96 protein-coding genes, 1 other RNA gene and 2 pseudogenes (1 of these 99 running past the window's edge) are annotated in these 115343 nt (G+C 63.3%); 30 read left to right on the top strand and 69 right to left on the bottom strand.

Annotated features, from left to right (window positions below; translation table 11 throughout):
- The 16 genes from ftsZ to mraZ form a co-directional block, all read right to left on the bottom strand.
- Positions 1-849, bottom strand: partial view of a cell division protein FtsZ gene (gene ftsZ / locus NKH78_RS11515; protein ID WP_254818983.1) — the 5' portion only. The gene continues 822 nt to the left of window position 1, outside the view; 849 of the gene's 1671 nt are visible here — the first part of the coding sequence; its start codon is at positions 847-849; the stop codon falls past the left edge of the window.
- Positions 850-916: 67 nt separating this feature from the next.
- Entirely contained in the window at positions 917-2224 is a 1308-nt protein-coding gene (gene ftsA / locus NKH78_RS11510; protein WP_352740798.1) for a cell division protein FtsA, read from the bottom strand.
- Complete coding sequence (locus NKH78_RS11505; protein ID WP_352703483.1) at positions 2221-3162, bottom strand: cell division protein FtsQ/DivIB; 942 nt, start codon at positions 3160-3162, stop codon at positions 2221-2223. Before NKH78_RS11505 ends, ftsA begins: the two co-directional genes overlap by 4 nt.
- Positions 3150-4076, bottom strand: coding sequence for a D-alanine--D-alanine ligase (locus NKH78_RS11500; protein ID WP_254818986.1), 927 nt, complete (start codon positions 4074-4076; stop codon positions 3150-3152). Before NKH78_RS11500 ends, NKH78_RS11505 begins: the two co-directional genes overlap by 13 nt.
- A gap of 310 nt (positions 4077-4386) precedes the next feature.
- Complete coding sequence (gene murB, locus NKH78_RS11495; protein WP_352687580.1) at positions 4387-5352, bottom strand: UDP-N-acetylmuramate dehydrogenase; 966 nt, start codon at positions 5350-5352, stop codon at positions 4387-4389.
- Positions 5349-6755 carry a UDP-N-acetylmuramate--L-alanine ligase gene (gene murC, locus NKH78_RS11490; RefSeq protein ID WP_352740800.1) on the bottom strand — a complete coding sequence of 469 codons (1407 nt, stop codon included), beginning with the start codon at positions 6753-6755 and terminating at the stop codon, positions 5349-5351. The genes murB and murC overlap by 4 nt, the downstream gene beginning before the upstream one ends.
- Positions 6752-7879, bottom strand: a complete 1128-nt coding sequence (gene murG, locus NKH78_RS11485) for an undecaprenyldiphospho-muramoylpentapeptide beta-N-acetylglucosaminyltransferase (protein WP_352505599.1) — start codon at positions 7877-7879, stop codon at positions 6752-6754. The genes murC and murG overlap by 4 nt, the downstream gene beginning before the upstream one ends.
- A gap of 1 nt (position 7880) precedes the next feature.
- A complete protein-coding gene (gene ftsW, locus NKH78_RS11480; protein WP_023676765.1) occupies positions 7881-9032 on the bottom strand; it encodes a putative lipid II flippase FtsW in 1152 nt (383 codons plus the stop codon).
- Positions 9032-10432, bottom strand: a complete 1401-nt coding sequence (gene murD, locus NKH78_RS11475) for a UDP-N-acetylmuramoyl-L-alanine--D-glutamate ligase (RefSeq protein ID WP_352740802.1) — start codon at positions 10430-10432, stop codon at positions 9032-9034. The genes ftsW and murD overlap by 1 nt, the downstream gene beginning before the upstream one ends.
- 8 nt (positions 10433-10440) lie before the next feature.
- A complete protein-coding gene (mraY, locus tag NKH78_RS11470) occupies positions 10441-11523 on the bottom strand; it encodes a phospho-N-acetylmuramoyl-pentapeptide-transferase (protein WP_254818991.1) in 1083 nt (360 codons plus the stop codon).
- A gap of 23 nt (positions 11524-11546) precedes the next feature.
- On the bottom strand, positions 11547-12980 hold the full coding sequence (locus tag NKH78_RS11465) for a UDP-N-acetylmuramoylalanyl-D-glutamyl-2,6-diaminopimelate--D-alanyl-D-alanine ligase (protein WP_352740804.1): 1434 nt from the start codon (positions 12978-12980) through the stop codon (positions 11547-11549).
- Positions 12977-14431 (bottom strand): UDP-N-acetylmuramoyl-L-alanyl-D-glutamate--2,6-diaminopimelate ligase, encoded by a 1455-nt coding sequence (locus tag NKH78_RS11460; RefSeq protein WP_352687570.1) that lies wholly within the window; start codon positions 14429-14431, stop codon positions 12977-12979. The genes NKH78_RS11465 and NKH78_RS11460 overlap by 4 nt, the downstream gene beginning before the upstream one ends.
- A gap of 54 nt (positions 14432-14485) precedes the next feature.
- On the bottom strand, positions 14486-16231 hold the full coding sequence (locus tag NKH78_RS11455; RefSeq protein ID WP_352740806.1) for a peptidoglycan D,D-transpeptidase FtsI family protein: 1746 nt from the start codon (positions 16229-16231) through the stop codon (positions 14486-14488).
- Entirely contained in the window at positions 16228-16605 is a 378-nt protein-coding gene (gene ftsL / locus NKH78_RS11450) for a cell division protein FtsL (protein WP_254818995.1), read from the bottom strand. Before ftsL ends, NKH78_RS11455 begins: the two co-directional genes overlap by 4 nt.
- Before the next feature lie 4 nt (positions 16606-16609).
- Positions 16610-17641: a 16S rRNA (cytosine(1402)-N(4))-methyltransferase RsmH gene (rsmH, locus tag NKH78_RS11445; RefSeq protein WP_352687566.1), complete on the bottom strand. Its 1032-nt coding sequence runs from the start codon at positions 17639-17641 to the stop codon at positions 16610-16612.
- Positions 17638-18096: a division/cell wall cluster transcriptional repressor MraZ gene (gene mraZ, locus NKH78_RS11440; RefSeq protein WP_352740808.1), complete on the bottom strand. Its 459-nt coding sequence runs from the start codon at positions 18094-18096 to the stop codon at positions 17638-17640. The genes rsmH and mraZ overlap by 4 nt, the downstream gene beginning before the upstream one ends.
- Positions 18097-18501: 405 nt before the next feature.
- Between mraZ and NKH78_RS11435 the strand changes: the two genes are divergently transcribed.
- On the top strand, positions 18502-19617 hold the full coding sequence (locus tag NKH78_RS11435; protein WP_352687562.1) for a cystathionine gamma-lyase: 1116 nt from the start codon (positions 18502-18504) through the stop codon (positions 19615-19617).
- Here the strand turns inward: NKH78_RS11435 and NKH78_RS11430 are convergent.
- From NKH78_RS11430 to NKH78_RS11405, 6 genes and pseudogenes are all read right to left on the bottom strand, one after another.
- Positions 19597-19830: pseudogene (locus NKH78_RS11430) on the bottom strand (type II toxin-antitoxin system RelE/ParE family toxin); the annotation flags it as partial. The gene NKH78_RS11435 and the pseudogene NKH78_RS11430 sit on opposite strands and share 21 nt — an antisense overlap.
- A gap of 20 nt (positions 19831-19850) precedes the next feature.
- Positions 19851-20249, bottom strand: an RNA gene (rnpB, locus tag NKH78_RS11425) — RNase P RNA component class A.
- A 59-nt stretch (positions 20250-20308) separates the two neighbouring features.
- The gene (locus NKH78_RS11420) at positions 20309-21052 is read right to left on the bottom strand and encodes a lytic transglycosylase domain-containing protein (RefSeq protein WP_352687560.1); all 744 of its coding nucleotides are present in this window, start codon (positions 21050-21052) and stop codon (positions 20309-20311) included.
- Between the two features lie 185 nt (positions 21053-21237).
- Positions 21238-22005: an N-acetylmuramoyl-L-alanine amidase gene (locus NKH78_RS11415; RefSeq protein WP_352740809.1), complete on the bottom strand. Its 768-nt coding sequence runs from the start codon at positions 22003-22005 to the stop codon at positions 21238-21240.
- Positions 22002-22721: a TerB family tellurite resistance protein gene (locus NKH78_RS11410; protein WP_352740811.1), complete on the bottom strand. Its 720-nt coding sequence runs from the start codon at positions 22719-22721 to the stop codon at positions 22002-22004. Before NKH78_RS11410 ends, NKH78_RS11415 begins: the two co-directional genes overlap by 4 nt.
- Before the next feature lie 247 nt (positions 22722-22968).
- Entirely contained in the window at positions 22969-23169 is a 201-nt protein-coding gene (locus NKH78_RS11405; protein WP_352740812.1) for a hypothetical protein, read from the bottom strand.
- Between the two features lie 174 nt (positions 23170-23343).
- On the opposite strand from NKH78_RS11405, the gene NKH78_RS11400 reads away from it, so the two are divergent.
- From NKH78_RS11400 to NKH78_RS11390, 3 genes are all read left to right on the top strand, one after another.
- On the top strand, positions 23344-27282 hold the full coding sequence (locus tag NKH78_RS11400; RefSeq protein WP_352777689.1) for a hydantoinase B/oxoprolinase family protein: 3939 nt from the start codon (positions 23344-23346) through the stop codon (positions 27280-27282).
- A gap of 81 nt (positions 27283-27363) precedes the next feature.
- Positions 27364-28611, top strand: coding sequence for a BtaA family protein (locus NKH78_RS11395; RefSeq protein WP_352740476.1), 1248 nt, complete (start codon positions 27364-27366; stop codon positions 28609-28611).
- Positions 28608-29273, top strand: a complete 666-nt coding sequence (locus NKH78_RS11390; RefSeq protein WP_352740474.1) for a class I SAM-dependent methyltransferase — start codon at positions 28608-28610, stop codon at positions 29271-29273. The genes NKH78_RS11395 and NKH78_RS11390 overlap by 4 nt, the downstream gene beginning before the upstream one ends.
- Positions 29274-29481: 208 nt before the next feature.
- On the opposite strand, the gene NKH78_RS11385 is transcribed toward NKH78_RS11390, so the two are convergent.
- The gene (locus NKH78_RS11385; protein WP_352703455.1) at positions 29482-30861 is read right to left on the bottom strand and encodes a serine hydrolase domain-containing protein; all 1380 of its coding nucleotides are present in this window, start codon (positions 30859-30861) and stop codon (positions 29482-29484) included.
- 407 nt (positions 30862-31268) lie between these two features.
- On the opposite strand from NKH78_RS11385, the gene NKH78_RS11380 reads away from it, so the two are divergent.
- Together NKH78_RS11380 and NKH78_RS11375 are read left to right on the top strand one after the other, a co-directional pair.
- Positions 31269-32060 carry a glycoside hydrolase family 25 protein gene (locus NKH78_RS11380; protein WP_352740472.1) on the top strand — a complete coding sequence of 264 codons (792 nt, stop codon included), beginning with the start codon at positions 31269-31271 and terminating at the stop codon, positions 32058-32060.
- An 80-nt stretch (positions 32061-32140) separates the two neighbouring features.
- Entirely contained in the window at positions 32141-33313 is a 1173-nt protein-coding gene (locus tag NKH78_RS11375; protein ID WP_352740470.1) for a lytic murein transglycosylase, read from the top strand.
- 96 nt (positions 33314-33409) lie between these two features.
- Here the strand turns inward: NKH78_RS11375 and NKH78_RS11370 are convergent, their stop codons facing one another.
- Positions 33410-34303: a LysR family transcriptional regulator gene (locus tag NKH78_RS11370; RefSeq protein ID WP_352740468.1), complete on the bottom strand. Its 894-nt coding sequence runs from the start codon at positions 34301-34303 to the stop codon at positions 33410-33412.
- A gap of 123 nt (positions 34304-34426) precedes the next feature.
- On the opposite strand from NKH78_RS11370, the gene NKH78_RS11365 reads away from it, so the two are divergent.
- On the top strand, positions 34427-35158 hold the full coding sequence (locus tag NKH78_RS11365) for an SDR family oxidoreductase (protein WP_352740466.1): 732 nt from the start codon (positions 34427-34429) through the stop codon (positions 35156-35158).
- Positions 35159-35238: 80 nt separating this feature from the next.
- Here the strand turns inward: NKH78_RS11365 and NKH78_RS11360 are convergent, their stop codons facing one another.
- On the bottom strand, positions 35239-36459 hold the full coding sequence (locus tag NKH78_RS11360) for an alanine racemase (protein WP_352505580.1): 1221 nt from the start codon (positions 36457-36459) through the stop codon (positions 35239-35241).
- 225 nt (positions 36460-36684) lie between these two features.
- Between NKH78_RS11360 and NKH78_RS11355 the strand changes: the two genes are divergently transcribed.
- The gene (locus NKH78_RS11355) at positions 36685-37602 is read left to right on the top strand and encodes a DMT family transporter (RefSeq protein ID WP_352505579.1); all 918 of its coding nucleotides are present in this window, start codon (positions 36685-36687) and stop codon (positions 37600-37602) included.
- A 460-nt stretch (positions 37603-38062) separates the two neighbouring features.
- Here NKH78_RS11355 and metF read toward each other — a convergent pair whose 3' ends face one another.
- On the bottom strand, positions 38063-38980 hold the full coding sequence (metF, locus tag NKH78_RS11350; RefSeq protein WP_254819012.1) for a methylenetetrahydrofolate reductase [NAD(P)H]: 918 nt from the start codon (positions 38978-38980) through the stop codon (positions 38063-38065).
- Positions 38980-40002, bottom strand: a complete 1023-nt coding sequence (locus NKH78_RS11345; RefSeq protein WP_352882918.1) for an ArsR/SmtB family transcription factor — start codon at positions 40000-40002, stop codon at positions 38980-38982. Before NKH78_RS11345 ends, metF begins: the two co-directional genes overlap by 1 nt.
- Positions 40003-40141: 139 nt before the next feature.
- On the opposite strand from NKH78_RS11345, the gene tsaA reads away from it, so the two are divergent.
- Together tsaA and NKH78_RS11335 are read left to right on the top strand one after the other, a co-directional pair.
- The gene (gene tsaA / locus NKH78_RS11340; RefSeq protein ID WP_352882916.1) at positions 40142-40666 is read left to right on the top strand and encodes a tRNA (N6-threonylcarbamoyladenosine(37)-N6)-methyltransferase TrmO; all 525 of its coding nucleotides are present in this window, start codon (positions 40142-40144) and stop codon (positions 40664-40666) included.
- Positions 40663-40974 carry a DUF2293 domain-containing protein gene (locus NKH78_RS11335; RefSeq protein ID WP_254819015.1) on the top strand — a complete coding sequence of 104 codons (312 nt, stop codon included), beginning with the start codon at positions 40663-40665 and terminating at the stop codon, positions 40972-40974. Before tsaA ends, NKH78_RS11335 begins: the two co-directional genes overlap by 4 nt.
- A 233-nt stretch (positions 40975-41207) precedes the next feature.
- On the opposite strand, the gene NKH78_RS11330 is transcribed toward NKH78_RS11335, so the two are convergent.
- The 6 genes from NKH78_RS11330 to ettA all read right to left on the bottom strand — a co-directional run bounded on the left by NKH78_RS11330 (position 41208) and on the right by ettA (position 46216).
- Complete coding sequence (locus NKH78_RS11330; protein ID WP_352740462.1) at positions 41208-41825, bottom strand: MOSC domain-containing protein; 618 nt, start codon at positions 41823-41825, stop codon at positions 41208-41210.
- Between the two features lie 140 nt (positions 41826-41965).
- On the bottom strand, positions 41966-43087 hold the full coding sequence (locus NKH78_RS11325; RefSeq protein WP_352644751.1) for a beta-ketoacyl-ACP synthase III: 1122 nt from the start codon (positions 43085-43087) through the stop codon (positions 41966-41968).
- A 129-nt stretch (positions 43088-43216) separates the two neighbouring features.
- On the bottom strand, positions 43217-44008 hold the full coding sequence (gene tam, locus NKH78_RS11320; RefSeq protein WP_352740461.1) for a trans-aconitate 2-methyltransferase: 792 nt from the start codon (positions 44006-44008) through the stop codon (positions 43217-43219).
- Positions 44005-44268, bottom strand: coding sequence for a type II toxin-antitoxin system RelE family toxin (locus NKH78_RS11315; RefSeq protein ID WP_352740460.1), 264 nt, complete (start codon positions 44266-44268; stop codon positions 44005-44007). The genes tam and NKH78_RS11315 overlap by 4 nt, the downstream gene beginning before the upstream one ends.
- 2 nt (positions 44269-44270) lie before the next feature.
- Complete coding sequence (gene relB / locus NKH78_RS11310; RefSeq protein ID WP_352740459.1) at positions 44271-44507, bottom strand: type II toxin-antitoxin system RelB family antitoxin; 237 nt, start codon at positions 44505-44507, stop codon at positions 44271-44273.
- A gap of 59 nt (positions 44508-44566) precedes the next feature.
- Complete coding sequence (gene ettA / locus NKH78_RS11305; protein ID WP_352740457.1) at positions 44567-46216, bottom strand: energy-dependent translational throttle protein EttA; 1650 nt, start codon at positions 46214-46216, stop codon at positions 44567-44569.
- Between the two features lie 242 nt (positions 46217-46458).
- Here ettA and NKH78_RS11300 point away from each other — a divergent pair, with 242 nt between their 5' ends.
- Complete coding sequence (locus NKH78_RS11300; protein ID WP_352740455.1) at positions 46459-47754, top strand: GGDEF domain-containing protein; 1296 nt, start codon at positions 46459-46461, stop codon at positions 47752-47754.
- Between the two features lie 48 nt (positions 47755-47802).
- Here NKH78_RS11300 and NKH78_RS11295 read toward each other — a convergent pair whose 3' ends face one another.
- The 4 genes from NKH78_RS11295 to NKH78_RS11280 all read right to left on the bottom strand — a co-directional run bounded on the left by NKH78_RS11295 (position 47803) and on the right by NKH78_RS11280 (position 50841).
- Positions 47803-48396: a hypothetical protein gene (locus NKH78_RS11295; RefSeq protein ID WP_352740453.1), complete on the bottom strand. Its 594-nt coding sequence runs from the start codon at positions 48394-48396 to the stop codon at positions 47803-47805.
- 74 nt (positions 48397-48470) lie between these two features.
- Positions 48471-49484: a ribonuclease T2 gene (locus tag NKH78_RS11290; RefSeq protein ID WP_352740451.1), complete on the bottom strand. Its 1014-nt coding sequence runs from the start codon at positions 49482-49484 to the stop codon at positions 48471-48473.
- 119 nt (positions 49485-49603) lie between these two features.
- Positions 49604-50053, bottom strand: a complete 450-nt coding sequence (locus tag NKH78_RS11285; protein WP_352740449.1) for a MarR family winged helix-turn-helix transcriptional regulator — start codon at positions 50051-50053, stop codon at positions 49604-49606.
- Positions 50050-50841, bottom strand: a complete 792-nt coding sequence (locus NKH78_RS11280; RefSeq protein ID WP_352740448.1) for an alpha/beta fold hydrolase — start codon at positions 50839-50841, stop codon at positions 50050-50052. The genes NKH78_RS11285 and NKH78_RS11280 overlap by 4 nt, the downstream gene beginning before the upstream one ends.
- A 259-nt stretch (positions 50842-51100) precedes the next feature.
- Here NKH78_RS11280 and NKH78_RS11275 point away from each other — a divergent pair, with 259 nt between their 5' ends.
- The 3 genes from NKH78_RS11275 (at position 51101) to NKH78_RS11265 (ending at position 54936) form a co-directional block, all read left to right on the top strand.
- Positions 51101-52036 carry an alpha/beta fold hydrolase gene (locus tag NKH78_RS11275; protein WP_352740446.1) on the top strand — a complete coding sequence of 312 codons (936 nt, stop codon included), beginning with the start codon at positions 51101-51103 and terminating at the stop codon, positions 52034-52036.
- A gap of 78 nt (positions 52037-52114) precedes the next feature.
- Entirely contained in the window at positions 52115-53290 is a 1176-nt protein-coding gene (locus NKH78_RS11270) for a CaiB/BaiF CoA transferase family protein (protein WP_352740444.1), read from the top strand.
- Positions 53287-54936 carry a thiamine pyrophosphate-binding protein gene (locus NKH78_RS11265; protein WP_352740442.1) on the top strand — a complete coding sequence of 550 codons (1650 nt, stop codon included), beginning with the start codon at positions 53287-53289 and terminating at the stop codon, positions 54934-54936. Before NKH78_RS11270 ends, NKH78_RS11265 begins: the two co-directional genes overlap by 4 nt.
- A gap of 69 nt (positions 54937-55005) precedes the next feature.
- Here the strand turns inward: NKH78_RS11265 and NKH78_RS11260 are convergent, their stop codons facing one another.
- The 5 genes from NKH78_RS11260 to NKH78_RS11240 all read right to left on the bottom strand — a co-directional run bounded on the left by NKH78_RS11260 (position 55006) and on the right by NKH78_RS11240 (position 59885).
- Positions 55006-55458 carry a CHRD domain-containing protein gene (locus NKH78_RS11260; RefSeq protein ID WP_254819028.1) on the bottom strand — a complete coding sequence of 151 codons (453 nt, stop codon included), beginning with the start codon at positions 55456-55458 and terminating at the stop codon, positions 55006-55008.
- A 147-nt stretch (positions 55459-55605) separates the two neighbouring features.
- A complete protein-coding gene (locus NKH78_RS11255; RefSeq protein ID WP_254819029.1) occupies positions 55606-56577 on the bottom strand; it encodes an ABC transporter substrate-binding protein in 972 nt (323 codons plus the stop codon).
- A gap of 40 nt (positions 56578-56617) precedes the next feature.
- The gene (locus NKH78_RS11250; protein ID WP_352740440.1) at positions 56618-57754 is read right to left on the bottom strand and encodes an ABC transporter permease; all 1137 of its coding nucleotides are present in this window, start codon (positions 57752-57754) and stop codon (positions 56618-56620) included.
- The gene (locus NKH78_RS11245) at positions 57751-58629 is read right to left on the bottom strand and encodes an ABC transporter permease (RefSeq protein ID WP_254819031.1); all 879 of its coding nucleotides are present in this window, start codon (positions 58627-58629) and stop codon (positions 57751-57753) included. The genes NKH78_RS11250 and NKH78_RS11245 overlap by 4 nt, the downstream gene beginning before the upstream one ends.
- 464 nt (positions 58630-59093) lie before the next feature.
- Positions 59094-59885 (bottom strand): ABC transporter ATP-binding protein, encoded by a 792-nt coding sequence (locus NKH78_RS11240; RefSeq protein WP_352471507.1) that lies wholly within the window; start codon positions 59883-59885, stop codon positions 59094-59096.
- A gap of 161 nt (positions 59886-60046) precedes the next feature.
- Here NKH78_RS11240 and NKH78_RS11235 point away from each other — a divergent pair, with 161 nt between their 5' ends.
- On the top strand, positions 60047-60451 hold the full coding sequence (locus NKH78_RS11235) for a cupin domain-containing protein (protein WP_023675871.1): 405 nt from the start codon (positions 60047-60049) through the stop codon (positions 60449-60451).
- Between the two features lie 35 nt (positions 60452-60486).
- Here NKH78_RS11235 and NKH78_RS11230 read toward each other — a convergent pair whose 3' ends face one another.
- The 6 genes from NKH78_RS11230 to aptA form a co-directional block, all read right to left on the bottom strand.
- Complete coding sequence (locus NKH78_RS11230; RefSeq protein WP_352471506.1) at positions 60487-60828, bottom strand: hypothetical protein; 342 nt, start codon at positions 60826-60828, stop codon at positions 60487-60489.
- 29 nt (positions 60829-60857) lie between these two features.
- Positions 60858-62309, bottom strand: coding sequence for a dihydropyrimidinase (hydA, locus tag NKH78_RS11225; RefSeq protein ID WP_352851542.1), 1452 nt, complete (start codon positions 62307-62309; stop codon positions 60858-60860).
- 77 nt (positions 62310-62386) lie between these two features.
- On the bottom strand, positions 62387-62767 hold the full coding sequence (locus NKH78_RS11220; RefSeq protein ID WP_352740428.1) for an endonuclease domain-containing protein: 381 nt from the start codon (positions 62765-62767) through the stop codon (positions 62387-62389).
- 244 nt (positions 62768-63011) lie between these two features.
- On the bottom strand, positions 63012-64262 hold the full coding sequence (locus NKH78_RS11215) for a Zn-dependent hydrolase (protein WP_352882907.1): 1251 nt from the start codon (positions 64260-64262) through the stop codon (positions 63012-63014).
- Positions 64263-64265: 3 nt separating this feature from the next.
- The gene (locus tag NKH78_RS11210) at positions 64266-64685 is read right to left on the bottom strand and encodes an endonuclease domain-containing protein (protein ID WP_352740424.1); all 420 of its coding nucleotides are present in this window, start codon (positions 64683-64685) and stop codon (positions 64266-64268) included.
- 139 nt (positions 64686-64824) lie between these two features.
- The gene (gene aptA / locus NKH78_RS11205; protein WP_352471500.1) at positions 64825-66153 is read right to left on the bottom strand and encodes an omega-aminotransferase AptA; all 1329 of its coding nucleotides are present in this window, start codon (positions 66151-66153) and stop codon (positions 64825-64827) included.
- A gap of 243 nt (positions 66154-66396) precedes the next feature.
- On the opposite strand from aptA, the gene NKH78_RS11200 reads away from it, so the two are divergent.
- Positions 66397-67038 carry a TetR family transcriptional regulator C-terminal domain-containing protein gene (locus NKH78_RS11200; protein ID WP_352491100.1) on the top strand — a complete coding sequence of 214 codons (642 nt, stop codon included), beginning with the start codon at positions 66397-66399 and terminating at the stop codon, positions 67036-67038.
- 101 nt (positions 67039-67139) lie between these two features.
- Here NKH78_RS11200 and NKH78_RS11195 read toward each other — a convergent pair whose 3' ends face one another.
- Complete coding sequence (locus NKH78_RS11195; protein WP_352882905.1) at positions 67140-68012, bottom strand: helix-turn-helix transcriptional regulator; 873 nt, start codon at positions 68010-68012, stop codon at positions 67140-67142.
- A gap of 105 nt (positions 68013-68117) precedes the next feature.
- Between NKH78_RS11195 and NKH78_RS11190 the strand changes: the two genes are divergently transcribed.
- Together NKH78_RS11190 and NKH78_RS11185 are read left to right on the top strand one after the other, a co-directional pair.
- Positions 68118-68969, top strand: a complete 852-nt coding sequence (locus tag NKH78_RS11190; protein ID WP_352882903.1) for an SDR family NAD(P)-dependent oxidoreductase — start codon at positions 68118-68120, stop codon at positions 68967-68969.
- Complete coding sequence (locus NKH78_RS11185) at positions 68966-69688, top strand: SDR family oxidoreductase (RefSeq protein ID WP_352831254.1); 723 nt, start codon at positions 68966-68968, stop codon at positions 69686-69688. The genes NKH78_RS11190 and NKH78_RS11185 overlap by 4 nt, the downstream gene beginning before the upstream one ends.
- Positions 69689-69711: 23 nt before the next feature.
- Here NKH78_RS11185 and NKH78_RS11180 read toward each other — a convergent pair whose 3' ends face one another.
- From NKH78_RS11180 to NKH78_RS11155, 6 genes and pseudogenes are all read right to left on the bottom strand, one after another.
- Positions 69712-70089: a DoxX family protein gene (locus tag NKH78_RS11180; protein ID WP_352882901.1), complete on the bottom strand. Its 378-nt coding sequence runs from the start codon at positions 70087-70089 to the stop codon at positions 69712-69714.
- A gap of 61 nt (positions 70090-70150) precedes the next feature.
- Positions 70151-70609: a carboxymuconolactone decarboxylase family protein gene (locus NKH78_RS11175; RefSeq protein ID WP_352505556.1), complete on the bottom strand. Its 459-nt coding sequence runs from the start codon at positions 70607-70609 to the stop codon at positions 70151-70153.
- Between the two features lie 13 nt (positions 70610-70622).
- Positions 70623-71141 (bottom strand): RrF2 family transcriptional regulator, encoded by a 519-nt coding sequence (locus NKH78_RS11170; protein ID WP_352819135.1) that lies wholly within the window; start codon positions 71139-71141, stop codon positions 70623-70625.
- A 100-nt stretch (positions 71142-71241) separates the two neighbouring features.
- On the bottom strand, positions 71242-72555 hold the full coding sequence (gene preA, locus NKH78_RS11165; RefSeq protein WP_352882899.1) for an NAD-dependent dihydropyrimidine dehydrogenase subunit PreA: 1314 nt from the start codon (positions 72553-72555) through the stop codon (positions 71242-71244).
- Positions 72556-72557: 2 nt separating this feature from the next.
- On the bottom strand, positions 72558-73922 hold the full coding sequence (locus tag NKH78_RS11160) for an NAD(P)-dependent oxidoreductase (RefSeq protein ID WP_352882897.1): 1365 nt from the start codon (positions 73920-73922) through the stop codon (positions 72558-72560).
- 215 nt (positions 73923-74137) lie between these two features.
- Positions 74138-74260 (bottom strand): annotated as a pseudogene (locus tag NKH78_RS11155) (gamma-glutamylcyclotransferase); the annotation flags it as partial.
- Between the two features lie 173 nt (positions 74261-74433).
- Between NKH78_RS11155 and NKH78_RS11150 the strand changes: the two are divergent.
- Both NKH78_RS11150 and NKH78_RS11145 read left to right on the top strand, forming a co-directional pair.
- Entirely contained in the window at positions 74434-75210 is a 777-nt protein-coding gene (locus NKH78_RS11150; RefSeq protein ID WP_352503183.1) for a VOC family protein, read from the top strand.
- Positions 75211-75366: 156 nt separating this feature from the next.
- Positions 75367-75759, top strand: coding sequence for a DoxX family protein (locus tag NKH78_RS11145; RefSeq protein ID WP_352882895.1), 393 nt, complete (start codon positions 75367-75369; stop codon positions 75757-75759).
- A gap of 105 nt (positions 75760-75864) precedes the next feature.
- Here the strand turns inward: NKH78_RS11145 and NKH78_RS11140 are convergent, their stop codons facing one another.
- Positions 75865-78300 carry a GcvT family protein gene (locus NKH78_RS11140; protein WP_352703413.1) on the bottom strand — a complete coding sequence of 812 codons (2436 nt, stop codon included), beginning with the start codon at positions 78298-78300 and terminating at the stop codon, positions 75865-75867.
- Positions 78301-78379: 79 nt separating this feature from the next.
- Positions 78380-79918 (bottom strand): trimethylamine methyltransferase family protein, encoded by a 1539-nt coding sequence (locus tag NKH78_RS11135; RefSeq protein ID WP_352703411.1) that lies wholly within the window; start codon positions 79916-79918, stop codon positions 78380-78382.
- A gap of 215 nt (positions 79919-80133) precedes the next feature.
- Here NKH78_RS11135 and NKH78_RS11130 point away from each other — a divergent pair, with 215 nt between their 5' ends.
- On the top strand, positions 80134-80724 hold the full coding sequence (locus NKH78_RS11130) for a transglycosylase SLT domain-containing protein (RefSeq protein ID WP_352740674.1): 591 nt from the start codon (positions 80134-80136) through the stop codon (positions 80722-80724).
- Between the two features lie 14 nt (positions 80725-80738).
- On the opposite strand, the gene NKH78_RS11125 is transcribed toward NKH78_RS11130, so the two are convergent.
- The 6 genes from NKH78_RS11125 to NKH78_RS11100 all read right to left on the bottom strand — a co-directional run bounded on the left by NKH78_RS11125 (position 80739) and on the right by NKH78_RS11100 (position 95570).
- A complete protein-coding gene (locus NKH78_RS11125) occupies positions 80739-83159 on the bottom strand; it encodes a dipeptide ABC transporter ATP-binding protein (RefSeq protein ID WP_352740672.1) in 2421 nt (806 codons plus the stop codon).
- Between the two features lie 95 nt (positions 83160-83254).
- Positions 83255-84412 carry an ABC transporter permease gene (locus NKH78_RS11120; RefSeq protein ID WP_352475425.1) on the bottom strand — a complete coding sequence of 386 codons (1158 nt, stop codon included), beginning with the start codon at positions 84410-84412 and terminating at the stop codon, positions 83255-83257.
- Between the two features lie 12 nt (positions 84413-84424).
- Positions 84425-85459 (bottom strand): ABC transporter permease, encoded by a 1035-nt coding sequence (locus NKH78_RS11115; RefSeq protein ID WP_352475426.1) that lies wholly within the window; start codon positions 85457-85459, stop codon positions 84425-84427.
- Between the two features lie 218 nt (positions 85460-85677).
- Positions 85678-87330, bottom strand: coding sequence for an ABC transporter substrate-binding protein (locus tag NKH78_RS11110; protein ID WP_352740670.1), 1653 nt, complete (start codon positions 87328-87330; stop codon positions 85678-85680).
- A 261-nt stretch (positions 87331-87591) separates the two neighbouring features.
- A complete protein-coding gene (locus tag NKH78_RS11105; protein WP_352740668.1) occupies positions 87592-93642 on the bottom strand; it encodes a translocation/assembly module TamB domain-containing protein in 6051 nt (2016 codons plus the stop codon).
- Positions 93642-95570 (bottom strand): autotransporter assembly complex protein TamA, encoded by a 1929-nt coding sequence (locus tag NKH78_RS11100; RefSeq protein WP_352740666.1) that lies wholly within the window; start codon positions 95568-95570, stop codon positions 93642-93644. The genes NKH78_RS11105 and NKH78_RS11100 overlap by 1 nt, the downstream gene beginning before the upstream one ends.
- A gap of 273 nt (positions 95571-95843) precedes the next feature.
- Between NKH78_RS11100 and NKH78_RS11095 the strand changes: the two genes are divergently transcribed.
- The 7 genes from NKH78_RS11095 (at position 95844) to NKH78_RS11065 (ending at position 108498) form a co-directional block, all read left to right on the top strand.
- Positions 95844-101324 carry an alpha-2-macroglobulin family protein gene (locus NKH78_RS11095; protein WP_352882891.1) on the top strand — a complete coding sequence of 1827 codons (5481 nt, stop codon included), beginning with the start codon at positions 95844-95846 and terminating at the stop codon, positions 101322-101324.
- Between the two features lie 213 nt (positions 101325-101537).
- Positions 101538-103628 (top strand): penicillin-binding protein 1C, encoded by a 2091-nt coding sequence (gene pbpC / locus NKH78_RS11090; RefSeq protein ID WP_352687530.1) that lies wholly within the window; start codon positions 101538-101540, stop codon positions 103626-103628.
- Between the two features lie 27 nt (positions 103629-103655).
- A complete protein-coding gene (locus NKH78_RS11085; protein ID WP_352687529.1) occupies positions 103656-104387 on the top strand; it encodes a M15 family metallopeptidase in 732 nt (243 codons plus the stop codon).
- 221 nt (positions 104388-104608) lie between these two features.
- Positions 104609-105637 carry a sulfate ABC transporter substrate-binding protein gene (locus NKH78_RS11080; protein ID WP_254819065.1) on the top strand — a complete coding sequence of 343 codons (1029 nt, stop codon included), beginning with the start codon at positions 104609-104611 and terminating at the stop codon, positions 105635-105637.
- Between the two features lie 18 nt (positions 105638-105655).
- Positions 105656-106507, top strand: a complete 852-nt coding sequence (gene cysT, locus NKH78_RS11075) for a sulfate ABC transporter permease subunit CysT (protein ID WP_023720880.1) — start codon at positions 105656-105658, stop codon at positions 106505-106507.
- On the top strand, positions 106500-107384 hold the full coding sequence (gene cysW / locus NKH78_RS11070; protein ID WP_352687527.1) for a sulfate ABC transporter permease subunit CysW: 885 nt from the start codon (positions 106500-106502) through the stop codon (positions 107382-107384). Before cysT ends, cysW begins: the two co-directional genes overlap by 8 nt.
- A gap of 73 nt (positions 107385-107457) precedes the next feature.
- The gene (locus NKH78_RS11065) at positions 107458-108498 is read left to right on the top strand and encodes a sulfate/molybdate ABC transporter ATP-binding protein (protein WP_254819067.1); all 1041 of its coding nucleotides are present in this window, start codon (positions 107458-107460) and stop codon (positions 108496-108498) included.
- A gap of 14 nt (positions 108499-108512) precedes the next feature.
- Here the strand turns inward: NKH78_RS11065 and NKH78_RS11060 are convergent, their stop codons facing one another.
- Complete coding sequence (locus tag NKH78_RS11060) at positions 108513-108911, bottom strand: type II toxin-antitoxin system VapC family toxin (protein WP_352882889.1); 399 nt, start codon at positions 108909-108911, stop codon at positions 108513-108515.
- Positions 108911-109183: an antitoxin gene (locus tag NKH78_RS11055; protein WP_352882887.1), complete on the bottom strand. Its 273-nt coding sequence runs from the start codon at positions 109181-109183 to the stop codon at positions 108911-108913. Before NKH78_RS11055 ends, NKH78_RS11060 begins: the two co-directional genes overlap by 1 nt.
- 284 nt (positions 109184-109467) lie before the next feature.
- Between NKH78_RS11055 and NKH78_RS11050 the strand changes: the two genes are divergently transcribed.
- On the top strand, positions 109468-110454 hold the full coding sequence (locus NKH78_RS11050; protein ID WP_352882885.1) for a sulfate ABC transporter substrate-binding protein: 987 nt from the start codon (positions 109468-109470) through the stop codon (positions 110452-110454).
- Between the two features lie 242 nt (positions 110455-110696).
- Positions 110697-111146 carry an RrF2 family transcriptional regulator gene (locus NKH78_RS11045; RefSeq protein ID WP_006202816.1) on the top strand — a complete coding sequence of 150 codons (450 nt, stop codon included), beginning with the start codon at positions 110697-110699 and terminating at the stop codon, positions 111144-111146.
- Here NKH78_RS11045 and NKH78_RS11040 read toward each other — a convergent pair.
- The 4 genes from NKH78_RS11040 to NKH78_RS11025 are packed head-to-tail and all read right to left on the bottom strand — an operon-like array spanning position 111143 to position 115195.
- Entirely contained in the window at positions 111143-111688 is a 546-nt protein-coding gene (locus NKH78_RS11040; protein ID WP_352882883.1) for a gluconokinase, read from the bottom strand. The genes NKH78_RS11045 and NKH78_RS11040 overlap by 4 nt on opposite strands.
- Positions 111689-111693: 5 nt before the next feature.
- Positions 111694-112680 carry an ABC transporter permease gene (locus NKH78_RS11035; RefSeq protein WP_292658927.1) on the bottom strand — a complete coding sequence of 329 codons (987 nt, stop codon included), beginning with the start codon at positions 112678-112680 and terminating at the stop codon, positions 111694-111696.
- Positions 112677-113657 (bottom strand): ABC transporter permease, encoded by a 981-nt coding sequence (locus tag NKH78_RS11030; protein WP_352882881.1) that lies wholly within the window; start codon positions 113655-113657, stop codon positions 112677-112679. The genes NKH78_RS11035 and NKH78_RS11030 overlap by 4 nt, the downstream gene beginning before the upstream one ends.
- Positions 113654-115195, bottom strand: coding sequence for a sugar ABC transporter ATP-binding protein (locus NKH78_RS11025; RefSeq protein ID WP_352882879.1), 1542 nt, complete (start codon positions 115193-115195; stop codon positions 113654-113656). Before NKH78_RS11025 ends, NKH78_RS11030 begins: the two co-directional genes overlap by 4 nt.
- Between the last annotated feature and the right edge of the window lie 148 nt (positions 115196-115343).

The following is a 115343-nucleotide window of genomic DNA, read 5'->3' as shown; positions in this document are numbered from 1 at the left end:
TGCGGCCTCATCGACTTCGAACAGGGTCAGGTCGCGGCCGCCGGTGATCGAGATCAGCAGGCCCTTGGCGCCCTTCATCGAGGTCTCGTCGAGCAGCGGGTTGGCGATGGCGGCTTCAGCCGCGGCCATTGCGCGGCCCTCGCCCGAAGCCTCGCCGGTTCCCATCATCGCCTTGCCCATTTCGCGCATGACCGAGCGGACGTCGGCGAAGTCGAGATTGATCAGGCCTTCCTTGACCATCAGGTCGGTAATGCAGGCAACGCCCGAATAGAGCACCTGGTCGGCCATGGCGAAGGCATCGGCGAAGGTGGTCTTGTCATTGGCCAGCCGGAACAGGTTCTGGTTGGGAATGACGATCAGGGTGTCGACGCATTTCTGTAGTTCCTCGATACCCATGTCGGCCGTCTTCATGCGGCGCTGGCCTTCGAAGTGGAACGGCTTGGTGACGACGCCGACGGTAAGGATACCCTTTTCGCGGGCAGCGCGGGCAACGACGGGAGCCGCCCCGGTGCCGGTGCCGCCGCCCATGCCGGCAGTGACGAAGCACATATGCGTGTTGGAGAGATGATCGATGATCTCGTCGATGCACTCTTCCGCCGCCGCGCGCCCGACTTCAGGCTGCGATCCGGCGCCGAGACCCTCGGTGACATGCGCGCCGAGCTGGATCAGCCGCTCGGCCTTCGACATCGTCAGTGCCTGTGCGTCGGTGTTGGCCACCACGAATTCGACGCCGCGCAAGCCGGCGGTGATCATGTTGTTGACGGCATTGCCGCCGCCGCCGCCGACACCGAACACGGTGATGCGCGGCTTGAGCTCGGTGATGTCCGGCTTCTGCAGATTGATGGTCATTGTCTTCGTCCTTTGCCTTTCCCGCCGCTTCGCCGCCGCGGCCGCCTATGGGGCTGTCCCCGTCAAATTAAAAACTGTCTCTCAACCACTGACTCATTCGATGCAGTTTTCCGCCTGTTCCGGTCATCCGAAGACCGGAAATTCCCTTCGCCGGGCGGCTCTCGAAGCTCGCCATCTGCGGGTAGATCAGAAGCCCGACGGGCGTCGAAAAAGCCGGCCCCTTGGCCGCCTCGGGCAGGCCTGCCACGCCAAGCGGGCGGCCAATGCGCACATTGCGGCCGAGAATGCGGCGTGCTGCTTCGGGCAGGCCGGCAAGCTGGCTGGCGCCGCCGGTCAGCACCACACGCTTGCCGACGGCATTGCCGTAGCCGGACTTGTTCAGGCGGTCGCGCAGCAATTCCAGCGTCTCGTCGATGCGGGCGCGGACGATGCGCGTCATCACCGAGCGCGGGATCTGCAACGGCACCTCGCCGTCCTCGCCGATCGGATGGATGGAAACCAGGTCGCGGTCGTCGGCACTGCCAGGCAGCGCCGAGCCATGCATCACTTTCAGCCTTTCGGCGGCATCGAGCGAGGTCGACAGGCCCTTGGCCATATCCAGCGTGACGTGGTTGCCGCCGATCGCGATGGCGTCGCCGTGGACGAACTTGCCTTCCGAAAATACCGAGATCGTCGTCGTGCCGCCGCCCATGTCGATGCAGGCCGCGCCCATTTCGAGCTCGTCGTCGACCAGCGCGGCAAGCCCGCTGGCATAAGGCGTCGCCACCATGCGCTCGACCGACAGATGCGAGCGGTTGATGCAGAGCTCAAGATTGCGCAAAGGCGCCGCGTCGCCCGTCAGCACGTGCATGTCGACGCCAAGCTGGTCGCCAACCATGCCGCGCGGATCGCGCACACCGCGCTCGGCATCCAGAGAAAAGGCTACGGGAAGCGAATGGATCACCTCGCGCTCGGCCCGCAGCGCCTGCTTGGCGCCGGCGGCAAGCACGCGCTTGATGTCGGCCTCGTCGGCCTCATGGCCGCCGAGATTGATAGTCGCCGAAAAAGCCTCGCTCTTCAGCCGGCCGGCAGTCATGTTGACGATCAGCGAATCGACCGTCAGTCCCGCCATGCGTTCGGCGGCGTCGACGGCAAGACGGATGGCGTGCTCGGCGCGGTCGAGATCGATGACGACGCCCGATTTCACGCCTTGCGATTTCTGGTGGCCGATGCCGATGACCTGGACGCGATGCGAGCGTCCGCGCAGCAGCTTGCCATCGTCGCGCGGCTTGAGCTTGGCCACCACGCAGCAGACCTTGCTGGAGCCGACATCCAGCACCGTCAAGATGCCGGACCGGCGCGCCGAAGCATCGCTATTGCCGCCAAGCCAGCTCATATCTTCGTCTCCGGCTTGCGCTTCAGCATCTTGGGCTTTTCGTTGAGCGCGGCCTGGCGCTGTATCGCCGCCTCCGGCGTCAGCTGGACGACCAGACGATCGGAAAGGCGCATGTCGACGGCGGCGATGTCGCGCGTCAAAAGCCCGTTCTCGTGGTCCATCCTGACCAGGTCGGCAATCGCCTGGTCCTCGCCGTCTTCGGGAAGTTTGATCGTGATGCCGTTTTCAAGCTTGAGATCCCAGCGCCGTTCGCCGATGCGGATATAGCCCTTGATCCGCGCGGCGAGCTCCGGATAGTTCTTGATCTTCGCCAGGAAATCCGGCGCTTTGGCCGGTGCGCCGGTGCCGATGATCAGCGGCAGCAATATCTGCTTGCCGCCGGAGAACGGCGCAATGACGGCGCCGGATTTCTCGATGACCGAAAGCGCGCTGCCTTGCTGCCACAGCGCGAACGGCTCGCGCTCCTCGACGCGCACTTCCAGCGTATGCGGGTAGACCTTGCGCACTGCCGCGGCTTCGACCCAGGGTAGCGTGGTGATGCGTTCGCGCGCGGCTTCGGCATCGAAGCCGATCAGCGAGGTCCAGCCGTCGAGTTCCAGCCTGTCGAGAATATCGATCTCGGAAGTTTCGCGGTTGCCGACGACCTTGACCTGGTCGACGGCAAAGCCGGTGCGGGCGGTGACACTCTGGACGATGGCGTCGGCATGTCCGCCGAGATAGGCGCCATAGGCACTACTCGAAACAAGCAGTGCCGCCGACAGCATGGCAGCGCAATAGGGCGGCGCCTCGAAGTCGCCTTCGCCGAGGCGCGCCAGCACGCGCACCGGCCGGCGGAGCAGGCGCGGCAGCACGAAATGGTCGAACGACAACGGCATGCCGAACAGCGCCGGCCCGGCCGCGCCCTTCCCCCTGCCCTGTCCCCACTTCAACGCAGACACGAAGCGTCCTCCACCATCCAACTCAACAAATCGCCGAACGAGTGTCCCGCTTGCGCGGCGATTTCCGGCACCAAAGACGTCGGCGTCATGCCCGGCTGGGTGTTGACCTCGAGCCAGACAATTTCGCCGTTTTCGGAGTGACGATCGTCATAACGGAAGTCCGATCGGGAAACGCCCCGACAGCCGATAGCTTGATGAGCCTTGAGTGCCAGTGTCTGTATTTTTTGGTAAATATTCGGTGAAAGTTTTGCCGGGCATTCGTGTTTTGATCCTCCCGCGACGTATTTTGAATCATAGTCGTAGAAGGAATGGCCGGTCGGGATGATCTCGCAGACACCGAGCGCCACATCGCCCATCACCGCGCAGGTCAATTCCCGCCCGTGCACATAACGCTCGACCATGACCGTATCGCCGTATCTCCACTCGGACGAGCCGATGATCTGCGGCGGATGCGACTGACCTTCATGCACGATGACGACACCGAAGCTCGACCCTTCGTTGACCGGCTTGACCACATAGGGCGGCTTCATCGGGTGCTTGTTCTGGATGGCGAAGCGATTGGCCACCTTCGATTCCGCCACCGGAATGCCGGCCGCCTTGGCGACCTTCTTGGCCTGTTCCTTGTTCATCGCGAGCGCCGAGGCAAGCACGCCCGAATGGGTGTACGGAATGGCGAGGTACTCGAGGATGCCCTGGATGGTGCCGTCCTCGCCGAAAGGGCCGTGCAGTGCGTTGAAGACGACGTCAGGCTTGAGCGCGCTGAGCACCGAGCCGATGTCGCGCGAGACGTCGACGCGGGTGACCTGGTAGCCCTCTCCCTCGAGCGCATCGGCACAGGCTTTGCCCGACGACAGGGACACGGGCCGCTCGGACGAGAATCCTCCCAGAAGGACGGCCACGTGCTTGCTTGTCATTCCCCGTTATTTCCTCTCACAGCAGGCCCGCACTATCGTGCATGACCCGAAAAACATCGCGCACACTCACACTCCGAGCAACTTCGCTCCGTGTTTCCGCAACATTGAGTCCGAGTCTCCCGGCAGGTTGCCCCCCAGACGGAAACGCGAGCAACGCGTCGAAACGACTCAAATCAGGAAACGCTTCAGGGCAGAGAATCAGAGAGTTGATTCGCTGGCAAGTGCTTACGATTCCGATGGATTCACTTTCCGCAAAAACGGCAGCAAAATGTGAATTCATGAGTCCGAAAAGCAACGGCGGTCGACTTGCCTAAAGCAACTGCCCAAGAAATTCCTGGACCGCATGGCCCGGCCGAAAATTACCGATGCGCTTGATCTCCCACTGCAGCCGGATGCCCGATTTTTCGAGCACGCGCGCACGCACCGTCTCACCGAGATATTCAAGCTCGTACCCGGTGGCGGTTCCGGTGTTGATCATGAAGTTGCAATGCATCGGCGACATCTGCGCCCCGCCGACCATCAGGCCGCGGCAGCCGGCCTTGTCGATTTCCTTCCAGGCCGAGGTGCCCTCGGGATTCTTGAAGGTCGAGCCTCCGGTTTTTTCGCGGATCGGCTGCACGGTCTCGCGATGGTTCTGGACAGCATCCATCGCGGCCTTGATCGCCGCCTTATCCTCTGGAACGCCTTCGAGCAGCGCCGATGTGAAGATCAGCCCCGACGGCGCCGCTGAATGGCGATAGGCATAGCCCATGTCGGCATTGCTCAGCGTATGAACATTGCCCTTGCGGTCGAGTGCCCGCACCTCGACCACACGCTCGCGTGTCTCGACGCCATTGGCGCCGGCGTTCATCCTCAGCGCTCCGCCAATGGCGCCGGGAATGCCGTGGTAAAAGTGAAAGCCACCAATGCCGGCCTCGTAGGCAACGGCCGCAAGACGCTTGTCGGGCGTTGCGGCGCCCGCCTTGATCATGGTCGGCGCAATCACTTCGGTCTCGCCAAAGCCTTTGGCCGAAAGCCGGATGACGAAGCCCGCAACGCCGCCGTCACGGACAAGCAGGTTCGAGCCGACGCCGACGATGGTCAGTGGTATTTCCTCGGGCACCGCCTTCAGGAACGCGGCAAGATCGTCCTCGTCGGCCGGCTGGAACAATGCGTCGGCGAGCCCGCCGGCTCGGAACCAGGTGATCTTGTCCATCTCGGCATTGGGCGTGATGCGGCCGCGCAGTCCGGCAAGCCGGTCGCCAAGCTTCTCGATCAACGCCTGGCCGCGCATCATGAGATGGTCCCGCCGAGTTCCCTGGGCAGCGCATAGGCCCATTGGGTGATGTTGCCGGCGCCGAGGAAAACGACGAAATCGCCCGGCTTCGCCACCTCGCGAACGATCGGCCCGATCGCCGCCGGACCTTCGATGTAGCGTGCGTCGCGATGGCCGCCGGAGCGGATGCGCGACACCAGTGCGTCGGACGTAACGCCGTCGATCGGTTCCTCGCCGGCCGCATAGACGGGCGCCACCATTACCGTATCGGCGTCGTTGAAGCAGACGGAAAACTCGTCGAACAGATCGCGCAGCCGGGTGAAGCGATGCGGTTGGGTAACGGCGATGATGCGGCCCTTGGTGGCGCTGCGCGCGGCCTTCAGTACCGCCGTGATCTCGACTGGATGATGACCGTAATCGTCGAACACATCGACACCGTTCCACGAACCGGTATGGGTGAAACGCCGCTTGACGCCGGCGAAGGACGACAGGCCCTTCTTGATTGCCTCAGCCGAAAGGCCGAGCTCATGCGCGACGGCAATCGCCGCCGTCGCATTGGAGACATTGTGACGTCCGGGCATGGGTAGCCGCAGACCTGATATCGTTATCTGGCCGTGCGTCTTGCGATCGCGGATCACCACGTCGAATTCCGAGGTCGGGCCGTCCATGCGGTGATTGGTGAAGCGCACGTCGGCCTGCGCATTTTCGCCATAGGTGATGACGCGCCGGTCCTCGATGCGGGCGACCAGCGCCTGCACCTCGGGATGGTCGGTGCACATCACGCCGAAGCCGTAGAACGGCACATTCTCGACGAACTGACGAAACGCCTCGCGCACTTTGTCGAAGGAGCCGTAATGATCGAGATGCTCGGGGTCGATATTGGTGACGACGGCAATCTCGGCCGGCAGCCTGAGGAAGGTGCCGTCGCTCTCGTCGGCCTCGACCACCATCCATTCGCCGTCGCCCATGCGGGCATTGGTGCCATAGGCATTGATGATGCCGCCATTGATCACCGTCGGGTCGAGCCCGCCGGCTTCGAGTAGCGTCGCCACCATCGAAGTCGTCGTCGTCTTGCCATGCGTGCCGCCGATCGCGACCGCTTGGCGGAACCGCATCAACTCGGCTAGCATTTCGGCGCGCCGCACGATCGGCAGCAACTTCTCTCTCGCCGCCTTCAGTTCCGGATTGGATTTCTTGATTGCGGTGGAGACGACGGCCACCTCGGCCTCGCCGAGGTTTTCGGCCTGGTGGCCGACGAAGCATTCGATGCCCTTGTCGCGCAGCCGCTGCACATTGGCGCTGTCGGCCTGGTCGGACCCTTGCACCTTGTAGCCGAGATTGTGCAGCACCTCGGCGATGCCGCTCATGCCGATGCCGCCAATGCCGATGAAATGCACGAGGCCGATCGTCTGTGGCATCTTCATTCGTGCGTCTCCTTCCTGAATTCCGAAACGGATTTCCTGGACGCAATAGCCTCTGTCAGATCGGCGAGCAACCGCGCGGCATCCGGTTTTCCGGATGATTTCGCCGCCGCGGCCATTGTCGCCGCCCTGCCCGGATCATCCATCAAGGCCCCGATCAACGCAGCAATGTGCTCGGGCGAAAGCGTGGATTGCGGATGCACCTCGGCGCCGCCCGCTGCCGCAAGGGCCGCCGCATTCGCCGCCTGGTCGTGGTCGAGCGCGTGCGGATAGGGCACCAGCAGCGCCGGCCGGCCGATCACCGCGATTTCCGATACGGTCGATGCGCCGGAGCGCGACATCACCAGATGCGCCGCCGCCAGCCGCTTTGCCATGTCGGTGAAGAACGGCGACACCTCGGCCCCAATGCCAAGTGCGGCATAGGCGGCTTTCACCCGCGTCACATCGTCGGCGCGCGCCTGCTGTGTGATCGCCAGCCGCCTGCGCTGTGCGTCGGAAAGCCGGGCGATTGCCGCCGGCACCGCGTCGGAAAAGAACTGCGCGCCTTGGCTGCCGCCAAACACCAGCAATCGGAACGGCTCTTCGCCGGCCGATGCGGCATAAGGTGTCTTCGCCGCCTCCAGCACTTGCGGTCTGACCGGATTGCCGGTGGTCACCGTCTTGGCGCCTGCGGCACTGCTGTCTTCAGGCAGGAACCCACCGGCAATGGCGTCGACGCGGCCGGCAAGCGCGCGGTTGGCGCGGCCCATCACCGCATTCTGCTCGTGGATCAGCGTCGGCACCTTGCGCCGGGTCGCCGCGTAAAGCGGCGGCAGTGTCGGATAACCGCCGAAGCCGACCACGATGGCGGGCTTGATGCTGGCGATGACGGCCGATGCCTGCCGCACGCCGCGCCAGATTTTCCAAAACGCGGCGAGCACGGCAAAAGGATTTTTCGACCCCATCGTCGCCGACTGGATCGGATGGATGGCGGCTGCCGGGAACTGTCCGGTAAAGCGCTCGGCGCGCTCGTCCGTCGCCAGATGCACCGTCCAGCCGCGCCTGGTCAGTTCGTGCGCCAACGCCTCGGCCGGGAACAGGTGTCCGCCCGTGCCGCCTGCCGCCAGCAGGATGACCCCCTTCGCCATCTCACTCCGCCGGCATCGCACGCGGCGACGGCATGAAGCCCAGCTGCTTGCGCTTTTCCGGGCGCTTGCGCGTCAGCGCCAGCACCATGCCCATCGAGATGGCGATCGCGATCTGCGAAGAGCCGCCGTAGGAGATGAACGGCAGTGTCATGCCCTTGGCCGGCATCAGCTGCAGATTGACGGCCATGTTGATGACCGACTGCAGGCCGAAGACCGTGACCAGGCCGCCAACCGCATAGCGGGTGAAATCGTCCTGCTCCTTGAGCGCCGTGTTGAGACCGCGCAGCACGATGAAGCCGAAGATGGACATGATGAAGAAGCACATGATCAGCCCGAATTCCTCGCCGGCGACCGAGAAGACGAAGTCGGCATGGCTGTCGGGGATGACCCGTTTGACGGTGCCCTCGCCCGGCCCGACGCCGAACCAGCCGCCATTGATCAGCGCCTCGCGGCCCATGTCGACCTGGAACGTGTCGCCCTCGCCGGTCATGAAGCGGTCGATACGGCCGGCAACGTGCGGGAACACTGCATAGGCGGCGAACACGCCGCCGACGCCTGCAGCACCCAGCGCGACGATCCACAGCCACGGCAATCCGGCCATGAAGAACATCACCCCCCAGGTGCCGAGCACCAGCATGGTCTGCCCAAGGTCAGGCTGCGCCACCAGCAGCGAGATGACCAGTGCAAGCAGCAACATGGCGAACAAATTGCCCGGAATGTCGGGCTGGCGCTTGTGCTCGGCGAACAGCCAGGCGCAGATGATGACGAAGGCCGGTTTCAGGAACTCGGACGGCTGGATCGACAGGCCGGCTAGCGACACCCAGCGCCGCGCGCCCTTCACCTCGACGCCGATATAGAGCACCGCCACCATCAGAAACAGCATGATGCACAGCATGACCAGCGCCATGCGCCGGATCTGCCTGGATTCAAGGAATGAGACGGCCAGCATTACCCCAAGCGCCGGAATGGTGAAGATAATCTGGCGTGTCGCGAAGTGGAAACTGTCGAGCCCGATGCGCTCGGCCACCGCCGGGCTTGCGGCGAAGGACAAAACGATGCCGAGCCCCATCAGCGACAGGAACGCCGCCAGGAACCAGCGATCGATCGTCCACCACCAGGTCGCAACCGGGCTTTTGTCGAGACGGCTTTGCATTATCGTGTCCCTCCGATGGGCTTCACGCCATCAATGGCGGTTGCGGCTTGCCTGAACGCCTCGCCGCGCACTTCGAAATTCTTGAACTGGTCGAAACTGGCGCAGGCCGGCGACAGCAGCACCACCGCTTCGCCGCTACTATCCCTGGCCGCATCGCGGGCGGCGTGTTCGACTGCCGCGGCCAACGTGCCTGAGATCTCGTAAGGCACCGCTTCGCCCAGCGTCGCCGAAAAGGCCGGTGCAGCTTCGCCGATCAGATAGGCCTTGGCGATGCGCGGGAAGAAGCCGCGCAAGGGCTCGATGCCACCCTCCTTTGGCAGGCCGCCGGCAATCCAATGGATACGCGCAAAGCTCGACAGCGCCGGTGCAGCGGCATCGGCATTGGTCGCCTTAGAATCGTTGACGAACAGCACATGCCCTTTGCGGCCGACCTGCTCCATGCGGTGCGCCAGCCCCGGGAAACTCTCCAGTCCGGATTGGATTTCGCCGAGCTCGAGCCCGACCTTGAGGCAGGCGGCGGCGGCGGCAAGCGCATTCTGCGCATTGTGCTGGCCGCGCAAGGAGCCGATGCCTTCGAGGAAGGCGACCCGGCTGTAGCGGCCGTGCACGGCTTCCATTAAATTCGTACCGTCGGCAAAATAACCGTCGGTCAGTGGCAGGCGCTTGGAAATCCGAATGACCTGCCGGCCGGCCCGCTCCAGCCGGTCGGCGATCTGGGCGCACCAGGAATCGTCGACGCCGATGATTGCCGTCTCGCTGCCGGCCACCAGCCGCTCCTTGATCGAGGCGTAGTGTTGCATCGTGCCATGGCGGTCGAGATGGTCCGGCGTCAGATTGAGCAGGACGCCGGCCGTCGGATTGATCGAGGGGGCAAGGTCGATCTGGTAGGAAGAGCACTCAACCACATAGTGCCGCTCGGGCTGCGGCGGATCGAGCGTCATCACCGCACGGCCGATATTGCCGCCCATCTGCGTGTCGCGCCCGGCCGACTTGAGTATGTGCGCCGTCAATGCCGTGGTCGTCGACTTGCCGTTGGTGCCGGTGATCGCAATGAAAGGTGCTTCCGGCGCCCGCGCCGTCCGCTCGCGGCAGAAAAGCTCGATATCGCCTATGATCTCGACGCCGGAGCCCCGCGCGAGCTCGACAGTCCAGTGCGGCTTCGGGTGCGTCAGCGGCACGCCGGGCGACAGCACGAAGGCGGAAAACCTCGCCCAGTCCGCGCCGCGCAGGTCCGCGGTTGCAATACCGACCGCGCCAGCCTTGGCGACGCTGTCGGGATTGTCGTCCCAGGCCAGCACATCTGCGCCGCCTTCGATCAGCGCGCGCGCCGTGGCGATCCCCGAGCCGCCGAGCCCGAAGAGCGAAACGCGCTTGCCTGAAAAGGATGCGGCGGGGATCAAGCGGCCTCCTATCTGAGCTTCAGGGTCGACAGGCCGACCAGCGCCAGGATGACGGCGATGATCCAGAAGCGGATCACCACCTGGCTTTCGGTCCAGCCGAGCTTTTCGAAATGATGGTGGATCGGCGCCATCAGGAAGACGCGCTTGCCGGTCATCTTGAAATAGCCGACCTGGATGATGACCGAGAATATCTCGACAACGAACAGGCCTCCGACGATGACCAGCACGATCTCGTGCTTGGTCGCCACCGCGACCGTGCCGATCAGCCCGCCCAGCGCCAGCGAGCCGGTATCGCCCATGAAGATGGCCGCCGGCGGCGCATTGAACCACAGGAAGCCGAGTCCGGCGCCGATCACCGCTCCAAGGACCACCGCCAGTTCGCCGGTACCGGGCACGAAATGGATCTGAAGATATTCGGCGAATACCGCGTTGCCGGAGAGATAGGCGATGACGCCGAAGGACGCGGCCGCGATCATGATCGGCACAATCGCCAGTCCGTCGAGGCCGTCGGTCAGGTTCACCGCATTGCCGGCGCCGACGATGACGAAGCACGAGAACGGGATGAAGAACCAGCCGAGATTGACGAGAAACTCCTTGGCGAAAGGGAATGTCAACGATGACGAGAACGGCGCCTGGCCGTTATGCATAATCACCCAGGCGGCGATGCCTGCGATGGCAAATTCGAGCCCCAGCCGCGCTTTGCCGGAAAAGCCGAGATGCGATTGCTTCGTCACCTTGAGGTAGTCGTCGTAAAAGCCGATCGAGCCGAACCCCAGCGTCACCAGCATCACCACCCAGACGTAGATGCTCGACAGGTTCGCCCACAGCAGTGACGAACCGATGATGCCGGACAGGATCATCAGCCCGCCCATGGTCGGCGTTCCCGCCTTTTTGAAATGCGTCTGTGGCCCATCGGCGCGGATCGGCTGTCCCTTGCCTTGCCGCAGCCTCAGCGAATTGATGATTGTCGGTCCGAAGATGAACACGATCAGCGCCGCCGTGATCAGTGCCCCGCCGGTGCGGAAAGTTATGTAGCGGAAGACGTTGAAGACCGAGATCTTGTCCGCAAATTCGACGAGCAGTGTTAACATGCGCTTGCGTCCCCGGACCGATCCTAGGTCTGTCTGCTGTTTGTGGCTTCCGCCGGAAACTTGCCGAGCAATGCCTCGACCAGTTTTGAAAAACCGATGCCTTTCGACGATTTGATCATAACCACGTCGCCCGGCCTCAACTCCGACAGAAGCACCGGTTTCAGATCTTCCGCGCCGGCGCGGTACTCCGTCCTGATCTCGCCGGGCAAAACGTCGGCCAGCGCCCGCATTTCCGGGCCGCCGAGAAAAACTGTGCGCGTGTCGGTGCCGACGATCAGGTTCGCAAGGGCGGCATGCAATTTCGCCGAATGGCCGCCGAGCTCGAGCATATCGCCGAGCACGGCAATGCGCCTGCCCTCGCCCGACACCGGCGTCGTGTTGAGCAGCGCCATTGCAGCGCTCATCGACGCCGGATTGGCGTTGTAGCTCTCGTCGATCAGCGTGATCGGCCCCTTGGGGTGGCGCAACATATAGCGTTTGCCGCGTCCGCGTTCGGGCGAAAGATCGGCCAGCGCCTGCGCAACCCTGGTGACGTCGGCTCCGACCAGATGCGCTGCACCCAGCACCGCCAGCACATTCTGCACCATATGGCGGCCCGGCGCGCCGATCCTGGCGACGATCTCATGCCCGCCAATCTTGGCGGTTACCACGGAATGATCGGCATCGAGTTCGCATTTGATCAGTTTGAAGGTCGCCCGGGCATTCTCGCCGAATCCGTAAACATGCTCGACGCCGGCCTCTTTCGCCATCTTCTCCAGCAGCTTCCAGCGCGCATCGTCGCGGTTGAGAAGGGCGGCACCGCCGGGTTCCAGTCCCTCGAAAACCTCTGCCTTGGCCTTGGCGATCTCATCCAGGTTGCGGAAGAAGCCGAGGTGAGCGGCCGCGATCAGCGTAATGATGGCGACATGCGGCCGGACCATCTTGACCAGAGGCCGGATCTCGTCCGGATGGTTCATGCCGATCTCGAAGACGGCAAAATCGCAAACCTGCGGCATGCGCGCCAGCGTCAGCGGCACACCCCAGTGATTGTTAAACGACTGGGCCGATGCATGCACGGTACCGACCGCGGAGAGAGCGTGGCGCAGGGCTTCCTTGGTGGTGGTCTTGCCCGCCGATCCGGTCACGGCAATCACCCTCGCCTTTGAGCGTGCGCGCGCCGCAACGCCGAGCTTTTCCAGCGCGACGAGCACATCCTCCACGACGATCATCGGTGCCGTCAGCCGCCCCAGCGACGGCAGCTTGCCCTCGGCGACGACCAGCACGCCGGCGCCCGCCTTGATGGCGGCGGTGACGAAATCATGGCCGTCCATGGCCTCGCCCTTGACGGCGAAGAAGGCGTCTCCCGGCTGCAGGCTGCGGCTGTCGATGGAAATGCCGGCGATGCCTTCAGGCATCGGACCGAGCGGCCGGCCATCCATGGCGGCAACCAGCGCCTCGGAGGTCCACAGATAGCTCACGCCGCTTGCTCCCTGAGCGCCGAGCGAACTTCCTCGTGATCGGAAAAATGCAGCGTCTCGGCACCGATGGTCTGGCCTTCCTCATGGCCCTTGCCGGCCACGATCAGCGTATCGCCGGCGTGAAGCATCCCGACTGCCTGGTGGATGGCCTTGCGCCGGTCGCCGATCTCGATCGCCCCCGGTGCAGCCGCCAGGATCGCGGCGCGGATCGTCTCGGGGACTTCCGAGCGGGGATTGTCGTCGGTGACGATGACGACATCGGCCAGCCTCGTGGCGATCTCGCCCATGATCGGCCGCTTGCCCCGGTCGCGGTCGCCGCCGCAACCGAATACGACGATGACGCGGCCGGTGGTAAAGGGGCGCACCGAAGCCAGCACGTTTTCCAGTGCATCCGGCTTATGAGCATAGTCGACATAGACGGGCGCCCCGTTGGCGGCCGTCCCGACAAGGTCGAGCCGTCCCGGCGCGCCCTTCAATTTCTCCAGCGCCATCAAGGCTTTGGCAACAGATGTTCCAGTCGAAATGGCGAGGCCGGCCGACACCAGCGCATTTGCAATCTGGAAGTCGCCAGCCAGCGGCAAGTCGACTTCATGGAGAACGCCGTCCGCTTCAACCTCGGCGCGCTGGCGGTGGCGCTCGTGCTCGACCCGCTTCAGCCGCAGGAAATCGCCGTGGCGTCCGACCGTCAGCACGTTCAGTCCCGCTGCATGCGCCGCTTTGATCGTCGGCTCCGACCACGGGTCGTCGGCAAAGATGACGGCCGGCGCGCCCTTCGGCAGCAGCGCGTCGAACAGACGCAATTTGGCGCGATGATAGTCCTCGACCGTCGGATGATAGTCCATATGGTCGCGGCCGAGATTGGTGAAGCCGCCGGCCGTAAGCTTGACGCCGTCGAGCCGGCGCTGGTCGAGGCCATGGCTGGACGCTTCCATCGCGGCGTGGGTGACGCCGGCCTCCGCCAGCTCCTTGAGCAGCCTGTGCAATGCCACCGGATCCGGCGTGGTCAGCGAGCCATATTCGTTGCGGCCCGGCGCCACCACGCCGGTCGTGCCGATCGAGGCGGCGGCGAAACCCGCCTGCTCCCATATCTGCCGGGTGAATGCGGCGACCGAGGTCTTGCCGCTGGTTCCGGTCACCGCGACCATGGTTTGCGGTTGCTTGCCGAAATAACGGGCCGCACTCTGCGCCAGCGCAAGGCGCGGATCGTCTACGACAAGAACCGGAACTGGCAGCCCGGCGACCGCACTCCCCTTGCCGACCACGATCGCTGCAGCGCCGCGGCTTGCGGCGTCGGCTGCATAGGCTGCGCCATCCGCCTTGGAGCCGGTGAGCGCGAAAAAGACGATGCCCTCTGTTACCTGGCGGGAATCCGACGAAATCCCTGTAACCTCCATGTCGAAGGGAGCTGTCCCATCGACAGGCAGGATACCGGCTAGATTTTTCAGCTTCATCGAACCCCGTTCATCGCAACAAAATAGCGCGCAGTTGCCGGCGCGCCCGAAGAATCACTGATAGGAAACCAGCGTTGCACCATTTTCATGGCTGAAATCTGGCTTCACGCCAAGCATGGAAGCCGCACGTCGGATGATGTTTGCAGCCATGATGCCCGCGTTCGAGGCGGCCGTAGCACCCATGCCGGGCTTTTCCGGCTTCGGTTCGTCGGCGATCGTAAGCACTATGTATTGCGGATCGTCCATCGGGAAAGCTGCAACGAAGGCGTTGAAATTCTTTTCCTTCGAGTAGCGGCCGTTGACGACCTTCTCCGCCGTTCCCGTCTTGCCGCCCACCCGGTATCCTGGCACCCGTGCATTGCGACCGGATCCCTTTTCGGCATTGAGTGCATAGAGATAGCGCATGCCCTCGACCGTCTTGTCGCTGACCACTTTCTTGGCCACCGCCATCGCCTGCTCCTGCGTGCGAGGCAGGAAGGTTGGGTCCATCAGATAGCCGCCATTCATCAGCGCGGCGCAGCCGACCGCTGTCTGTAGCGGAGTCGTCGACACGCCGTGGCCGAAGGCGATGGTGATCGAATTGACCTGCTTCCAGACCTTGGGCTCGGTCGGCCGAGCGACTTCCGGCAGTTCGGTCTGCATCTTCTCGAGGATTCCCAGGCGATGCAGGAATTCGCGGTGTCCGTCGATGCCAACCGCTTCGGCTTCCTTGGCAGAACCGATATTGGACGAGTAGATGAACACTTCCGGAACTGACAGTATCCGGCCCTTGGCATGGAAATCATGGATGGTTTGATGGCCGATCCTGATCGGGCGCGACGCGTCGAAGCGGCTTTGCAGCGTTATCTTGCCGGAATCGAGCGCCATGGCGGTGGTGAAGCTCTTGAAGGTCGACCCCATTTCGTAGAGGCCTGCGGACATTCGGTTGAGCCGGTCCTTGTCCTGCGCATTATAGGGGTTGTTCGGATCGAAATCCGGAACGGAGGCCATCGCCAGCACCTCGCCGGTCTTGACGTTGAGCACGACGGCGCCCGCCGCGATCGCGTCGTACTTTTCCATGCCGGTGGCGACCTCGTCGCGCACGACATGCTGGACGCGCAGGTCGATCGAGAGCTGCACCGGTTTCAAATCCTTGGCCACCGCCAGGCCCGACGCCTGAAGGTCGCTCAAGCCTTGTTCGTCTATGTATTTCTCCATGCCGGAGATGCCCTGATTGTCGATGTTGGTGAGGCCGACAATGTAGGACGAGGTTTCGCCGGCCGGATAGAACCGGCGCTTTTCGGTGCGGAAGCCGAAGCCGGGGATGCCGAGCTGCATGATGTCGGCCTGCTGCTTCGGCGTCAGTTGCCGCTGCAGCCAGACGAAGCCGGCGCCGCTCTTCAGCTTGTTGTATGTCTGCTCGTAGTCGATCTCGGGAAGCACCGTCGACAGTTTTTCGATCGCCTCGTCGGCATCGACGATGCGGCGCGGCTCAGCAAACAGCGACGCCGTCTTGATGTCGGTCGCCAGCACTTCGCCGTTACGGTCGACGATGTCGGGTCGCGATGCCGTCACCCGGCTCTGCGGGCCGCCCGACAGGTCGGGATTCTGGAAACCCAGATAGACCAACCGCCCGGCAATGGTAGAATAGATGCCGAAGAACACCGCCATCGTCATGACGATGCGGGTCCTTCCCTTGCCACCGGTCGCCTTGCGGGCGCCTTCGACCACGATCGATCCGCCCGCACCGGGCTTCGAACCGCGCTTCAGCAGCCTCCCAACCTTTGGAAATCTGGCGGCGATTGGAAATCCACTGATCATTGGATGATGCCTCCGGTCACCACGGGATCCTTGCCGCCGACATCGGCCATGCCGCCCAGCCGCTGCGATGAAAGGTCCTCGATGTTGACGGGCTTCGCCGGCAGATCGTCCAGCCCGACGATCTGCCGCGCATTGACCGGCTCGAGTCCGAGTTGCGATTTGTAGATTTCGGTGAGCTTTTGCAGGCGCGACGGCTGGGTAAGCAGGCTCCAGTCCGCCTTGAGCAGGTCGATCGTGTCCTCTTCATAACGGATCTGCGCCTGGATCTTGTGCACTGCCGCCAGTTGCTCCTCGGCCTCGCGCTTGGTCTTGTAGGTCAGGGCAGCCGCCGAAACCATGACGGCGATCAGGACTATGTCGCTGGTACGAAACACGTGCTCACCTCTCTCCCGGTCGATCGGCGCCGGGAAGCTTTGGGCCAGGCAGTTTTGGCAGGCCGAAAATCGAAAAATCGCCGGCACGCGCCGGCGCCTCTGTACGGATCGCAGCGCGCAGCCTTGCCGAGCGCGCCCGCGGATTTGCTGATATCTCGGCATCGCCAGGCGTCACGCCGCCGCCCTTCTTGGTGAAGGTGGCGGTGCGCGCCTGGGCCTCGGGCAGATGCCGCGATCCGGTCGCTGAATCGGCTCTGTCGGCGATGAAGCGCTTGACAATGCGGTCCTCCAGGGAATGGAAGGTCACCACGGCAAGCCGCCCGCCCGGTTTCAGCACGCGCTCGGCGGCAAACAGCGCCTTGGCCAGTTCGCCGAGTTCGTCATTGACGAAGATGCGCAGCGCCTGGAAAACGCGGGTGGCCGGATGGATCTTGTCTTTCGGCGCGCGACCGATATGCGTCTCGATGGCATCGGCAAGGTCGAGCGTGCGCTCGAAGGGGCGTTTTTCGCGACGGCTTTCGATCATGCGGGCGATGCGCCCGGCATGGCGTTCCTCGCCAAGAAAACCGAAGATGCGGGCGAGATCGCCCACCTTGAAGGTGTTGACGACGTCGGCGGCGCTCAGGCCCGCCTGCGCCATGCGCATGTCGAGCGGTCCATCGGCCCGGAACGAAAAGCCGCGCTCCGGCTGGTCGATCTGCATGGAGGAGATGCCGATGTCGAGCACGACGCCATCGGCACTTTCAACCTGCTCGTCGAGCGTCGAGAACGGTGCCTGGACAAGCCTGAGCTTGCCGCCGGACTGCTGTTCAAGGGCCCGCCCCGCCGCGATCGCATCCGGATCGCGGTCGATGGCGACGACCGAGGCTCCGCTTGCCAGAATGGCCTTGGTGTAGCCGCCGGCACCGAACGTGCCGTCGACGATCACCTCGCCTTTTGTCGGGGCCAGCACCTCCAGAACTTCGGCAAGGAGGACCGGAATGTGGCGGGCTGGTCCGCCAGCGGCATGAACTTCATCGCCGTCGCCCGCCATCATTCCGGCCGCTCCCCGGGCTTCGTCCCCTGCCGAAGCCGCAAAAGCCGGGCGCGTGTTTCCGTCCCATAGGCGCTGAGCCGTCCGGGCTCCCAGATCTGAAAGAAATTGCCGCGGCCAACGAAGGCCACTTCCGCTGAAATGCCGGTATGCTCGCGAATGAAATCGGTCATCGTGATACGGCCGTCCTGGTCGAGCTTCAGAAACGTTCCATCGCCATGGCAGAAGAACGACATGTCGTCCGCCGTCTGCAGGAACGGGTCTTCCTGGGCGATGCGCTGCTCGTAGCGATCGAGCAGGTCGAGCCCACCGACATCCATCGCCGGGCGATCCAGGCAGCGTAGCGCATAAAGTTCCGAATAGCCGCGTTTCTGCACAACGGCACGGAAATGCGCCGGCACGGACACCCGTCCCTTCGCATCGATCCTGTTCACCGCGTTCGACAGAAACCGGTCCATTACGCGTTACGGCCGCTTGCGCCGCCGCACCCCTCTGCATCTTCCTGTCCGCGCCGCCCCAGCCCGGTCGGCGTCCAAAACCCACTTCGTTATGACGGGCGAACGCAGGCAAACGCGCAGCCGCCGCGGCTGCCCGATTGGCGTACGCTTCACCCTGACACGGAACGAAGGCTTGAGTATCGGAATGGGATATCATGGGGTGTTATGGGCGTCAACGGGAACAGTCTTCAAAACGCGCCTGCCACAACTGGGGAGAGCAGCTTTGACGGCACTCCCGTCTTTATCGTCTATTAAGCCTAACGAAGCGTTTAGAGCCGTGTGGCCCACCGGAGCCGACTTGCTGCGGATCGCTGCCGCGCATAGCCTCGGCATCTCCTTTTCCGGTCAGTTACGAGGTTTGAAATCATGTCCGATACAGCCAAGTCACGCGCCGCAGCACTTCCCCATCTGCGCCGCGGCGGGCTGGCCAAGGGCGACCCGATCCCCTTGCCCCTGACCATGGCCGCCATCTTTCATGCGCCCGGCGACGCCACCGGCTTCGATCAATATGGCCGCTTCAGCAATCCGACCTGGGATGCGGTCGAGCAGATGCTGGCGCATTTGGAAGACGCCCCATGCGTCGCCTTTCCCTCGGGAATGGCTGCCATCTCGGCGGTATTTTTCGGCCTGCTCAAAGCCGGCGACCGTATCCTGCTGCCGTCCGACGGTTATCATACGACGCGAGCGCTGGCAGACCGTTTTCTGAAATCCTTCGGCGTTGCCTACGATGTCCGGCCGACGTCGAGCTTCCTCGAAGGCGGCTTCGACGGCTATCGGCTTGCCTTCGTCGAAACACCCGCCAACCCAGGCCTGGACATATGCGACATCGCAGCCGTCGCCGAAGCCGTGCATAGAGCGGGTGCGGTGCTTGTGGTCGACAACACGACGATGACACCTTTCGGCCAGCGCCCGCTCGATCTCGGCGCCGATATCGTCATTGCTGCCGACACCAAGGCACCAAACGGCCATTCCGATGTGCTGTTCGGCCATGTCGCCAGCCGCGACGCGGACATTATCTCGAGGGTGACAGACTGGCGCGAGACGTCGGGCGCCATCCCCGGGCCGTTCGAGGCATGGCTGGTGCATCGCGGTCTCGAAACGCTGGACGTGCGCTTCGACCGCATGTGCACTTCCGCCGAAATGATAGCGCGACAGCTGAAAAACCATCGCGCGATCAGCGGCTTGCGCTTTCCGGGACTGGAGAGCGACCCATCGCACAATCTTGCCCGCGCCCAGATGGAGCGCTTCGGCTTTCTCATCTCGTTCGTGCTCGCCTCGGAGGACAAGGCCGAGGATTTCATCAACAATTGCGCCTTGATGCAGGCCGCGACATCGTTCGGCGGCGTGCACACCTCGGCCGAACGGCGATCAAAAAGGGGAGATGCCGTTCCGCCCGGCTTCGTTCGCCTGTCGGTCGGCTGCGAGCCGGTGGAAGAGCTTTGGCAAGCGATCGAGGCGTCGCTAGATGCAATCGGTGGCTGAGCCGGCGTCGATCTTGCGCCGGCCGTGGAGGATGCGAACGATTTCGGTCGCCTCTTCGACGACACGATACAGGGTGAGGTATTCGCCGACGATCAGGTGACGGATGCCGGGCGCGATGTCTTCGCGCGGCGCAGCTGAGAAGGGATAAGTGGCCACTTGCTGCCAGCGGGCTTCGATTTGATCGAGCAACCGATCGGCCGCAGCCTCGCTGTCTTGCGCGACATGGGTAGAAAACTGCCAGCTGGCCTGTAAGCCGGGTTCTGTATGGCCCTCGCCCCTTGCGGGGCGAGAACGCGGCGGCCATTCATCTTGGGCGCATGTTGCCATGCGCCTCACGCAACCTACCCGGACGGTGAGCCGGAAACAGCCCTCGAGGGTTTCCCCTCGCACCGTCCCTATTCGGTCTTGCTCCCGGTGGGGTTTACCGTGCCGCTCCTGTTGCCAGTCGCGCGGTGGGCTCTTACCCCACCCTTTCACCCTTGCCACGATTGGATCGTGGCGGTTTGCTTTCTGTGGCACTTTCCCTGGGGTCGCCCCCGCCGGCCATTAACCGGCACCGTGTCTCCATGGAGCCCGGACTTTCCTCACCCGCAGCCTTTCGGCTTCGCGGGTGCGGCCGCCCGGCCAGCTGGCAAGGCGTATAAAGGGGTTCGGGCCCAAAAACGCAAACGAAAAAGCAAGTTATCCCTTGTCAGGCGGGCGCTCCAAGCGCTGCCAGTTGCACCTTGACCTTGCCGCAATAGGCTGCGGACACCGGGTTCATCCGTGTGGCGGCGTGGCCGGCATTGTATTTCAGGATCGTGCCGCAGGTCGTGCCGCCGCCGAGATCCCGCGCCATGGCAAGGTACTTCATGCCGTATTTGATGTTGGTATCGGGATCGTAGAGACCCTGAACCGAACCGCTATAGCCCATCATTCTTGCCGTCGCCGGCTTGATCTGCATCAGGCCGATCTCGCCAGCGCTGCCGACCTGGTTCGGCTGGTAGTTGCTTTCGATCTTGATGACGGCATTGGCGAGCGACACCGGCACGCCATAGCTCGCGGCATAACGCGCAATGATCGCCGAATACTGTCCGCTGTCGCCGACAACCGCCGCCTGGGGCGCTGGCCTGCTCTTCGGAGCGACTGACGCCGTTGCCATGCGGTCGATGCGTTTGCGGTTACGCTTCACATGCTGTTTGGCGATTGTCTTTCTCGCAGCGGTTGGCCTTTTCGCGGAGACTGGCTTTTTCGTCCTTACCGCGGCCGCTTTTTCCACTTTCGCGATGGCGGTCTTCTCTACTTTTGCACCACCCTTCGGCATGGCGGTTTTGCCGGCTGCGGCACTGAAGCCCTGATCGGCCCGCTGGCTCAGCGGTGCGCTGTTTGCCGCACTGAAGGCAAAAGTCATTACGCCGGCAGCAATGGCTGCCGTTAAAACGGTCAATTTCTGCATGTGATCCTGTTCTGTTTGATCCGCACAAAGAACTTCGCGCAGATACCCTCAATCAACATCGGAACATCTGGGGGGATAGACGTCCGACAATCTGTACGGATCGCCTTTGACGACGGAATTGGCGCCAAAGAAGGCGACGCAAGTCACTTTGAGTAACAGATTGTAACTTTTAATCTGGCAAAAGGTTATTTGAGAGAGGCTATCCTTACGGAAGCGAGCAGCCTTTCCAGCGTGCGGATCGTCGATCCGTCAGCCACGCCGTCGACCAAGCGCTGCCGGAAATGCCGTTGAAATGCCTCGACCACGATTTCGGTCTGCCGGTCGAAAGCGCCGGTGATCTCGACGCCATAACCATAAAGCGCCAGCATCGACTGCAGTGCCTCAACATCGGCGCCGGTATCGCCTGGCCTCAGCACGGCGCCGCGCCGGATCGGTGCTGCCGGCACAACATGGCCGATGCCGGCGGCAAACAAGGCCTTCCATGGAAACTTCTCGCCCGGATCGACCTTGCGCCCCGGTGCCACGTCGGAGTGGGCGAGCACCCGCTGCGCCGGAACGGAATGGCGCTTGACGATGCCGGCACACAGGCCGATCACCGCGTCGATCTGCGGTTTTGGAAAGTTGCGATAGCCGAGCGTATGTCCCGGATTGACGATCTCGATGCCGATCGAGCAGGAGTTGATGTCGCTCTGTCCGAACCACGAGCTCTTGCCGGCATGCCAGGCGCGGTCGCTTTCCCTTACCATCTGAACAATGCGGCCGTCCTCATGGACCAGATAGTGCGACGACACCTCGCTTGCCGGATCGCACAACCATGCCTCGGCAGCGGCCCCGGTTGCCATGCCGGTGTAGTGCAGCACGATCATATCGGGTCCGGGCGTCCCGCGCCGCGGCCCGAAATTCGGCGATACCCTGACCTCGGCGCTCGGCTCGTCGGGCGGAAAGCCGCTCATGCGTGCCGCAGGCCTCGCTCGATCATTTCATAGGCCGCGTTGATCGCCGCCAGCCTGGTCGTCGCGATCTTGATGAATTCCTGCGGCAGGCCGCGTGCGATCAGCCGGTCCGGATGATTGTCGGAAACCAGCTTGCGGTAGCGCCTGCGGACCTCCTCGAACGGCTTCCCACGCTCGATGCCGAGCACGACATAGGGGTCGGCGGCACCCAGATCGACATGCCGCGCCAGGATGCTCTGGTAATGCGCCTCATCGATGCGGAAGATCTCGGCGATCCGGTGCAGGAATTGGCCCTCGCGCTCATGCACCAGCCCGTCCGCCTTGGCAATGTGGAACAGCCCGTCGAGTATATCCTCGAGCATCAGGCAGTTGGTATGGCCCGAACCGCAAAGCTGCGCCATCCGCTCGGCATAGGTCTCGAAACCGGCAATGTCGCGTTTGGCCAAATCGTAGAGCCGCGCCACATTGCGCCTCTGTTCCTTCGGCACCTCGAATATTTCCTGGAAGGCGCGCACCTCGTCTTGCGTGACGATGCCGTCTGCCTTGGCCATCTTGGCCGAAAGCGCGATCATCGCCACCGAGAAGGCGACACGCCGGCGCAAATCGGCATCGCCGGAGAAAACCGTACGCACGGCTTCGACCACTTCGGCGACGCCTGACGACGCTGAAGATGAAACGCGTGTGACGAAGTCGCCGAGGCGGTCCCAAATCGACATGGGGGCTTCATAGGACCAACCACCCATCGCTATCAAGCCAAGACAGTGCCGCAGGGGCTGGCCCAATCGATTTGGTGGAATGCCTAAGGCGGCTGGCGCTAGTGCTTGCCCATGGAAATCGGCAGACGGAAACCGCTGCACGCAAACCCGCGTCGTCGCACTCGGCCACAATGCGCGGGTATCGTAGGCAGCAGAAAGGCCGGCGTGTGAGGCCGGCCTTTCTTGGTTGTCACGTTGACTACTGCGACTACTGCGCCGGGGCAGCCGGCGCAGGCGCCGGAGCCGGCTCGGCAGGCTTGTTGGCGTCAGGAGTAGCCGGCTTCATCGTCTGGTCGGATGCCGGCGGGTTGGTGCTCTGCGTCGTGGTGTTGTCGGTGCCGCTATCGCTGCAGGCCGCAACGCCAAGCAAGGCAAGCGCCGAGACCGACGCAAGAATGAGTTTCTTCATGATATATCTCTCCTCTAATCACGCCACCGTTACCGGCGACGATCGAGGGCACAATGCATCAGCGCATGATGAGTTTCGTAACGTTGCGTTTCCGCGTGTAACATCAAGCGCTTGGCCGTACAAAGCGTTGAGCACTAACAGGATGCCTAAATGAAAATGCCCGGAGGCGCTGCCATGACCGCAAAATGGGATTTCTGGATCGACCGCGGCGGTACCTTCACCGATGTCATCGGCCGTGACCCGCAAGGCGGGCTGCATCCAAGGAAACTCCTTTCGGAAAATCCCGAAGCCTATGCCGATGCAGCCATCCAGGGCATTCGCGAACTGCTCGGCGTCCAGCCCGGCGCCCCGATCCCCTCCGCGCTGATCGGCGATGTCAAGATGGGCACCACGGTCGCCACCAATGCGCTTCTCGAGCGCAAGGGCGACCGCGTGCTGCTGCTCATCACCAAAGGCTTCCGCGATGCGCTGAGGATCGCCTATCAGGCCAGGCCCGATATCTTTGCCAAGCAGATCATCCTTCCCGAACAGCTCTATGAGCGTGTCGTCGAAATCGACGAACGGGTTCGCGCCGACGGCAGTATCGAGCGCCTGCTCGACATTGCTTCCGTACGCCCGGCTATTGAGCAAGCCAAGGCGGACGGCATCGATGCGGTCGCGATCGTCTTCATGCATGCCTGGAAACACCCCGAGCACGAAAAGGCCGTCGCCAAAGTCTGTCGAAAGCTCGGATTCTCCCAGGTCTCGGTCAGCCACGAGGTCTCGCCGCTGATCAAGCTGGTCGGCCGCGGCGACACCACGGTGGTCGACGCCTACCTGTCGCCCATTCTGTCAAGATATGTGCAGAAGGTGGCGAAGGAGCTCGGCGTCCTCTCCCCCCTCGAGGGGGAGATGGCCGCGCAGCGGCCAGAGGGGGTCATCTCAGAAGGCACCGCCAGAACGTTGAGCACTGCCGCAACGACCCCACCCGGCGGCTTCGCCGCCACCCTCCCCTCGGGGGGGAGGGAAAGCCCTCGCCTCATGTTCATGATGTCGTCGGGCGGCCTCACCGCCGCCGACATGTTCCAAGGCAAGGACGCGCTGTTATCCGGCCCGGCCGGCGGCGTCGTCGGCATGGTCGAGACGGCAAAACTCGCCGGTTTCGGCAAGGTCATCGGCTTCGACATGGGCGGCACCTCCACCGATGTCGCCCACTATGATGGCGACTACGAGCGCGCCTTCGACACCGAGGTCGCCGGCGTGCGCATCCGTGCGCCGATGATGCGCATCCACACCGTCGCCGCCGGCGGCGGCTCGATCCTGCATTACGAGGCCGGCCGCTTTCGCGCCGGGCCGGATTCGGCCGGCGCCAACCCCGGCCCGGCCGCCTATAGGCGCGGGGGCCCGTTGGCCGTCACTGACGCCAATGTCATGCTGGGCAAGCTGCAGCCCGAGTTCTTCCCGGCTATTTTTGGACCAGGGCAGGACGAACCGCTCGACGTGCAGACGGTTCGCGAAAAATTCACCGCGCTTGCCGCCGAGATCGGCGACGGCCGCTCGCCGGAAGCCGTCGCGGAGGGGTTCGTCACCGTCGCCGTCGAAAACATGGCCAACGCCATCAAGAAGATTTCCGTGCAGCGCGGCTACGACGTCACCGAATACCTCCTGAACTGTTTCGGCGGCGCCGGCGGCCAGCACGCTTGCCTGGTTGCCGATGCGCTGGGCATGGAGGCGGTGCTGATCCATCCGTTCTCCGGCCTGCTATCGGCATACGGCATCGGCCTGTCCTCTGTATTTGCGTCACGCCAGCAGGCGCTGCTGAAGCCGCTGGTGGAGGACTCCGGGGCGGCGATCGATGAACTCATCGCAACGCTGCGCAAAGCCGTCATCGACGAACTCGCCGCACAAGGCATCGCCGAAGACGCGGTCGCCTCGAAGCCGGTGCTGCAGGTCCGCTATGACGGCACCGATACCGCGCTGCCTGTGAACTTTGGTCACGGCTCGATCGCGCAAGCCAAGACGGACTTCGAATCGGCGCACAAGGCGCAGTTCGGCTTTGTCTACGACGACAAGCCGATGATCGTCGAATCGATCGGCGTCGAAGGTACCGATACCGGCGGCACCGGCCGCGATGAAAGCGATTCAGTTGTTGCAGATATGGCCGCAAGTCCTTCCGGGAACCGGAAAATCTTTGTCGACGGCGTCTGGCGCGACGCTGGCATCTTCCCTCGCGAAACGCTGAAGCCTGGTAACAAGATCGCCGGCCCTGCTTTGATCATCGAGCCGAACCAGACCATTGTCGTCGAGCCGGGCTGGCAGGCCGAGATCACCGCCAAGGACCACGTATTGATGCGGCGCGTCGAGAAGAAGCGCCGGCACGCCGCACTCGGCACCGAAGCCGATCCAGTGATGCTGGAGGTCTTCAACAACCTGTTCATGTCGATCGCCGAACAGATGGGCGTAACGCTGCAAAACACTGCCTATTCCGTCAACATCAAGGAGCGGCTTGATTTCTCCTGCGCCGTCTTCGACCGGAACGGCGCGCTGGTCGCCAATGCACCGCACATGCCGGTGCATCTCGGCTCCATGGATCGCTCGGTGGAGACCATCATCCGGCTCAATTCCGGCGACATTCACCCCGGCGATGTCTTTGCGCTGAACGCGCCTTACAATGGCGGCACGCATCTGCCTGATATCACCGTGGTGACGCCTGTTTTTTCCCTCCCCCTTGAGGGGAGGGTGGCCGCGGAGCGGCCCAGTGGGGTCGCTGGAGCAGCGCTCGACCTGATCTCCCCCCTTGAGGGGGAGATGGCCGCGAAGCGGCCAGAGGGGTCAGAAGGCACCCCAAGAGTGTCGAGCACTGCCGCGGCGACCCCCTCCGCCGCCTTCGGCGGCACCTCCCCCTCAAGGGGGGAGGAACCCCTCATCCTCTTCTACGTCGCCTCGCGTGGCCACCACGCCGACATCGGGGGCACCGCGCCCGGGTCGATGACGCCGCTTGCCACCACCGTCGACGAGGAAGGCGTGCTGTTTGACAATTTCCGCATCGTCGATCGCGGCCGGTTCCGCGAGAAGGACCTGGAGACGCTGCTCACCGACCACCCCTACCCGGCGCGCAATCCGCACCAGAACATCGCCGACCTCAAGGCGCAGATCGCCGCGAACGAAAAGGGCGTCGCCGAGCTGCGCAAGATGGTCGCGCATTTCGGCCTCGATGCGGTCGAAGCCTACATGGGCCATGTTCAGGACAATGCCGCCGAAAGCGTGCGCCGCGTGCTGGAGCGGCTGCCCGACAGTTCCGAATACGAATATCCGACCGACACCGGGCAAAAGATCACAGTGAAGATCACTATCGACCGGCGGAAGCGCGAAGCCACCGTCGACTTCACCGGCACGTCGCCGGTCATGAAGAACAATTTCAATGCGCCAGAGCCGGTCGCCCGAGCCGCGGTGCTTTATGCCTTCCGCGTCATGGTCGAAGACAACATCCCGATGAATGCCGGATGTCTGCGGCCGATCAACATCATCATTCCCGACGGCTCGATGCTTAGGCCCACCTATCCCGCGGCAGTCGTGGCCGGTAATGTCGAGACCTCGCAACATGTCACCAACGCGCTGTTCGGCGCCATGAAGGCGATGGCCAATGCGCAAGGCACGATGAACAATCTCACCTTCGGCAACAAGCAGTACCAGTATTACGAGACGATCTGCTCGGGCTCGCCGGCCGGCCGGATGAACGACGGCCGCGGCTTTGCCGGCACCTCCGGCGTCCACACCCATATGACCAATTCGCGCCTGACCGATCCGGAAGTGCTGGAACTGCGTTTCCCGGTACTGCTCGAGGATTTCCACATCCGCGAGGGCTCCGGCGGCAAGGGCAAATGGAGTGCCGGCGACGGCACCAAGCGCACCATCCGCTTCCTCGAAAAGATGGAGTGCGCGATCCTGTCCTCGCACCGCAACCGCCCGCCGCGGGGGCTGGACGGCGGCGGTGATGGCGAGGCCGGTTCGACCAAGGTCCGCCGCAAGACCGGCGCGATCGAGACGCTGAAAGCCTGCGATCAAACGGTGCTCGACGCCGGCGAGGCAGTCATTGTGACGACACCCACCGCAGGCGGACTTGGCGAGGCCTGAACTCGCTTCAACAGGTTGTCACCGGCCTGTCATCCACCTGCGTTACCCGCTTGCGGCAAGCAAACGGGGAATCGCCTTGCCATGACAGACATTTCTGGGGAACTGGTTTTTCGCCGCGGCAAGGAAGTCGGCAAGGCCGTCTACCAGAACCGCCCGCTGTCGAAAGCCGGCATCTCCGAGCGCTTGTTCGCCTTCCTGTTCTCCGGCCTTGTCTACCCGCAGATCTGGGAAGACCCCGAAATCGACATGGACGCGATGCAACTCGGCAAGGGCCACCGCATCGTCACCATTGCCTCCGGCGGCTGTAACATTCTCGCCTATCTCACCCGGTCGCCAGAAAGGATCGATGCCGTCGATCTCAACGCCGCGCATATTGCGCTGAACCGCATGAAGCTCGCAGCGGTGCGTCACCTGCCGTCGCAGGGCGACCTGTTCCGTTTCTTCGGCGCGGCTGGGACGGGGCACAATTCGCAGGCCTACGATCGCTTCATCGCACCGCATCTCGACCCCGTCAGCCGCCATTATTGGGAGCGCCGCAACTGGCGTGGTCGTCGCCGCATCGCCGTCTTCGACCGCAATTTCTACCAGACCGGCCTGCTTGGCCTGTTCATCGCCATGGGCCACCGCACCGCAAAATTTTTCGGCGTCGACCCGGCCGGCATCATGGACGCCGAGAGCATCGCCGATCAGCGCCGCTTCTTCGACGAAGAGCTGGCGCCGGTCTTCGAAAAACCGCTGCTGAAATGGGCGACGTCGCGAAAAGCCTCGCTGTTCGGCCTCGGCATTCCGCCGGCCCAGTACGATTCGCTGATCACCTCGGGTGACGGCACCATGGCCAGCGTGCTGAAGGCACGACTGGAAAAGCTCGCCTGCGATTTTCCGCTGAAGACCAATTATTTCGCCTGGCAGGCTTTCGCCCGCCGCTACCCTAATCCGGGCGAAGCCGCCCTGCCCGCCTACCTCGAAGAACGCAACTACAAGACGATCCGCAACAATGTCGATCGCGTTGCCGTCCACCACGCCAATCTGATCGAGTTCCTTGCCGGCAAGGATGCCGGCTCGGTCGACCGCTTCGTGCTGCTCGATGCACAGGACTGGATGACCGACGGCCAGCTCAACGGGTTGTGGGCCGAGATCACCCGAACCGCCTCCACAGGCGCCCGCGTCATCTTCCGCACCGCAGCGGAACCCAGCCTGCTGCCCGGCCGCGTCTCGAATTCGCTGCTCGACCAGTGGCGCTACGAGAACGACGCCTCGCGCGAGTTTTCGGCCTGCGATCGCTCGGCCATCTATGGCGGCTTCCATCTCTATGTGAAGCGGTCCGCATGAGCACGACCGAATTGCCGGCCAGCCATGCCGAACTGATGGACGGTGTCTACCGCTGGCAGCGTCATATCTACGACCTGACCCGCAAATATTATCTGCTCGGCCGTGACCGGCTTATCGCCGGACTGGATGTGCCGGCCGGCGGCACGGTGCTCGAGCTTGGCTGCGGCACCGGCCGCAACATTGTCCTGGCTGCCCGCCGCTATCCCGGCGCGCGCTTTTTCGGCCTCGATATTTCGGCCGAGATGCTGGAGACGGCCGCTGCCGCCCTCGCTCGCGAAGGCCTCTCCGGCCGCGTCACCCTGGCGCGCGGCGACGCCACTGATTTCGACGCAAAGGCGCTGTTCGGCGTCAAAAGTTTCGACCGCGTCTTTGTCTCGTATTCGCTGTCGATGATCCCCGGCTGGGAGAAGACGGTGTCTGCGGCACTTGCTGCCCTGTCACCGGGCGGCTCGCTGCACGTCGTCGATTTTGGCCAGCAGGAAGCCTTGCCCAGCTGGTTCCGCACGCTGTTGCGCGGCTGGCTGAAAAAATTCCACGTCGAGCCGCGTGAATCGTTGCACGCGGTTCTGGATTCGGAATCTGCAAGAACCGGCGCAAGCTTCCGTTTCCAAACGCTTTGTCGCGGCTATGCGTGGCTCGCCGTGATCGGCCCAGTTCGATAGCCAGGACGTGTTGAGATTCAGGTCAGGCCGAGTCGAAAACGGGGGGTTCCGAGAACCGAGCGGAGCGTCCTTTAGGGTACGTGAGCACCGGCCTACGCCGGCCGTAGCCTTAACTGCCACGACCGCTCATGAGTGCTTTGGCCCGGCGAAGGCCGGAGCGCAGGAAACCGCCGTTTGCAGGCCGGCATCACCTTAGTATCGATACAGCCTAATGCAGCGCCTTGATCAGCGCCGCCACCATCGCCTGGGGCCGGTAGCCGAGCCTGGCCGGCGTCAGGCCGAGCCGCACCACAACCAGCTGCTCCGAGGGGACGATGGCGACCGTTTGCCCGTCATGCCCCTCCATCCAATAGGTGTCCTTGGGCAGGCCGGCGGCAAGGCCGGCACCCGGGTTTTCTTCGTCGCCCGGTCCTTCGATCCATAATTGCCCCTTGCCGTAGACCTTCGAGGCAGTTGCCGGTTCCCGCATCCAGTCGACGAAGCCAGCGGGCAGTATCTCTTTGCCGTTCCAGACGCCGCCCTGCAGCAGGAACTGGCCGAAGCGCGCCCAATCGCGTGCCGTGGCATAGAGATAGGACGAGCCGACGAAGGTGCCGTGCTCGTCGGCTTCAAGCACCGCGCTGTGCATGCCGAGCGGATCGAACAGCGCGGTCCTCGGCCAGGCCAGCGCCTTGTCCTTGTCGCCGATCGCGTCCTGCCATAATCGGGACAGCATCACCGCCGTGCCGCTCGAATAGGAAAACACCTTGCCGACCTCGCCGGTCAGCGCCTTGGATCCGGCAAAGCCCGCCATGTCCGGTTCGAGATAGAGCATGCGCGTCACATCGGCGACGTCGCCATAATCCTCGTTGAATTCCAGCCCGCTCGACATCGCCATCATGTCGGCGAGGCTGATCACGGCGCGGCCATCTCCCTTCCAGGGACCGAACAGGCCCTGGTTGGTCATCGCCAGCTTGCCGTCCTTCACCAGCGTGCCGACGATCGCCGCATTCACCGTCTTGGTCATCGACCAGCCCAATAGTGGCGTCTTTTCGGAAAAGCCGTCGCCATAGCGCTCAGCGACGATGCGGCCGCTCTTGACCACCACCACCGCCCGCATGCCGGCGCCGGTCATTGCTGGATCGTCGAGGACCTTCACGACCTCGGAATCCTGCGAGGCACCGACATCGTCGCCTTCCGGCCACATCGCATCGGGCAGCGGCGCCGGCGTCGGTGGAGCGCCGGCGATAGCCTTGGCGGCGGCAATATCCCCATCGGGAACCGAGGCGCAGCCGAGCCCCTCGCGAGCGACCGCGACACTTTTGCCGAGCGCGCCGAACAGGCCCGCCGAAACCGTTCCCTTCTCCTTGTCCACCGACACTCTCATCAGCTTCAGCAGCGGATGACCCGGCGCCTGCACATCGACGGCGAGCACGTCGTTGGCGTCGCGCCCGGCGATGAAGACGTTCGAGCAGACGATCTTGGCCGCATAGCCGGAACCGACGCGGATCAGTTCCGGCGGCGCGAAATACAGCCAGCCGGCGAGTATCGCGGCGGCCAGCACAGCCAGGCCGAGCAGCCATTTGACGAACTTCAAAAGGATCTGCATTTTGAGTTCCCCCGGCGCGCTCGATCTATGTCATCGATTTGCCGCCATTGTTTCGGCAAAATCGCGGCTCTTGTCGAGCGCCGTCAACCGAATATCAACCATGATCGGCGATCACAGGTGCATGTCGCCCGAAAGCGCGCAGCGGTTTTGGGACCACGACATGCACAGACAAAAGAGCCAAGCGCGTCGAAGCGACGCGCTTGGGACAGACCGGGCGATCCTGTGGGGTGACCGTCCGGCGGGGCTTGAATGCATGCGTCCCAAAACTGCGCAACGGTTTGGGAAATGCATGAAACGAAGATCCAGGCGCGTCGCGTAAGTCGGTTTCCGACACGCTGCGCCCGGTCGAGGGGCCACCCGCGGAAAGACCCATCAGCGGCCGGCTGAAACCGGCTCGGGAAGTAGCGATGCGCCGTTTCGCGGTCCTCATCACGCTGATGCTGCTTGGTGCCTGCTCGACGGTCGAGGATCTGACGCCATCGTCGTCCAGTGCCGCGACGGTTGCGGTACGCGCGCCCCGTTTTGCCGATTCCGACCCGCATGAATGGGATAGCGGCGCACCGTGGAGCTATGCCGTCCACGGCACCGACGTTTCCAAATACCAGACATCGATCGACTGGCCGGCGGCCAGGGCCAGCGGCATCTCTTTCGCTTTCATCAAGGCAACCGAAGGCGGAGACCGGTTCGATGAAGCTTTCAACGAGCATTGGAGCCGCACCAAGGCCTCGGGCATCCCCCGCGCCGCCTATCACTTCTTCTACTTTTGCACGCCGGCCGCGACCCAGGCGCGCTGGTTCATCCAGAACGTGCCCAAAGACAGCTCGGCGATGCCGCCAGTTCTCGACATGGAATGGAACCCGAAATCGCCGACGTGCAAGCTGCGGCCCGATCCCGCCACGGTACGCAGCGAGATGAGCACGTTCCTCGAAATCGTCGAAAAACACTACGGCAAGAAGCCGATCATCTACACGTCGGTCGACTTCTTCGAAGATAATGGTTTGTCGGGTTTCCGCAGCTACCCCTATTGGCTGCGCTCCGTCGCCGGGCATCCGCGCCAGAAATACGGCAGCCATCCCTTCACCTTCTGGCAGTATACCGGAACGGGCGTCGTGCCGGGCATGGCCGGAAACGCCGACATCAACGTCTTCAACGGCTCCGAAGCCGCGTGGAAGAAGTGGTTGCGGCAGAACACCCGTTGACACCGGGCCTGCCGCCTGCTTTTCGACACAGCCAATAACGAATGCCTGCAACCGCTGGTAATCTTTTCGGAAGGATGGCGATGCGATTGCGCTTTGGACTTCTCGCGGCGCTGCTCCTGAGCGCCGTGCCGGCCGCGGCACAGCAATGCGGCGGCGATTTCAAGGCATGGAAGCAGGGCGTGGCGGTGGAGGCCAGGGCGGCCGGCGTCGGCGCTGCCGGCCTTGACGCGCTGGAAAACGCCACCCTCGATGAGAAGGCGTTGGCACGCGACCGCGCCCAGGGCGTCTTCACCCAGACCTTCATCGAATTCTCGAACCGCATGATCTCGTCCCATCGGCTGAAGCAAGGTGCGGCCAATCTGCAAAAATATGCCGAGGTCTTTGCCCGCGCGGATCGCGAATACGGCGTCCAGGCGCCGGTCATTGCCGCTTTCTGGGCCCTTGAAACCGATTTTGGCGCCGTGCAAGGCGATTTTCACACACTGAATGCGCTGGTGAGCCTCTCGTATGACTGCCGCCGCCCGCAGTTGTTCCGGCCGCAGATCGTTCCGCTGCTGATCTTGATCAATCGCGGCGTGGTGCCGGCCGACGTGACCGGTGCCTGGGCCGGCGAGATCGGCCAGACGCAGATGTTGCCTTCCGACTATCTCGGCCACGGCGTCGACGGCGACGGCGATGGCCGGGTCGACCTGCGCGGCAGCGCGCCGGACGTGATCATGAGCACGGCCAGCAAGATCCAATCGCGCGGCTGGAAGCGTGACCAGCCCTGGATCGAGGAAGTCCGTGTGCCCGACAACTTGCCGTGGGAGCAGACGGGACGCACCAACAAGCTGCCGTTGACGCAATGGAGCCAGTGGGGCGTTACCAGGCCCGACGGCACGCCGCTTCTCGACAACGGCCTGAAGGCCGGCCTGGCGCTACCCATGGGTCGCAAGGGGCCAGCCTTCCTGACCTACGACAATTTCGACGTCTATCTCGAGTGGAACCAGTCCTTTACCTATGCCCTGACCGCGGCAAATCTTGCCGCCCGGCTGGGGGGCGCTCCGCGATTCGATCCGCGCAACCCCGACCCCGGCCTCGACGGCGAGCAGATGAAGGCGCTACAGACCAAGCTCGAGGCGAGAGGCTATGACGTCGGCACCGTCGACGGCATCCTCGGCACCAACACTCGCGAAGCAATCCGCAAGGAGCAGATGCGGCTGGGCTTTCCGGTCGACGGCTGGCCGACGCCGGAGCTGCTGGCCAGGCTGTGAGGGTGGTGAATGGTAAAAAGAATGGCACCGGAGCCGCATTGAGCACCAGAGCTACCACTATTCACTATTCACTATTCACTATTCACTATTCACTATTCACCGCCTCGCCAGCAGGAAATCGATAAACGCTCGCAGCGGCGCGGGAACCTGCCGGGAACTCGCGTGATATAGATAAAAGCCCGGAAATCTCGGCGACCAGGCTTCGAGAAAGCGGATGAGCTTTCCCGCTTCGATCCACGGCCGGACCTGATATTCCAGCATGTACGCCACCCCGACCCCATCCAGAACCGCCCCCATCATCAGGTCCGTATCGTTTACCGTCAGGCCGCCGCTGACGGCCACTTCCAAGGCACGCTGGCCTCGGGCGAACTCCCAGCGGTAGAGATTGCCGCCGCTCGGCCACTGGAAATTGATGCACTGGTGCTGATGCAGGTCCGCGGGATGGCGGGGTATCGGGCGATGCTCCAGATAGCTCGGCGCCGCCACTGCGGCCATCTCGAGTTCCTCGCTGAGCTTCACCGCCACCATGTCCTTGTGCAGCCGCTCACCCAGTCTGATTCCGGCATCGAAGCGACTTTCGACGATGTCGGTGAGCATGTCGTCAACGACGATGGTGAGGGCGATATCGGGATAGGCGCGGCGGAAGTCGCCGAGGATCGGCGCGATGAAACGCGTGGCGGCGATGCGCGGAACATTGATGCGCAGCGAGCCTGCCGGCCGGCCGCGTGATGCATGCGCGTCGGCGACGGCCCCTTCCAGTTCGCTGAACGCCGGCGCGATGCGGGCAAACAGCTTCTCACCCTCAGCGGTCGGCGACATGCTGCGCGTGGTACGGTTGAGCAGGCGGACACCGAGACGCTCTTCCAGCCCGCGTATCGTCTGGCTGAGTGCTGGAGGCGAAATTCTGAGCTTGGCCGCGGCGCGGACAAAGCTGCCCTCTTCGATGATTGTTGCAAATGCCGTGAGTTCGGAAAACTCGGTTCCGCGCATTATGTACCCCAGGCTTAATAAGTCAGTTAGATAATAGGCTATTCTCTGAGCAATAGCATGCCCCTAGCTATCGCTGGAACGCCGCTCGATCGGGGCGGCCGTATCCAGACGGAAGGAACAGCCATGCATCGTCCACTCGAAGGCAAAACCGCACTTGTGACCGGCAGTTCGCGCGGCATCGGACGCGCCATCGCGGAGGGGCTCGCAACCAAGGGTGCTGCCGTGGTCGTCAACTATGTCGGCAACGAGAAAGCCGCTAGGGAAGTCGTTGCCGCCATTGAAGGGAATGGCGGAAAAGCCGTCGCTATCCAGGCGGACGTCTCCAGCATTCCCGACATTCGCAGGCTGTTCGACGAAACCGAAAGGCAGATGGGGCCGATTGACATCGTCGTCGCCAATGTCGGCGTCGCCGTCATAAAGCCGCTCGTCGAGGCTACCGAAGCAGACTTCGACCATGTGTTCGGCACCAATGCCAAGGGTACCTTCTTCACGCTTCAGGAGGCCGCGCGCCGCGTTCGCGACGGTGGCCGCATCATTGCCGTCTCCACTGGTGGAACCAAGATGTTTTTCACGCAGACGGCGCTCTATCTCGGCAGCAAGGGAGCCGTCGAGCAGTTCGTCCGCGTCCTCTCGCGCGAACTCGGCCCGCGCGCCGTTACCGTGAATGCGCTGTCGCCAGGCTTCACCGACACCGACCTGCTTCCGGAGCGGGACCGGGCCGTGGCCGCAGGCATGTCGCCCTTCGGCCGGATCGGAGCACCGCGCGACGTCGCCGATGTCGCGGTTTTCCTGGCTTCGGACGAAGCTCGCTGGCTGACCGGCGAGAACATCCAGGCCGGCGGCGGAGTAGCCTGACTACGGGGAGGTGAATATGAATGGTGGTGACGATTCACCGAAGCGGACGGAACGCAAGAACTGCTTCCATTCACCATCAACTAATCGGCCATCGTCTCCAGGCTGGCAAACCCCTGCGGTGCATCGCCTTCGTCGAATGGCGTCGCCACCTCGACGAAAGTATCGGGATAGAAGCCGTTGAACCGTGTCCGGAGTGACAGCGAATAGGCGCCGATATGGCCGATCTCGATCCAGTCACCGGTATCGACGGTTTCGGGCAGCCAGAACGGCCGCGACAGTATATCCACGGAATCGCAGGTCGCGCCACAGACCTTGAACGGCACGATGGTCCTGTCCTCGCCATTGCGCGAGCGGATCGCCGGATCGGGGATGAAGCGTGCCGGCAGCGTGATCTTGCCGGTCCATGAATCCGACAGCGACGCCCAGATGCCGTCATTGATGTAGAGCCTTTTGCCCTTGCGCAGCAGCACGCGCACGATCAGCGACAGGCAGCGCGCCACGATCACGCGGCCGGGCTCGGCCACCAGCTGCATCTGGTCGAATTGGTACTCCTGGAGGTCGCCCGACAGCCGCGACATGATCTGGCCGAGCGACGGCATTTCCGGCTTGCGGCTGTTCGGATCATGACCGTATTCGGCGGGAAAGCCGCCGCCGACATCGAGCCCGGCAATGTCGAAGCCGACGCGGTTGCGCACCCAGTCGGCGGAGGCCAGCGCCCGCTCGTAGGTGTCGGGATCCTCGATCTGGCTGCCGACGTGAAAGCACAGCCCGACCTTGTAGCCGGTTCGGTTCAGCCGTTCGGCCAGTTCGACCGCATTGGCCGGTCCGGCGCCGAACTTCTTCGACAGTTCGTAGGCCGCCGAGCCTTTCGTCTGGATGCGCACGAACACGGTGATGGCGCCCGGATCGATGTCGAGAGCCCGCACCACCCTGGTCAGCTTGGTGATCTCGTCCTCATGGTCGAGCGAAATGACGCGAATGGCGTATTTTTCCAGCGCCAGCCTGATGTCCGACTGCGCCTTCACCGGGTGCATGTAGAGCATCTCGGCGTCCGGCGAGACGGCGCGCACGGCGGCGAATTCGCCGGGCGAGGCCACATCAAAGGCGCTGACGCCGGCCTCGACCAGCGCGTTGAGCACGATCTGCTCGCCATTGGTCTTGACCGCATAGGCGGTCTTGCCGGGAAACATGCCCATGAACTGTTTGGCGTCCGCCTTCAGCACCTGCGGGCGGAAGCAATAGATCGGATCGTCCGGGCGAAGCGCCAGCGCTGCCTCGCGGGCATTTTCGAATCGCTGCATGGACGAATCCCTTGACTGAGGCTGCGCACAATTAATCCAAGCTAGCGGCTAATGAAAACAATTCTATGTCTCGCCGCCCTGGCTTCGCGGCGCTACGCCGTTCTGTGCGCCGGTTATGAGCGAGCTAGGCCATCACTCAGGTTTCGGGTGGCCCTTGCCGCCGGACCGGTAGAGCGTGAACAGATGCCTGAAGAGAGCAAGGCATCTCGTCTGGGAGGACGACCAATGGCGATAGCTGCCACCACCACGATGCGCGGGCCGATGGTGCTCAAGGACTGGGCCCAGCTTCTGCTGCTCGGCGCCATCTGGGGCGGTTCGTTCTTCTTTGCCCGCATTGCGGTGTCGGAACTCCCTCCGCTGGTGCTGGTGCTGTTTCGCGTCGCCATCGCGGCGACCGCGTTGCAGCTCTACCTTGCGGTTCGCGGTCCGTCGTTTCGCCTCGCCTTGCCGCATGCCGGACTGTTTTTCCTGCTGGCGCTCGCCAACAATGTCATCCCTTTCTCGCTGATCTTTGCCGGCCAGACCGAGCTCGGCGCCGGTGTCGCCTCGGTGCTTAATTCGACCACGCCGTTCTGGACGCTGATCCTCGCCAACGCCCTGACCAGCGACGAAAAACTGTCGTGGAACAAGCTTGCCGGCATCGCCCTCGGTATCGCGGGGACGGCGGTGATGATCGGTCCTGGCCTTGTCGCCGGGCTCGGCGGGCCGGTCTGGGCGAAATTCGCGCTCATCGGTGCCTCGGTCTCCTATGCGGTTGCGCTGATGATCGCCCGCCGCTTCAAGGGTGTGCCGTCACCGGTCATTGCCGCCGGACAATTGACCTGCTCGACCATCATCATGATCCCGGTCGTTCTGTTCACCTATGACGCTGCCACTCTGTTTTCGGCCTCGCCGCCGGTATGGGCGGCGGTGCTGGCGCTGGCGCTGCTGTCGACCGCCTTCGCCTACATCCTCTATTTCAACCTCGTCGCCTCGGCCGGCGCCACCAACGCCTCGCTGGTCACGCTCATCGTGCCGGCCAGTGCCATCCTGCTCGGCTTGCTGTTCCTGGGCGAGCGGCTCGAACTGTTCGAATTGGCGGGCATGGCGCTGATTGCGCTCGGCCTCGTCACCATCGACGGTCGCTTGTTCGGGCGGCGTTAGAGCATGTTCCCCGACTCTCAGCTCGAAATCGATTCCGATTTCCGCCGCGGTAGCGCTGCCATGCTCGTTGCTGCCCCGGCTTCGCCACAAATTATTCACAGGTCCAACGCCGGCTTTTGACCAAGAGTTTCAATACCTAACGGCAAACGGCAGGTCGCAAATTCCACAATCTCGTCGCATTGCAGCAAAGTTTCTGCTTGCCTGTGGCACAAATGACCCTAGACTCTCGCCATAGCTCTTAAGAGGAGGCTATGACATGGGACTGACGAGGCCGATCAACGCATTGATGATTTGTGCTGCGTTTGCATTCATCGGCGCCCTCATTATGGGCGTCCTTCCATAAGGCCGCTGAGCGGGGGAAGACCAGCACCGAATATTACAAACCATTGAAAAGGCCGGGCATTTTGCCCGGCCTTTGCATTCCCCCGATCTTTGACATTTCAAAAAGGAGCTTGCCGCCTTACGCCGCGGCGGATCCCGCAGCCTCGACTTCGTGCGACCTGATGCCGATCATGTGGCAGATGGCGAAGACCAGATCGGCCCGGTTCATCGTGTAGAAGTGGAAATCGCCGACGCCGCGCTCGACAAGGTCCAGCACCTGCTCGGCGGCCACGGCAGATGCCACCAGCGCATGCGTTTGCGGATCGTTCTGCAGCCCATCGAAACGCTCGGCCAGCCATGCCGGCACCAAGGCGCCGCACCGCGCCGAGAAGTTGGCGACCTGGGTGAAATTGTGCACCGGCAATATGCCCGGCACGATCGGTATGTAGATGCCGGCCCGCCGTGCCCGCTCGACATAGCGCTCATAGAGATCGTTGTCGAAGAAGAACTGGGTGATCGCCCGCGTCGCCCCATTGTCGGCCTTGCGCTTCAGCATGTCGAAATCGGTGGCGAAATCCGGACTCTCCGGATGTTTTTCCGGATAGGCCGAGACCGATATGTCGAAATCGCCGGCGCCCTTCAGCGCATCGACCAGTTCGGCGCCATTGGCATAGCCTTCCGGATGCGGCCGGTAAGCCGCGCCGACGCCCTCGGCCGGATCGCCGCGCAGGGCGACGAAACGCTTGACGCCCATATCGGCGAACTCCCGGATCACCGCATCGACCTCGTGGCGCGCCGCGTCGACGCAGGTCATGTGCGCCGCCGGCGTCAGCGACGTTTCGTTGAGGATGCGCTTGACGGTGCGGGCCGTGCGCTCGCGGGTCGAACCACCGGCGCCATAGGTGACCGAGACGAATTTCGGCTTGAGCGGCTCCAGCCGGGTGACCGTGTCCCACAGCCTTGCTTCCATCTCGTCGTTTTTCGGCGGAAAGAACTCGAACGACACCCTGACCTTGTCGCCGATGTCGGGACGGCGGGAGAAGCGGAACTGGTTCATCAGGCGGTTTCCCCTATCGGATACGCATTGGCCGGTTGTCTGTCGTTGGAAGGCTCGGCAATCAGCATGCGCCGATCGCGGCCGAGCCAGAGTTTGACGGTGAGCTTGGCCTCGTTGCTACCGCGCGGTTCGAATTCCTGGCTGTCCTCGAGCTCGAGGCCGGCCTCGGAAAACCAGTCGGCGATTTGCCGGTCGGAAAAGCCGAGGCGCATATGCGCGTGCTCCTCGCGCAAGAACTCCAGCGTGTGCGGCGCGAAATCGACGATCACCAGCCTGCCAGCCGGGCGCAACAGACGCGCCGCCTCTCGGATGGCGCGGGCAGGATCGTCGAGATAGTGCAGCACCTGATGGATGGTAACGAGATCGAAGGCGTCGCGTTCGACCGGCGGCGCGAAAATGTCGCCCTGCCGCACCTGCGCATTCGAAATGCCGGCCTTGTCGAGATTGGCGCGCGCCACCGTCAGCATTTCGCGCGACATGTCGATGCCGATACCGCGCCGATAGAGCGGCGAAAAGATCTCGAGCAGCCGTCCGGTGCCGGTGCCGAGATCGAGCATCGACTGGAACGGCCGCTTGCCGACGAGCTTGATGAGGGCTGCTTCGACGGCGCGGTCCGGCACATGCAGCGAGCGGATATGGTCCCAGCTTGCGGCGTTGACCGAGAAATATTCGGCAGCCCGGTCCTGCCGCTTGCGCTTGACCGCGGCCAGCCGTTCGAGATCACGCTCGACCTGCGGATCGGCGCCGCGGATGCCGGAGACCAGCCTGAGCACAAAATCGCGCGACGTGTCGGAATCCGAAAGCCGGAAGAAAGCCCACGAGCCCTCCTGGTAGCGGCCGATCAGCCCTGCCTCCAGCAGCAATTTCAAATGCCGCGAGACGCGCGGCTGCGACTGGCCGAGGATTTCGGTGAGATCTGAAACGGTCAGATCGCCGCGCGACAGCAGCGCCAATATACGCAGCCGGCTGGATTCGGCAGCCGCCTTCAATGTATCTACCATCGTGTCGAGAGCGACATGCATGCGAGCATTCTCTTTGAAAAGATATAAACATATGTTTATGTCGGTTTTGATAGGCTTGCAAGCGCTATGTCGCTTCCGGACAAGAAAATGACGCATGCGCAGCGGATCGCGCAAAGCCGGATGCATCGAGGCGAGGCCCATGGTCGAAACGCGCAGCGGCGAAAAGCTCCTGGAAACCGACCCGGCAACGATGCCGCCGGATGGCCATGTCGACTTCATCGGCCGCATCGCTTCGCCTTGGATCACGCGGGAGACTTGCCCCAAAAACATGAAGGCCGCGCGGGAGACGGGACAGCCGGCGCACTTGGCCATCGACCCGCTTTATCGTGAGAGCCTGCTTGGGCTGGAACGCGCCAGCCACGTGATCGTCCTGTCCTGGCTGCACCATGCGCCGCGGCAACTGATTATCCAGAAACCCCGCCATGCCATGGAGCCGAAAGGCGTCTTTTCGCTGCGCTCCCCTGCCCGGCCGAACCCAATTGGGCTGCATGTCGCCAGGCTGGTTGCCGTCGATATCGATACCGGCCGCATCGATCTCGATGCCATCGACGTGCTCGACGGCACGCCGGTCATCGACATCAAGCCCTACTTCGCCTCGACCGATGCCTTCGCCGCGGCGACCATGGCCGGGCGGGACGAGTTGTCCAGATCGGACGGGCAGTGAGCGCCCCGACCGGCCGCCGCCGCGCCATCGCCAAGGCACTGACAGCGCTCCTGCCGCTGGCGCCCTATGCCGACATGGAAAAGATCCGTGCCGATGCCGGCGCCGTGCACATGAAGACCTTGCCACCGAGCATTGCCGTGTGGCTGGCGACGATAGCGCATATTCGCCATGCCCATACCGACTACGAAAAGCTGCTGGCCGAAGGATATGACCGCGATTCCGCGCGCTTCTTCGTCATCGAGCAAACCAACATCGTGCTAACCCGCTGGCGTGCCACCCGTCTGCTCGATGATGAGGACGAGGAATAGAGCGATGGCAGACACACGCGTCGAGTTCTACGGCGCCCCCCTCTGTCCTGCCGACGTCAGGCCGGCAAGATCGGAACTTTCAAAGCCAGAAACAAAAAAACCGCCTCGGAGGGCGGATCGTTGGAGCCAATTAGCACCATACCGAAATTAGTAGCATAGCTGCCGGCACAAAGCAAGAACAAAATACGCCGCGCGCGGCTTTGACTGGCTTTGCCGGCTTGCCTAGCAAACAATCAGGCCCGGTAAATCCACTGCTCCGGCACACGCACCGAAATCTCCTCGCCGGCAGTGATCGTGCCGGGTTTCTCGACCCAGGCGACGAGCCCGCGCAACCGCTTCGCCGCTTTCGGGAACAGCAGCGCGCCGGCCTCGACGTCGGCCATCCCGGCATACTCGGCGACCGACCTGCCCGCGATCCGGCAAGGCCCGTTCTGCGCGTCGACCTTGACGGTTGCGCCGCCTTTGAAGAACAGCAGCGTGCCGGATGGCAGCATCGAGAGGTGCGGCAGGCCTTCGATCACGAGATTGGCGCCGATCCATTCCGGCTTGATCTCGGCGATGCCCATCCGTTCGGCGACGATTGCCAGTTCGTCCGCCGCCACGATCGACAATTGCCGCTCGTTGCGCATCTCGGTGCCGCGCGGATACCAGGGCTCGCGCCCGCCGGAGCGCCGCGTCGTGCCGGCGTGGAAATCGCCATCGATGCCGTCGAAGCCGAGCTGCAACGTATCCACTGCCCGTGTCTCGAAATGATCGAACGGTGCGAGGTAAAGCGCTGCCACCCTGGCGGCGAGTTTTCGCGCGGCCACGATCTCGACCGGAGTTTCGGCTTCGGGAAAAAGATCCAGCATGGGTTCGTGCCTCGCGTGATACGCGCAATTAGCCGCGGTCAGCTCATCAGGTCCAGTCGAAAGCGCTGATGCTCCGATCAAGCGGACTGATGCGATTTGCCAGGCGCGCTCCGATGCCGGTGCCGTCCGTGCCGAAATAGTCAGAGCATGCGCAACAGCGCGCCGCCGATCGAGTAGCCGGCGCCGAACGCGCAGAGCAGGCCGTAGTCGCCGGCCTTCATGTCGGCATGGTTCTCCGACAGGGCGATGATGGCGCCGGCGGCGGCGGTGTTGCCGAGGCGCTCCAGCACCATCGGCGCGCGGTCATGGTCGACCTCATGACCGAAAGATAGTTTCAGGATCATGGCGTTCATCCGCGCATTGGCCTGATGCAGCCAGAAACGCCGGATCGCTTGCGGCGTCAGCCCGTGCTCGGCCAGAAACTCGACGATGAATTTGTGGCCGGCAACGGTGACTTCCTTGAACACCTTGTTGCCGATCTGCTTGATCAGATTGCCTTCCAGATCGATCATGTACGGATCGTCCTGGGTGGCGCGGGTATAATAACCGAGATTGGTGCGGATGCTGTTCGACATCTGCGTCCAGGTACGCGTATCCAGCACCTCGAATCGGCCCGGCCGCTTCTCGCCCTGGGCGAGCCCTTCGACGACCATCGACACGGAAGCGTCGCCAAAGATGAAATGCGTCTGCCGGTCGCGAAAATTGAGATGGCCGGTGATGATCTCCGGCGTCGACACCAGCACGCGTTTGTGCGCCCCTGCCCGCACCAGGTTGACGGCGATGTGCAACGCGGCCGCCGCCGACGAGCAGCCAAGCCCCATATCGAAACCGGCGCCTTTCGTACCCAGTGCCTGCTGCATCTCGATGGCGATCGCCGGATAGGGCCGCTGATGGTGCGAGGCCGAGCAGATCACCAGGTCGATATCCCCTGGCTTCAGCCCGGCATGATCGAGCGCCTTGCTGGCCGAGGCGATGCCGAATTCGGCCTCCAGCGACAGCGCATCGTCGGGCCGCGCCGGGAAGCGCGGCGCCATGCGGGTCGGGTCGAGGATGCCCTCCCGTTCGATGACATGGCGGGTCTGGACGCCCGAGGCATGGACGATGAAGGCACTGTCCGATTTCTGCAGCAGCGGCTCGCCGGACACCTCGCGGCGGACGTTCTCCATGTCCACCCAGCTGTTGAAGCTGGCGACGAGTTCCTCATTGGTGATCGAAGCCTCGGGGATTTCAACGCCGATGCCGCTGATGATGACGCGATGCATTTTCAGTTCGTCCCGTGCGCAGGCGTTGCGGCTTCATGTCGGCGCCGCAAAAAGCTCGGCGCAACCTCTTTTGCACCTAGCCAGTTTATGCCGGCTTAAATCAAGTCCCTGGAAAGGGTCTAAAAGTTCCTAAGCAGCGCGCCGCGCCACGATGAAGAGACGGGGAAAGCGCAGCAACACCTTGCCGCTTGCCGTTTTCGGATAGGCTTCGCTGATCCTGGCCGCGTAGCGCTTCAGGAAAAGCTGCCGCTCGTCTTCGTCGAGCGGATCGAGGAACGGCTTCAGCCCCGTCGACTTCACCCATTCGACGATCGCCTCGGCATCGGCCAGCGGATGGTTGTAAATCGTGTGCCAGATATCGAGCCGATCCGAGAACGGCGACAGAAGGTCGTAATAGAACGAGACCGGCAGCAGCGGCGCGCGAGCCGCGCGCTCGAGCTTTTCGGTGAACGGCATCTCGGCCGCGGTCTCGCGCATCAGCCGGTGCGAGGGCTCAGCCATGTTGTCCGGCATCTGCACGGCAAGCGCGCCGCCGGGCGCCAAAAATCCCATCAGCCGCTGGAAGACTGCCGGATGCTCCGGCAGCCATTGAAACACCGCATTGGCAAAGATCACGTCGACGGGTTCGGTCGGCTGCCACGCCGCCGCATCCGCCAGCGCAAAGCTGACGCCGGGCAGACGCACTTTGGCCTTCTCGATCATGTCGGGCGAGGTATCGAAGCCGCTGATTTGCGCCTGCGGCCAGCGCCCGACCAGCAATTCGGTCGAATTGCCCGGTCCGCAGCCAATATCGACCACCCGGCGCGGTTCTGGCACCGGCACCTGCGCAACGAGATCGCGCGCCGGCCGCGTGCGCTCATCCTCGAATTTCAGGTAGAGGGCGGCGGACCAGTCGGGTCTCACCTTCGCGACTGGAGTCATCGATAGACCTCGCGACGGTCGCCGATTTGAACCACCCAAATTGCGACGGCGCTATCGTCGATCCTTGTCAGAATTCGGAATGAGCCCACACGATATTTCCAGAGACCTGCCAGCGGTCCTGTTAGCGCTTCGCCAAGTTCGCGTGGATTATCGCGCGGGGCGAGCCTGTTTTCCAGGAAGTCCACAATCCGACGCTGATCGGACCTTTGCAATCTGGAGATCTCCTTCAGTGCACGCTTCTCGACACGAATTGTCCACACGATCAGCCGTCACTGCGGTCGCTTGCATCGTCCAATCCCAGTCGTTCCTTAACTTCGGCCAGAGAAAGCCATTCACCTTTACCATCGTTAAGGCGCTCAAGGGCGATTAGTCCGTCCTCCAAATCCTGAATTTGCTCGGCAATGGCCTCAACGACTACGTCGTGTTTTGTCCGGCCAGTTTTCCTTGCGACGATCTCGAGGCGTTTTTCCAGCGCGGTAGGAAGCTCCACACTAAGCATGTCTGTCTCCTTCCTGTAATTCTACGAGCAGCCTGGGACGCTTGCAACCAATCCGTTCCCTACCGCGTCAGCCGCTTATACGTCATGCGGTGCGGGTTGACGGCGTCCGGGCCGAGGCGGCGGATCTTGTCCTGCTCGTAATCCTCGAAATTGCCTTCGAACCATTCGACATGGCTGTCGCCCTCGAAGGCGAGGATGTGCGTCGCCAGACGATCGAGGAACATGCGATCGTGCGAGATGATGACGGCGCAGCCGGCGAAGTTTTCTAGCGCGTCTTCGAGTGCGGCAAGCGTTTCGGTATCGAGATCGTTGGTCGGTTCGTCGAGCAGCAGCACATTGCCGCCGGTCTTCAGCATCTTGGCCAGATGCACACGGTTGCGCTGGCCGCCGGACAGGTTGCCGACCTTCTGCTGCTGATCGCCGCCGCGAAAGTTGAACGACGCGCAATAGGCGCGCGTGTTGGCCTCGAACTTGCCGAGCTTGACCACTTCGGCGCCGCCCGAGATTTCTTCCCAGACGGTCTTGGTCGGGTCGAGCGCGTCGCGGCTCTGGTCGACATAACCGAGCTTGACCGTCTCGCCGACGCGAACGGTGCCGGCGTCCGGCTTTTCCTGGCCGGTGATCATGCGGAACAGCGTCGTCTTGCCGGCGCCGTTCGGGCCGATCACGCCGACGATGCCGCCCGGCGGCAGCTTGAATTCGAGGTCGTCGATCAAAAGCGTGTCGCCAAAGCCCTTCGACAGGCCCTCGACCTCGATCACCACATTGCCGAGCCGCTCGCCATGCGGAATGACGATCTGCGTGTCGCTCGGACGCCGCTTGTCGGCTGCATCCAGCAGATCCTGGAAGGCCTGGATACGGGCCTTCGACTTGGTCTGCCGGGCTTTCGGGCTGGACTGGATCCACTCGCGCTCGCGGCCGATCGCCCGCTGGCGCGCATCGTCCTCGCGGCCTTCCTGCTTGAGCCGCTTGGCCTTGGCTTCGAGGTATTTGGTGTAGTTGCCTTCGTACGGGATACCGCGGCCGCGATCGAGCTCGAGGATCCAGCCGGTGACATTGTCGAGGAAGTAGCGGTCGTGGGTGATGATCATCACCGCGCCCGGATAGGCACGCAGATGCTTTTCCAGCCACGCCGTCGTCTCGGCGTCGAGATGGTTGGTCGGCTCGTCGAGCAGCAGCAAATCGGGCTGGCGCAGCAAGAGCTGGCAGAGCGCGACACGGCGGCGCTCGCCGCCCGACAGCTTGGTGACATCGGCCTCCTTGGGCGGACAGCCGAGCGCTTCCATCGCCATCTCGACCTGCTGTTCGAGATCCCAGAGGTTGAGCCGGTCCATCTCGTCCTGCAGCTTGGCCGACTCGTCCGCCGTCTCGTCGGAATAGTTCATCATCAATTCGTTGTAGCGCTCGATGATGGCGGTCTTGGCCGCGACGCCTTCCATGACGTTTTCGAACACGTTCTTGTTCGGATCGAGTGCCGGCTCCTGCGCCAGGTAACCGACGGTAGCACCCTCGGCCAGCCAGGCCTCGCCGCTCCACTCCTTGTCGATGCCGGCCATGATCTTGAGGATCGTCGACTTGCCGGCGCCGTTGGGGCCGAGGATGCCGATCTTGGCGTCCGGGTAGAAGGACAGATGGATGTTCTCGAGCACCTTCTTGGTGCCGTAGGCCTTGTTGAGGCCGGCCATGTGATAGATGAACTGGCGTGCCACGCGCGCTTTCCCTGAAAAGTCGACTGATGTCGGATTGAATGGAAGTTGGGGGCTATGTAAGCGATGCGGCCCCGAACGGCAAACAGTTTTGGCCCCAAGCGGATTTGGTCGCACCCACAAACGCTTAGCCGCTTCATTTCGTGACGGCACCCGGGCGAAAGCTCCGGTTAACCATTCGGCGTCAAAACAGTGTTGGATGGGAAATCGCTGGCAGCCGCGATTTCGTGGAGAGAGATCGGGCCGTGCTGAACAGTTTCCTGCTTTTTGCCGAAGCGGTTCTCTATTTCGGCATCATGGTCACGCTTTTCCGGTTCAGAGGCCGCATCGGCCTCGGCGTCTTTGTCTGCGCCCTTGGCGTCATGCATTTCCTGGAAACCTACCTCGCCAGCGTCTTCTACGTCGCGCTGCCGTTCGGCATGGTATCGCCGGGCTCGGCTGTGCTGTTTTCCGGCAAGCTGGTCATGCTTCTGTTGCTCTACATCAAGGAGGACGCGGCAACCGTCCGCCAGCCGATCTACGGCCTGCTGCTCGGCAATGCCCTGATGATCGGGCTCGTGCTGATCCTGCGCCTGCACGACATCGCACCGCTGCCCGGCGGCGGGCTTCCCGACATCGGCTTCATCGACGAGATGGGCTGGCTGATGGTGTGGGGCACGACGCTGCTGTTCGTCGACGCCATCCTGATCATCCTGCTCTATGAAAAGCTCGGCAAATATCTGCGCAAGGCGCTTTTCACCCGCATCCTGGTCTCCGTCGCCTGCGTGCTCACCTTCGACCAGGCAGGCTTTTTCACGGCGCTGCATTTCGTCACCGGTGCGCCGGTCGCGGTGTTTTTCGGCGGCTGGTTCGCCAAGATGGCAGCGGCCTTGGTCTACAGCACCATGCTGGTCGCCTATATCAGGTGGTTCGAGGCGCGGCAGGTGCCGGCGCCGCGCGGGCTTTCCGACATTTTCGACACGCTGACCTATCGCGAGCGCTATGAGGCGCTGGTCGAGCATGTCGGTCGCGACGGCCTCACCGGCCTGCTGCACAGGGGGCGCTTCGACAGCGACGGCGAGGCCGCCGTGGCAACCAGCCTGCGGACCGCCAGGCCGCTCAGCCTGCTGATCATCGATGTCGACCACTTCAAATCGATCAACGACCGCTTCGGCCACGCCGAGGGCGACAGGGTGCTGAAAGCCCTGGCAATTTTGCTTGGCGAACTTGTCGGGACCGACGATCAATTGTTCAGGATCGGCGGCGAGGAATTCGCCATCCTCGGCTGGCGTCCGCAGCCGCTCGCCAGGCTGCTGGGCGAAACCGTTAGGCAAGCGGTCAAGACTTCCGCGAGCACCAGCCGGTTCGACATTACCGTCAGCGCCGGCATCTCGACGGTCAGCGAGACGACCCGTTGCCTTGCCGATCTCTTCGCGCTGGCCGACCAGCGTCTCTACAAGGCCAAATCCACGGGACGCGATCGCGTTGTCGGCGAACCGGGCGGCAACGAAGCAGACGCCCGCAGCACATGGACCGGGCCGGAGCGCAGCGCCGGCGCGTAACACTACCCAGGCCTGCGATTGGCTCAATCAGGATTGTTTGCGCCGCCGCTATGCGCCGATCGCAACCGAAACCGCCATCAGCGCGATCGCCAGCCATTTCAACGCGGCAATAATCGGGCCGGCTTCGATGTCGTAGGCAATGAACAGAAGAATGCCCGGTACCAGCAGGCCGCAGAGCACGAGCGTGATCCGGTTGATCTGCCATGACACTTTTGCCGCAAGCGCCTGATCGCCGGGCACGGCGACAAGCGCGGCATGTAGCGACGTCGGCGCCACCAGCGCGGTCGAAAGACGCAGCGAAATCGGCAGGCCGATGCCGATGATCAGGAACGCGCATGCCGCCAGGAGCAGCGAAAACTTGAGCGCACTGGTTTCGGCCGGTAGCGGGAACAGCAGTGCCGCCAGCGGCAGGAAGATACAGAAGATCCCGAGCGCGGCGATGGCGATGAAGATCGCCGCGTTGACCAGCGTGAACAATTGGTACGTGCCGCCGTCGACGGGTTTGGCGAGCGTGGCCATGCGCGCCCACTCCACTTCGGTGTAGGAAAAGCCCGGCCACTCCATATGGCCGTCGCGGATCGCCGTCATGCCCTTGGCCCAGAACGCCAACCGCGCCAGCGCGCCGCTCGTCACGCCACTCATCGCCACCCCCTGCGAATGATACCCCCCGGGATCATACCATCCCCGGTGCAAAGCGTCAGTTGCGTACGGCCTGTTTACTGGAACCCGACGGCATCGACCGCGCCCTTCGGGCAGCCGGCCTTGGCTGTCGGCGCCGAGGCAAGCAGCAGGGCACCGAGCGAGGCGTTCGACGCAATCGGGCCGGTCAGGCCGAGCGTCAGCTCGCCGATCAGCCGCCTGCCGTTCGAGGGATCGACCACGCAGGAAACGCGGACCCGGTCGCCCGCGCCTTTGCCGAAGGTAACGTCGAAGGTGCTGCGGATCTGATCGGATGTCAGTTGCTTGCCGATGTTCTTGATGAAGAGATCGCGCACCGGCGAAGCATTCATCGCGCGCATCAGGTTCAAGGCGTCGGAGAAATACTCCTGCTGGCTCTTGCCGTAGCAGGTGCCGTGCTTGATCCATTCATGCCTTTCGAGGGCGGACGCGGTGCCGGGCATCACCTGGTCGAGTTCCGATCGCGTTTTCGGGTCGAGGGTGACCGGCGGCAAATCCCGCCAGTGTGCCGGATCGTCGTTCGCCTTGTCGCTTGCCGCGACCTGGCAATAGAAATTTCCGTTCGGCTGCGGCCACAATCCATGCAAGGTGAAGTGGGTCGCATCGAAACCGACGGCGGTCTGCGCCCGGCATTCGGTCTTGCTGGATTTGGTCTCACAGAAAGCAGGCTGCCAGCTCAGCGCGAAGACATATTCCGGCTTTCCGGACGCCGATGGCTTGTTCGGCTCGGCAGGCGCCGGTGCAGCAGGCATCGTCGACGCGCTGTCGCCCGAAACGTGACCGCAGCTGATCTTGACCCAGCGGCGCTCCGGATCGGCGCCCGGCACGCGAATGAGATAGTGAGTAGGCGCGTCCTTGTTGCCGGCCAGCAGATCATAACTCTGACCAGCCGCGGTCGAGACATTGCCGGGATTCTTGCCGCTCTTGATCGCCTGCGTTGCCGGACAGGCGGCGTCGGCGACGAAAGAGCCGGTCATCTTCACATCGGCCCGCGCCGCGCTTGCGCCGCCAAACGCAAGAAACACCGCCCCCCATATCGCCCAAATCCGCATTCCGGCACTCCTCGTGATTCACGCCGCAAGCTAGAAACTTGCGACATGTCAGAATTACGATTTCTTTCGCCGGCCGTAAAAACAATCGCCAGCGCATTGAGAGGCTCCCGCGTGGTCGATCAGGATCCGCCCGCCTCCACCCGTTCCGTCAGGGTGCGCAGCACATCAAGCGAGGCTTTCAGCGCGTCGGCGTCCATACCCTCCGAAATGCGGTTCGCCCAAACATGCTGGCGTGTGCCGATATTCTTGACCGCTGCCCGGCCGGCATCGGTTATCGCCAACAGCTTGGCGCGGCGATGCGCCGGGTTGTCGGCGTAGACGGCAAGCCCCTCCGCAGCCAGTATGTCGGCCAGCCGCTGTACACTCTGACGGGCGAGACCCATGTCGCGGGCGATGTCGGCCACAGATTTCGGCTCCTTCAAAACTGCACCCAAAACCTGCCAGCGCGCTGCCGTCAGCCCGGTTGGAGCGGCCAGCCGGTCGGCCGCATCCAGAAAACTGCCGTTCATCCTGAACACGGCAAGCACCAGTTCGGTGAGCACATTTGCCGCTTCGGTCCTGGTCGTCATTTCTGGCCGGCCTCGATGGTCGCGACGAAATTATTAACGGCTTCGGCTACGACCTCGGGCTTGTCAAGCATCACCCAATGGCCGCTGCCCGCCACGATCTGGCGCGGAATGTCCGTGCGCAGCCGGTGGAGCGCGGCTGGAGTGTCACTGGCCTCGGTAGCCAATACGAACATAGGCCCGCGATACGCATCGAGTGCCGGCTCCGGGTTCCATTCGGCCAGCGCCTTGCCGACACCTGCCCTCGCCGCCGGATCGACCATTGCCGCATCGGCCAGAACACGCTGGCGAACAGCCTGGTTAGGGCCGGCAATCGACGTGTAATAGGCGTTCAGGACATCACCGCCTTGCGGACCGGCCAGATCGCGGACAAAGCCGTCACGAATCGCCTGCGGCAGCGCACGAGGATCGGTCGCCGGGTCGACGAGCAAGACACCGGCGACCCGGTCGGCATGCCTGGCGGCATAAGCGAGCGCCACGCCACCGCCGCCGCTGTGCGCGACAATGAGAAACCGCTTCAGGCCAAACGCGTCGGCCACGGCACCGACATCCATTACACGACCGTCATAACCGTAGTCACCGTCCTGCGCCGGCGCGGAGGCGCCATGACCGCGAAAATCGAAGGCTACCGCCTCGCGGCCTTCGACGGAGAGCTGCATCACGCGGTCCCAGTGGGAAGCGCGGCTGCAATCTCCATGCAGGAACATGATCGGCAGGCCATTGCCGGCGTTGATCCTATAAGTGGCAAGCTGGCCTTGCGGGCCTGGAATAGTGGACGTCATCATGGTCATCTCCCTGGTTTCCTGACTGAACGCAGCAATCCCTGACAACAGGGTGGCCGTCGTGAAGGCGAAGCCCGCCAGCAAGATTGCACACCGCGAAATGGCCCCGGTGGTTTTCACAGTCATACCCCCAATCTGCCGCTGACCATTTGACAGTATGCTGTCATGCAATCACATTGACAGCATGCTGTCAATTACGTCGAATGGGCACCTACGTCCCTTGACGTCGATCGCTGCGTCGCCCAACAGTCGCCGACGGGAGCGAGACATGCCATTTGACAAGCAGAGGATGCTGGCATCGCCGACCGGCGCCGAGCTCAACCTTTATGTGAAACACGCCACTGGCCTACCGCACGCCATTGTCCAGATCAATCACGGGCTGGCCGAGCACGCGGCGCGCTATGCCCGCTTCGCCGCTTTCCTCGGCGAGCGCGGCTACCAGGTCTACGCGCACGACCACCGTGGCCACGGCGCCACCAAGGCGCCCGATGCGCCACCGGGCAGGTTCGCCGATGCGGATGGCGGTGCCAAGGTCATCGCCGATGTCGCCGCCGTCCATGATCTCATCGCCAGGGAACAACCTGGCCTGCCGGTCATCGTCTTCGGCCACTCCTTGGGCGCGTCGGTCGCGCTGAACTATGTCCTCCGCCACTCGCCACGCATCCATGCCGCCGCGATCTGGAACGGCAATTTCTCGGCCGGACTGCTCGGCCAAATCGCGCTGGGCATGCTTGCCTGGGAAAGGTTCCGGCTTGGCTCAGACGTGCCGTCGCGCATGCTGCCCCGGCTGACGTTCCGGGCCTGGGGCAAGGCAGTGCCCGATCGCCGGACGCCATTCGACTGGCTGTCGCGCGATGCCGCCGAAGTCGAGAAATACATCGCCGACCCGCTCTGCGGCTGGGACGCATCGGTGTCGATGTGGCAGGACATCGTCAAGATGACGCTGCATTGCGGCAGCGACCGCAATTTTTCCGGCGTGCGGCGCGACCTGTTCGTCAATCTGGTCGGAGGCGAGGAGGATCCGGCCTCGGACGGCGGCAAGGCGGTCAGCCATCTGGCCGGCCGGATGCACATGATGGGTTTTTCGAATCTCGTTTCAAAGGTTTACGCCAAAACCCGCCATGAAAGCCTGAACGAGATCAACCGAGACATCATCATGGAGGATTTTGCCGCCTGGGCCGACCGCGTGCTGAGGCCACAGTGATACTGGCCCATTGCAAGGGCCGTGACAGCGGCGCGCGGGATTGATAGAGGCTGCGCTTTCGACCAACCATGGTGATCCATGACTGAGCCGCCGCTCAAAGGCATCCGCGTCATCGAACTCGCACGCATCCTCGCCGGGCCATGGGCCGGACAGCTGCTTGCCGACCTCGGCGCCGACGTGATCAAGGTCGAGAGCCCGGACGGCGGCGACGACACCCGCAAATGGGGACCGCCCTTCGTCATCGGCCATGACGGCGAGAACCTTTCAGCCGCTTATTACCATTCCTGCAACCGCGGCAAGCGCTCCATCGCTATTGACTTCTCGACGCCCGAGGGTGCCGAGACGGTGCGCCGGCTGGTCGCGACATCGGATGTGCTGATCGAAAACTTCAAGGTCGGCGGACTGAAGAAATACGGCCTCGATTATGACAGCCTGAGGAAAATCAACCCACGGCTGATCTATTGCTCGATCACCGGTTTTGGCCAGTCGGGGCCGTACGCGCCGCGCGCCGGCTATGATTTCATCATCCAGGGCATGGCCGGCATGATGTCGATCACCGGCGAAGCCGGGCGCGAACCGCAAAAGGCGGGCGTCGCTATATCGGATGTTTTCACCGGGCTTTATTCGGTCATCGCCATCCAGGCGGCGCTTCGCCATGCCGAGAAGACCGGCGAAGGCCAGCATATCGACATGGCGCTCTACGACACCCAGATCTCGACGCTCGGCAACCAGAACCTCAACTATCTCGTCTCCGGACAATCGCCGGTGCAGATGGGCAATGCGCATATGAACATCGCGCCCTACGAAGTGGTGCCGGTGAAAAATGGCCACATCATCCTGGCGGTCGGCAATGACGGCCAGTTCGCAAAGTTCTGCGCTGCCGTCGGCCTCGACGAGCTGGCGTCGAACCCTGACTTCGCCACCAATCCCGCCCGCGTCGCCAACCGGGCAAAGCTGCGCGAGCACATGATAGAGGCGCTGAAGGCCTTCGATCGCGATCCGCTGCTGGCCAGGCTCGAAGCCGCCGGGGTGCCGGCCAGCCCGATCAACAACATAGGCCAGATGTTTGCCGACCCGCAGACTATCGCGCGCGGCATGCGGCTCGACCTCGATGACGGCCATGGCAATGTCTTGCCCTCGGTGCGGGCGCCGATGGTCATGTCCGGCACGCCGCTGGTCTATGAACGTCCGTCACCGCGTCTCGGCGAACACACCGAAGAAATCCTTGCCGAACTGGAGAGGTCAGGAAAATGAAGACCGGCGGACAACTCATCGTCGATGCGCTCGAAGCCAACGGAACGGACCGTATCTATTGCGTGCCCGGCGAATCCTATCTGGCGGTGCTCGACGCGCTGCACGACTCGCCGATCCGCACCATCGTCTGCCGCCAGGAGGGCGGTGCCGCGATGATGGCCGACTGCCACGGCCGCCTGACCGGCAAGCCCGGCATCTGCTTCGTCACCCGCGGCCCAGGCGCCACCAATGCTTCGGCCGGCATCCACATCGCAATGCAGGATTCAGTCCCCCTCATCCTGTTCATCGGCCAGGTCGCCAGCCACGCCAAGGGGCGCGAGGCCTTCCAGGAAGTCGACTACGTCAGGTTCTTCGGCGATATCGCCAAATGGGTGGTCGAGATCGACGACGCCGCACGCATCCCTGAATTCGTCACGCGGGCCTTTTCGGTGGCGACCTCCGGCCGGCCCGGCCCGGTCGTCATCTCGCTGCCCGAGGACATGCTGACCAGCCTCGCCGAGGCACCGCAAGCCCGGCATTACACCCCTGTCGAGACGCGGCCCGGCGAAGTCGAGCTCGACGCGCTGGAAGTGTTGCTCAACAAGGCAAAGCGGCCCTTCGTCATCCTTGGCGGCACGCGCTGGGATGCGCAGGCTGTTGCCCAGATGCGGACGATAGCCGAAGCCTGGTCGCTGCCGGTCGGCTGCTCCTTCCGCCGCCAGATGCTGTTCGACCATCTCCACCCGAACTATGCCGGCGATGTCGGCATCGGCATCAACCCCAAGGTAGCAACCGCCATCAAGCAGGCCGACCTTGTGCTGCTCATCGGCGGCCGTATGGGCGAGATGCCGTCATCCGACTACACGCTGCTGAAGAGCCCCTACCCCGACCAGACGCTGGTCCATGTCCATGCCGACGCCGGCGAGCTCGGTCGCGTCTACCGGCCGGCGCTGGCGATCAATGCCTCGCCTGCCGCTTTCGTCGAAGCCTTTGCCCGGAGCAAGCCGGCTGCAACGCCGGTGTGGGCGGCTGAGGCAGCGAAGCTGCATTCCGCCTATCTCGACTGGTCAACGCCTCCGGAGAGCGGCCCCGGCGCCGTCCAGATGGGGCCGATCATGAATTATCTCGAAACGATACTGCCGGACGACGCCATCCTCACCAACGGTGCCGGCAACTACGCCACCTGGGTGCATCGTTACCATCGCTTCCGGCGTTTCGGCACGCAGGCAGCACCCACATCCGGCTCGATGGGCTACGGCACGCCGGCGGCGGTCGCCGCCAAGCAGCTCTATCCGGATCGCGACGTGATCGCCTTTGCCGGTGACGGTTGTTTCCTGATGAACGGCCAGGAATTCGCCACCGCCGTGCAATACGCACTGCCGATCATCGTCATCGTCGTCAACAACGGCATCTACGGCACGATCCGGATGCACCAGGAGCGCGAATATCCCGGCCGTGTCGTCGCCACGGATCTGAAGAATCCCGACTTCGCGGCGCTCGCGCGTGCCTATGGCGGTCATGGCGAAACAGTCGAGAAGACCGCCGACTTCGCGCCGGCCTTCGAACGCGCCCGCGCGAGCGGCAAACCGTCGATCGTCGAGATCAGGCTCGATCCCGAGGCAATCACGCCGACGCGGACCATGACCCAGATACGGGACAGGGCCTAAGCGCCAAAGGGATAGGTCGAATTCCCTTCCCAAACTTCAACAGGTTGATACAGCGCTATGATCGCTGCGCTACATCGTCGATGGCGCCTTTTCGATCTGCCCGCGGATCTCGCCATCCGCGTGGGCCGCGGTGTGGATGTTGACGTAGTACTTGCCCGCCTCCAAATCGGTCGCCTGGGCATCGGTCAACGTCGCCGAGCCCTTGATCGGGCTCCTCAGCTTGCCTTCGAACGGTATCACCGGGTCGGCGTTTTCGCCCTTTGCCGCCGGGCCGTGAATGTGTGCGGCCTTCGCCGGCCCGCTGAGGCCGGAATATCTCACTGTCCAGCTGAGTTTCTTGGTTGTGGTGTTGAACCTGAGCGTGGCGGTGCCCTTGCCCTTCGTTGTGACGGGCGGGCTCTGCTGAGCACCATCGAGCGTCGCAGTCATCTTTATGGTTTCGGCCAGGGCCGGTGAAGCAGAGAAGATGGCTGCAGAAATGGCCAGCGCCGAAAGCATCGGCGTGAAGGACTGGATGCGCATGGAAACCTCCGTTGTGACACCCTTGAGGCGGATGCACCGGCACAACGATTTTGCGAGCGGATGTTTCCGCCGGTAACGTTCATTTTACATCCCACTAAAAAGGGGCGGTCGCCCGCCCCTTTTCCGCTACAAGCCAGTTTGACAGCCCTATTTGATCGCCTTGTCGGTGATCGCCGTCGTGTAGGCGCCGGTAGGCTCCTTGCTGATGATCTTCTGGTCGAGCAGCGCCTTGGCGGTGCGCTCGTAGGTCGCCGGATCGAGCTTGCCATCGGCATTGTCGATCAGCTTGGCGACTTCGCCCATCATGCGTTTCTGGTGATTCTCGTCCTGGCCGCCATTGTCCATGACGATGCCGGCCGCTTCGTCGGAATTGTCGACGGCGTATTTCCAACCCTTCATCGAAGCGCGCACGAAACGCACCATCTTGTCCTCGAAGGCCGGATCCTTGAGCTTGTCCTCCAGGGCATAGAGCCCGTCTTCGAGCAGATCGTTGCCCATGGCGGAATAGTTGAAGACGGTCAGCTCTTCCGGCTTGTAGCCGGCGTCGATGAGCTGCCAGTACTCGTTATAGGTCATCACCGAAATGCAATCCGCCTGCTTCTGGATCAGCGGCTGCACGTCAAAGCTCTGCTTGAGCACGGTGACGCCGTCCGGCCCGCCATCGGTCTTGAGGCCAAGCTTGTTCATCCAGGCATAGAACGGATACTCGTTGCCGAAGAACCAGACGCCGAGCGTGTGGCCCTTGAAGTCGGCTTCTGTCTTGACCGGCCCGTCCTTCGGGCAGACCAGCTCCATACCGGCTTTCTTGAACGGCTGGGCGATGTTGACCAGCGGCACGCCCTTTTCGCGGGCAGCCAGCGCGCCGCCCATCCAGTCGACGATAACGTCGGCACCGCCGCCGGCGATGACCTGCTCCGGCGCAATATCAGGACCGCCGGGCTTGATCTCGACGTCGAGGCCTTCGGCCTCATAGAAGCCCTTGTCCTTGGCGACATAATAGCCGGCAAACTGGGCCTGCGTGACCCATTTCAGCTGCAGCGTCACCTTGTCCGCGGCCATCGCCTGGAACGCGGCAAGCGACATCGCGCCGGCCAGCATCGAAACAACTAGTCTTTTCATGTTTTTACCCTCTGAAGTTAGCGCCCTAAACCCACCGCCCCTATCCACCACGGACAGAGGGATGCCAAAACGTGATTGCTCTCTCGAAAAAAGCGACCACGCCATAAAAGACCGAACCCGCAAGTGCTGCAACTGCGATTTCGGCCCACACCATGTCGATGTTCATCCGGCCGACTTCCGTCGAAATGCGGAACCCCATGCCGACCACCGGGGTGCCGAAGAACTCGGCGACGATGGCGCCGATCAGCGCCAGCGTCGAATTGATCTTCAACGCATTGAAGATGAAGGGCGCGGCCGCCGGCAGCCGCAGCTTGAACAGCGTCTGCCAATAGCTCGAGGCATAGGTGCGCATCAGGTCGCGCTCCATATGGCCGGAGGCGGCAAGCCCGGCGACGGTGTTCACCAGCATCGGGAAGAAGGTCATGATGATGACCACCGCTGCCTTCGACTGCCAGTCGAAGCCGAACCACATGACCATGATCGGCGCGACGCCGATGATCGGCAGCGCCGATACCATATTGCCGATCGGCAAAAGCCCGCGCCGCAGGAACGGCACGCGGTCGGCGGCGATGGCAACGAGGAAGCCGGCGCTGCTCCCCACCACATAGCCGAAGATGACCGCCTTGAAGATGGTCTGCCTGACATCGGCCCCCAGCACCGGCAGCGAGCCGACGATGCGGGCACCGATGGCGCTTGGCGGCGGCAGCAGGATGAAGGGAATGCCGGCACCACGCGTCACCGCTTCCCAGATGATCAGGATCCAGGCGCCGAAGATGGCCGGAATGATCAGGCGCAGGGCGGTTGACGCCCAGCGCGATATCGGGCGAAACGACGACAAGACCGTGACGCAGCGCCAGGCCAAAAACCACGCGGCGGCGAGCAGCAGATAGAAGGATGCGCGAGCGCTGCCCTCATTGCCGGTTATGCCGGCGAGCAGCATCCACGCCGCGCCATGCGCGCCAAGGAACAGCAACATCACCCCGATCATCGGTGGAAAGTTGTCGGCCTCGATTGCCACGAGCAGCAGAATGAAAATCGAAAGCGTAGTCGCCATGCCGTAACCGGGCGTAGCACTGACGAGCGGCAAAACAAGCAGCGCGCCGACAAACAGGACAAGCGCGGCATACCCCTGCCAGGATCGAGGCGTGATTGAGGAAAGGCTCAGGAGCGAGCTCATGCCGGCCTCCCGCCCATGGCGCGGTCGACAAGGCGCCCGGCAATGCCGACCAGCATAACCAGCAGCGCCGCGACCACCGACCCGGCAACCAGCGCCGACCAGATGTCGATGGTCTGGCTGTAATAGGCACCGGCGAGCAGTTTGGCGCCGATGCCGGCGACGGCGCCGGTCGGCAGCTCGCCGACGATGGCGCCGACCAGGCTGGCGGCCACCGCCACCTTCATCGAGGTGAACAGGAACGGCACCGAGGCCGGCACCCGCAATTTCCAGAAGGTCTGCGAAGGACTGGCATTATAGGTGTGCATCAGGTCGAGATGGGTAAGCTCGGGCGAGCGAAGCCCCTTCACCATGCCGACCGCCACCGGGAAGAAGGACAGATAGGTCGAGATCAGTGCCTTCGGGATCAGCCCGGTGATGCCGACAGCCGCCAGCACAACGATGATCATCGGTGCCACCGCCAGGATCGGAATGGTCTGCGACGCGATGATCCACGGCATCAGGCTGCGGTCGAGCGTCGCCACATGCACGATGCCGACGGCGATGACGATGCCGAGCGCCGTGCCGAAGGCAAAGCCGAGCAGCGTCGACGACAGCGTCACCCAGGCATTGTAGACAAGGCTGCGGTTCGAGGTGATGCTGCGCAGAAAGGTGTTTTCGAAAAAATTCACTGCCACCTGATGCGGCGCCGGCAGCGTCGGCTTCGGCTGCGCCAGCGTCTTGCCGATGAATTCCACAATACCCGGTGTCTGATTGGCGCGGCGGTCGAGATCGCGCTGGAACGGCGTGTTGAGGATGACAGCCATAACGTACCAGACGACGACGACGCCCAGGAGGATCGAGGTCACCGGAACGATCTTGTCGCGAAACGAGTCCATTCTAGCAGGCCTCGCCGGGTAAGCGCCCTCCTCTCCCCAACGGGGAGAGGGTGGCTGGAGCGAAGCGGAGGCCGGGCACTTTCGCCCCGGCATTCGTTTCTTTCGAAGGGCGGAGCAGCCGCGAAGCGGCGTGCGTAAAGGGCGCCCCCAACCACCCCTTCGTCATCCTAGGGCGCAGCGAGGAGCGAAGCGACGCGGCGCAGACCCAAGGATCCATTCCGTTACCTTCCCGTTCCGAAGCGGTGCTGAAAATAGCTCCCTCTCTGGAAGGAACGGCGCTTGCGCTGGCTTGCCCGGCGCTTATTCTCGACCGCTTGCGCGTTTCGGCCGACGTCACGGCATGGATCCTAGGCTCTGCGCACGCCGCTTCGCGGCGGCTCCGCCCTAGGATGACGAATGCACGGTTAGCGCCTCCCTCGCGAGGGCGATGCACCTCCGAACGCGCAAGCCCGTTCCGCGCCGCCTCAATCATCATAGCTGTGCCCTGCCCTCAGCCCGTCGCGCACGCGTGCCGCGATGGCCAGGAACTCCGGCGTCTCGCGGATATCGAGCGGTCGCTTTTTCGGCAGCGTCGATTCTATGACGTCGCTGACACGCCCCGGGCGCGGCGACATGACGATGATGCGCGTCGACAGATAGACCGCCTCGGGGATCGAATGGGTGACGAAGCAGATAGTCTTGTTGGTGCGCTCCCAAAGCTCCAGCAGCTGTTCGTTGAGGTGATCGCGCACGATCTCGTCCAGCGCGCCGAACGGCTCGTCCATCAACAAAAGGTCGGCGTCGAAGGCGAGCGCCCGCGCGATCGAGGCGCGCTGCTGCATGCCGCCCGAAAGCTGCCAGGGGTATTTCTTCTCGAAGCCGCTGAGATTGACAAGGTCGAGGGTTCGCTTGATGCGCGCCGCCTGCTCCGCTCTGGACAGGCCCATGATCTCCAGCGGCAGTGCCACATTGCGCTGGATGGTGCGCCACGGATAAAGTGCGGCCGCCTGGAAGACATAGCCATAGGCGCGGCTCTGGCGCGCCTGCTCGGGCGTCATGCCGTTGACGGAGATGGCTCCCGATGTCGGCTTCTCCAGATCGGCGATGACGCGCAGCAAGGTCGTCTTGCCGCAGCCGGAGGGCCCGATGAAGGACACGAATTCCCCCTTGCCGATCGTCAGGTCGACATTCGACAGCGCCTGTACCGGACCATCATTGGTCTGGAAGGTCAGGCCAAGCTTGCTTGCCGAAACAACGGCTGGGGATACTCCCGTCATCGGCCGTAGCCTGTCGCTTCCGGCCACTGCGGCGCCGGCCGGAATCCCATTGATTTTACCCAGATGTTGCTTTCCACTCGCCCAGTCCTACTCGCCCCAGTTCTATGCGCCCCAGTTCCACGCGCCCTTGTCCCATCAGATAGACGCCCGGAGTTGCCCCGATGTCGCCCAAACCGACTTGCCATCTTATCCGCCCTGAAAGCTCTTATGAAGGCAAGCAGGGCCTGAGTTATTTCGCCGGTATCGCCGCCGAAACAGTCGGCTCGTCCGGCATCTGCATGCATCTGCTGACCATGCCGCCGGGTGCCCGCGCCAAGGCGCATATGCACGAAAACCATGAAACCGCGATCTATGTGCTCTCCGGCGAAGTCCATACCTGGTATGGCGACCGGCTCGAACAGCATATCGTGGTCAAGGCCGGCGATCTTTTCTATATTCCCCCCGGCGTGCCGCATCTGCCGGCCAATCTGAGCGACGGCCCCGCCTCGGCGGTCATTGCCCGAACCGATCCCAACGAACAGGAAAGCGTCGTCCTGCTGCCGGAACTGGATGGGTTGGTCGCCTGACGCCGGCATCGAGGCGGCGGTCGTCATCGGCACCGTCACGAACATGATTTCAGCGGCCCGATCTCCTCAAGGCCGGGAATGGTCACGAAGAAACCGTCCCCTCCTCTGTTGATGACCTTGACGACATCCGTGGTCGTGCCCTTCTCGCCCTCGGCGAAACAGGTGGAGCTCAACAACAGGGTGCCAGGCGCCGTCGTCAGTCGCTGTGCGAACTGGCAGCCGCTGCCATAGGTTTCGACGCCGTCGGCGGTCAGCACGACATAATCGTCGCTGTCCTGATAACCGAGCCGTACACCAGCGCAACCGACCTCATTGCCAAAGGAGCCGGCAAGGACGTCAGCCGCCGCCGGCCCGGCGCCAAGGATCACTGCGGCCATTGAGATAATCGCTCCGTGGCTCGCCAAGCTCAAACGCCCGTCGCCGGAATGCCCGTCCGTTCCACCTTGCGCGGCGCGGAAATTTCCTTCCACGTCGACAGCGCCCGGTTGACCGCCGCGTTCGGCTCGCGAGCGACGAACTCGCCATGGCCGGGCTTCGCCTTGACCTCGTTTTCCTCGATCGACAGTTCGCCGCGCGAGAAGACGAAGCGCGGCAGGCCGGTTACCTCAAAACCTTCGAAGACATTGTAGTCGATCACCGACTGCTGCTTCTTGGCCGTGATCTTCTTCTTGCGCTTCGGGTCCCAGACGATGATGTCGGCGTCCGCGCCTTCGACGATGGCGCCCTTCTTCGGATACATGTTGAGGATCTTGGCGATGTTGGTCGAGGTCACCGCGACGAACTCGTTCATCGTCAGCCGGCCGGTGTTGACGCCGGTCGTCCACAGCACCGGCAAACGATCCTCGAGCCCGCCCGTGCCGTTCGGGATCTTGGTGAAGTCGCCGACGCCGTTGCGCTTCTGTTTGGTGGTGAAGGCACAATGGTCGGTCGCCACCACTTGCAGCGACCCGGCCTGCAGGCCGGCCCACAGCGAATCCTGGTGCAGTTTGTTGCGGAAGGGCGGGCTCATCACCCGGCGCGCCGCATGGTCCCAGTCCTTGTTGAAATATTCGCTCTCGTCCAGCGTCAGGTGCTGGATCAGCGGCTCGCCGAATACCCGCATGCCTTTCTGGCGCGCCCGGCGGATGGCTTCGTGCGCCTGCTCGCAGGAGACATGCACGACGTAGAGCGGCACGCCGGCCATGTCGGCGATCATGATGGCGCGGTTGGTCGCCTCGCCTTCGACTTCAGGCGGGCGCGAATAGGCGTGCCCCTCCGGGCCGCTGTTGCCCGCCGCCAGCAGCTTCTGCGACAGCGCCGCGACCACGTCGCCATTCTCGGCATGGACCAGCGGCAGCGCGCCAAGATCGGCACAGCGCTGGAACGACGAATAGAGCTCGTCGTCATCGACCATCAGCGCGCCCTTGTAGGCCATGAAATGCTTGAACGAGGTAATGCCCCTGTCGACGACGGTGGCCATCTCGTCGAACACCTGCTTGCCCCACCAGGTGATCGCCATGTGGAAGGAATAGTCGCAGGACGCCTTCGAGGTCTTGTTGTCCCACATCTGCAGGGCCTCGAGCAGTGATTGCTGCGGCGCCGGCAGGCAGAAATCGACGACCATGGTCGTGCCGCCGGCAAGGGCCGCGCGGGTACCGGATTCGAAGTCGTCGGCCGAATAGGTGCCCATGAACGGCATTTCGAGATGGGTATGCGGGTCGATGCCGCCCGGCATCACATAGCAGCCGCTGGCGTCGAACTCATGGTCGCCATGCAAATCCGAGCCGATGCCGATGATCTTGCCGTGCTTGAACAGCACATCGGCCTTCCACGTCCGGTCGGCGGTGACGATGGTGCCATTCTTGATGACTTTGGACATTTTCTTGTTCCCTTATTCTCTTCGCGCTTCTTGTGAGCGTCTTGCTTGATCAAACCGGTTCAGGATCGAAGCCGTCTCTACATCACTCCAACTTTCCGCAATATCTCCTCGACGCAACCATCGAACGAACTTGCCAAGTCTCCTGTCGAAAACCGCAGCACACGATAGCCCTGTCGGCCAAACCATGCATCGCGTATTCGATCCTTTTCCATTTGCTCAGGCGTGAAGTGATGCTCTCCGTCCACTTCGATCACGAGGTTCTTCTCATGCAAAACGAAGTCCGCGACGTAAGGTCCGATCGGCGCCTGCTTTCTCGCATGCAGCCCATAGAGGCGACGGAACTCCTTCAACTCAGACCAGAGCTTGCGCTCGCCTTCCGTCATGTTCCGGCGCAGCATCCTTGCACGCTTGATGGCGGCTGGATCGATGGCGCTCGGTGCCAAGACGAGTACCCCCACCCTCAATCTCTTCCCGCAAAGGCAGAGAAATCGCATAAGAATTTTTTGCGAAGAGGGACCCCCACCCTAACCCTCCCCACAAGGGGGAGGGAATGCTGCCGCGCAATCCGACTTACGACCTTGGCGTTGGAAACGTTGGTAATTTGCCGCAGATCAACGCCGACAGGAGTTCCCTCCCCCTTGTGGGGAGGGTTAGGGTGGGGGTCCCTCTTCGCAAGAATCCATCTGGTCCAGCCCAAACCTCTCACGCCACAATCACCGCCGTCTCGACCACCGCATGAAACAGCACGTCGGCGCCGGCCGCTGCCCATTCCTTGGTGATTTCCTCGGCCTCGTTGTGGCTGAGCCCGTCGACACAGGGGCACATCACCATTGCGGTGGGTGCGACGCGGTTGATCCAGCAGGCGTCATGGCCGGCGCCCGAGACGATGTTGCGATGCGTATATCCCAGGCGCTCCGCCGCATCCCGCACAGCCTTGACGCAGCCCGCGTCGAAAGTGACCGGATCGAAATGGCCGACCTGATCGATTTGATATTTGATGTCGAGCGCGTCGCAAATTGTGTCGATGCCGTCGCGGATGCGGCCGTCCATGGCGTCCAGCACCTCCTTTTCCGGCGAGCGGATGTCGATAGTGAAGACGGTGCGCCCGGCAATGATGTTACGCGAGTTCGGATAGACCTCCATATGGCCGACCGCGCCGACGGCGTCGGGTTGGTAGTCCATGGCGATCTCGTGCACCAATTCGATCACCCGCGCCATGCCGAGCCCGGCATTGCGCCGCTTCGGCATCGGCGTCGAGCCGGTATGCGCCTCCTTGCCGGTCAGCGTCACCTGCAGCCATTTCAGTCCCTGGCCGTGGGTGACGACACCGATGTCGATGCCCTCGTCCTCGAGGATCGGGCCCTGCTCGATATGCAATTCGAAGAAGGCGTGGATCTTGCGCTCACCGACTTTCTCGGTGCCCTTCCAGCCGATCCGTTCGAGCTCCTCGCCGAATTTCTTGCCGTCCTTGTCGACATGTGAATAGACGTCGGCCTGGTCGAGCACGCCGGCGAATACCCCGGACGCCATCATCGCCGGCGCAAAGCGGGCGCCTTCCTCGTTGGTCCAGTTGGTGACGACGATCGGATGCTTGGTCTTGATGCCGAGATCGTTGAGCGAGCGCACGACCTCCAGGCCGCCGAGCACGCCGAGCACGCCGTCATACTTGCCGCCGGTCGGCTGGGTGTCGAGATGGCTGCCGACATAGACCGGCGGCAGGCTGGGGTCGGTGCCTTCGCGACGGGCAAACATCGTACCCATCTCGTCGACGCCCATTTCGAGCCCCGCCTCATCGCACCAGCGCTTGAACAGATGCCGCCCTTCGCCGTCCTCGTCAGTAACAGTCTGGCGATTATTGCCGCCGGCAATGCCGGGGCCGATCTTCGCCATCTCCATTATCGAATCCCACAAACGGTCTGAATTGATCCGCAGATTCTCGCCGGGGGCGGCCATATTCTAAAACCTCATCGGTTGCGGCACGCCAGCCTCCCCCTCCCCCTCGAGGGGAGGGTGGCCGCGAAGCGGTCGGGTGGGGTCGGCTGACATGCGCGCGACCTTCTCCTTGACCACCTGTGCGACATGCCAAGCGCTGTTTATGACATCGGGCTCATCGACGCGAAAGATATCGAACCCAAGCGATCGCAGATAGGCATCACGGACGGCGTCGTGCCGTTTGCCCTTCTCCTGTTCGTGCAAGTCGCCATCCACTTCCACCACCAGCTTTACAGCGAGGCAAGCGAAGTCGACGATATACGGTCCGATGGGGCACTGGCGCCGGAACTTGATGCCGGCCGATTTCAGCTCGCGCAGTTCATACCAAAGCAGGGATTCGCCCTTGGTCGCGTGAACTCGCAGCGCCCGTGCCTTTTGGCGCATTTCGAAGCTCACACGGGTACGGGGCATCAAAAACGACCTCGCAGCAAAAGATCAGGTCGGCGCACTGCCGCACCGACCCCACCCGGCCGCTTCGCGGCCACCCTCCCCTCAAGGGGGAGGGATATCCGCGCCCGGTTCTTCAATCCACCGCCCTCAGCACTTCGCGCACATGGTCGATCAATTCGTTGATCTGGCCTTTGGTGATGATCAGCGGCGGTGACAGCGCGATGATGTCGCCGGTGGTGCGGATCAATGCACCGCGCTCGAACGCCTTGACGAAAGCCGAGAAGGCCCGCTTCGTTGGCTGGCCGGCGATCGGCGCCAGCTCGATCGCGCCGATCAGGCCGATGTTTCTGATATCGATGACGTTCGGCTCGCCCTTCAGCGAGTGCAGCGCGTCCTCCCAGTACGGCGCCAGTTCCTCGCCGCGCGTCAGCAGCCCTTCTTCCTTGTAGGTGTCAAGCGTGCCCAGCGCTGCCGCGCAGGCGATCGGATTGCCCGAATAGGTGTAGCCGTGGAAGAACTCGATCATGTGCTCGGGGCCGGTCATGAAGGCGTCGTGGATTTCCTTCTTCACGAACACCGCGCCCATCGGGATGACGCCGTTGGAGACGCCCTTCGCCGTGGTCATGATATCCGGCGTGACGCCGAAATAGTCGGCGGCAAACGGCGTACCGAGACGGCCGAAACCGGTGATGACTTCGTCGAAGATCAGCAAGATGCCGTGCTTGGTGCAGATCTCGCGAAGCTTCTGCAAATAGCCCTTCGGCGGCAGGATGACGCCGGTGGAACCGGCAACCGGCTCGACGATGACGGCGGCGATGGTCGAGGCGTCGTGCAAGGCGACGATGCGCTCCAGCTCGTTCGCCAGTTCCGCGCCATGCTCCGGCACGCCCTTGGTGAAAGAGTTCTTTTCCGGCAGATGCGTGTGGGGCATGTGATCGACGCCGCCGAGCAGCGTGCCGAACATCTTGCGGTTGGTGACAATGCCGCCGACGGAGATGCCGCCGAAATTGACGCCGTGATAGCCGCGTTCGCGGCCGATCAGACGGGTGCGCGAGCCCTCGCCTTTGGCGCGGTGATAGGCGATCGCCATCTTCAGCGCGGTCTCGACCGATTCCGAGCCGGAATTCGTGAAGAACACATGGTCCATGCCCTTCGGCGCGATGTCGACCAGCCGGTTCGCCAGCTCGAACACGATCGGATGGCCCATCTGGAACGCCGGCGCATAGTCGAGCTCGGCCGCCTGGCTCTGGATCGCCTCGGTGATCTTCGGGCGGCAGTGGCCGGCATTGACGCACCACAGGCCGGCAGTGCCGTCGAGAACCTTGCGCCCGTCGCTGGTCGTGTAATGCATGTCCTTGGCCGACACCATCATGCGCGGCGCCTGCTTGAACTGCCGGTTTGCCGTGAACGGCATCCAGAATGCGCTGAGATCGTTCGGCGTGACTTTCAGCCGGTTGGACATGACCAAGACTTCCCCTTGTAACCTGTTTCGGTGCGGCTAACGCTTGGTCTTACCAACGCTTGGTCTTCGCGACGTTTTCGTGCTACGCAAATTTTTGACCGGTTGGACAAACGTTAGCACCGCCTTATCAGCGGTCAAGGGATTACTAGCGGAAATGCGGCTTTCGAAGTGCGCTCCACAGGGCGAGGAAAAACTGGTCCAGAGAATTGGTCCAGACACTCCTCGCGGCGAAAGTTTTTCGGGGTGACGGGGGCGGTCGAAAGCTCCGCTCCTCGCCGCACCCGCATCCAGCTGGAAAAGCGCGAGCTCATCCTCGAGGCGGCGCTCGAAGTCTTCTCGACCAACGGTTTTCGCGGCTCGACCATCGACCAGATCGCTGAAGCCGCCGGCATGTCGAAGCCGAACCTGCTCTATTATTTCCGCCGCAAGGAGGACATCCACAAGACGCTGATGCAGCGGCTTCTCGACACCTGGCTGGCGCCGCTGCGCGAACTCGACGATATCGGCGACCCCTTGACCGAACTGCGCAGCTACATCAGGCGCAAGCTCGAAATGGCGCGCGATTTCCCGCGCGAGAGCCGCCTGTTCGCCAACGAGATCCTGCAGGGCGCGCCGCGCATCATGCCGATGCTGGAAGGCGAGTTGAAGACGTTGGTCGACGAGAAAGCCAACGTCATCAAGGGCTGGATGCGCGCCGGCAAGATTGCCCGCACCGACCCCTGGCACCTGATCTTCTCGATCTGGGCGACGACCCAGCATTATGCCGATTTCGACGTCCAGGTCCGCGCCGTGCTCGGCCCCGACCGCGGCGGCGACGGCCGCTTCGAGGATGCCGCAAGGTTTCTCGAGCAGCTGTTCATCGACGGGCTGAAGCCGAAGGGCTGAGGCAGCTCGGCTGTCGCAAACCTCCCCCATTGCTTCGTCATCCTGGGGCGCAGCAAGGAGCGGAGCGACGCAGCGCAGACCCCAGGATGACGAAGCTGGGCTCACGCGCTGCGCCGCTCGGCCGGCAGCGCATCGAGCAGCTTCTGCAGCTTGGCGATCGAGTTCTGCTCGGCGAGCGGCGTGTAGACGATCAGCTTCATGTCCGAGCCGTCGTCGATCGACAGGCTCATATGCTCGAACGCCATGGCACCCGCTGTCGGATGCCTGACATGCTTTACACCCGACAGGTTACGGGCCACGTCGCGTAGCGGCCACCAGGCGCGAAACTCCGGGCTCGAGCGCGTCATCAGCGCGATCAGCCGCTCGAAATCCGGATCGCCGACATATCTGGCGCTTTCTGCCCGGAATGACGCCAGCACGGCACGTGCCAGTTCCTCCCAATCAACGAGCAGGCGCCGATGCTGCGGGCTGGTGAAAACCATATGGACGATGTTGCGGGCATCGCCCTCCAGCAGGCCATAGTCGCCGAACACGGCTGCCGCAGCAGAATTCCAGGCCAGCACGTCCCAGCGCCGCCCAAGGACATAGGCCGGCTGCAGGACCAGGCTCTGCAGCATGTGCAGCAACGGGCTATCGACTTTTTCCGGCGCGTCGACGCGACGCTCCGGCTGCGGCCGGCCGGCAAGAATGAACAGATGCCGTTGCTCGGCCGTGTCCAGGCGCAGCGCCCGGCTGAGCGCCGTCAGCACTTCCACCGACGGCCGAACGTCGCGGCCCTGCTCCAGCCAGGTGTACCAGGTCGTGCTAACGCCGGCGATCATCGCCACCTCCTCGCGGCGCAGCCCGGGTGTGCGCCGGCGCAGGCCGGTCGAGATGCCCGTGGCCGATGGCGTCAGCCTTTCGCGCCGCGAACGCAGAAAGGCGCCAAGCTCGCGGCGACGGCTGCCTTCGGCAGAATGCGTGGTGGAATCCATCGGCGCTATTATAGCAGTACCGATACCAGGATAAAGTTTGAACTGTTTGGCATGCGTCTGGTGCCCCATCTTTCTGCTCAGAGCGATGACATGGAGGCTCTGAACATGGAACTGAAAGACAAGACGATCCTGATTACCGGCTCAACCGACGGCGTCGGCCGCGTTGTCGCGCAACGGCTCGGCGCCGGCGGCGCCGGCATCCTGGTGCATGGCCGCGACGCGACAAGGGGCAAGGCGATCGTGACCGAGATCGAAGCCGCCGGCGGCAAGGCCGAGCTTCTTGTCGCCGATCTCTCCTCCCTGGCCGAGGTCCGCCGCCTCGCCGAAGCCGTCCGCGCCAGGACCAAGCGGCTCGATATCCTCATCAACAATGCCGGCGTTGGCACCGCCGGCCCCAACGCGAAACGGCAGGTCAGCGCCGACGGCTACGAGCTGCGCTTTGCCGTCAACTACCTCGCCGGTTTCCTGCTCACCACGGAGCTGCTGCCACTGCTCAAGGCCAGCGCGCCGGCGCGCATCATCAATGTCGCCTCGGCCGGGCAACGGGCGATCGACTTCAGGGATGTCATGCTGACCCGCTCCTACGACGGCGTTCGTGCCTACTGCCAGAGCAAGCTGGCGCAGATCATGTTCACCATCGATCTGGCGGAGCAGCTGAACGGCACCGGCGTCACGGTCAACAGCCTGCATCCGGCAAGCTACATGAACACCACGATGGTGCGGCAGGCGGGCGTCACACCCTGGAGTTCGGTCGAAACCGGTGCCGAAGCCATCATCAATCTCGCCACATCGCCGGCGCTCGAAGGGCGAAGCGGCCTCTATTTCGACGGCCAGAGAGAATCCCGTGCCGATGCGCAAGCCTATGACGTGAAGGCGAGGCAGCAGTTGCGCGAATTGAGTCTCGGCCTTGTCGGGCTCGCACCCGTTTCCGCAACATCGAAGAAAGAAAATTCATGACCGAGAAAACGCAGCACGCCGTGATCGTCGGCGGCTCCTCCGGCATCGGCCTCGCCACCGCGAAAAAGCTGCTTGGCCCGGGCATGAAGGTGACGATCACCGGGCGCAACCGGGAAAGGCTCGACAACGCATGGCAAAGCCTTGGCGGCGCGGTCGAAAAAGCTGCCTTCGATGCCGCGAAGCCGGACGAGGTTCGCCGGTTCTTCAACGAACTCGGGCCTTTCGATCACCTGGTGCTGGCCGCCAGCGGCGGCAAGGGGCTCGGCCCGTTCGAAACACTTGACTTGACCGATATCGGCGGCGGCGTCGACGAGAAGGTCCGGCCACAGCTCTCCTGCCTGCAGGCCGCCTTGCCGACGCTGAACAAGAGCGGCTCGGTGACTTTCATCTCGGCAGTGTCGGCGCAATTGTCGGCGCCGGGTGTCGCCGGCATCGCCGCCGTCAACGGCATGCTGCTGACCGTGGTGCCGATCCTGGCAATGGAGCTGAAGCCGTTACGCGTCAATGTCGTGGCGCCAGGCGTCATCGACACGCCCTGGTGGGACTTTTTACCCGATGAACAGCGCCATGCGGTGTTTGCCGATTATGCCGGCAAGACACCGGTCGGCCGTATCGGCCGCGCCGAGGACGTCGCCGAGGCAATTGCGTTCCTGGTCTCGAACAGCTTCGTCACCGGCCAGGTGCTGACCTGCGACGGCGGCTTGCGGTATGCGGCGTAAGGCGGCTGCCTCCACGAGGCGTGTCAAAGCGACTGCGCGATCAGCGCCAGAAATCCTCCGGCCAGCGCGACGTTGCCGACAAAGCCGTTGATGCGGGACGCGCGCTCAGGCCCCTGATGATCCCAGAAGTTATGGAACATCGGCGTGGCGACGATCAGGAACAGGATCAGGCATGCCGCCGCCGGAGCGGTCCAGATGCCCGCGATCACCAGCGCTCCGGCAATGATTTGCAGGACGATCCCCAGCCAAAGAACCAGCCGTGCCTGCGGCACGCCGCGCGTCGTCATCAATTGGCTCACCAACGCCGCGTTCTGAATGTTGCGCAGGCCGGCAAAGACAAAGGCGCCGCCAAGCAGCAGGCGGGCGGCGAATAGGATGTCACTATCAAAGTTTGAAAACATGCTGTCGGGTCCTCGGGCAGAAAAGAGGCGCGCGGCGGAAGGCCGCGCGCCTGGTCCATGCTCAGGCGGCCAAGACTGCTGGCATCGGATGGATTGCATGAAACGGAACGCAAAGCCGGTTCCAGGTGTTGATCATGCCGAGCGCAACCGAGAGCTTGACCAGCTCCTCTTCCGAGAAATATTCGAGCGTCCTTGCATAGAGTTCGTCCGACACACCGTTGTCGGCAATCCTGGTCAGCGCGTCGGTCCAGGCCAAGGCCGCGCGTTCGCGCTCTGAAAACAGCGGCGATTCCTTCCAGGCGGAGACGAGATAGAGCCGCTGCTCGCTTTCGCCGTCGCGGCGCGCTTCGCGGCTATGCATCTCGACGCAATACGAGCAGCCGTTGATCTGCGACGCCCTGAGCTTGATCAGATGCAACAGGCTTTTTTCGAGCCCGCATTCGTCGACTGCCTTGTTGAGCGCCGACACCGCCTTCATGATCTCCGGCGCCGCGCCGAAAAATTGCAGCCTCTGTTTCATCGTCTGTAGCCTTTCATGCTTGCTTGGTTGAACCTGATTTCTGCGGCCGCCGATGGCGCTCGACGAAGGCGCAGTTCGCGGCGACCGAACGGGGATCGGCATCGGCGGTGTATTCTGCAACGATGTCGGACAGCCGGGCGTCGGCGAGCGCGGCGCGATAGGCACGCTCGGCCTTCAGCATGGCTACGTTGATGCCGCAGGGTTTGACATAGACCGAGGCATTGAGCTTCGCTGGGCCGCGCTGGCGGATTTCGGCGCAGCGGAACGCCGGTTCACGCCCCTCGACGGCCAGCACGATATCGAGCAGCGTTATGCGTTCCGCCGGCCGCGCCAGCCGGTAGCCGCCGGACGGCCCCGGCACTGATTCCAGAATGCCGGACGCAGTCAGCGCGTTGAGATGCTTAAGCAGATAGCTCGGCGACAGCCCGAACGCTTCGGCCATGGCAGCACCTGGCAAGGTCGCGGCGCCATCAACGCCGGCGAGCATCGCGGCGCAGTGGATGGCCGCTTCGACGCCTTCGCCCAGCTTCATTTCGCTCTCCTGTTCATGGATATAGATTATCTTGGATATCTTTTATCCGCAATTGGAAAGTCAAAAAGCGGCGCCCATGGACGCCGCTTTTTTCGCAATGCTATTCCGCCGCCACCTTGGCCATCGGATTGTTGGGATGCGTCGTCCAGTTGGCATAGATCGGCGACACTGGCCTACCAGTGCGCTCATCGATCGCGCCAACCGCCAGTGGCTCCATGGTGATGCAGTTCTCGACCGGGCAGACATTGACGCAGAGATTGCAGCCGACGCATTCGGCCTCGATCACCTCGAAATGCCTGACGCCGTCGACGATTGCGGTGATCGCCTGGTGCGAGGTGTCCTCGCAGGCGATGTGGCAGCGGCCGCATTTGATGCAGGCATCCTGGTCGATACGCGCCTTGGCGACGTAGTTGAGGTTGAGATACTGCCAGTCGGTGACGTTGGGCGTGGCACGGCCAACGATGTCGTCGAGCGTGGCATGGCCCTTCTCGTCCATCCAGTTTTCCAGGCCGGCGATCATCTCCTGCACGATCTTGAAGCCGTAGGTCATCGCCGCCGTGCACACCTGCACATTGCCGGCGCCGAGCGCCATGAATTCGGCGGCGTCGCGCCAGGTGGTGATGCCGCCGATACCGGAGATCGGCAGGCCATGCGTTTCCGGATCGCGCGCGATCTCGGCCACCATGTTCATGGCGATCGGCTTCACCGCCGGACCGCAATAGCCGCCATGCGAACCTTTGCCGTCAATCGTCGGCTCCGGTGCGAAATTGTCGAGATTGACGCCGGTGATCGAATTGATGGTGTTGATCAGCGACACCGCGTCGGTGCCGCCGGCAAGCGCAGCTCGTGCCGGCTTGCGTATGTCGGTGATGTTGGGCGTCAGCTTGGTGATGACAGGCATGCGGGTGTTGGCCTTGCACCAGCGCACCACCAATTCGATGTACTCCGGCACCTGGCCGACCGCCGCACCCATGCCGCGTTCCGACATGCCATGCGGGCAGCCGAAATTGAGTTCGATGCCGTCAGCGCCGGTCTCCTCGACTACCGGCAGGATGGCCTTCCAGGCATGCTCCTCGCAAGGCACCATCAGCGAGACGACGATCGCCCGGTCGGGCCAGTCCATCTTGACCTGCTTGATCTCGCGCAGATTGACCTGCAGGTCGCGGTCGGTGATCAGCTCGATGTTGTTGAGGCCGAGCAGACGACGGTCGGCGCCCCAGATCGCGCCGTAGCGCGGACCGTTGACGTTGACCACCGGCGGGCCCTCTTCGCCGAGCGTCTTCCATACCACGCCGCCCCAGCCCGCCTTGAAGGCGCGAATGACATTATAGGCCTTGTCGGTCGGCGGCGCCGAAGCCAGCCAGAACGGGTTCGGCGACTTGATGCCGACGAAATTGTTGCGGATGTCTGCCATGCTCATGCCCTCCCGTTCGAGGTCAGTGCCCGATGAATGCTTTCCGCCGCGTCGCGGCCTTGTGCGACGGCCGAGACTGTCAGGTCGTCGCCGCCGAAAATGCAGTCGCCGCCAGCCCAGACATTGGCCAGCGAGGTGCGCCCTTCCGCATCGACCTTGATGCGGCCGGCTTCCAGCGCGACCTCCGCACCGCTGCCGTTGAGCGCAGCCGGGACAAAGCTCTGGCCGATCGCCTTGAACACCTGATCGGAGACGAGCGTCAGCCGCTCGCCGGTGCCGACGAGCCTGTCGCCGTCCATCGCGGTGTATTCGAGCTCGATCGCCGACACCTTGCCGGCATCGGCAATGACCCGCTTCGGCTGCAACCAGTGCCGGATGATGACGCCGTTGGCGGCAGCCAGATCCTGCTCGAATTCGGAGGCATTCATGTGCTCCGGGCCGCGCCGATAGCAGATCGTCACCTCTTCGGCTCCGAGCAGCTTCGACTGCACCGCCGCGTCGATCGCCGTCATGCCGCCGCCGATGACGACAACACGCCGGCCGACCGGCAGGCTGGCCAGATCGCTGGCCTGACGAAGCTCGGCAATGAACTCGACGGCATTGCTGACGCCTTGCGCCTCCTCGCCATCCGCTCGCAAGGCATTGACGCCGGCAAGCCCCATGCCGAGGAACACCGCATCGTAATTCCTGGTCAGGTCCGACAGCTGGTAATCACGGCCGAGCGCCTTGCCGTTCTGGATGTCGATGCCGCCGATCGACGTGACATAGTCGACTTCGGCCTGGGCAAAATTGTCGACGCTCTTATAGGCGGCGATACCGTACTCATTGAGGCCGCCGGGCTTCGGGCGGGCTTCCAGGATGGTCACGTCGTGGCCGTGGCGGGCAAGCCGATGCGCGGCGGCAAGCCCGGCCGGTCCGGCGCCGACCACGGCGACCGTTTTGCCGGTCGGTTCGGAGCGGTTGTAGAACTGCTTGTTTTCGGCCATGGCGACATCGGTGGCGTAGCGCTGAAGGCGACCAATCTGCACCGGCTTGCCTTCGGCCACCTCCCGCACGCAGACCTCTTCGCACAACGTCTCGGTCGGGCAGACGCGGGCGCACATACCGCCCAAAATGTTCTGATCGAAAATCGTCTTGGCCGAACCGATCGGATTGCCGGTCGAAATCTGGCGGATGAACAGCGGGATGTCGATCGAGGTCGGACACGCATTCATGCACGGCGCGTCATAGCAGAAATAGCAGCGGTCGGACTCGACCAGCGCCTCGTGATGATCGAGTGGCGGGTGCAGGTCGGCGAAATTGTCGGCATATTGGTCCGGCGAGAGCCGCCCGCCGGCAATGCCTTGCTTGAACTGGCCTTCTGGCATCGTCAGTTCCCCATGTTCTTGTTTTGGGGAAGGCTAGCACGTTTTGTTTTTTTATCAATTGGTCAATTTTCGGCGCAAACTGCTGGAAAGCCACGAATAAACATGACAAGTGTACTCATGTTACCAAAGCCGCCGACAGGGAAGCTTGGCCATAGCGGCACTGCCGTTGCTGGACTGAGTGGTCAGCCTGGTAAGCTTAGCGTTGGTTTTGATCACCGAAGGCAAAGGGCCCTGAAGTCTTCGTCCGTCAGCTGCGTCCAGCTGCCATCGGGGCCGGGATCGGCCTCCTCCCGATGGCACAGCGCGACAAGTTCGGAAGTGAGCGACATCCGGCGCATGGATCAACGACCCCTCGTTGACTGCGAGCAAAGTCGAAAACCGCAGGGCGCGCAACCCGGTAACATTTCCAATTTGCCGTCATCTTTTTTGGTTGGCTGTCGGATTTTCGTCGTGAAGATCGTCCTAGAATGGATCGCGCATGATCGATGTACAAACCGCAAGGAGCACGACAATGCCACAGTCCCCCATGCCCTTCTTCTGGTACGAGCTGATGACCACCGATCTCGACGCCGCCGAGGCGTTTTACACCTCCGTGGTGGGCTGGAGGGGGCAGCCTTTCGAAGGGGCCCAGGGCATGCCGCGCTATATCGTCATGAATGTCGGCGAGCGCGGCGTCGGCGGGATGATGACGCTGCCCGATGACGCGCGCAAGATGGGCATGCCGCCGGCCTGGGTCGGTTATATCCTCACCAGGGACATCGATGCCGCAACGGCCTCCCTCAAGAAGGCTGGTGGCGCGGTTCACCGCGAGCCCGACGACATTCCTGGCGTCGGCCGCTTCGCCGTCGTTGCAGACCCGCAAGGCGCGATGTTCAACTTCCTGCAGCCCAGCGGCCCCGACCAGCCGCCGCTACCGTTGGCGACCCCCGGCAACATCGGCTGGCATGAGCTCTACACGTCAGACTGGAAGGCGGCGTTCGATTTCTATTCCAGCCAGTTCGGCTGGGAGAAGGGCGACGCCATGGATATGGGTCCGATGGGCGTCTACCAGCTTTTCGCCTTCGGCGGCGAGCTCGTTGGCGGCATGATGAACAAGCCCGAGCAGATCCCGGCGCCGGTCTGGCAGTTCTATTTCAACGTGCCCGGCATCGACGCGGCAGCCAAGCGCGTCACCGACAATGGCGGCAAGATCCTGATGGGTCCGATGGAGGTCCCCGGCGGCAGCTGGATCGTACAGTGCACGGATCCGCAAGGCGCCCATTTCGCGCTAATGGCACCGACGCGGTAACAGGCCGCGCCAATTGCGGGGCCGCCATCGTGCGGCCCCAAGGCTGCAGCACGCCTCACGACTCACTCACCGACAGTTGAATGAAGGCCGGACTATGTGAATGGTCCGGCCTTTGGCGATGACCTATGGCCGGGCTAGGTGAAAATGGAGTCGTAGATGAAGCTTTTCGAAGGCCTCGCCGGATATCAACCGTTCGCCCTTGCCGCCTTGCGCATCATGACGGCGCTGCAGTTCATTGAGCACGGCACCCAGAAACTGTTCAATTTCCCCGTCGGCGACCATGCCGGCGCCCTGAGCGCGCTATCGCTGACCGCGGCCATCCTGGAATTCGGAGGCGGCATCCTGCTGGTATTGGGGCTTTTCACCAGGCCGGTGGCATTCCTTCTCAGCGGCGAGATGGCGATCGCCTATTTCATGGCGCACATGCCGCAGAGCTTCTTCCCGGTCAACAATGGCGGCGATGCGGCAATATCGTTCTGCTTCATCTTCCTCTATCTGGTGTTCGCCGGCGCCGGCGCCCTGGCGCTGGATAACCGCCGGGTTTCGTAATTGACCGTCTCCCGGCCGTGGGCCCGCTGCCTCCGGCAGCTCCCCGGCGTTCGGAACCTTTCGCCGTGCCACCGGCACGGCGAATTCGCTGTGCGAACCGGTTCCTCACCCTCTCATCCGTTCGAAATTCGCGTCGAACAGCGGGGTCGGCTGCATGCGCGCGGCGTGGCGTTTGCCCAGAAGCTCAATCTCGAAACCGTAGGCCTCGTCGGCGATCTCTTTCGGCACATAACCGATGGCGACAGATTTTTTGGAATGATGTGCGTAGCCGCCGGACGTGACCCAGCCGCGCACGGCGCCGCCATACCAGATTGGCTCGTCGCCGATGACGTCGGCATCGGCAGCATCGACGACAAAGGCCCGCAGCCGCAGTCTGCCGCCTTGCTTGCGCTCGGCCAGCGCCGCCTGCTTGCCGATGAAATCGGCCTGCTTGCCGTAGGCGACGAAGCGGTCGAGGCCGGCCTCCAGCGGCCCATAGATCGGCCGGTATTCGCGCGCCCATGAGCCGTAATTCTTCTCGAGCCGCAGCGCATTGAGCGCGCGCGAGCCGAACAGGCCGATGCCGAATTCCTCGCCCGCCGCCATCAGCGCCTGATAGGCGGCACGCTGATATTCCGGCGCCACCCAGATTTCGTAGCCGAGGTCGCCGGTGTAGCTGACGCGCCCGACCAGGCACGGCGCCATGCCGATATCCATCCTGCTGATGGCCATGAATGGAAAGGCCGTATTCGACACGTCAGATCGTGTGACCTTTTCAAGAAGCTTCCGCGCGCTCGGCCCGGCGATCGATAAGCCGGTGAGTTTTGCTCCCAGCGCCTCGATGCTGACAGAGCCGTCCTCCGGCAGATGCGCTTCGAACCAGCGCATATGGTACTGCTCGGCGACGCCGGAGCCTGCCAGGAACCAATCGTCACTTTTAGAATTGCCGAGATTGGCCAGCGTGAAATCGCCGATCAGCCTGCCGTCTTCCTTCAGCATCGGCGCCAGCGTCATGCGGCCGGATTTCGGCAGCTTGCAGGCAAGCAAGCGGTCGAGCCAGGCCGCAGCGCCCTCGCCGGTTACCCTGTATTTGGCGAATGACGAGATTTCCGACAGACCAACGCCTTGCCGAACCGTCTCCACTTCTTTCGCGACATGCTCGAAATCACTCGAGCGGCGCCAGGAGAATTCGTCCTTGACCCCTTCGGGCGCGTACCACAGCGGCACCTCCAGCCCATAGGCGACCCCCCATTGCGAGCCCTTCGCCGACAACAGATCGTAGACCGGTGTCGTCTTGAGCGGCCGGCCGGCCGGTAATTCCTCGTTTGGGAAGCGGATCGAAAACCGCCGCGAATAGTTTTCGCGCACCTTGGCGTTGGTGTAGGCCATTGTGGCCCAGTCGCCGTAGCGCGAAACGTCCATCGCCCAGATATCCGCGCCGGGATCGCCTTCGATCATCCAGTTCGACAGCGCCAGCCCGACGCCGCCGCCCTGCGAGAACCCCGCCATGACACCACAGGCCACCCAGAACCCCGGCAGGCCGCGCACCGGCCCGACCAGCGGATTGCCGTCCGGCGCAAAGGTGAAGGGTCCGTTGATGATCTGCTTGATGCCGGTGTTCTGGAACGCCGGGAAATGCCGGAACCCGACCTCCAGCGACGGTGCGATGCGGTCGATGTCGGGTTCGAGCAGTTCGTGGCCGAAACTCCATGGCGTCTGGAACTCGGACCATGGCTTGTTGGCCTTTTCGTAAGTGCCCATCAGCATGCCGCCGCGCTCCTGGCGCAGATACAGCTCGCCGTCGAAATCGACTGCATGGATGATCTCCGTACCAGTCTTCTGGTTCCAGGCGGCGACTTCCGGCATGTCCTCGGTGATCAGGTACATGTGCTCCATCGCCAGCACCGGCAGCTCCAGCCCGACCATGCGGCCGACCTCACGCGCCCACAGGCCGCCGGCGTTGACGACATGCTCGGCCACCACCTCACCCTTGTTGGTGATGACACGCCACAACCCGTCGGCGCGCCGCACGATGTCCTCGACCTTGGTGAAACGCTCGACCTCGGCACCAAGCTTCCTCGCGGCCTTGGCGTAGGCGTGGGTGACGCCGGAGGGGTCGAGATGACCGTCCTCCTTGTTGCGAACGGCGCCGACGAACTGCTTGGGGTCGAGCAACGGCATCAGCTCGGCCGCCTCATCAGGCGATATCTCCTCGAGCTCGATGCCGAGATAGCGGCCCTTGGCGACGACGCCGCGCAGCCAGTCGAGGCGCGCCTCGGTCGCCGCCAGCAAGACGCCGCCAGTCAGATGCACGCCGGTCGCCTGGCCGGACAGTTCCTCGATCTCCTTGTAGAGCGAGATTGTGTATTTCTGCAGCTTGGCGACATTGGGATCGCCATTGATGGTGTGCATGCCGCCGGCGGCGTGCCAGGTCGAGCCGGAGGTCAATTCATTGCGCTCCAGGAGCACGATGTCGGTCCAGCCGTGACGGGCCAGATGGAACAGCACGGAGCACCCGACAACGCCACCGCCGATAACCACGACCTTTGCATGCGATTTCATGGGATTCTCTCTGACGTCAACGAGTTGGATGGGAACGATGAATTCGGGGAGGAGCCCCACGAGCGCGAGCCTTCGATCATCACGGCTCGCTTTGCCCGATCGCTTCCTTGCGCTTGGCCACGTATGCCTCCAGCGCTTCGCGCCTGGAGATTTCCATCACCGGCTCGACATAGTCCTCCAGCGCCTTCTTCCACAGCCGCGTCGCCCGCGCCGTGGCATCGAGCCCGCCAGCCTCCTGCCAGGCCTCGAAATTTTGCCAGTTGGACAGCATCGGCTGGTAGAAGGCTGTGGCGTAGCGCTCCAGCGTGTGCGGCTCGCCGAAGAAGTGGCCGCCGGTCGGAACCGCACCCAGAGCCTCGACAGCAAGCTCGGCCTCGTTGACCTCGATCGGGCGCAAAAACTCCATCATGTGCTGGATCATCTCGACATCGATGATGAACTTTTCGAACGACGCTGTCAGTCCGCCCTCTTGCCAGCCGGCGGCATGGTAGACGAGGTTGCCATGGCCGAGCACCGCGCCCCACAGCGCCATCAGCGTCTCATAGGCGCCTTGCGCGTCGGCGGCATTGGAAGCCGAGCCCGGCGTTGTGCGATAAGGCAGGTTGTAACGCCGCGCCAACTGTCCGGACGCGATATTCGCCTTGGTGTTTTCAGGCGTGCCGAACGCCGGCGCTCCCGATTTCATATCGACATTGGAGGTGAAGGCGCCATACATCACCGGCGCGCCGGGGCGGACGAGCTGCGTCAGCACCACGCCGAACAGCGCCTCGGCATTCTGCTGGGCGAGCGCGCCGGCAAGCGTCACCGGGCTCATCGCCCCCATCAGTGTGAACGGTGTTACCGCGACCGACTGGCCGAACTCGGCCATGGTCATCAGCCCCTCGGCCATCATCTCGTCGAAGCGGCGCGGCGAATTGACCGAGATGATGGTGGTGACGCCGGGATCGTCGCGCATCTCGTCAAGCGTCAGTCCGCGCGCGATTGCCATCATCTCGATGCCGTCGAGCGCCCTGCCGCGGCCGATGGCCGAGACGTGAAAGCTTTTGTCGGTCAGTGTCAGATTGGCGAAATAGGTGTCGAGATGACGGGAATTCGCCGGCAGTTCTACCGGCGCGCAGACCTGGTTGCCTAGCATGTGGATGCAGTTGAAATGCTGCGCCAGCCGGACGAGGTCGGAATAATCGCGCAAATTGCCGGCACGGCGGCCGCGCTCCATGTCGTGCACATTCGGCGGCCCGGCGACGAGGGTGAAGTTGATGGTGTTGCCGCCGAGGTGGACGGCATGGGCGGGATTGCGCGGCGTAAGCATATAGCTGGACTGTGTCGTCTTCAGCGCTTCCTCGACCATGCCGCGATCGATGCGGACGTTCATCGTGGCATGATCGACCTTGGCCCCGGCCTTCTCGAACAGCGACAGCGCCCGCGGGCTCATCACCTCGATGCCGAAATTCTCCAAGATATGCATCGACGCCTGGTGGATCGCCTCGATCTGGTCGGCCGAGAGCATCGCCATCGGCGGATAAGGGTTTGTCACCCGCCTGAGCGGCAGTTGCGGGATGGCGGTCGGTCCCCTGTTGCTGGTTCGCTCGGCGCCGCGCTTGCGTCTTGGTTCGATCATGCGGCGCATCAAAGCGCCGGCACGAGGATCGAGCTGTCAGAAATCCGCCATTTGCGGGCGTGATTTTAGCCAAGGCGGCATTCTTGGCAGTCATCCACTATGAAAGCGACGAAACAGGTCGAAATATCGACAATTGATCCGCTGGCCGGCAGAGATGGCGAGCGTTAAGAAACGCCGCAAGATTCCTTTTATGTTTTCGGCCTAATGCTCTTCCGATGCGTAGGTCGAGTTTTAGTAAAATTGTAGCGATTGCCGTGCCGCTGACGCTTTCGGCCTGCGCGACGCCGCCGAACCACATCAACGATGTCTGCGCCGTTTTCGACCAGAATGACGGCTGGTTCGACAATTGGCAGGCGGCGGCACAACGCGCCGAGCAGAAATACGGTGTGCCGGTTCCCGTGCTGATGGCGACGGTGCGCAAGGAGTCCGGCTTCAAGAGCAACGCCAGGCCGCCGCGCACCAAGCTGCTGGGCTTCATTCCCTGGAAACATATCTCCAGCGCCACCGGCTTCTCGCAGGCGCTCGACGGCACCTGGGCGCAATACCAGAACGAGACCGGCAGCTGGGCGGCGCGCCGCACCCGCTTTGCCGATGCCGTCGATTTCGTCGGCTGGTACCATTCCAAGACCGCCGAGACCCTCGGCGTCGCCCGCAACGACACCTACAATCTGTATCTCGCCTACTATCTCGGCTGGAATGCCTATAAGCGCGGCAATCGCGGCGACGCCGACGTGCAGCGCTATGCGCATGCCACCGAACAGATGGCGCAGGACTACGCCGCGCAGCTACGGCAATGCGCGCCCTAGCCTATTAACGGCTCTCAGCCGCCCTTGGGTTTGCGCGGCTTGCGCGTGGCGTCCTCGGCCTGGCGGCCGTCGCCGACAGTCGGCGGCATGATTGGTGCCACCGGGCTGTCGGCAGAGCTTGAGGTGCCGGTCTCTGAAACCTCGTCGCGAACCTCGTGACGGCGGGCTTTGGCGACCGCTTCGGCATTCTCCACTGCCTGGCCCTCGGCATCGGCTTCAACGCTGCCAGTCTTGCCATGCGGGCGCTTGGGCGGATCTCCGGCAAAGCCCGGGCCAACACCGTGGTTTGCATCATCCGGCACGCCCTCATTCGCGGCGTGCTCCTTGTCGAATTTGATCACCGGCTCCATTTTCGCCAGCACGTCGTCGGACAGCCAGCACAAGCTCATATGGCCGTCGCCGAGATTTTTGACTGGCGGCACCGTGGTTTCGCAAAGGTTGTCCGGCACCAGTGTCTTGTAGCCGCAGCGCGTCTGGAACGGACAGCCGGACGGCGGGTTCATCGCCGAAGGGATGTCGCCCTCCAGCACGATGTGCTTCTTGACCACGCTTGTGTCGGCGATCGGGATCGCCGACAGCAATGCCTCGGTATAGGGGTGATAGGGCGGCGCGAATATCTGGTCGGTCGTGCCTTGCTCAACGATATAGCCGAGATACATGACGACGACGCGGTCGGCGATGTAGCGCACCACCGACAGATCGTGGCTGATGAACAGCATCGTCGTCCTGTTCTTGCGCTGGATGTCCATCAAGAGCTCGGTCACCGCGGCCTGGACCGACACATCCAGTGCCGAGACCGGCTCGTCGGCCACCACCACCTTGGCGTCGCCGGCAAAGGCACGCGCAACGCCGATGCGCTGTTTCTGGCCGCCTGAAAGCTGGCGCGGCTTGCGCGACTCGAACGCCCTCGGCAGCTTCACCAGGTCGAGCAATTCCAGCATCCGCTTGCGGCGGTCGGCCACCGTGTCGCCGACATTGAACTTTTCCAGCGTACGGATGATCTGCGAACCGACCGAATGGCTGGGATTGAGCGTGTCGAACGGATTTTGGAACACCATCTGGATCGATGACACCGTGTCGACGCTGCGCTTCTCGATCCCGGTCGACTGGATCTCCTTATTGCCGAGCTTGACGCGGCCGGAGCTTGCCGTTTCGAGGCCGAGCAGCACCTTGGCCAGGGTCGATTTTCCGCAGCCGGATTCGCCGACGATAGCGACGGTCTCGGATTCGCGCGCCATGAACGAGATCGTCTCATTGGCCTTGACGACACGGCCCTCGCTCGAGCCGAACACTTCGCTGCCGCCGACCTTGTAGTACTTCCGGAGGTCTTCGATCTGGAGCACCGGCGCACCGGGCACCACCCGCTCGTTGACCTTCTTGGCGCCGGGTGGCAGCGCCTCCCAGTCGATCTCGTTGAAGCGCACACAGCGCGAGAAATGCCCGTCATGGCCTTCGACCGCGATCATCGGAATTTCGGCGGCGTTGCAGACGCCCTCGACGAAATGGTGGCAGCGCGGGCCGAAATTGCAGCCCTTCGGCCGCTCGTGCGGCAGCGGCAACTGCCCCGGGATCGAGATCAGCGGCCGCGAATTCTTGTCGGCGCCGGGCAGCGGGATCGAGCGGAACAGGCCTTGCGTGTAGGGATGGCGCATCCGGTCGAAGACGTCCTTGATCTTGCCGGTCTCCACCGCTTCGCCCGAATACATCACCGTAATGCGGTCGCAGGTCTCCAGGATCAGCCCGAGATTGTGCGATACGAAGATCATCGAGGTGCCGAACTTCTCGCCCAGCCCCTTGACCAGGTCGACGATGCCGGCTTCCACCGTCACGTCGAGCGCTGTCGTCGGCTCGTCGAGCAGGAGCAGCGCCGGCTTCGACAGCAGCGCCATGGCAATGACGATGCGCTGCTGCTGGCCGCCCGAAAGCTGGTGCGGATAGGAACGCATCATGCGTTCGGGATCCGGCAGCTTCACCGCGCGCACCATTTCCAAGGCGCGTTTATAAGCTTCGTCCTTCGACACCTTGTCGTGGATCAGTGGCACTTCCATCAGCTGCTGGCCGACCTTCATTGCCGGGTTCAGACTGGCCATCGGCTCCTGGTAGATCATCGCGATCTTGTTGCCGCGGATGGCGCGCAGTTCCTCGTCGGACAGTTCTCCCATGTCCTTGCCCTGGAACTTGATCTTTCCGCCGACGATCTTTCCGATGTTGGAGAGGTCGCGCATGATGCCGAGCGACACGGTCGACTTGCCGCAACCGGATTCGCCGACAATGCCCATTGCCTCGCCGGGCATGACCGTGCAGGAAAAATCCATGACCGCCGGGATCTCGCCCTTGCGGGTGAAGAAGGAGATCGACAGGTTCTCGATCTCGATGATCGGCCCATTGGTCGGGCCATTGGTCGGCTTGGCGGGATTTCGAACTGCCTCATTCATGGGTCGCTCCAATCCTTGTTCTTCAGGCACGTCGGGCCGAACCCGGCATCGGTCTTCCCAGCGTCAATCTTTCCCGGCATCAATCTTTCCCGGCATCAATCTTTCATAGACTGTTCGCGCAGCGAATCCGCCAGGAGGTTGAGGCCGAGCACGAACGACATCAACGCGATCGTCGGCGGCAGCGCCGGGTGGATGAAGGAGCGCAGCAGCCGGCTTGCATCCTTGATCGCCGTGCCCCAGTCCGGGCTTTCCGGCGCTAGTCCCAGCCCGAAATAGCCGAGCGTGCCGAGCAGGATCGTAGTGTAGCCGATGCGCAGGCAGGCGTCGACGATCAGCGGCCCGCGCGCATTGGGCAATATCTCCCACAGCATGATGTACCAGGGCGATTCACCGCGCGTTTGAGCCGCCGCAACATAGTCGCGCGTTTTGATGTCCATGACCAGGCCGCGCACGATGCGGAACACGCCCGGGCTGGAGGCGAACACCACCGCCACGAAGATGTTGAGCTGGTTGGGATCGATGTGGATGATTTTGAACGGATCGGCATCGAAGACAAGGCCGGCATAGATCCAGCCGCCAAGCACCAACGTCAGGCCAAGCAGGATATAGAGGCGGTCGGGACGGTTCTTGTAGCGCGTCCAGAACAACACACTGAAGAAGATGATCGGAAACAGGAAGAACAGCCCTGCCATCGCGTAGGGGATCGGCGTGTCCATGATGCCCGGCGTCACCAGCAGGTAGAACAGCAGGATCACCGGGAAGGCCAGCACAAGGTTTGCGAGGAAGGACAGCACCGTATCGATCCTGCCGCCATAATAGCCGGCCGGCAGGCCGAGCGTAATACCGACCATCAGCGCAAAACCGGTCGCCGCCGGCGCGATGATCAGCACGATCTGGCTGCCATAGACCATGCGGGAGAACACGTCGCGGGCGAGCTTGTCGCCGCCGAAATAGTATATAAGTTTCGACGCCGGCTCGATCGCGCCCGGCAGCGCGTCCTTCATGATCGGCACCTGGGCAAGCGGATCGAAGGGCGAGATGGTCGACGCGAAGATCGCCGTAAACAGCCAGAACAGGCAGATGCCAACGCCGACGATGCCGACGCCGCTGTCGAAAAGCTGGCCGTAAAGGCCTAGTTTCTTCTTGTAGCCGAAGCTCGCTCCCATCACCAGGGCGAGAGCGATCCAGACCGGCCAGAAGCGGGCAAGCACGCCGAGTACGACGTTGAGGGCGCTGAGATATTCGACCTGCATCCGCCCGGTCTCCTATTGAACTCTGATGCGCGGATTGAGGAACGCGTAGCCGACATCGGAGATGAGCTGTGTGATCAGGACGATAAACACCGAGACCAGTGAACAGCCGAGCAGAAGATCGATGTCGTTGTTGCCGGCAGCCTCGACCAGCGTGTAGCCGAAACCCTGGTAGCGGAACATCACCTCGACGATAACGACACCGGTGAGCAGCCAGGGAAACTGCAGCATGATGACCGTGAACGGTGCGATCAGCGCATTGCGCAGAGCGTGCTTTATCACCACGCTGCCGAAGGAGAGGCCCTTCAGCCGGGCGGTTCGGATATATTGCTGTGTCATCACCTCCACCATCGAGGCGCGGGTCATGCGGGCGATGTAGCCGATGCCGTAGATCGCCAGCGTCATTACCGGCAAGGTGAAATTGTAGAAGGTGATGCCCTGGCTGGCCGAGGCCGCCGAACCGTTCAGCACGCCGAGCCAGGAGGCGAAGATCACGGTGAAGATGACGCCCGAAACGTATTCGGGCGTCGCCGTCGAGGCGATCGAAGCCACCGACAATGTACGGTCGGTGCGTGAGCCCTCGCGCATGCCGGCGAGAATGCCGATCAAAAGCGAGACCGGCACCATCACGGCCAGCACGCAGAGCATCAGGATGCCGGTGGCGCTGAGCGCCGGGAAGAGTTTCGAAGCGACCGTCGTCTTGAACTTCGTCGAGCAACCGAAATCGCCTTGCAGGATGCCGGAGAATGTCGGCACGACCGGATCGTTGCAGAAGGAGAAACGCTGTGCGGGCTTGCCGGTCGCCGGGTCGGTCACCGGCTGCTTTGGCATGATGCCCAGCCATTGGCCGTAGCGGACAAAGAAATTCTGCCGATAGCCATGGTTGACCAGCCAGGCCTCAAGCTGCTCGGCGGATGTGTGCATTTCGGTCTGGCTGATCGCCAGCTTCTTCAGATTGGGCCCGAGATTGACCAGGAAGAAGACGATCATCGTCAGGCACAGCATCGTCAATGCCATGGTGCCGAGACGCCTGATAACGAAAGAAAGCATGGCGGTCCCCTGCCGGTCGGGTTGGGGGTTGGAACCGGTTTGCAAGCCGCCCTGCCGCCACGGCAGAACAAGCCTTCAGACCAGTCCCAGATGCAATACCCTTTTTATTGCAGACCCCGGCCGAAGAGTCCGCAACTTTTTGCTGCGCCGACTTCCGGTCCATGGATCATGCAAAGAGCGACGGAAAGGGGCGAGACGCCCCTTTCCGGATCGTCCGGTCAGGCCTGCTCGAGCCAGACCTTGCCATAGTCGCGCTCGAAGGTCGGGTGCATCTTGTAGTTCTGCACCGCCTTGACCGAATGGCTGTAGAGCTTGCGCCAATAAGGCTGGATGATAATGCCGGAATCCTGCAGGATCTGCTCGATGTCCTTCATCATTTCCTTGCGCTTGGCGGCGTCGGCGACTGCGAGCGCAGCATTGAGCTTGGCATCCCACTCCGGATTCGACCAGGCCGTCTCGTTCCAGGCTTCACCTGTGCGATAGCCGATCGCCAGAACCTGGACGCCGAGCGGCCGCATGTTCCAGTTGGTCATCGACAGCGGATACTTCGTCCAGTCGTTCCAGAAGGTCGAACCCGGCAGCACGGTACGCTTCACCTTGATGCCGGCGTCGCGCATCTGCGCGGCGATCGCATCGCCTGTATTCTTGTGCCAGTCCTCGTCGACCGTGATCAGCTCGTGCTCGAAATCGGCCTGGCCGGCTTCCGCCATCAGCGCCTTCGCCTTTGCCGGGTCGCGAGCAATCTTCGGCAGTTCGTAGTATTCCGGATGGATCGGGGCGACATGGTGGTTTTCGGCAACCGTGCCGGCATTGCCGTAGCCGAGCTGGAGGACGACATTGTTGTCGACCGCGAGTTGCAGGGCGTTGCGAACCTTCTGGTCGCCATAAGGCTTGTTGGTTACATTGGTGCGGCAGACGATCGTCGAGGCGGTGACGATCTCCGACTTCACCAGGTCCATGCCGTCGAGGATCGACACATAGTCGGCCGACGTCTCGAAATTGGTGTGTACCTCGCCTGCTTCGAAGGCGCTGACCATGGCCGCCGGATCGGTGCCGTAGTCGATGAACTCGATGCCGTCGAGGAAGACGTCACCATCCCACCATTTGTTATCTTCGCGGCGCTTGTAGACCACTTTCTGGCCGACATCGTAGGAGACCAGCTCGAACGGCCCAGTGCCGATCGGGCAAGACTTGAAGTCGCCGCCTTTTTCATCGAACGTCTTGTGGACGATGAGGCCGGGATAGTCGCACACGTTGGGAATGAGGGCGATATCCGGCTTGCTGAGCGTCAGCTTGATCGTGTGGTCGTCGACCTTGGTCACGGCGCTCTCATCCAGCTTGTCGTCCTTGACCAGCGAACCGAGGCGACCCGGCATGGAATTGCCTTCTGCCTTCTTGTCGGCCCAACGCTTGAGGTTGAAGATGACGTCGTCTGCGGTGAACGGATCGCCGTTGTTCCAGGTGACGCCTTTGCGCACATGCAGCGTGTATTCGGTAGCGTCGTCATTCACGTCCCAGCTCTCCAGCAGATAGGGGCGGAATGTGTATTCGGTGGTATATTTGACCAGCGGCTCGAGCGCCTGGCGCTCGGCATTGGCGATTTCCGACCAGTCGGCCTTGCGCGGATCCTTCGGATCCTTGATCCATTGCGCGACCTTCAACACGCCGCCTTTCTTGCCCTGGACCTCTTCCGCCTTGGCCGGCGTCGGGTCTGCAAGGCCAAGCATGCCATAGGCCATCGCCGTCGAAGCTCCGAAGACGCTGGCGAGAGCCAGAAATTCGCGACGATCCATCTTGCCTGCCTTGGCGTCTTCGGCCATGGCCAGGATGTGATCGGGAACGCGGTCGCCGTTACTCTTGTAGATCGTCATGACTAACTCCCATTGTTGGCTTTCTGCCTTTTAACATTCCGCATCCGCGCCATGATGTCAAAGACGGCACGGATTGGGAACATGCCAAGGAATGTGCAACTTTGAAAGCAGGCCGGTTCGCGCGATAGCGACAGTCTTGGCGCAAATTTGCTACTGCGCCAGGGATTTCGCCCGAAATCTCCACGGGCAATTAAACCGGGACATTCGCTGCTACGCCGCTCGTTCTTCGGGCGACCAGTTGTTCTGCCCGAACGCCCGGTTTCAATATTCACGTTCGTAGAAAACACCGCCTTTGGCTTCGCCGGCGTCGGTTGCCTCGCCACGCAGCTTGACGCCGCGCCCAACGTCGAGATCGACGGTTGCCTTGCCCGAGCCCGGCCTGTCGCCCTTCTGGATCGTCACGTAAGTGCGGTCGTTGAGATATTTGCCCGCCGAGACGGCGGTGCCGCCCTCTTCGTCGGTGATCACGTCGAGGTCGTCGACGCCGATCGCGCTGCGCAGGTTCTGCAGCAGGGAGGTCGAGCCGCCGATGCCGGCCAGTTGTCCGGCAGCCTCGGCAAGCTGAGCGATCTGCAGCGGCGACAGGTTCGACATCGAACGGCCGAAGATCAGCTGCGCCAGCACCTCGTCCTCCGGCAGCGCCGGTACCGAGGAGAAGGTGAATTTCGGGTTGGTCGCCTCGCCCGACACCACGATGGTCACGGTGGCGCTGGTCGTCTTCGATTGCGCAGTGAGATTGAGGTAGGGCACCAGAGAGCCGGAAAAACCGACCGTGCCTTCGGTGAAGGTCAGCCGCTTGGCAAGGATCGTCAGCCGCCCTCGCCGCAAGGTGAAGGTGCCGACCGCCTGGGGTGACGATGCCGGGCCGGTCAGCCGCAGCGACCCGCCGAGTTCGGCGTCGACGCCCCTGCCCTGGATGAAGATCTGGCTCGGCGCATTGACCGTGACGTCGAGAATGAGGCCGCTGCCGCCGCCACCGCTGCTTGCAGCGGCCGGGCGCAACGCCTTGTCCTGCGCACGCACGGCGGCCGGCGCATTCTTGTGCTTTACGTTGAGCTCGGCCAGCGAGCCGGGCAGCTTTTCGGGTACGGTGATGACGGTCTTGGCCAGGTTGATGGTACCGGAAATCACCGGCGCGGAGGTGAGTGGTCCCTTGACGGTCAGGTCGCCGCCAAGATTGGCGGTGACCACCTTGCCGTCGGTATAGCGGCCGTCGACGAGCTTGATCGACAGATCGGCCGGAAAACCCTTAGCCGGATCGATGCCGACGGTGCCGCTGGCCGAAAGGCTGCCGCGCGTCGACAGCGTGCCGGTCAGGCGATTGATCCTTGCCACGCCGCCACCGACGGCGACATCGGCAGTGATGTCGTTGATCGCAAGCCCCGAACGCGCGTCGAGCAGGCGGGCGCCTGACGTGCGGACCGTGCCTGAGATCACCGGCGACGTCGCCGGGCCGCGCACCTGTATATCGACGTCGGCCGTGCCGCTCAAGGACAAGCCTTGTGCGGCGAGTGTCCTGGTGAGGAAGGCGAACGGCACCTTGCCGGAAAAGTTGAGATCAAGGGTGGGCGCGCCTGATGTCGTCATCGTGCCGCCGCCCTTGAGGCCAAGGCCGGCGGCATCGCTCATGTTGGCGTCGAAGGTCAGTCTGCTGCCCGAATACGTACCTGAGGATGAAACGCCCATGGCGCCGAAGCCTGCACCACGGGTCTGCGACGTCTGAACGCCTGCTGCATCGATCTTGAAGGCAACGGCCGGATTGGCCGGCGCACCCGTCACCTTCACCGTGCCCGAGATGGAACCGGCGGCATCGAGGCCCGGCGAAAAACTGTTGGCTATCGAGATCGGGACGCGGGCCAGCGTCGCGTTGAGGTCGAGCGCCTGCCCAGCTTTGCCCGTGACCGTCGCCGTGCCGCCGCCGAGGTTGAGCACCAGCCTGTCGAGACTGGGCACTCCATTGGCGATGTTGATGGTCGAGGCCTGGGCGATAGCCGCTTTGATGCCGCGGATGGTCGCCTCGCCGGAGGCAAGTTCGACCGTCGTCGTGCCCTTGACCGCCTTGACCCGCCCACCGGCTTTCAGCGGAATATCCTTGACGGTGGCGCCACCGGAAAAACCGGTCCATTCGCCGTCGCGCTTCAGATCGACGTCGACGCCACGGATAACCGTGCCGCCGGAGGTGACGCTGTCGGCACGGATTTTGCCCGAGATCACTGGTGCCGCCAGATAGTTGGCGATCAGCGCATCGATGGTCACGGCCTTGGCCGAGACATCGCCGCGCGAGATCGAGCCCGTCATCGCCTTGACGGCGACCTGCGGCACGGCGCCAGCCTTGGAGAAGGCGATAGTGCCGCGCACATCGCCATCGGCCTTTTCCAGTGCCAGGGCAGCAAGCGGACCGATATCGGGCAGGTCAAGTGCCACCGTGCCGACCGGGACGAAGGCATCGTCAAGCGCCAGGTCGCCGGAAATACGGTTCTTGCCCAGCGACAGCAAAAGCCCGTTGATGGCGCGTTTGCCGTCGGATGTCGCCAGCACGGCGCTGCCCTGCAGCGGTTGACCCGCGACGTTTCCGGTGAGTTGCACATTCGCAGCCGGGTTGGCGGCATCAGCCTTGCCGGTGGCAGTGAGCTTCAGGCCAGTGATCTCGCGCGCCGCGACCGAAAGCCTGTCGCTGTTGACAGTCAGGGACAGATCCGGCGCAGTGCTGGCGCCTTGCGCATTCAGCGCGAAAGAGATGGCGCCTTTGGCGTCCTTGGATACCAGCGAGACGTCGCCCAGCGCGCCTTTGACGTCGGCGCTGAGCTTGTTGGCGGCAAGGCTCGCCTGCCCGTCTGCCGTCAGCGAACCGGACGACAGCCTGACGGCGTTGGCGGTGACATTGCCGTTGGCGTCTCGCTTCAGCGCGGCACTGAGTTGTGTTCGCGCGGCGAGCACGCCACGTACCGCCGCCGGCAGCGCCGCCGACGCGGCATCCGCCTTGAGATTTAGATCGATGGCGCCGTCGGCCAGCGAGACCCGCCCGTTGAAGCCGCTGTTCAACGCGTCGCTGGTCACTGTGCCGCTATCGATGATGACAGCGTCGGCGGCAAGGCTGCCGGCGAGTTTGGCAGTGACCTTGCCGGCGATCAGCGGTGCGACTGTCGGATTGTCGATGCCGATTTTTTCAGCGGTCACGGTGCCGGAGATCGGCCCGCTCCGGGCTTTCACGTCGAAGCGATCGGAGTGCAGCGCAAGCGTGATGCCCTCGACCTTAGCCAGATTGGTGGCGGCCGATGGCAGCGTCGCGGAGATGTCGAGCTTCGGCTGCGTGCCCTGCCCGGCCGCCTTTAGCGATATCGCCTGCAGCTCGAGCTTGATCGGACTTGCCTTGCTGCCGAACGACAGCGGCAGGCTCGGACCGGTCGAGGCGAGGTCGAGCGAGAAATCGCTGGCGCCGTTCGGATTGATGGTGCCGGCTGCTTTGCCGGAGATTTTCTCGCCGGCAAGCGTCGCCTGCTCGATGGCCAGGCCGCTGACCGACGAGAAGCGGCCTGCCGCATCGAGATCGAGCGGCCCGAGCCCGGCCCGCCGGGTCTGGTTGGTTTCGGCGCCGCTGAGCCGGGCCTTGAAACGGATGTCGGGGGCAGCCGACGATCCCGTGACCTGCGCGGTGCCGCTGAGCGCGCCCACGGCATCGAGACCCGGTGAGAAATCATTGGCAAGCGCTGCCGGCACCGCCGACAAGGTGGCAGCGAGATCGAGCGTCTGGCCAGCCGTACCCGACACGGCAACCGAACCGCCGCCGACACCGAGCGCCAGGTTCTCAATGCTCACGATGCCATTGGCGATTGTCAGCGCCGACGGCTGTGCGATCGCTGCCTTGATGCCGCGGATGATTGCCTCGCCCGAGGCAAGCTCGATGCTGGTGATGCCGTTCGCGATCCTGACCCGCCCGGCCGCGCTGGCCGGAATGCCGGCGACCGTGGCGCCGCCGCTAAAGCCGGTCCAGTCGCCGTCGCGCTTCAGGTCGACATCGATGCCGCTGATCACCGTGGATCCCGAGGTGATCGTGTCGGCCTTGACCTTGCCGGCGATCGCCGGGGCTTTGAGATAATTGGCGACCAGCGCGTTGACGGCGATTGTCTTCGCCGCCAGTTCGCCGCGCGAAATCGCGGTGCTCGTCGCATCGATCGCGACCGTCGGTGCTCCATTGTCGTTGGCGAAGCGGATCGTGCCACGCACGTCGCCCGCAACCGTTTGGCCGGCAAGTCTGGCCAGCGGGGCAATATCGGCGGCATCGAGGGCCAACGTGCCGAGCGGCAGCAGGTTGTCGTCGAGCCCGAGGTCGCCGGAGACCTTGTTGTCGGCCAGCGAGACGGCAAGTCCATTGATGGAGCGCTTTCCGTCGGTCGTGACCAGCGATGCCTTGAGGTCGAGCGGCTGGTCGTCGACCGAGCCGGTCAGCGAGACATCGGCGGCGGGACTGGCGATATCGGCCTTGCCGCGCGCGCTCAGCTTGATCTGCTTCACCGCATGGCCGGACGCCGTCAGGCTGTCGCTGCTGGCCGAAACCGAGAAGTCAGGCGCGGTGCGCGCACCGCTTGCGGTCAGCGCGAAATCGACTGCGCCGCCGACCTTCGCGCCAACCAGCGGCGACAGCACCGACACGTCGCCGAGCGTTCCTTTGATATCGGCTCGGATATCGGTGCCCTTCGCGCTGGCGGTGCCGCTGGCTTTGAGCGTGCCGGAGGTGAGCTGCAATGCATTGGCGGCAAACGCACCGTCCGGGTCGCGGGTCGCGGTTGCGGAAAACTGCACGCGCTGGCCGAGAACCGAACTGATCTGCGGCGGCAGCGCCGTCGAAGCCGCGTCGGCATTCATCTTGAGCGTCATCGACAGATCGGCCAGCACCACGGTGGCCGTTACGGACGCATTGAGCGCGTCGCTGCGCAGCGTGCCTTGGTCGACGACGACCTGGTCCTTGCTGACGGAGCCGGCGAGACCGGCGCTGACCCTGCCCGTTATCAGCGGCGCCAACGTCGCAACGTCGGTGTTCAGGCCGGCCGCCGTCAGCTTGATGGTGACAGGCCCGCTACGGTTCTGGATGTCGAAACCATCCGAATGCACTTGCCCGATCAGGTCGTCCACCCGCGTGCCGCCCGCCACCACCGAGACCAGCGACGCGCCGATATCGACCATCGGCGCCTTGCCATCGCCGAAAGCGCGGGCCGTGGCGTCCTTGATCGCCACGGTTATCGGCTGCGCCTCGCTGCCGAGACTAAGCACGATCGGCGGCCCCTTTGCGGCGAGCTTAACGGAAAGATCGCTGGCACCGTTCGGATCGACAGTGCCGGCGGCCGTCGCGTGCACGGCATCGCTGTCGATATTAGCGCGCTCCACGTCGACGCCGCCGGCCGCGGTCGCTGTGCCGGCGAGGTCGAAGCTGGTCTTGCCGGCAAACAGCGGCTTCAGATTTTCGGGCAGGAAGCGCTCGAACTCGCCGTCACCCTTGGCCTCGACATAATGACCCTTGTTCGTGAGCTGATGACGACCGGTAAGCTGGGTGACGATCCGGCGATCGACGACAAAGGTCCCGATGCCATTCCAGTTGGCGAGCGGTCCGGTGCCGGAAACGACAATCTCGACCGGCGGCGCGCCCGGCAGCTTGAGCAGGTTGGCGATGATGCCGCCGGCCGGCTCGGATGCCCTCAAGTCGAGGTCGAGCTTGTTGTCGGCCGGCGCGAATTGGGCTTTGGCGTCGACCGTGCCTTGCTTGCCGTCATGGCGAACGATGTTGAGATTGGTCTCGATAGCCAACGGCGAGGCATCCGCCTTGAGCGCTCCCTTGGCTGCGAGCTCGGCAACACCGCTGCCGGCCAGAGCCTGCCCGAGTGCGATTTCGGGAAGGTCGAGCTGCTTGACATCGATGGAAACCGGCAGCGTGGTCGCCCCGCTTTGGCGCGGCTGTGTATTGGCCACCGGCAGCCTTGCCAACTCGATACGCTCGGCCCCAATGCGATCGGCGCTGAAGCTCTTCGACAGGAGTGCCAGCGGCGACCAGTCGACGGCCACCTTGCGCGCCACCATCCAGGCGCCTTCGCGATCCTCCAGAACGACATGATCGACCCTCAGCGCGCCCGACCAGATACCGTCGATGCCGACGACAGTGACCTTGCGATCACCGGTCGAGGCCATGGTCGAGATGATGCCGGCAAGGTTTTCGCGGCCGCGCTCGGTTTTGGTCAGCACGACGAGCGCCCCCACCGCCGCTGCCACAACGATGAGCAGCGTGTAGAAAAGGATACGAAGGATGCGCCTGAATATTGCCATCAGAATGCCTGGCCGATGCCGGCATAAATGCCGAAATGAGGATCGTCGGGGCCGCGGTTGAGCGGCACTGCCGCGTCGATGCGCAGCGGCCCGAACGCCGTCAGATAGCGCAAGCCTACACCCGCGCCGACCTTTATGTCCGAAAAATCGGGGACTTGCCTGGTCGACACCGTGCCGGCATCGACGAACGGCACAACGCCGATCTTGTCGGTGACGGCGATGCGCATCTCGACCGAGGTCTCGAAGAAGGAAAGCCCGCCGATCGGCTCTCCATTGCTGTCCTTCGGGCCGATGCCTTGATAGGCATAGCCGCGCACCGAACCGCCGCCGCCTGAGTAGAAGCGTCGATCCGCCGGAACATCTTGAAGACTGGCGCCGATGATCGAGCCGATGGCGACACGTTCGGCGAAAACGAATTTCGAGGCCGAATCGAGCGACTGGTAGGCCGACCCCTCGCCCTTCAGCTTGACGAAGGCAGCCCCGCTCAAAATGTCGTAGCTCGGCTCGGCATAGGCCAGCACCCTGAAGCCCCGGGTCGGATTGAGCTTGCTGTCGCGATTGTCGTAGACATATTGCAGCGGAATGCTGGCGATCAGATAGGTGTGCTTGCCGAAAGCGTCGTGGATTCTCGAATAATCAAGCGCGACTTGCGCGGAAACCGTCTGCTTCTTGTCCAGTTCGTAGGATAGGCCGGTGCTGCCCTTGACCGAGAAATGGTCATAGGCGTCGGGGTGCTCCAGCACGGCATTGACGCTGGCAATGAATTTCGACGCCGGCCCGACCACGCCCGGCTTCTCGAACATGACGCCGGCATTGTAATTGAGCTGGGTCAAGTCGTTGCTGCCGATGCCGCTGATCTTGCCGTCGATGCGCAGCTTTTCGGCGCGGCCAAACAGATTGCGATGCCCCCAATAGCCTTCGAGGCCCAGCCCTTCGGTGTTTGAGAAGCTGCCGCCAATGCCGAAATAGCGCGGCTTGCGTTCGCTGACCTGGACACCGATCGGGACGTTGCCCTCGGCGTCGAGGGCGTCGGCTTCCTTCACCGTCACGCTGTTGAAGACCTCGAGGCCGAGCAGCCGGTCGCGTGCATCGTCGATCTCATCGGGCGAATACTGGCGGCCACGCTTCAGGCCGGTCATATATTCGGTGAAGTCGCGGTCGACCTTTTCGGTGCCCTCGACAGTGGTGTCGCCATAGCCGGCGACCGGGCCGGCCGCGACGGTGAGCGTCACGTCGAGCGTCGAACCGGCGTGCTCGGCCACGATCTCGCGGCCCGTCACCTTGGCCAGCGGCCTGCCTTCTTGCTTGAGTGCCCGCACGATCGCCGCCTCGGCTTTGAGCACGGCGCCCGAACTGGCGTCACCGCCGGCGATCAGACCGAAATCGGCACTTGCCAGCCCCGCTGCATCGCCTTTCAGTCTGATGTTGCCAAGCGTGAATTTCGGCCCGGCCGCTATGCTTATCACCACCGGAATCGGCTGCGGGCCGGAAAACTCGGCATCGGGCGGCAGATCGTCGAGCGGCTTGCCCTGAATAGTGATGGTGACGACACCCTCGTAGCGGGCGTCCGCGTAGAGCGCGGCGACAAGTTGCTCACGGTCGCTGCGCGCCTTGGCCAAAAGACCCAGCGAACCTGATACCGGGTGTTCCTCGTCGGCTTTCAGCGCCGAGGCGTTTTCGAGCTTCTCGGCGAGATCCTTGTCAGCGTCGGGCGTCTCGATCGTCACGGCATAACGCAGCGGGTCGACGATGTCGGCATCTTCGTCCTTCGACGATCCCCATAGCTTGATGCCGAAAATCTCGAAGGCTGCCGCATTTCCGGTCTCGACAATAAGTGCCGCCGAGCACAGCAAGGCGAAAAGCAGGGCGCGCGAAAGCGCGCGCCGTGGCGCGGTTCCTCCCGACATCTGCCTTTTATACGCCGGCATTACGCTCCTAGCCTAGCTCGCAAACCTAAAATTGGAATGAAGTTCTGAAGCACTCGTAAAGGGGCCACAATCCAATTGCTGAAATAGACGGGGCTTGAAACTCACACCTTCTGCGTCGCCGCAAGAAAGCGTGATCCCCTGTCCTATGGAGCTACTACCGGTCATCGGCCGGAAAGCAAACCGTTGGCAGGCGGATCCTGCCGCGTCCTGATGTTGACAAGCGCGACTGAAGCTTGAAGATTTCTGGACGTCAGCACTTGTCTGGAGGGGTTTATGGCAATGCGCGCGGCTCGTGGTCTATCGATTCTTTTCCTTCTCTTTTTTGCCTGGAGCGGTGTCGCGCAAGCGGCCGAAGCCCGGCGGGTGGTGACGTCGAACAATTCCGACTATTTTGGTTTCGATCTCAGATCCGACCAGAATGTCAGCCTCGACCAGTGCAAGACCACCTGCCTCGGCGACCCGGCCTGCCGCGCCTTCACCTACAATCTCAAGGCCAAATGGTGCTTCCTTAAATCCGATTACAACTCGTTGAAACCCTTCAGCGGCGCCGTCGCCGGCAAGGTCGTCAACATCGATGGCGATCCCGACATCGGCGCGCCACCCGAACTGGCCTTCTTCCCGAACTGGATGGCAGACCAGGCCCAGCAATACCGCAACAGGCTCACTGGCCCGACCTACACCAAGCCGACCGAGGGGCTGACGGCGCTGAGCGCCGCCGCCGAACAGTCGGCGCTGACGGGCGATCATCGCTCGGCCATGCACAAATACGAGGCGGCGGTTTCGGTGTTGCCTGACGATGGCCAGCTTTGGCTCGAGCTGGCGCGCGAAACGCTTGCCGTTCATCCGACTGCCAACAGTTCGGAGCCGTCGACGCTGCCGGCGAACGCCACTTCCGCCGCCTTCAATGCCTACAAATTGCTGCGCACCACCAGCACGCGCGCCGACGTGCTGGCGCTGCTCGGGGACGGCCTTGATCGCCGCGATCTCTACAGGCCGGCCCTGCAGGCCTACGAGGCGAGCCTCGCTCTCGTCAATTCGCCGGCAGTCAGGGCCGCCTACCAGGATCTCAAGGCCCGCAAGGGCTTCCGCGTCATCGATCATACCGTCGATGCCGACACCAGCGCGCCACGCATCTGCGCGCAGTTCTCCGAGGAGCTGGTCAAGACCGGCGTCGACTACTCGCAGTTCGTTACTGTCGACAATGCCGCTCCAAAGGGCGTCGAAGCCAAGGACAAGCAGATCTGCGTCGAAGGGCTCGAGCACGGCCAGCATTATGACGTGACCTTCCGCGCCGGCCTGCCGGCGGCCATTGGCGAGGTCACCGCGGCACCGGTGGTTCTGTCGATCTACGTGCAGGACCGCGCGCCTTCGGCCCGCTTCACCGGCGACAGCTTCGTGCTGCCCGCCGGCGCACGCCGCGGCATACCGGTCGTCACCGTCAACATGAATGCCGCCGAAATGAAACTCTTCCGCATCGGCGACCGCTCGCTGGCCCAACTTCTGTCGGGATATCAGTTCCTGCGCCAGCTTGACGGCTACGACATTTCGAACATCTCCGAACAGATGGGCGAGCCGGTCTGGCAGGGCCAGCTCGACATCGCCAACGACCTCAACAAGGAAGTCACCACCTCCTTCCCAATCGACCAGGCGCTGCCGAAGCGCAAGCCCGGCGTCTATGTGCTGACCGCACAAGCCGTCGACGATCGCAGCGACGACTATGATTCGCACGCCACGCAATGGTTCGTCGTCTCCGATATCGGCCTGTCGACCTATACCGGACAGGATGGACTGAACGTCTTTGCGCGTTCGCTCGCAACCGCCAAGCCGATTGCCGGCGCCGAGCTGACGCTGCTTGCCAGGAACAATGAAATCCTCGGCATCGCGACCACCGACGCGGAAGGGCGGGCGGTGTTCAATCCCGGCCTGACGCGCGGCGACAGCGGCATGGCACCGGCCGTGCTGATGGCCAAACAGGGCGACGACGATTTCGTCTTCCTCGATATGGGCCGCGCCGGCTTCGACCTGTCCGACCGTGGCGTCGCCGGACGGCCGGCACCTGGCGCGCTCGACGTCTATGCCTGGACCGAGCGCGGCATCTACCGCGCCGGCGAAGATGTCCATGTCGCGGCGCTTGCCCGCGATAGTGCCGCCAGGGCGGTCGAGAACCTGCCGCTGACCTTCATCTTCTCGCGGCCCGACGGCGTCGAGGACCGCCGCATCGTCAGCGACGGCGCGTCGGCCGGCGGTCACGCGGTCGACCTGCCGCTGGAACCTAACGCCATGCGCGGCACCTGGACGGTGGCGATCCATACCGATCCCAAGCAGGCGGCGGTCGCCAGCCAGATGTTCCTGGTCGAGGACTTCGTACCGGACCGCATCGAGTTCGACCTGTCCTCCGACAAGCAGGAGATCGCCCAGGGCGAGACCGCCAACATTACCGTCGACGGCCGCTTTCTCTACGGCGCGCCGGCCGCAGGCCTCGCGCTCGAAGGCGAATTGACGCTGTCGACCGCCCGCGACTGGGACCGCTTCAAAGGCTATTCCTTCGGTCTCGCCGACGAACAGTCGGCTGAACCGACAGTGACGCCCTTCATCGGCCTGCCGGTGGTCGGCGAGGACGGGAAGGCGACCTTCCCGGTCTCCGTCGATCAATTGCCATCCACCACCAAGCTGGTCGATGCCAAGATCACGGTCAGGATGCGTGAAACCGGCGGCCGTGCCGTCGAGCGCTCGCTGGATATCGGCATCCGCCCGCAGGGCCACATGATTGGCATCCGCCCGGATTTCGATGGAGACGAGGTGCCGCAAGGCGGCACGGCCAAGTTCAGCCTGATCGCCGTCGACCCAGACGGCAAGCGTGAGGCGCTGAAGGGCGCGCAATGGTCGCTGGTCAAGGTCGAGCGTAGCTACCAGTGGTACCGCTCGAGCAACTCCTGGAACTATGAGCCGGTCACCTTCACCAAGGCGGTGGCCAACGGCCAGGTCGACCTGAGCGCCGATGGCGAGGCTACGGTGTCGCTGCCGGTCGACTGGGGCCGCTACCGGCTCGAGATCGAGACAGCGGATCCGGAGGGCCCGGCCACCAGCTACGAGTTCGACGCCGGCTGGTATGTCAGTTCCACCACCACCGAAACGCCCGACGGCCTCGAGATTGCCCTCGACAAGAATACCTATGCGGCGGGTGAAGTGGCCAAGCTCAAAGTGTCGCCGCACTTTGCCGGCGAGCTGCTCGTCACCATCGGCGCCGACAAGCTCCTGAAGACCGTCACCGCCAGCGTGCCGGCCGGCGGCAGCACTGTCGACATCCCGATCGGCGACGACTGGGGTGCCGGCGCCTACGTCACGGCAACGCTGTTCAGGCCGGGCGATGCGCAAGAGACACGCATGCCGGCGCGCGCCATCGGCGTCAAATGGCTGAAGCTCGATCCCGGCTCGCGGAAGCTTGCTGTCAGCTTGGCGACGCCGGACAAGACCATGCCGCGCCAGCAGCTGTCGATCCCGGTTGCCGTTGCCGGCGTGCAGCCCGGCACCAACGCCTATGTCATGGTCGCGGCCGTCGACGTCGGCATCCTCAACCTGACCAACTACAAGGTACCGGATCCGGAGAACTGGTTCTTCGGGCAGCGCATGCTCGGTCTCGAGGTTCGCGACATCTATGGCCGGCTGATCGACGGCTCGCTGGGCACAACCGGTAAGCTGCGCACCGGCGGCGACGGCGCCAACATGCAATCGCAAGGCAGTCCGCCGACCGAAAAGCTGGTCGCCTTCTTCTCCGGCCCGGTCCAGCTCGACGCCGACGGCAAGGCGCGGATCGACTTCGACATTCCGCAGTTCAACGGCACCGTGCGCGTCATGACCGTCGCCTGGACCAAGGAAGCGGTCGGCCATGCCCAGTCCGACGTCATCGTGCGTGATCCGGTGGTAATCACCGCCGGCCTGCCGCGCTTCCTGGCGCCCGGCGATTCCGCCGTCATGCGGCTCGACGTCGCCGACACCGACGGCCCCGCAGGCGACTACAAGCTGACCGTCAACACGACAGGCGACCTGTCAACCGGCAATGCCGCCTTGCCTGAAAAGCTGACGCTCGCCAAAGGCAAGCGGCAGACACTGACCGTGCCGTTGATTGCGCAGACCGCAGGCAACGCCTCGATCACCATCAGGCTTGCGCATGCCGACGGCACCGCCGTCGAGCAGACGCTCTATGTGCCGGTGCGCCCGGCGCAACTGCCGGTGACCACCCGCATGGTCGTTGACCTCAAGGGCAATGGCGGCGCGCTGCGCGTCGACAAGGAACTGCTGGCGGCAAGCCTGCTCGATGGCGCTTCGGTCAGCGTCGGCGTTTCGCAGGCGGCTGCCTTCGACGTGCCGTCGCTGCTGATGACGCTCGACCGCTATCCCTATGGTTGCGCTGAACAGACCACCAGCCGCGCCATGCCGCTTCTCTACGTCAACGACATGGCTTCCGGCATCGGCATGGCCAGCGACCCCGATCTGCATGGCCGCGTCCAGGACGCCATCTACAAGGTGCTGAGCTACCAGGCATCGGCCGGCAGCTTCGGCCTGTGGGGTCCGGGTTCCGGCGATCTGTGGCTCGACGCCTATGTCACCGATTTCCTGACCCGGGCGCGCGAGCAGAAGTACGACGTGCCGGCCTTGGCGATGAACCAGGCGCTGAGCAATCTGCAGAACGCGATCGGCTACGATCAGGACGTCCAGGATCGTGGCAGCGAGATCGCCTACGCGCTCTATGTGCTTGCCCGCAACAAGAAGGCCTCGGCCGGCGATCTGCGTTATTATGCCGACACCCAGCTCGAGGCCTTTACCAGCCCGATGGCCGTCGCCCAGCTGGCGGCGTCTCTCGCGCTCTACGGTGACACGCAGCGCTCGGAGGCAACCTTCCAGGCCGCGCTGCAACTGGCCAAGTCGACACCCGAATATGACTATTACCGATCCGACTATGGCTCGCCGCTGCGTGACGGCGCGGCGATCCTGGCGCTTGCCGCGGAAAGCAAGCCGGTGCCGACCATCGTGCCGGCGCTGATCCAGTTGGTGACCAGGGAACGCGCCGACGCTAGGTGGACCAGCACGCAGGACGAGTCCTGGATGCTGCTGGCGGCCCGGGCGCTGAAGGCCGGCAATGATTCGATCGCGCTGACCGTCAACGGCGCACCGCATGCCGGCGGCTATTCGGACCAGATCGCCGGTGGCGACCTGGCCGACAGTCCGCTGACCATCGTTAATACCGGCAGAAATCCGCTGCAGGCGGTCGTCACCACTGTGGCCTCGCCGATCCAGCCTCTGCCGGCCGGCGGCAACGGCTTTACCATCAGCCGTACCTACTACAAGCTCGACGGCACAGAGGCCAACGTGACGGAGGTCAAGCAGAACGAACGCTATGTCGTCGTGCTCAAGGTTTACGAGCAGAACACCTGGCCTTCGCGGCTGCTGATCACCGACCTGCTGCCGGCCGGCTTCGAGATCGACAATCCGGGCCTGGTCTCCAGCGCTCAGTTGACGAACTTCTCCTGGCTGGCTCAGACCGATGCCGCCCATCTCGAATTCCGCGACGACCGTTTCGTCGCGGCGTTCAATCCCAACGACGGCGACGGCGACCGCAACATCACGCTCGCCTACGTCGTGCGCGCGGTGACGCCGGGCACCTATGCCCACCCGGCGGCAACGATCGAGGACATGTACCGGCCGCAATATTCGGCCCGCACCGCCACCGGCATGATGGAGGTCAAGGCGCCGTAAGGCAAAAAAGGCGGATAGGAATATGGCGATGGCGCTGCCCCTCATTGCCCTGCCGGGCATTTCTTCCCATATAGAGACGGGGAGGAAGAGCCATGCGCCGAAGTTTTCGCCGAACTTTGACGCCGCAGAAAAGGCGCCAAGGGTCGCGACAGCCCCCTTCTCCCCATCACTAAACGGGGAGAAGGTGCCAGCAGGCGGATGAGAGGCGGCGCCATGCTCTCCAGAAAGTTCCTGCGCCGAGCGGCCATCACGGGCATTTCCTTGGCCGGTCTCGCTGCAATCACCGCCATCGCCCTCTGGCAGCTCGACCGCGCATTTCCGCCGCCGCTGCCGGCTGCTTTGACGGTCTCGACCGAGGTGCAGGACCGAGACGGCCAACTGCTGCGCGCCTTCGCTACGCCGGACGGCTACTGGCGGCTCGCTACCAGCCTGGACCAGGTCGACAAGCAGTTCGTCGACATGCTGGTCACCTATGAGGACAAGCGTTTCTGGGGTCATCAAGGCATCGACGTGCTGGCACTGGCGCGTGCCGCCGGCCAGTTCGCGACCAGCGGCCATATCGTCTCCGGCGGTTCGACGCTCTCGATGCAGCTCGCCCGCCTGATCGAGCCACGCGACAGCCGCAGCCTCGGCTCGAAGATCAAGCAGATGCTGCGCGCCCTGCAAATCGAACGGCGGCTTTCCAAGCGCGAGATCCTCGAACGCTATCTGACGCTGGCGCCCTATGGCGGCAATCTCGAAAGTGTGCGCGCCGCTTCGCTCGCCTATTTCGGCAAGGAGCCGAAACGGCTGACGGTCTCGGAGGCCGCCCTGCTCGTCGCCTTGCCGCAATTGCCGGAAAAGCGACGCCCTGATCGCAATCTCGAGATTGCCCACGCTGCCCGCGACAGGGTGCTGACCCGCATGGTCTCGGCAGGCCTGCTCGGCGAACGTGAGGCCGCGCGTGCCGCGCTCGACGATGTGTCGGGGCTGCGGCGCACTTTGCCGGCGCTCGCTGCCCATGCGGCCTATGCAATGCTGCCCAAGGCCATCCCCGGCCAGAAGCTGCAACTGACGATCCGCAAGAGTGTCCAGGAAGGGCTGGAGGAGGTGGCGAAAGATGCAGCCGCCAGGCTCGGCCCTCGCCTCTCGGTGGCCATGGTGCTGGCCGATGCCCGCACCGGCGATATCCTTGGCGAGGTCGGCTCTGCCGATTTCTTCGATGCCACTCGTTCGGGCTGGATCGACATGACCAAAGTCGTTCGCTCGCCTGGCTCGACGCTGAAGCCGTTCATCTATGGTCTCGCCTTCGAACAAGGCCTGGTGGCGCAGGAGATGCTGATCGAGGACAGCCCAGCCGATTTCTCCGGCTACCGGCCGAAGAACTTCGACATGGGCTATCAGGGCGATGTCAGCATCAGGCAGGCGCTGCAATTGTCGCTCAACGTTCCGGCGATCCGCGTGCTCGACGCGGTCGGCCCGGCCCGGCTGATGGCGCGCTTTCGCCAGGCCGATGTGACCCCTGTACTGCCCGTCAACGAGGCGCCTGGCCTGGCAATCGGCCTCGGTGGCGTCGGGATGACACTGCGCGACCTGGTTCAGCTCTATGCAGGCCTTGCCAATGGCGGCAAGGCACACACGCTGCGTGACGGCACCGAGCCGGAGAATGCCGAACGCTCGACCACCACCATCCTCGACGGACAGGCGACCTGGCAGATCACCGACATCCTGTCAGGCGTCAAGCCGCCTCCGGGTGCCGCCCAACGCGGCATCGCTTACAAGACCGGCACCTCCTACGGCTATCGCGACGCCTGGTCGGTCGGCTTTGACGGCCGCTATGTGCTCGGCGTATGGGTCGGCCGCCCCGACGCCGGCGCGGTGCCCGGCCTGTCCGGCTACATCTCGGCGGCGCCCATCTTGTTCGAAGGCTTTGTCCGTTCCGGCCTGGCCGCCGTACCACTGCCAAGCCAGCCGTCCGGCGTCCGGCGTCCCAAACGCGAGGAGCTGCCGGTGACGCTGACGCGCTTCGGCGCCGGCACCGATGGGCTGGTGCAGGCGACGCCGACCGAACCTGCGCCAACCATCATCTTTCCGCCCGACGGCGCCCGCGTCGATCTCGGCACTTCCTCGGCCGACGCCTCGCCGCTGGTCCTCAAGCTGCAGGGCGGCCGCGCACCATTCCGCTGGCTGGCCAACGGCAAGCCGCTGGTCGGCATCGACCGGCGGCGCACCGCAACCTGGCAGCCGGACGGCGCCGGCTATTCGACCCTGACCGTGATCGACGCGGCGGGACGCGCGGCTAGCGTAAAGGTTTTTGTCGAGTGAAAATTTCCCTTGAATAGATTTCGGCAGGTGATTCAGGAGATTGGGTTTTACGCCTTGCTTTCGGCCGCCGGTATTTCCTCGGCCTTTGCTGACACCCTCCCCGCCGGCTTTGTTCGGCTGGCCGACATCGATCCCAGTATCCGGCAGGATATCCGCTATGCCGGCCTCGAAAATTTCCTGCATCGCAAGGTAAGCGGCTACGATGCGCCGGTATGCGTCCTCACCAGGCAAGCGGCGCAAGCGCTTTCGGCAGTGCAGAAAGCGATTGCTGCCGAAGGGCTGACGCTGGTCGTGTTCGACTGCTACCGCCCTGCGCGGGCTGTCTCCGACATGAGTGAATGGACAAAAACGGGCGGGCCACCGGACCCGCAATGGTATCCAAAGGTCAAGCGCAAGGATCTCATCGCCAAGGGTTATATCGGCGAACTGTCCACCCATTCGCGCGGATCGACGGTCGATGTCGCGATCGCCGGGGTCAACCATAAAAAACAGGCCGGCCGCACGAGCGCTCCGAAACCGGCCTGCGGCGCGACCGATGCCGACACGCTCGATTTCGGCACCGGTTTCGACTGTTTCGATCCGGCGAGCGAAACGGCTCACCGAGCGATAGACGATGAAGCCGCGGCTAACCGCAAAAGACTTGTCGAGGCGATGCGCGCCGGCGGCTTCAAGAATTACCCACGCGAATGGTGGCACTTCACGCTGGAAAACGAGCCGTTTCCAAGAGAGCGCTTCAACTTTCCCGTTACCGGCGAATAAGCTGCCGAAACCTCGTTCAGACGACACGCAGCCATTGCCGAAGAGCTGGCCGTCTCTAGTTAATCGCGTCGGGAGCGCGATCATGGTCCATGCGGGAAAATAGTTCCTCGCATCGCCCAAACCAGGCGAAAAATTGCTTCAATGAGCCAAAAAAGGCAACATTGATTGCATCTAAATTCTATCAATTCGGTAGATTTGGCGCGAGTTCAACGGAGGCGGAAATGACCAAACCTCATTTCAGGAAACTGCTCGGCGCACTGGTCGCCACATCCGTCCAGTTCGGCACGCTCGGTTTCGCGTTTGCCGACACCACCATTCTCAACGTGTCCTATGATCCGACGCGTGAGCTCTATAAGCAATTCGATGAGGCCTTCATTGCCCACTGGAAGGCAGAGACAGGCGAGACGGTCACCGTCCAGCAGTCACATGGCGGATCCGGCGCGCAGGCTCGCGCCGTGATCGACGGCCTCGACGCCGACGTGGTGACGCTGGCGCTCGAAGGCGATATCAACGCCATCGTTTCGAAAGCGAAGAAGATCAATCCAGACTGGCGGACGAAATTCGAAAACAATTCGGCGCCCTACACCTCGACCATCATCTTTCTCGTCCGCAAGGGAAACCCCAAGGGCATCCATGACTGGGGCGATCTGGTCAAGGAGGACGTCCAGGTGATCACGCCGAATCCCAAGACCTCCGGTGGCGCGCGCTGGAACTATCTCGCCGCCTGGGCCTATGCCAGCTCCAAGGATGGCGGCGACGAGGCCAAGACCAAGGAATTCGTCGGCAATCTCTATGCGCATGTCCCGGTTCTCGACACCGGTGCGCGCGGCGCCACCGTGACCTTCGCGCAAAAAGGGCTGGGCGACGTGCTGCTCGCCTGGGAAAACGAGGCTTATCTGGCGCTCGATGAGTTCGGCGCCGACAATTTCGATATCGTCTACCCGCCGACCTCGATCCTGGCCGAGCCGCCGGTCGCCGTGGTCGACGCCAATGTCGACGCCAAAGGTACACGCAAAGTTGCCGAAGCCTATCTGAGCTATCTCTATTCCAAGGAGGGCCAGACGATCATCGCCAAGAACCATTATCGCCCTTCGAAACCCGACCTGGTGCCGGCGGAGGACCTTGCCAAGCTGCCTGAGATCAAGCTGATCACCATCGACGACCCGCTTTTTGGCGGCTGGAAGAAGGCACAGCCTTATCATTTCGGCGATGGTGGTATATTCGACCAGATCTACAAGCCGGCCCAGTAGCATTTAGATCAGGACGACATGACCACAGCACCCGCCAAGGCGGGGTGGCGGTTCAGACAGCCGAGCGTCATTCCGGGTTTCGGATTGACGCTCGGCTTCTCGCTTGCCTACCTCACCCTCATCATCCTCATTCCCCTGTCCGGGCTGATCTGGCGCTCGGCGGCGCTCGGCTGGACCGACTTTTGGGCGATCGTCACCGACCGCCGCACCATCAACGCGCTTGAGATCAGCTTCGGCACCGCCTTCATTGCCGCCGCTGTCAACGTCGTCTTCGGCACGATCGTCGCGTGGGTACTGGTGCGCTACAGCTTTCCCGGCCGCCGCATCGTCGATGCCATGGTCGACCTGCCCTTCGCGCTGCCGACAGCGGTCGCCGGCATTGCGCTGACCACGCTCTACGCACCGAACGGCTGGATCGGAAGCCTTCTGACGCCGCTCGGCATTAAGGTCGCCTACACGCCGCTTGGCATCGTAATTGCGCTGATCTTCATCGGCCTGCCCTTCGTCGTACGCACCGTCCAGCCGATCATGGAGGAGATCGACAAGGAGGTAGAGGAAGTGGCCGCCACGCTCGGCGCCAATCGCTTCCAGATCATCAGCCGCGTTCTGCTTCCCGGACTGGCGCCGGCCATCGTCACCGGTTTCGCGCTGGCCTTCGCGCGCGGCGTCGGCGAGTACGGTTCCGTCATCTTCATCGCCGGCAATCTGCCCTATAAATCCGAAATCGCACCGCTTCTGATCGTCATCCGGCTGGAGGAATATAATTATGCGGCGGCGACCGCGATCGCGGCGATCATGCTGGCGCTGTCCTTCGTGATGCTGCTGGTCATCAACCTGGTGCAGACCTGGAGCCGCAAGCGCTATGGCTGACCCGGAGATCAAATCCTACGCGCCGCACCATGAAAGCCAGTCGCCGGCGGTGACGGAAAGCCGCACGGCGAGAACCGTGCTGATGGCCCTAACGTTTGCGTTCCTTGCCATCTTCCTGCTCTTGCCGCTGATCATCGTCTTCAAGGAAGCTTTCGCCAAGGGCATCGAGGCCTACACACAGGCGCTAGGCGAACCGGATACGCGCTCGGCGATCCGCCTGACGCTTCTGGTCGCGGCGATCTCGGTGCCGCTCAACATCGTCTTCGGCATTTCCGCCGCCTGGGCCATCGCCAAGTTCGAATTCAAGGGCAAGGCGTTCCTGACCACGCTGATCGACCTGCCCTTTTCCGTCTCGCCGGTCATTTCGGGGCTTGTCTACGTGCTCTTGTTCGGCGCGCAAGGCCTGCTCGGCGCCTGGCTCAGGGCGCATGGCATCGTCATCCTGTTTGCGGTGCCAGGCATCGTGCTGGCCACGATCTTCGTCACCTTCCCCTTCGTCGCCCGAGAATTGATCCCGCTGATGCAGGAACAGGGCAATGGCGATGAGGAGGCGGCCCTGTCGCTCGGGGCCAATGGCTGGCAGGCGTTCTGGTACGTGACGTTGCCCAACGTCAAATGGGGATTGCTCTACGGCGTGCTGCTGTGCAATGCCCGCGCCATGGGCGAGTTCGGCGCGGTCTCGGTGGTGTCCGGCCACATACGCGGATTGACCAACACCATGCCGCTGCATGTCGAAATCCTTTATAACGAGTACAATGCCGCCGCCGCCTTTGCCGTCGCTTCGCTGCTTGCCGGCCTGGCGCTCGTCACGCTGGTCTTGAAAACACTTCTCGAGATGCGCTACGGCGCCGAGATCGCCGCGACGCGCGGACACTGACAAAATGCATGTCGCCCAAAAGTGGGAACCGGTTTTGGGATAACGACATGCATCAACTACAAAAGGGATTTGCATGGAAGTTCGCGTTGCCAACGTGCGCAAGGAGTTTGAGCGGTTTCCGGCCCTCCGCGACGTTTCGCTCGACATCAAGTCGGGAGAACTGATCGCTCTGCTGGGACCGTCCGGTTCCGGCAAGACGACGCTGCTCAGGCTGATTGCCGGATTGGAGCGGCCGACCCGCGGAAAGATCTTCTTCGGCGAAGAGGATGCCTCGCAAAAGTCGATCCAGGAGCGCAATGTCGGCTTCGTCTTCCAGCACTATGCGCTGTTTCGCCATATGACGGTCGCCGACAATATCGGCTTCGGACTCAAGGTCCGGCACGGGCCGTCGCGCCCGTCGGCAAAGGAAATCCGCCGCCGCGCCTCGGAACTCCTCAACCTCGTTCAGCTCTCCGGTCTGGAAAAACGCTATCCGGCACAGCTTTCGGGCGGCCAGCGCCAGCGCGTGGCGCTGGCCCGCGCCATGGCGATCGAACCGGCCGTGCTTTTGCTCGACGAGCCGTTCGGCGCGCTCGATGCCCAGGTGCGCCGCGAACTGCGCCGCTGGCTGCGCGACATCCACGACGCCACCGGCCACACCACGGTCTTCGTCACCCATGACCAGGAAGAGGCGCTGGAGCTTGCCGACCGCGTCGTGGTGATGAGCCAGGGCCGCATCGAGCAGGTCGGCACCGCCGACGAGATCTACGACACGCCGAACTCGCCCTTCGTCTACGGCTTCATCGGCGAATCGAGCTCGATTCCGGTCAAGGTCGAGGACGGCCAGGTCTGGATCGCCGACCGGCCGATCGGGCTTTCCGCGCCGCACGCACCGCAAGGCGAAGCGACGCTGTTCTTCCGCCCGCACGACGTCGATCTGGTGGAAGAATGCAACGGATGCATCGCCGGCACGGTCGCCGCCAGCCGCCGCGTCGCCGGCACCCGAAGGGTAGAACTCGAAATCGGCGGCGAGCGCCAGCGGGTCGAGATCGAATTGCCCGTCGACCATCCCGCGGCGCAGAAAAGCCGCGTGGCTTTTCGGCCGCGGCGCTGGAAGCTTTTTCCGGCTGCTTGATCTTCTATCAGGCGCTACACCAGCCAGTTCTCGACCTTCAGGCCTTTGATCCGGTTGAACTCCCCGGTGTTGGCCGTCACCAGGGTAGTTCCCAACGCACGGGCGTGAGCAGCAATAAAAAGGTCGTTTTGGCCGATGGTCTGGCCCCCGCCTTCCAGTTCTGCGCGAATCGCGCCGTACTCGGCATCCACTGGCACATCGAGCGGCAAGACGGGAATCTCAGCCAGCAATTCCTCGACCTTCTTGTGCAGTTTCGCCGATCTGTTCTTGACGCAGCCATATCGCAGTTCCGACGCGACCACGATGCTGGTACACACGGCGGCGTCTCCCACGCGCAGGACAGCGCTTGCGGCTTTCCCGGCCGGATTTCGGATCATGTCGCTGACAATGTTCGCGTCCAGCATGAACCGCATCAAAAAAATTCCTCGGATTTGACAGGCATATCCGCGACATCGGGAAAGTCTTCCTCGGCACCGGGCGGTGGCTCTTTCGCCCATTGGGCGAGCAGTGCGGTGAGACCAGGCTTGCGGACCGGCTCGATGATCAGGCGGTCGCCTTCACGGCTGATCAAGACCTTTTCGCCGGGAAGTTCGAACTCGACAGGAATGCGCACCGCCTGGCTGCGATTGTTACGAAACAGCTTTGCCTCTTTCGGCGGGGTTGTTGAATGGCGGTGTTGAGGCATGACAACAGCTCCTTGTATATACTATTTGTATATGCCAGACAGCGCGGCGATGCAATCGCATTGCACAGCGTTGGCCGGCCGGGAACCATCGTACACGCCGACGACATCGGCACCGCTGCCAGGCTGTCCTGAGACTCTGCTTGAAAGAAAAAACTAGAAATCGCCCACAGCGGGACTACTTTTTCTCGCGATAACGTCGAGGGGCCGCTCTGCGTGCCTCGTCGCGCACGAGGCCTTGCCGCTATGGTCCGGCAATAAGCGTACCGCATTGGAGCCCTATTTTCATGAAGCGATTTTTGCTTGGCGTCGCCACATTGGCCGGCCTGGTCCTCGCATCCTCCCAAGCCTGGCCGGCCGACAGATTGCTGAACGCCTCTTACGATGTCGGTCGCGAACTGTTTGCGCAGGTCAACAAGGCGTTCGTCGCCGGCCACCCTGGCGTCACCATCGATCAGTCGCATGCCGGAACCTCGGCACAAGCACGCGCCATCGCCGAAGGCCTCGGCGCCGACGTGGTCACGTTCAACCAGGTCATCGACATCGACTTCCTGGTCAAGAAGGGTCTTATCTCCGCCGACTGGCAGAAGGACTTTCCCGACAACGCCTCGCCTTTCTATTCGCTGCCCTCCTTCCTGGTGCGCGCCGGCAATCCGAAGCACATCAAGGATTGGAACGATCTCGTCCGCGACGACGTCCAGGTGATCTTCCCCAATCCGAAAACCTCCGGCAATGCGCGCTACACCTATCTCGCGGCCACCGCCTACGCCAAGGAAGCCTTCAAGGGCGACGATGCCAAGGTGAAGGAGTTTGTGACGAAGCTGTTCAACAACGTGCCGATCTTCGACACCGGCGGACGCGCCGCGACCACCACTTTCGTGCAGCGCGAAATCGGCGACGTGCTGATCACCTTCGAGTCGGAAACGCGCGGCGTCCGCAAGGAGTATGGCGAGGACAAGTTCGAACAGGTGACGCCTTCGGTCAGCCTGTTGGCCGAATTCCCGGTGGCGATCGTCGATACGGTCGCCGACGAGCATGGCACGCGAGATCTCGCCAAGACTTATCTCGACTTCCTCTATACGCCGGAGGGCCAGGACATCGCCGCCCGCAACGGCCTGCGGGCCCTCGACCCGGCGGTCGCCGCCAAATACAAGGCTGAGTTTCCCGACGTCCGGCTGCTGACGGTGGAGGAGGTCTTCGGCGGCTGGGCCAAGGTCCAGGCCGAGCATTTTGCAGCGGGCGGCCTGCTCGACCAGACTTATGGCAGCCGCTGACGTCGCCAACGACTGAAAGCCGGCGCTTGGCGGCTTTTCCTTCATTTTGCCCGCCGAAATTGCAGCTTCCGCACCTTCCGGACCGCCCGTCCGCCAAAGCGTTACGAAGAATCAACGCGTTTGCGCGCAATATGTCGTCGGGCGGCCTGTCTGCGAACGGCATCGCACGGCCAAACTGTCATTATTTGCACACAAACAGCCGCCAGATGCGGGTGGTTGGGGCTTTATGGGTTGGTTCGGGCATGCTTACCAAAAAAGGCAAATACGGCCTCAAGGCCCTCGTGCATCTGTCGGGCCTGCCGGTCGGCCAGCTCGCATTCGTCAATGACATCGCGGTCGCCAACAACATCCCGAAGAAATTCCTCGATGCCATCCTGGGCGAGTTGCGCAACGCCGGCTTCGTCCAGAGCCGCAAGGGCAAGGAAGGCGGTTACCGCCTCGCCCGGCCGGCTTCCGAGATCAAGATCGGCCATGTCGTGCGCGTCCTCGACGGGCCGCTGGCGCCGATCCCCTGCGCCAGCCGCACGCAATACCAGCGTTGCGAGGATTGCGACGAGGCGACCTGCCAGGTCCGGCACATGATGCTGGAGGTGCGTCAGGCGATCGCCGAGGTGCTCGACAACCGCAGCCTTGCCGCCATGCGCGACGCCGACAATGACGATTTCCCGGTCGAACTGACGTCGCAGATCTAGCGCGCGAGCAGGCTCAAGGCGGTCGCGACGGTGTCGGCAACCGGACGCGTGCTATCTAAGGTCATTGCCGCTTCGTCCGCCGCTGGCGCCTCAAGCGTGGCGAACTGGCTGTCGACCAGGCTTGCCGGCATGAAATGACCCTTGCGACTGCCTACGCGCTGTTTGGCCGTTGCCGGGTCGATCTCAAGGTAAACGAAAACGATATCCGCGCAAAAGCCGCGCAGGCGATCGCGATAACTGCGCTTCAGCGCCGAGCAGGCGGCGACCACACCTCGCCCGCTTGCGACCGATGCTGCCATGCGCTGGCCGATCGCGTCGAGCCAGCCCTCGCGCAGCACGTCGGTAAGCGGCTGCCCGCTCGCCATGCGCGCGACGTTTTCGGGCGGATGCAGCCTGTCGCCTTCGATAAAGAGCGCGCCCAATGCCGCTGCAAGCGCTTCGCCGACGACCGACTTGCCGCAGCCGGCAACGCCCATCACCACGATGGCGGGTGTCGCTCGAACAGTGCTCGCCGGCTTATATGCCACGTCTTTCCCGGTCATGCAGGTCAGCGGCTTGCCGGCGCGCGGCCATAGAGCAGCAGCATGGCGACGATGACGACGCCATAGATGATCTGCCGTCCCGCCTCCGGCATCTGCATGACGGAAAGAATGGATTGCAAAAGCGTGATCAGGATCACGCCGGCGACGGTGCCGAGATAGGAACCGCGCCCACCGAGGATCGAGGTGCCGCCGAGCACCACCGCTGCTATCGACGGCAGAAGGTAGGCGTCGCCCATCGACTGTGCCGCCTTGGACGCATAGCCGGCCAAAAGCACGCCGCCGAAGGCGGAGAGCCCGCCCGAAACCGCAAAGGCGATCATCACAACGCGCCTTGTGTCGATGCCGGAAAGATATGCGGCACGCTCGCGGTTGCCGATGCCATAGACGGTGCGGCCGAAGCCGGTGCGGGTCAGCACGAACACCATTGCGGCGCCGATCAGTGCCCAGATGAGCACGGCGTTGGGCACGCCAGGAACGGCAAAGCCGGTCGCCAGATAGCGCATCGCACCGGTCGCCGAATCCTGCGGCGAGAAACCGCCCGTGTAGACCACCATCAGCCCCTGCGCGACGGCGTTGGTGGCAAGCGTGATGATCATCGAGGGAATGCGCAGATAGGCGACGCCGATGCCGTTGACGATGCCGATCAGAACACCGCAGAAGATGCCGAACGGAATGGCAAGCGCCACACCGACCGGCCCATAAGCGGCCGCGGCGCAGGCCATCATCGCGCCGGCCGCCACCGACCAGGGTACCGACAGGTCGATCTGGCCGAGCAGGATGACCAGCATCATGCCGGTGGCGATGACGCCGAGAAACGACGCCACCTTGAGCTGCTGCAAAAGGTATTCAGGCGACAGGAAGCTGCGCGAATAGAGGCTGCCGAGGAACAGCAGCAGCACGATACAGGCGAACGCCGTCAGCACCGCAGGGTCGGCGCGGCGGAGGAATTTCGGCATGCGGCCTGCGAGACCGCTCACAGTCGTTTCGCTCACAGGAACCACTCCAGCCGGTTGCGGACCCGAAACAGGGCGAAGGCGCCGAGGCTGACCGCGATCAGCAGGATGACGCCCTGGAATAGAGGCTGCCAGAGCGGATCGAAATCGAAGACGAACAGCAGGTCGCCGATGGTGCGGAAGGCAAGCGCGCCGAAGATCGCGCCGATGGCGCTGCCCTTGCCGCCGAACAGCGACACGCCGCCAAGCACGACCGCGGCAATCGAAAACAGCGTATAGGCATTGCCGCTGGCATAGGCCGCATCGCCGGTATAGGTGAAGAACGTCAGGAACAGCCCGCCGATCGCGGCCAGCAGCCCAGCAAGCGTATAGGCGGCGAACTTTCCACGCCGGATCGGCACGCCGGACATGTAGGCCGCCATCTCCGAGGAGCCGGCCGCATAAGCGGCGCGGCCGAGCACCGACTGGCTGAACGGCACCCAGACAACGAGCACGACCGCCAGCAGCGTCACCAGGCTCGCCGGCACAATACCAAACAGGCGCCCGGTCAGTGCATCGGCGAGCCCTTCATTGACCGAGCCGCCCGGAAACGGCCGAAGCAGCAGGGCGATGCCGAAATAGACCGCACCGGTGGCAATGGTGGCGACGATCGGCTGCAGGCGTCCATAGATGACGATGGCGCCGTTGATTGCCCCGCACAGCAGCCCGGTGCCGAGCACGGCGATGACGCCGAAGGCGGTCTCGAGGCCGGTGCCGACGACCAGCCACGAGGCCAGGCAATTGGTCAGGGTGAAGATCATGCCGACGGAGAGGTCGATGCCGGCGGTGATCACGACCAGCGTCTGCGCCATCGCAACGAAGGCGAGCAGCACGCCCTTGTTCGACGCCGTCTGCACGACATTGGCGGTGAAGCCCGCCGGATGGTTCGAGGTGTAAATGATGAACATGACAACGAAGATGCCGAACGCCAGCAGCGTTCCGCGCTGTTCGGCGAGCCAATAGCGCCAATCCTTCACGCGTTCGCTCCTTGCCTTGGCATCTCTTCGTGAATGTTGAGCGCGCTGGCAATCAGGGCCCTCTCGGTGATTTCGGCGCCGACCAGTTCGCGCTTGACCGCGCCGTCATAGAGCACCAGCACTCGGTCGCAGCAACCGATCAGCTCGTCATAGTCGGTCGAATAGAACAGGATCGCCGCACCCTGATCGGCAAGCTTGCGCATCAACTGGTACAGCTCCTGCTTGGTGCCGACATCGATGCCGCGCGTCGGGTCGTTGAGCAGGATGATGCGCGGCTGCCGCATCAGCCATTTGGCGATGACGACCTTCTGCTGGTTGCCGCCGGATAGCGCGCCGACCGGAATGTCGAGGCCGGCGGTCTTGATCGCCAGGAGACCGACCATGTCGTCGATCAGCCGCTGCTCGGCGGCTCGATCGATGATGCCGGCCCTGGACAGCCGGTCGAGGGCGGCGAAGGAGAGATTTTCGCGCACCGTCATCGGCAGCATCAACCCTTCCGTCTTGCGATCCTCCGGGATCAGCGCCATGCCGATCCGGTCGTCACGCGCCGCGGCCGGACTGGCGATCGCCACCGGCCTGCCGTCGATCAGGATCTGGCCCGACAGGCCACGCAGCACACCGAAGAAGGCGAGCAGCAATTCGCGCTGGCCCTGGCCGTCGAGGCCGCCGAGCCCGACCACCTCGCCCGCCCCGACCGATAGCGAGACATCGTGCAGCCGATCCGTCCAGGACAGGTTGCGCGCCTCTAGAACCGGCGTGGCTGCGGCAGCCGCCCGCGCGGGTTTGGGCGGAAAGATGTGGCTGTATTCGCGCCCGATCATCAGTTCGACGACCTCGTTGTCGCTCTTGGTGCCGGCCGCGTAGCTGGCGACATTGCGGCCATTGCGGAACACCGTGCACTGGTCGGCCAGCTCGGCGATCTCGTTCATGCGGTGCGAGATGTAGAGCAGCGCCAGCCCTTCCGAACGCAGCCGCTTCAACACGGCGAAAACCCTGGCGACGTCGGCCGCGGTCAGCGCCGAGGTCGCCTCGTCGAGGATCAGGATGCGTGGCTTGCGCGCCAGTGCCTTGGCGATCTCGACCATCTGCCTTCGTGAAAGAGGAAGATCCTTGACCAGCGCCAGCGGATGGATATCGGAAGCGCCGGCGCGAGCCAGGGCTTCTTCGGCGATGCGGCGCTGCGCCTTGCGGTCGATCATGCCGAAACGCTTCGGCGGATCGGAAATGACGATGTTGTCGGCAACGCTGAGTTCGGGGACGAGCGACAGTTCCTGGAAGATGCAGACGATGCCGGCCTGGTTGGCAGCGGCCGGCGAAGCGAAGCTCACTTCGTTCCCGTCCAGCATCATGCGGCCCTCGTCGGGCGCGACGACCCCCGCCATGACCTTGATCAGCGTCGATTTGCCGGCGCCGTTCTCGCCGAGGATGGCGTGGATGCTGCCTGGAGTGACCGACAGTTCGGCCTTCTCCAGCGCGCGCACGCCGCCATAGCGCTTGGATATGCCTTCCATGCGGAAGAGCGGAACCGCACCGTCCATCGGCCCTCCCCAGGCGCTTGGCAATCAGGATGTCGAGTGCCGGGGGGGGGGGGGGGGGGGGGGGGGGCGCGCGGGGGGGGGGGGGGGGGGGGGGGGGTGGGGTGGGGGGGGGGGGGGGGGGGGGGGGGGGGGGGGGGGGGGGGGGGGG

It is taken from the genome of Mesorhizobium sp. M0910 (genome assembly GCF_040319465.1).
Classification (GTDB): domain Bacteria; phylum Pseudomonadota; class Alphaproteobacteria; order Rhizobiales; family Rhizobiaceae; genus Mesorhizobium.
This window is presented reverse-complemented; position numbering and strand designations above follow the sequence as displayed.

What these genes read in the sequence shown, in the direction of transcription:
- NKH78_RS11140 (WP_352703413.1), bottom strand. Translation starts at nt 78,300, where the DNA reads ATGAAATCGCATGCAAAGGTCGTGGTTATCGGCGGTGGCGTTGTCGGG.
- NKH78_RS11240 (WP_352471507.1), bottom strand. Translation starts at nt 59,885, where the DNA reads ATGACGGGAGTATCCCCAGCCGTTGTTTCGGCAAGCAAGCTTGGCCTG.
- NKH78_RS11380 (WP_352740472.1), top strand. Translation starts at nt 31,269, where the DNA reads ATGCGCCGTTTCGCGGTCCTCATCACGCTGATGCTGCTTGGTGCCTGC.
- NKH78_RS11290 (WP_352740451.1), bottom strand. Translation starts at nt 49,484, where the DNA reads ATGCGGATTTGGGCGATATGGGGGGCGGTGTTTCTTGCGTTTGGCGGC.
- NKH78_RS11280 (WP_352740448.1), bottom strand. Translation starts at nt 50,841, where the DNA reads ATGACCATGATGACGTCCACTATTCCAGGCCCGCAAGGCCAGCTTGCC.
- NKH78_RS11175 (WP_352505556.1), bottom strand. Translation starts at nt 70,609, where the DNA reads ATGAAACAGAGGCTGCAATTTTTCGGCGCGGCGCCGGAGATCATGAAG.
- NKH78_RS11420 (WP_352687560.1), bottom strand. Translation starts at nt 21,052, where the DNA reads ATGCAGAAATTGACCGTTTTAACGGCAGCCATTGCTGCCGGCGTAATG.
- NKH78_RS11210 (WP_352740424.1), bottom strand. Translation starts at nt 64,685, where the DNA reads ATGCGCCAAAAGGCACGGGCGCTGCGAGTTCACGCGACCAAGGGCGAA.
- mraZ (WP_352740808.1), bottom strand. Translation starts at nt 18,096, where the DNA reads ATGGACCGGTTTCTGTCGAACGCGGTGAACAGGATCGATGCGAAGGGA.
- NKH78_RS11135 (WP_352703411.1), bottom strand. Translation starts at nt 79,918, where the DNA reads ATGATCGAACCAAGACGCAAGCGCGGCGCCGAGCGAACCAGCAACAGG.
- NKH78_RS11195 (WP_352882905.1), bottom strand. Translation starts at nt 68,012, where the DNA reads ATGGATTCCACCACGCATTCTGCCGAAGGCAGCCGTCGCCGCGAGCTT.
- relB (WP_352740459.1), bottom strand. Translation starts at nt 44,507, where the DNA reads ATGCTTAGTGTGGAGCTTCCTACCGCGCTGGAAAAACGCCTCGAGATC.
- NKH78_RS11025 (WP_352882879.1), bottom strand. Translation starts at nt 115,195, where the DNA reads ATGGACGGTGCGGTTCCGCTCTTCCGCATGGAAGGCATATCCAAGCGC.
- preA (WP_352882899.1), bottom strand. Translation starts at nt 72,555, where the DNA reads ATGGCAGACATCCGCAACAATTTCGTCGGCATCAAGTCGCCGAACCCG.
- aptA (WP_352471500.1), bottom strand. Translation starts at nt 66,153, where the DNA reads ATGTCCAACCGGCTGAAAGTCACGCCGAACGATCTCAGCGCATTCTGG.
- NKH78_RS11405 (WP_352740812.1), bottom strand. Translation starts at nt 23,169, where the DNA reads ATGAAGAAACTCATTCTTGCGTCGGTCTCGGCGCTTGCCTTGCTTGGC.
- tsaA (WP_352882916.1), top strand. Translation starts at nt 40,142, where the DNA reads ATGGTCGAAACGCGCAGCGGCGAAAAGCTCCTGGAAACCGACCCGGCA.
- murC (WP_352740800.1), bottom strand. Translation starts at nt 6,755, where the DNA reads ATGAAGATGCCACAGACGATCGGCCTCGTGCATTTCATCGGCATTGGC.
- NKH78_RS11255 (WP_254819029.1), bottom strand. Translation starts at nt 56,577, where the DNA reads ATGAAAAGACTAGTTGTTTCGATGCTGGCCGGCGCGATGTCGCTTGCC.
- NKH78_RS11045 (WP_006202816.1), top strand. Translation starts at nt 110,697, where the DNA reads ATGCTTACCAAAAAAGGCAAATACGGCCTCAAGGCCCTCGTGCATCTG.
- NKH78_RS11500 (WP_254818986.1), bottom strand. Translation starts at nt 4,076, where the DNA reads ATGACAAGCAAGCACGTGGCCGTCCTTCTGGGAGGATTCTCGTCCGAG.
- NKH78_RS11385 (WP_352703455.1), bottom strand. Translation starts at nt 30,861, where the DNA reads ATGCAGATCCTTTTGAAGTTCGTCAAATGGCTGCTCGGCCTGGCTGTG.
- NKH78_RS11250 (WP_352740440.1), bottom strand. Translation starts at nt 57,754, where the DNA reads ATGAGCTCGCTCCTGAGCCTTTCCTCAATCACGCCTCGATCCTGGCAG.
- NKH78_RS11080 (WP_254819065.1), top strand. Translation starts at nt 104,609, where the DNA reads ATGACCAAACCTCATTTCAGGAAACTGCTCGGCGCACTGGTCGCCACA.
- NKH78_RS11145 (WP_352882895.1), top strand. Translation starts at nt 75,367, where the DNA reads ATGAAGCTTTTCGAAGGCCTCGCCGGATATCAACCGTTCGCCCTTGCC.
- NKH78_RS11390 (WP_352740474.1), top strand. Translation starts at nt 28,608, where the DNA reads ATGAGCACGACCGAATTGCCGGCCAGCCATGCCGAACTGATGGACGGT.
- cysT (WP_023720880.1), top strand. Translation starts at nt 105,656, where the DNA reads ATGACCACAGCACCCGCCAAGGCGGGGTGGCGGTTCAGACAGCCGAGC.
- NKH78_RS11365 (WP_352740466.1), top strand. Translation starts at nt 34,427, where the DNA reads ATGCATCGTCCACTCGAAGGCAAAACCGCACTTGTGACCGGCAGTTCG.
- NKH78_RS11170 (WP_352819135.1), bottom strand. Translation starts at nt 71,141, where the DNA reads ATGAAGCTGGGCGAAGGCGTCGAAGCGGCCATCCACTGCGCCGCGATG.
- NKH78_RS11065 (WP_254819067.1), top strand. Translation starts at nt 107,458, where the DNA reads ATGGAAGTTCGCGTTGCCAACGTGCGCAAGGAGTTTGAGCGGTTTCCG.
- NKH78_RS11185 (WP_352831254.1), top strand. Translation starts at nt 68,966, where the DNA reads ATGACCGAGAAAACGCAGCACGCCGTGATCGTCGGCGGCTCCTCCGGC.
- rsmH (WP_352687566.1), bottom strand. Translation starts at nt 17,641, where the DNA reads ATGATGGCGGGCGACGGCGATGAAGTTCATGCCGCTGGCGGACCAGCC.
- NKH78_RS11400 (WP_352777689.1), top strand. Translation starts at nt 23,344, where the DNA reads ATGACCGCAAAATGGGATTTCTGGATCGACCGCGGCGGTACCTTCACC.
- NKH78_RS11410 (WP_352740811.1), bottom strand. Translation starts at nt 22,721, where the DNA reads ATGTCGATTTGGGACCGCCTCGGCGACTTCGTCACACGCGTTTCATCT.
- NKH78_RS11125 (WP_352740672.1), bottom strand. Translation starts at nt 83,159, where the DNA reads ATGAATGAGGCAGTTCGAAATCCCGCCAAGCCGACCAATGGCCCGACC.
- NKH78_RS11455 (WP_352740806.1), bottom strand. Translation starts at nt 16,231, where the DNA reads ATGATCAGTGGATTTCCAATCGCCGCCAGATTTCCAAAGGTTGGGAGG.
- NKH78_RS11285 (WP_352740449.1), bottom strand. Translation starts at nt 50,053, where the DNA reads ATGACGACCAGGACCGAAGCGGCAAATGTGCTCACCGAACTGGTGCTT.
- metF (WP_254819012.1), bottom strand. Translation starts at nt 38,980, where the DNA reads ATGAACCAGTTCCGCTTCTCCCGCCGTCCCGACATCGGCGACAAGGTC.
- ftsA (WP_352740798.1), bottom strand. Translation starts at nt 2,224, where the DNA reads ATGAGCTGGCTTGGCGGCAATAGCGATGCTTCGGCGCGCCGGTCCGGC.
- ftsW (WP_023676765.1), bottom strand. Translation starts at nt 9,032, where the DNA reads ATGCAAAGCCGTCTCGACAAAAGCCCGGTTGCGACCTGGTGGTGGACG.
- NKH78_RS11060 (WP_352882889.1), bottom strand. Translation starts at nt 108,911, where the DNA reads ATGCGGTTCATGCTGGACGCGAACATTGTCAGCGACATGATCCGAAAT.
- pbpC (WP_352687530.1), top strand. Translation starts at nt 101,538, where the DNA reads ATGCTCTCCAGAAAGTTCCTGCGCCGAGCGGCCATCACGGGCATTTCC.
- mraY (WP_254818991.1), bottom strand. Translation starts at nt 11,523, where the DNA reads ATGTTAACACTGCTCGTCGAATTTGCGGACAAGATCTCGGTCTTCAAC.
- murB (WP_352687580.1), bottom strand. Translation starts at nt 5,352, where the DNA reads ATGATGCGCGGCCAGGCGTTGATCGAGAAGCTTGGCGACCGGCTTGCC.
- NKH78_RS11110 (WP_352740670.1), bottom strand. Translation starts at nt 87,330, where the DNA reads ATGACGATCTACAAGAGTAACGGCGACCGCGTTCCCGATCACATCCTG.
- NKH78_RS11370 (WP_352740468.1), bottom strand. Translation starts at nt 34,303, where the DNA reads ATGCGCGGAACCGAGTTTTCCGAACTCACGGCATTTGCAACAATCATC.
- NKH78_RS11100 (WP_352740666.1), bottom strand. Translation starts at nt 95,570, where the DNA reads ATGCCGGCGTATAAAAGGCAGATGTCGGGAGGAACCGCGCCACGGCGC.
- NKH78_RS11040 (WP_352882883.1), bottom strand. Translation starts at nt 111,688, where the DNA reads ATGACCGGGAAAGACGTGGCATATAAGCCGGCGAGCACTGTTCGAGCG.
- NKH78_RS11245 (WP_254819031.1), bottom strand. Translation starts at nt 58,629, where the DNA reads ATGGACTCGTTTCGCGACAAGATCGTTCCGGTGACCTCGATCCTCCTG.
- NKH78_RS11130 (WP_352740674.1), top strand. Translation starts at nt 80,134, where the DNA reads ATGCGTAGGTCGAGTTTTAGTAAAATTGTAGCGATTGCCGTGCCGCTG.
- NKH78_RS11230 (WP_352471506.1), bottom strand. Translation starts at nt 60,828, where the DNA reads ATGGCCGCAGTGATCCTTGGCGCCGGGCCGGCGGCGGCTGACGTCCTT.
- tam (WP_352740461.1), bottom strand. Translation starts at nt 44,008, where the DNA reads ATGACTCCAGTCGCGAAGGTGAGACCCGACTGGTCCGCCGCCCTCTAC.
- NKH78_RS11215 (WP_352882907.1), bottom strand. Translation starts at nt 64,262, where the DNA reads ATGGCCGCCCCCGGCGAGAATCTGCGGATCAATTCAGACCGTTTGTGG.
- NKH78_RS11190 (WP_352882903.1), top strand. Translation starts at nt 68,118, where the DNA reads ATGGAACTGAAAGACAAGACGATCCTGATTACCGGCTCAACCGACGGC.
- NKH78_RS11055 (WP_352882887.1), bottom strand. Translation starts at nt 109,183, where the DNA reads ATGCCTCAACACCGCCATTCAACAACCCCGCCGAAAGAGGCAAAGCTG.
- NKH78_RS11330 (WP_352740462.1), bottom strand. Translation starts at nt 41,825, where the DNA reads ATGCTGGATCTTTTTCCCGAAGCCGAAACTCCGGTCGAGATCGTGGCC.
- cysW (WP_352687527.1), top strand. Translation starts at nt 106,500, where the DNA reads ATGGCTGACCCGGAGATCAAATCCTACGCGCCGCACCATGAAAGCCAG.
- NKH78_RS11435 (WP_352687562.1), top strand. Translation starts at nt 18,502, where the DNA reads ATGTCCGATACAGCCAAGTCACGCGCCGCAGCACTTCCCCATCTGCGC.
- NKH78_RS11295 (WP_352740453.1), bottom strand. Translation starts at nt 48,396, where the DNA reads ATGAGTGGCGTGACGAGCGGCGCGCTGGCGCGGTTGGCGTTCTGGGCC.
- NKH78_RS11095 (WP_352882891.1), top strand. Translation starts at nt 95,844, where the DNA reads ATGGCAATGCGCGCGGCTCGTGGTCTATCGATTCTTTTCCTTCTCTTT.
- NKH78_RS11355 (WP_352505579.1), top strand. Translation starts at nt 36,685, where the DNA reads ATGGCGATAGCTGCCACCACCACGATGCGCGGGCCGATGGTGCTCAAG.
- NKH78_RS11150 (WP_352503183.1), top strand. Translation starts at nt 74,434, where the DNA reads ATGCCACAGTCCCCCATGCCCTTCTTCTGGTACGAGCTGATGACCACC.
- NKH78_RS11325 (WP_352644751.1), bottom strand. Translation starts at nt 43,087, where the DNA reads ATGCATCGCGTCATCATCAGCGGCATCGGCGTTGAAATCCCCGAGGCT.
- NKH78_RS11360 (WP_352505580.1), bottom strand. Translation starts at nt 36,459, where the DNA reads ATGCAGCGATTCGAAAATGCCCGCGAGGCAGCGCTGGCGCTTCGCCCG.
- NKH78_RS11105 (WP_352740668.1), bottom strand. Translation starts at nt 93,642, where the DNA reads ATGGCAATATTCAGGCGCATCCTTCGTATCCTTTTCTACACGCTGCTC.
- NKH78_RS11050 (WP_352882885.1), top strand. Translation starts at nt 109,468, where the DNA reads ATGAAGCGATTTTTGCTTGGCGTCGCCACATTGGCCGGCCTGGTCCTC.
- NKH78_RS11375 (WP_352740470.1), top strand. Translation starts at nt 32,141, where the DNA reads ATGCGATTGCGCTTTGGACTTCTCGCGGCGCTGCTCCTGAGCGCCGTG.
- NKH78_RS11265 (WP_352740442.1), top strand. Translation starts at nt 53,287, where the DNA reads ATGAAGACCGGCGGACAACTCATCGTCGATGCGCTCGAAGCCAACGGA.
- NKH78_RS11120 (WP_352475425.1), bottom strand. Translation starts at nt 84,412, where the DNA reads ATGCAGGTCGAATATCTCAGCGCCCTCAACGTCGTACTCGGCGTGCTT.
- NKH78_RS11270 (WP_352740444.1), top strand. Translation starts at nt 52,115, where the DNA reads ATGACTGAGCCGCCGCTCAAAGGCATCCGCGTCATCGAACTCGCACGC.
- NKH78_RS11395 (WP_352740476.1), top strand. Translation starts at nt 27,364, where the DNA reads ATGACAGACATTTCTGGGGAACTGGTTTTTCGCCGCGGCAAGGAAGTC.
- NKH78_RS11345 (WP_352882918.1), bottom strand. Translation starts at nt 40,002, where the DNA reads ATGCATGTCGCTCTCGACACGATGGTAGATACATTGAAGGCGGCTGCC.
- NKH78_RS11460 (WP_352687570.1), bottom strand. Translation starts at nt 14,431, where the DNA reads ATGAAGCTGAAAAATCTAGCCGGTATCCTGCCTGTCGATGGGACAGCT.
- NKH78_RS11415 (WP_352740809.1), bottom strand. Translation starts at nt 22,005, where the DNA reads ATGAGCGGCTTTCCGCCCGACGAGCCGAGCGCCGAGGTCAGGGTATCG.
- NKH78_RS11235 (WP_023675871.1), top strand. Translation starts at nt 60,047, where the DNA reads ATGTCGCCCAAACCGACTTGCCATCTTATCCGCCCTGAAAGCTCTTAT.
- murG (WP_352505599.1), bottom strand. Translation starts at nt 7,879, where the DNA reads ATGGCGAAGGGGGTCATCCTGCTGGCGGCAGGCGGCACGGGCGGACAC.
- NKH78_RS11275 (WP_352740446.1), top strand. Translation starts at nt 51,101, where the DNA reads ATGCCATTTGACAAGCAGAGGATGCTGGCATCGCCGACCGGCGCCGAG.
- NKH78_RS11115 (WP_352475426.1), bottom strand. Translation starts at nt 85,459, where the DNA reads ATGCTTTCTTTCGTTATCAGGCGTCTCGGCACCATGGCATTGACGATG.
- NKH78_RS11260 (WP_254819028.1), bottom strand. Translation starts at nt 55,458, where the DNA reads ATGCGCATCCAGTCCTTCACGCCGATGCTTTCGGCGCTGGCCATTTCT.
- hydA (WP_352851542.1), bottom strand. Translation starts at nt 62,309, where the DNA reads ATGTCCAAAGTCATCAAGAATGGCACCATCGTCACCGCCGACCGGACG.
- NKH78_RS11160 (WP_352882897.1), bottom strand. Translation starts at nt 73,922, where the DNA reads ATGCCAGAAGGCCAGTTCAAGCAAGGCATTGCCGGCGGGCGGCTCTCG.
- NKH78_RS11180 (WP_352882901.1), bottom strand. Translation starts at nt 70,089, where the DNA reads ATGTTTTCAAACTTTGATAGTGACATCCTATTCGCCGCCCGCCTGCTG.